The organism is Massilia sp. LXY-5 (assembly GCF_059801075.1).
This window is the reverse complement of the sequence record NZ_JBNNEH010000002.1, coordinates 681,850-797,192: the sequence shown is the minus strand read 5'-3', so window position 1 is coordinate 797,192 and position 115,343 is coordinate 681,850. Positions and strand designations below refer to the sequence as shown.

The 115,343-nt window shown below is 65.0% G+C and carries 96 protein-coding genes and 11 tRNA genes (2 of these 107 only partly in view); 32 read left to right on the top strand and 75 right to left on the bottom strand.

Annotation, left to right across the window (positions count from 1 at the left end):
• Positions 1-237, top strand: partial view of a selenoneine synthase SenA gene (senA, locus tag ACI48I_RS07125; RefSeq protein WP_498573731.1) — the final stretch only. 987 nt of this gene lie to the left of the window's left edge; 237 of the gene's 1,224 nt are visible here — the last part of the coding sequence; its start codon lies beyond the left edge, outside the window; it ends in the stop codon at positions 235-237.
• Positions 237-659 carry an EamA family transporter gene (locus tag ACI48I_RS07120; protein ID WP_193685222.1) on the top strand — a complete coding sequence of 141 codons (423 nt, stop codon included), beginning with the start codon at positions 237-239 and terminating at the stop codon, positions 657-659. The genes senA and ACI48I_RS07120 overlap by 1 nt, the downstream gene beginning before the upstream one ends.
• Before the next feature lie 5 nt (positions 660-664).
• On the opposite strand, the gene ACI48I_RS07115 is transcribed toward ACI48I_RS07120, so the two are convergent.
• Positions 665-1,525 carry an alpha/beta fold hydrolase gene (locus tag ACI48I_RS07115; protein ID WP_498573730.1) on the bottom strand — a complete coding sequence of 287 codons (861 nt, stop codon included), beginning with the start codon at positions 1,523-1,525 and terminating at the stop codon, positions 665-667.
• Between the two features lie 89 nt (positions 1,526-1,614).
• On the opposite strand from ACI48I_RS07115, the gene ACI48I_RS07110 reads away from it, so the two are divergent.
• Positions 1,615-2,466, top strand: a complete 852-nt coding sequence (locus ACI48I_RS07110; RefSeq protein ID WP_193685220.1) for a LysR substrate-binding domain-containing protein — start codon at positions 1,615-1,617, stop codon at positions 2,464-2,466.
• Positions 2,467-2,582: 116 nt separating this feature from the next.
• The gene (locus ACI48I_RS07105; protein WP_498573729.1) at positions 2,583-3,998 is read left to right on the top strand and encodes a hypothetical protein; all 1,416 of its coding nucleotides are present in this window, start codon (positions 2,583-2,585) and stop codon (positions 3,996-3,998) included.
• A 13-nt stretch (positions 3,999-4,011) separates the two neighbouring features.
• Here the strand turns inward: ACI48I_RS07105 and ACI48I_RS07100 are convergent, their stop codons facing one another.
• The 3 genes from ACI48I_RS07100 to ACI48I_RS07090 all read right to left on the bottom strand — a co-directional run bounded on the left by ACI48I_RS07100 (position 4,012) and on the right by ACI48I_RS07090 (position 6,268).
• Positions 4,012-4,902: an alpha/beta hydrolase gene (locus tag ACI48I_RS07100; protein WP_498573728.1), complete on the bottom strand. Its 891-nt coding sequence runs from the start codon at positions 4,900-4,902 to the stop codon at positions 4,012-4,014.
• 8 nt (positions 4,903-4,910) lie between these two features.
• A complete protein-coding gene (locus ACI48I_RS07095; RefSeq protein ID WP_498573727.1) occupies positions 4,911-5,648 on the bottom strand; it encodes a glutathione S-transferase C-terminal domain-containing protein in 738 nt (245 codons plus the stop codon).
• Positions 5,649-5,788: 140 nt separating this feature from the next.
• Positions 5,789-6,268 carry a MarR family winged helix-turn-helix transcriptional regulator gene (locus ACI48I_RS07090; protein ID WP_193685217.1) on the bottom strand — a complete coding sequence of 160 codons (480 nt, stop codon included), beginning with the start codon at positions 6,266-6,268 and terminating at the stop codon, positions 5,789-5,791.
• Positions 6,269-6,359: 91 nt separating this feature from the next.
• Here ACI48I_RS07090 and ACI48I_RS07085 point away from each other — a divergent pair, with 91 nt between their 5' ends.
• The 7 genes from ACI48I_RS07085 (at position 6,360) to ACI48I_RS07055 (ending at position 14,895) form a co-directional block, all read left to right on the top strand.
• Positions 6,360-7,205: a p-hydroxycinnamoyl CoA hydratase/lyase gene (locus tag ACI48I_RS07085; RefSeq protein ID WP_193685216.1), complete on the top strand. Its 846-nt coding sequence runs from the start codon at positions 6,360-6,362 to the stop codon at positions 7,203-7,205.
• An 81-nt stretch (positions 7,206-7,286) separates the two neighbouring features.
• Positions 7,287-8,732, top strand: coding sequence for an aldehyde dehydrogenase (locus ACI48I_RS07080; protein ID WP_498573726.1), 1,446 nt, complete (start codon positions 7,287-7,289; stop codon positions 8,730-8,732).
• 10 nt (positions 8,733-8,742) lie between these two features.
• Complete coding sequence (locus ACI48I_RS07075; RefSeq protein WP_498573725.1) at positions 8,743-10,599, top strand: feruloyl-CoA synthase; 1,857 nt, start codon at positions 8,743-8,745, stop codon at positions 10,597-10,599.
• A gap of 37 nt (positions 10,600-10,636) precedes the next feature.
• Positions 10,637-11,803: an ABC transporter substrate-binding protein gene (locus tag ACI48I_RS07070; protein WP_193685213.1), complete on the top strand. Its 1,167-nt coding sequence runs from the start codon at positions 10,637-10,639 to the stop codon at positions 11,801-11,803.
• A gap of 100 nt (positions 11,804-11,903) precedes the next feature.
• Positions 11,904-13,637 (top strand): tannase/feruloyl esterase family alpha/beta hydrolase, encoded by a 1,734-nt coding sequence (locus ACI48I_RS07065; RefSeq protein ID WP_498573724.1) that lies wholly within the window; start codon positions 11,904-11,906, stop codon positions 13,635-13,637.
• A 281-nt stretch (positions 13,638-13,918) separates the two neighbouring features.
• Positions 13,919-14,296 (top strand): DUF4148 domain-containing protein, encoded by a 378-nt coding sequence (locus ACI48I_RS07060; protein WP_498573723.1) that lies wholly within the window; start codon positions 13,919-13,921, stop codon positions 14,294-14,296.
• Between the two features lie 101 nt (positions 14,297-14,397).
• The gene (locus ACI48I_RS07055) at positions 14,398-14,895 is read left to right on the top strand and encodes a MarR family transcriptional regulator (RefSeq protein WP_193685210.1); all 498 of its coding nucleotides are present in this window, start codon (positions 14,398-14,400) and stop codon (positions 14,893-14,895) included.
• Positions 14,896-15,046: 151 nt separating this feature from the next.
• Here the strand turns inward: ACI48I_RS07055 and ACI48I_RS07050 are convergent, their stop codons facing one another.
• The 4 genes from ACI48I_RS07050 to ACI48I_RS07035 all read right to left on the bottom strand — a co-directional run bounded on the left by ACI48I_RS07050 (position 15,047) and on the right by ACI48I_RS07035 (position 18,349).
• Entirely contained in the window at positions 15,047-15,373 is a 327-nt protein-coding gene (locus tag ACI48I_RS07050; protein WP_227496750.1) for a four-helix bundle copper-binding protein, read from the bottom strand.
• Positions 15,374-15,460: 87 nt separating this feature from the next.
• Positions 15,461-15,667 carry a DUF2783 domain-containing protein gene (locus ACI48I_RS07045; protein ID WP_193685208.1) on the bottom strand — a complete coding sequence of 69 codons (207 nt, stop codon included), beginning with the start codon at positions 15,665-15,667 and terminating at the stop codon, positions 15,461-15,463.
• Positions 15,664-17,358 carry an FAD-dependent oxidoreductase gene (locus tag ACI48I_RS07040; RefSeq protein WP_193685207.1) on the bottom strand — a complete coding sequence of 565 codons (1,695 nt, stop codon included), beginning with the start codon at positions 17,356-17,358 and terminating at the stop codon, positions 15,664-15,666. The genes ACI48I_RS07045 and ACI48I_RS07040 overlap by 4 nt, the downstream gene beginning before the upstream one ends.
• A gap of 28 nt (positions 17,359-17,386) precedes the next feature.
• Entirely contained in the window at positions 17,387-18,349 is a 963-nt protein-coding gene (locus tag ACI48I_RS07035; RefSeq protein WP_193685206.1) for an MBL fold metallo-hydrolase, read from the bottom strand.
• Positions 18,350-18,441: 92 nt separating this feature from the next.
• On the opposite strand from ACI48I_RS07035, the gene ACI48I_RS07030 reads away from it, so the two are divergent.
• Both ACI48I_RS07030 and ACI48I_RS07025 read left to right on the top strand, forming a co-directional pair.
• The gene (locus tag ACI48I_RS07030) at positions 18,442-19,389 is read left to right on the top strand and encodes a LysR family transcriptional regulator (protein WP_193685205.1); all 948 of its coding nucleotides are present in this window, start codon (positions 18,442-18,444) and stop codon (positions 19,387-19,389) included.
• A gap of 79 nt (positions 19,390-19,468) precedes the next feature.
• Positions 19,469-19,690, top strand: coding sequence for a hypothetical protein (locus ACI48I_RS07025; RefSeq protein WP_193685204.1), 222 nt, complete (start codon positions 19,469-19,471; stop codon positions 19,688-19,690).
• A 7-nt stretch (positions 19,691-19,697) separates the two neighbouring features.
• Here the strand turns inward: ACI48I_RS07025 and ACI48I_RS07020 are convergent, their stop codons facing one another.
• Complete coding sequence (locus ACI48I_RS07020) at positions 19,698-20,600, bottom strand: LysR family transcriptional regulator (RefSeq protein ID WP_193685203.1); 903 nt, start codon at positions 20,598-20,600, stop codon at positions 19,698-19,700.
• Between the two features lie 106 nt (positions 20,601-20,706).
• Between ACI48I_RS07020 and hmgA the strand changes: the two genes are divergently transcribed.
• Positions 20,707-22,017 carry a homogentisate 1,2-dioxygenase gene (hmgA, locus tag ACI48I_RS07015; protein ID WP_498573722.1) on the top strand — a complete coding sequence of 437 codons (1,311 nt, stop codon included), beginning with the start codon at positions 20,707-20,709 and terminating at the stop codon, positions 22,015-22,017.
• On the top strand, positions 22,014-23,315 hold the full coding sequence (fahA, locus tag ACI48I_RS07010; RefSeq protein ID WP_498573721.1) for a fumarylacetoacetase: 1,302 nt from the start codon (positions 22,014-22,016) through the stop codon (positions 23,313-23,315). Before hmgA ends, fahA begins: the two co-directional genes overlap by 4 nt.
• Before the next feature lie 130 nt (positions 23,316-23,445).
• Here fahA and ACI48I_RS07005 read toward each other — a convergent pair whose 3' ends face one another.
• The 8 genes from ACI48I_RS07005 to wecB all read right to left on the bottom strand — a co-directional run bounded on the left by ACI48I_RS07005 (position 23,446) and on the right by wecB (position 35,226).
• The gene (locus ACI48I_RS07005; RefSeq protein ID WP_193685200.1) at positions 23,446-24,018 is read right to left on the bottom strand and encodes an RNA polymerase sigma factor; all 573 of its coding nucleotides are present in this window, start codon (positions 24,016-24,018) and stop codon (positions 23,446-23,448) included.
• 96 nt (positions 24,019-24,114) lie between these two features.
• Positions 24,115-24,726 (bottom strand): Crp/Fnr family transcriptional regulator, encoded by a 612-nt coding sequence (locus tag ACI48I_RS07000; RefSeq protein ID WP_193685199.1) that lies wholly within the window; start codon positions 24,724-24,726, stop codon positions 24,115-24,117.
• A gap of 591 nt (positions 24,727-25,317) precedes the next feature.
• Positions 25,318-25,971 carry a response regulator transcription factor gene (locus ACI48I_RS06995; RefSeq protein ID WP_498573720.1) on the bottom strand — a complete coding sequence of 218 codons (654 nt, stop codon included), beginning with the start codon at positions 25,969-25,971 and terminating at the stop codon, positions 25,318-25,320.
• A gap of 162 nt (positions 25,972-26,133) precedes the next feature.
• Positions 26,134-27,858 (bottom strand): LamG domain-containing protein, encoded by a 1,725-nt coding sequence (locus ACI48I_RS06990; protein ID WP_498573719.1) that lies wholly within the window; start codon positions 27,856-27,858, stop codon positions 26,134-26,136.
• 105 nt (positions 27,859-27,963) lie between these two features.
• Complete coding sequence (locus ACI48I_RS06985; protein ID WP_498573718.1) at positions 27,964-29,019, bottom strand: DUF4434 domain-containing protein; 1,056 nt, start codon at positions 29,017-29,019, stop codon at positions 27,964-27,966.
• 7 nt (positions 29,020-29,026) lie between these two features.
• A complete protein-coding gene (locus ACI48I_RS06980; RefSeq protein ID WP_498573717.1) occupies positions 29,027-32,386 on the bottom strand; it encodes an NfrA family protein in 3,360 nt (1,119 codons plus the stop codon).
• Positions 32,387-32,399: 13 nt separating this feature from the next.
• Positions 32,400-34,028: a glycosyl transferase family protein gene (locus tag ACI48I_RS06975; RefSeq protein WP_498573716.1), complete on the bottom strand. Its 1,629-nt coding sequence runs from the start codon at positions 34,026-34,028 to the stop codon at positions 32,400-32,402.
• Between the two features lie 37 nt (positions 34,029-34,065).
• Positions 34,066-35,226 carry a non-hydrolyzing UDP-N-acetylglucosamine 2-epimerase gene (gene wecB, locus ACI48I_RS06970; protein ID WP_498573715.1) on the bottom strand — a complete coding sequence of 387 codons (1,161 nt, stop codon included), beginning with the start codon at positions 35,224-35,226 and terminating at the stop codon, positions 34,066-34,068.
• A gap of 440 nt (positions 35,227-35,666) precedes the next feature.
• Between wecB and ACI48I_RS06965 the strand changes: the two genes are divergently transcribed.
• Both ACI48I_RS06965 and ACI48I_RS06960 read left to right on the top strand, forming a co-directional pair.
• Positions 35,667-35,921, top strand: a complete 255-nt coding sequence (locus ACI48I_RS06965) for a hypothetical protein (RefSeq protein WP_498573714.1) — start codon at positions 35,667-35,669, stop codon at positions 35,919-35,921.
• 21 nt (positions 35,922-35,942) lie between these two features.
• Positions 35,943-37,613 (top strand): DUF2334 domain-containing protein, encoded by a 1,671-nt coding sequence (locus ACI48I_RS06960; protein WP_498573713.1) that lies wholly within the window; start codon positions 35,943-35,945, stop codon positions 37,611-37,613.
• A gap of 17 nt (positions 37,614-37,630) precedes the next feature.
• Here the strand turns inward: ACI48I_RS06960 and ACI48I_RS06955 are convergent, their stop codons facing one another.
• The 32 genes from ACI48I_RS06955 to ACI48I_RS06800 form a co-directional block, all read right to left on the bottom strand.
• On the bottom strand, positions 37,631-37,882 hold the full coding sequence (locus ACI48I_RS06955) for a hypothetical protein (RefSeq protein WP_498573712.1): 252 nt from the start codon (positions 37,880-37,882) through the stop codon (positions 37,631-37,633).
• A 196-nt stretch (positions 37,883-38,078) separates the two neighbouring features.
• Positions 38,079-39,212: an FMN-dependent L-lactate dehydrogenase LldD gene (gene lldD / locus ACI48I_RS06950; RefSeq protein WP_193685190.1), complete on the bottom strand. Its 1,134-nt coding sequence runs from the start codon at positions 39,210-39,212 to the stop codon at positions 38,079-38,081.
• A gap of 225 nt (positions 39,213-39,437) precedes the next feature.
• Complete coding sequence (locus tag ACI48I_RS06945; protein ID WP_498573711.1) at positions 39,438-43,262, bottom strand: hybrid sensor histidine kinase/response regulator; 3,825 nt, start codon at positions 43,260-43,262, stop codon at positions 39,438-39,440.
• Positions 43,259-45,511: an EAL domain-containing protein gene (locus tag ACI48I_RS06940; protein WP_498573710.1), complete on the bottom strand. Its 2,253-nt coding sequence runs from the start codon at positions 45,509-45,511 to the stop codon at positions 43,259-43,261. The genes ACI48I_RS06945 and ACI48I_RS06940 overlap by 4 nt, the downstream gene beginning before the upstream one ends.
• 196 nt (positions 45,512-45,707) lie before the next feature.
• Positions 45,708-45,781, bottom strand: a tRNA-Cys gene (locus tag ACI48I_RS06935).
• A gap of 76 nt (positions 45,782-45,857) precedes the next feature.
• Positions 45,858-45,933 (bottom strand) — tRNA-Gly (locus ACI48I_RS06930).
• Positions 45,934-45,962: 29 nt separating this feature from the next.
• A tRNA-Gly gene (locus ACI48I_RS06925) sits at positions 45,963-46,038 on the bottom strand.
• A gap of 40 nt (positions 46,039-46,078) precedes the next feature.
• Positions 46,079-46,154 (bottom strand) — tRNA-Gly (locus tag ACI48I_RS06920).
• A gap of 85 nt (positions 46,155-46,239) precedes the next feature.
• Positions 46,240-46,315 (bottom strand) — tRNA-Gly (locus tag ACI48I_RS06915).
• An 88-nt stretch (positions 46,316-46,403) separates the two neighbouring features.
• Complete coding sequence (gene pgsA, locus ACI48I_RS06910) at positions 46,404-46,982, bottom strand: CDP-diacylglycerol--glycerol-3-phosphate 3-phosphatidyltransferase (protein WP_193685185.1); 579 nt, start codon at positions 46,980-46,982, stop codon at positions 46,404-46,406.
• Between the two features lie 213 nt (positions 46,983-47,195).
• Positions 47,196-49,088, bottom strand: coding sequence for an excinuclease ABC subunit UvrC (uvrC, locus tag ACI48I_RS06905; RefSeq protein WP_193689002.1), 1,893 nt, complete (start codon positions 49,086-49,088; stop codon positions 47,196-47,198).
• 214 nt (positions 49,089-49,302) lie between these two features.
• The gene (gene acpS / locus ACI48I_RS06900) at positions 49,303-49,719 is read right to left on the bottom strand and encodes a holo-ACP synthase (protein WP_193685184.1); all 417 of its coding nucleotides are present in this window, start codon (positions 49,717-49,719) and stop codon (positions 49,303-49,305) included.
• Between the two features lie 13 nt (positions 49,720-49,732).
• A complete protein-coding gene (locus ACI48I_RS06895; protein WP_498573709.1) occupies positions 49,733-50,503 on the bottom strand; it encodes a pyridoxine 5'-phosphate synthase in 771 nt (256 codons plus the stop codon).
• Between the two features lie 13 nt (positions 50,504-50,516).
• Complete coding sequence (gene recO, locus ACI48I_RS06890; protein ID WP_498573708.1) at positions 50,517-51,317, bottom strand: DNA repair protein RecO; 801 nt, start codon at positions 51,315-51,317, stop codon at positions 50,517-50,519.
• Between the two features lie 25 nt (positions 51,318-51,342).
• Positions 51,343-52,359 (bottom strand): GTPase Era, encoded by a 1,017-nt coding sequence (era, locus tag ACI48I_RS06885; protein ID WP_193689001.1) that lies wholly within the window; start codon positions 52,357-52,359, stop codon positions 51,343-51,345.
• An 11-nt stretch (positions 52,360-52,370) separates the two neighbouring features.
• The gene (rnc, locus tag ACI48I_RS06880) at positions 52,371-53,144 is read right to left on the bottom strand and encodes a ribonuclease III (protein ID WP_407943860.1); all 774 of its coding nucleotides are present in this window, start codon (positions 53,142-53,144) and stop codon (positions 52,371-52,373) included.
• A gap of 184 nt (positions 53,145-53,328) precedes the next feature.
• Positions 53,329-53,736 carry a DUF4845 domain-containing protein gene (locus ACI48I_RS06875; protein WP_498573707.1) on the bottom strand — a complete coding sequence of 136 codons (408 nt, stop codon included), beginning with the start codon at positions 53,734-53,736 and terminating at the stop codon, positions 53,329-53,331.
• 27 nt (positions 53,737-53,763) lie between these two features.
• Entirely contained in the window at positions 53,764-54,681 is a 918-nt protein-coding gene (gene lepB / locus ACI48I_RS06870) for a signal peptidase I (protein WP_498573706.1), read from the bottom strand.
• On the bottom strand, positions 54,678-56,471 hold the full coding sequence (gene lepA / locus ACI48I_RS06865; protein WP_193685179.1) for a translation elongation factor 4: 1,794 nt from the start codon (positions 56,469-56,471) through the stop codon (positions 54,678-54,680). The genes lepB and lepA overlap by 4 nt, the downstream gene beginning before the upstream one ends.
• 362 nt (positions 56,472-56,833) lie before the next feature.
• Positions 56,834-57,094, bottom strand: coding sequence for a glutaredoxin family protein (locus tag ACI48I_RS06860; protein WP_193685178.1), 261 nt, complete (start codon positions 57,092-57,094; stop codon positions 56,834-56,836).
• Complete coding sequence (locus tag ACI48I_RS06855; protein ID WP_193685177.1) at positions 57,094-58,548, bottom strand: DegQ family serine endoprotease; 1,455 nt, start codon at positions 58,546-58,548, stop codon at positions 57,094-57,096. Before ACI48I_RS06855 ends, ACI48I_RS06860 begins: the two co-directional genes overlap by 1 nt.
• 166 nt (positions 58,549-58,714) lie before the next feature.
• Complete coding sequence (locus ACI48I_RS06850; RefSeq protein WP_498573705.1) at positions 58,715-59,014, bottom strand: sigma-E factor negative regulatory protein; 300 nt, start codon at positions 59,012-59,014, stop codon at positions 58,715-58,717.
• A 106-nt stretch (positions 59,015-59,120) separates the two neighbouring features.
• Positions 59,121-59,723: an RNA polymerase sigma factor RpoE gene (rpoE, locus tag ACI48I_RS06845; RefSeq protein WP_193685175.1), complete on the bottom strand. Its 603-nt coding sequence runs from the start codon at positions 59,721-59,723 to the stop codon at positions 59,121-59,123.
• 80 nt (positions 59,724-59,803) lie between these two features.
• Entirely contained in the window at positions 59,804-60,280 is a 477-nt protein-coding gene (locus ACI48I_RS06840) for a protein YgfX (protein WP_307727176.1), read from the bottom strand.
• A 178-nt stretch (positions 60,281-60,458) separates the two neighbouring features.
• On the bottom strand, positions 60,459-61,706 hold the full coding sequence (gene fabF / locus ACI48I_RS06835) for a beta-ketoacyl-ACP synthase II (RefSeq protein WP_193685173.1): 1,248 nt from the start codon (positions 61,704-61,706) through the stop codon (positions 60,459-60,461).
• A 36-nt stretch (positions 61,707-61,742) separates the two neighbouring features.
• Positions 61,743-61,982: an acyl carrier protein gene (gene acpP / locus ACI48I_RS06830; protein ID WP_020653257.1), complete on the bottom strand. Its 240-nt coding sequence runs from the start codon at positions 61,980-61,982 to the stop codon at positions 61,743-61,745.
• Between the two features lie 181 nt (positions 61,983-62,163).
• On the bottom strand, positions 62,164-62,901 hold the full coding sequence (gene fabG, locus ACI48I_RS06825) for a 3-oxoacyl-ACP reductase FabG (protein ID WP_193685172.1): 738 nt from the start codon (positions 62,899-62,901) through the stop codon (positions 62,164-62,166).
• Between the two features lie 31 nt (positions 62,902-62,932).
• Entirely contained in the window at positions 62,933-63,871 is a 939-nt protein-coding gene (gene fabD / locus ACI48I_RS06820) for an ACP S-malonyltransferase (protein ID WP_498573704.1), read from the bottom strand.
• Between the two features lie 33 nt (positions 63,872-63,904).
• Positions 63,905-64,888 (bottom strand): beta-ketoacyl-ACP synthase III, encoded by a 984-nt coding sequence (locus ACI48I_RS06815; RefSeq protein ID WP_193685170.1) that lies wholly within the window; start codon positions 64,886-64,888, stop codon positions 63,905-63,907.
• A gap of 28 nt (positions 64,889-64,916) precedes the next feature.
• Positions 64,917-65,942 carry a phosphate acyltransferase PlsX gene (gene plsX / locus ACI48I_RS06810; RefSeq protein WP_498573703.1) on the bottom strand — a complete coding sequence of 342 codons (1,026 nt, stop codon included), beginning with the start codon at positions 65,940-65,942 and terminating at the stop codon, positions 64,917-64,919.
• A gap of 188 nt (positions 65,943-66,130) precedes the next feature.
• Positions 66,131-66,313 (bottom strand): 50S ribosomal protein L32, encoded by a 183-nt coding sequence (gene rpmF, locus ACI48I_RS06805; RefSeq protein WP_028104096.1) that lies wholly within the window; start codon positions 66,311-66,313, stop codon positions 66,131-66,133.
• Positions 66,314-66,492: 179 nt separating this feature from the next.
• Positions 66,493-66,990 carry a YceD family protein gene (locus ACI48I_RS06800; RefSeq protein ID WP_193685168.1) on the bottom strand — a complete coding sequence of 166 codons (498 nt, stop codon included), beginning with the start codon at positions 66,988-66,990 and terminating at the stop codon, positions 66,493-66,495.
• Positions 66,991-67,182: 192 nt separating this feature from the next.
• On the opposite strand from ACI48I_RS06800, the gene ACI48I_RS06795 reads away from it, so the two are divergent.
• Both ACI48I_RS06795 and ACI48I_RS06790 read left to right on the top strand, forming a co-directional pair.
• On the top strand, positions 67,183-67,785 hold the full coding sequence (locus tag ACI48I_RS06795) for a Maf-like protein (RefSeq protein WP_193685167.1): 603 nt from the start codon (positions 67,183-67,185) through the stop codon (positions 67,783-67,785).
• A gap of 15 nt (positions 67,786-67,800) precedes the next feature.
• Complete coding sequence (locus ACI48I_RS06790) at positions 67,801-68,550, top strand: SAM-dependent methyltransferase (RefSeq protein ID WP_498573702.1); 750 nt, start codon at positions 67,801-67,803, stop codon at positions 68,548-68,550.
• 58 nt (positions 68,551-68,608) lie between these two features.
• On the opposite strand, the gene ACI48I_RS06785 is transcribed toward ACI48I_RS06790, so the two are convergent.
• The 5 genes from ACI48I_RS06785 to clpB form a co-directional block, all read right to left on the bottom strand.
• Entirely contained in the window at positions 68,609-69,880 is a 1,272-nt protein-coding gene (locus ACI48I_RS06785; protein ID WP_498573701.1) for an EAL and HDOD domain-containing protein, read from the bottom strand.
• Between the two features lie 280 nt (positions 69,881-70,160).
• Complete coding sequence (locus ACI48I_RS06780) at positions 70,161-71,459, bottom strand: 23S rRNA (adenine(2030)-N(6))-methyltransferase RlmJ (protein ID WP_227496407.1); 1,299 nt, start codon at positions 71,457-71,459, stop codon at positions 70,161-70,163.
• A gap of 166 nt (positions 71,460-71,625) precedes the next feature.
• Positions 71,626-72,924, bottom strand: coding sequence for an isocitrate lyase (aceA, locus tag ACI48I_RS06775; protein WP_498573700.1), 1,299 nt, complete (start codon positions 72,922-72,924; stop codon positions 71,626-71,628).
• A gap of 462 nt (positions 72,925-73,386) precedes the next feature.
• Positions 73,387-74,592, bottom strand: a complete 1,206-nt coding sequence (locus tag ACI48I_RS06770) for an MFS transporter (RefSeq protein WP_193685163.1) — start codon at positions 74,590-74,592, stop codon at positions 73,387-73,389.
• A 309-nt stretch (positions 74,593-74,901) separates the two neighbouring features.
• On the bottom strand, positions 74,902-77,514 hold the full coding sequence (clpB, locus tag ACI48I_RS06765; protein WP_193685162.1) for an ATP-dependent chaperone ClpB: 2,613 nt from the start codon (positions 77,512-77,514) through the stop codon (positions 74,902-74,904).
• Between the two features lie 115 nt (positions 77,515-77,629).
• Between clpB and ACI48I_RS06760 the strand changes: the two genes are divergently transcribed.
• Positions 77,630-77,770, top strand: a complete 141-nt coding sequence (locus tag ACI48I_RS06760) for a hypothetical protein (protein ID WP_498573699.1) — start codon at positions 77,630-77,632, stop codon at positions 77,768-77,770.
• Positions 77,771-77,802: 32 nt separating this feature from the next.
• On the opposite strand, the gene yiaA is transcribed toward ACI48I_RS06760, so the two are convergent.
• The 7 genes from yiaA to ACI48I_RS06725 form a co-directional block, all read right to left on the bottom strand.
• Positions 77,803-78,222, bottom strand: a complete 420-nt coding sequence (gene yiaA / locus ACI48I_RS06755; protein WP_498573698.1) for an inner membrane protein YiaA — start codon at positions 78,220-78,222, stop codon at positions 77,803-77,805.
• Between the two features lie 138 nt (positions 78,223-78,360).
• Entirely contained in the window at positions 78,361-78,735 is a 375-nt protein-coding gene (crcB, locus tag ACI48I_RS06750) for a fluoride efflux transporter CrcB (RefSeq protein WP_193688999.1), read from the bottom strand.
• Positions 78,732-79,190 (bottom strand): molybdopterin synthase catalytic subunit MoaE, encoded by a 459-nt coding sequence (moaE, locus tag ACI48I_RS06745; protein ID WP_498573697.1) that lies wholly within the window; start codon positions 79,188-79,190, stop codon positions 78,732-78,734. Before moaE ends, crcB begins: the two co-directional genes overlap by 4 nt.
• A complete protein-coding gene (locus ACI48I_RS06740) occupies positions 79,187-81,847 on the bottom strand; it encodes a DUF349 domain-containing protein (RefSeq protein ID WP_193685159.1) in 2,661 nt (886 codons plus the stop codon). Before ACI48I_RS06740 ends, moaE begins: the two co-directional genes overlap by 4 nt.
• Before the next feature lie 80 nt (positions 81,848-81,927).
• Positions 81,928-82,518 (bottom strand): hypothetical protein, encoded by a 591-nt coding sequence (locus ACI48I_RS06735; protein WP_193685158.1) that lies wholly within the window; start codon positions 82,516-82,518, stop codon positions 81,928-81,930.
• Positions 82,519-82,743: 225 nt separating this feature from the next.
• On the bottom strand, positions 82,744-83,724 hold the full coding sequence (locus ACI48I_RS06730; RefSeq protein WP_498573696.1) for a DUF2804 domain-containing protein: 981 nt from the start codon (positions 83,722-83,724) through the stop codon (positions 82,744-82,746).
• Positions 83,721-84,959: a winged helix-turn-helix domain-containing protein gene (locus tag ACI48I_RS06725; RefSeq protein WP_498573695.1), complete on the bottom strand. Its 1,239-nt coding sequence runs from the start codon at positions 84,957-84,959 to the stop codon at positions 83,721-83,723. Before ACI48I_RS06725 ends, ACI48I_RS06730 begins: the two co-directional genes overlap by 4 nt.
• 117 nt (positions 84,960-85,076) lie before the next feature.
• Between ACI48I_RS06725 and ACI48I_RS06720 the strand changes: the two genes are divergently transcribed.
• From ACI48I_RS06720 to ACI48I_RS06680, 9 genes are all read left to right on the top strand, one after another.
• Complete coding sequence (locus ACI48I_RS06720) at positions 85,077-86,318, top strand: exonuclease SbcCD subunit D C-terminal domain-containing protein (RefSeq protein ID WP_498573694.1); 1,242 nt, start codon at positions 85,077-85,079, stop codon at positions 86,316-86,318.
• Entirely contained in the window at positions 86,315-90,076 is a 3,762-nt protein-coding gene (locus ACI48I_RS06715) for an AAA family ATPase (protein WP_498573693.1), read from the top strand. Before ACI48I_RS06720 ends, ACI48I_RS06715 begins: the two co-directional genes overlap by 4 nt.
• Before the next feature lie 60 nt (positions 90,077-90,136).
• Complete coding sequence (locus tag ACI48I_RS06710) at positions 90,137-90,346, top strand: hypothetical protein (RefSeq protein ID WP_193685153.1); 210 nt, start codon at positions 90,137-90,139, stop codon at positions 90,344-90,346.
• 1 nt (position 90,347) lies between these two features.
• Positions 90,348-91,493 carry a methyltransferase gene (locus tag ACI48I_RS06705; RefSeq protein ID WP_498573692.1) on the top strand — a complete coding sequence of 382 codons (1,146 nt, stop codon included), beginning with the start codon at positions 90,348-90,350 and terminating at the stop codon, positions 91,491-91,493.
• A gap of 47 nt (positions 91,494-91,540) precedes the next feature.
• Positions 91,541-91,617, top strand: a tRNA-Met gene (locus ACI48I_RS06700).
• 67 nt (positions 91,618-91,684) lie between these two features.
• Positions 91,685-91,930: a hypothetical protein gene (locus ACI48I_RS06695; RefSeq protein ID WP_498573691.1), complete on the top strand. Its 246-nt coding sequence runs from the start codon at positions 91,685-91,687 to the stop codon at positions 91,928-91,930.
• 26 nt (positions 91,931-91,956) lie between these two features.
• Positions 91,957-93,363, top strand: coding sequence for an ATP-dependent RNA helicase DbpA (gene dbpA / locus ACI48I_RS06690; protein WP_193685150.1), 1,407 nt, complete (start codon positions 91,957-91,959; stop codon positions 93,361-93,363).
• A 102-nt stretch (positions 93,364-93,465) separates the two neighbouring features.
• On the top strand, positions 93,466-94,995 hold the full coding sequence (locus ACI48I_RS06685; RefSeq protein WP_498573690.1) for a PEGA domain-containing protein: 1,530 nt from the start codon (positions 93,466-93,468) through the stop codon (positions 94,993-94,995).
• A 10-nt stretch (positions 94,996-95,005) separates the two neighbouring features.
• The gene (locus ACI48I_RS06680; protein ID WP_498573689.1) at positions 95,006-95,542 is read left to right on the top strand and encodes a TssQ family T6SS-associated lipoprotein; all 537 of its coding nucleotides are present in this window, start codon (positions 95,006-95,008) and stop codon (positions 95,540-95,542) included.
• Between the two features lie 10 nt (positions 95,543-95,552).
• Here the strand turns inward: ACI48I_RS06680 and ACI48I_RS06675 are convergent, their stop codons facing one another.
• The 14 genes from ACI48I_RS06675 to apbC form a co-directional block, all read right to left on the bottom strand.
• Complete coding sequence (locus ACI48I_RS06675; protein WP_498573688.1) at positions 95,553-97,151, bottom strand: amidase; 1,599 nt, start codon at positions 97,149-97,151, stop codon at positions 95,553-95,555.
• 143 nt (positions 97,152-97,294) lie between these two features.
• Positions 97,295-97,870 carry an elongation factor P gene (locus tag ACI48I_RS06670; protein WP_193685147.1) on the bottom strand — a complete coding sequence of 192 codons (576 nt, stop codon included), beginning with the start codon at positions 97,868-97,870 and terminating at the stop codon, positions 97,295-97,297.
• Positions 97,871-97,939: 69 nt separating this feature from the next.
• Entirely contained in the window at positions 97,940-99,091 is a 1,152-nt protein-coding gene (gene earP, locus ACI48I_RS06665) for an elongation factor P maturation arginine rhamnosyltransferase EarP (protein WP_498573687.1), read from the bottom strand.
• A 65-nt stretch (positions 99,092-99,156) separates the two neighbouring features.
• Positions 99,157-99,232 (bottom strand) — tRNA-Glu (locus ACI48I_RS06660).
• A 43-nt stretch (positions 99,233-99,275) separates the two neighbouring features.
• Positions 99,276-99,351, bottom strand: a tRNA-Glu gene (locus ACI48I_RS06655).
• Positions 99,352-99,383: 32 nt separating this feature from the next.
• Positions 99,384-99,459 (bottom strand) — tRNA-Ala (locus tag ACI48I_RS06650).
• Positions 99,460-99,546: 87 nt separating this feature from the next.
• A tRNA-Glu gene (locus ACI48I_RS06645) sits at positions 99,547-99,622 on the bottom strand.
• Between the two features lie 26 nt (positions 99,623-99,648).
• A tRNA-Ala gene (locus tag ACI48I_RS06640) sits at positions 99,649-99,724 on the bottom strand.
• A 77-nt stretch (positions 99,725-99,801) separates the two neighbouring features.
• On the bottom strand, positions 99,802-101,217 hold the full coding sequence (gltX, locus tag ACI48I_RS06635; protein WP_498573686.1) for a glutamate--tRNA ligase: 1,416 nt from the start codon (positions 101,215-101,217) through the stop codon (positions 99,802-99,804).
• 74 nt (positions 101,218-101,291) lie between these two features.
• The gene (locus ACI48I_RS06630) at positions 101,292-104,948 is read right to left on the bottom strand and encodes an AMP-binding protein (RefSeq protein ID WP_498573685.1); all 3,657 of its coding nucleotides are present in this window, start codon (positions 104,946-104,948) and stop codon (positions 101,292-101,294) included.
• Complete coding sequence (locus ACI48I_RS06625; protein ID WP_498573684.1) at positions 104,941-106,320, bottom strand: aminotransferase class I/II-fold pyridoxal phosphate-dependent enzyme; 1,380 nt, start codon at positions 106,318-106,320, stop codon at positions 104,941-104,943. The genes ACI48I_RS06630 and ACI48I_RS06625 overlap by 8 nt, the downstream gene beginning before the upstream one ends.
• 44 nt (positions 106,321-106,364) lie before the next feature.
• Complete coding sequence (locus tag ACI48I_RS06620) at positions 106,365-108,905, bottom strand: bifunctional diguanylate cyclase/phosphodiesterase (protein WP_193685142.1); 2,541 nt, start codon at positions 108,903-108,905, stop codon at positions 106,365-106,367.
• A gap of 161 nt (positions 108,906-109,066) precedes the next feature.
• On the bottom strand, positions 109,067-110,086 hold the full coding sequence (locus tag ACI48I_RS06615) for an RNA methyltransferase (RefSeq protein WP_498573683.1): 1,020 nt from the start codon (positions 110,084-110,086) through the stop codon (positions 109,067-109,069).
• Positions 110,087-111,175, bottom strand: a complete 1,089-nt coding sequence (apbC, locus tag ACI48I_RS06610) for an iron-sulfur cluster carrier protein ApbC (protein ID WP_193685140.1) — start codon at positions 111,173-111,175, stop codon at positions 110,087-110,089.
• 305 nt (positions 111,176-111,480) lie between these two features.
• Here apbC and metG point away from each other — a divergent pair, with 305 nt between their 5' ends.
• The 3 genes from metG to ACI48I_RS06595 form a co-directional block, all read left to right on the top strand.
• Positions 111,481-113,628 (top strand): methionine--tRNA ligase, encoded by a 2,148-nt coding sequence (gene metG, locus ACI48I_RS06605; protein ID WP_498573682.1) that lies wholly within the window; start codon positions 111,481-111,483, stop codon positions 113,626-113,628.
• Between the two features lie 170 nt (positions 113,629-113,798).
• Complete coding sequence (locus ACI48I_RS06600; RefSeq protein ID WP_498573681.1) at positions 113,799-115,115, top strand: enoyl ACP reductase FabMG family protein; 1,317 nt, start codon at positions 113,799-113,801, stop codon at positions 115,113-115,115.
• A 74-nt stretch (positions 115,116-115,189) separates the two neighbouring features.
• Positions 115,190-115,343 carry the 5' portion of a DUF3460 family protein gene (locus ACI48I_RS06595; protein WP_193685137.1) on the top strand. 47 nt of this gene lie beyond the right edge of the window, so only the first 154 of its 201 coding nucleotides appear in the window; the start codon lies at positions 115,190-115,192; its stop codon lies off the right edge, out of view.

Below are 115,343 nucleotides of genomic sequence, written 5' to 3'. Positions count from 1 at the left end.
GAATGGACGGCATCGCCCTTCCTGCCCTACCCCGGCTTCAGCGCGGACCGCTACCGCGAGTATTCGCAGCCCTCGTTCGGCAGCTGCCAGACCCTGCGCGGCGCCTCCTTCGCGACGCCGCCGCGCCTGCAGTCGCCGCAGTTCCGCAATTTTTATGCGCCCGGGCGCGACGACATCTTCGCCGGGTTCCGTACCTGTGCGCCGAACGATTTATACGGTTATAGAAAGGCCGATTAATGGAGCGCTGGGTCGCATACGCATTCTTTTCGATGGCATTCGCCGGCTTTACCTCGGTGATTGCCAAGCTCGGGCTGACCGGCATCTCGGGCGACCTGGGACTGGCCATACGAACCTGCTTCGTCTTCGTGTTCGTGCTGCTGTTCGCCAGTGTGGTGGTTCCCTTCTCGCAGCTGGAAACGCTCACCTGGAAGAATTTCTTCTGGCTCGGCCTGTCGGGCGTCACGACCGCGGCTTCCTGGATCTTCTATTACAAGGCGATCAAACTGGGCGACGTGTCCACGGTGGCGCTGATCGACAAGGGCAGCGTGGTCGTCGCCGTGCTGCTGGCCTGGTGGATCCTGCATGAGGCGATCACGCCGGCGAAACTGGCGGGCGCCGCGCTGATCGCAGCGGGAATGCTCGTGATCGCGCGCGGCTGAGGGCTTCAGGCCGGCCCTTCGCCGGCAAAAGCCTGGAGCAGCCGGTTGAACGTGCCCGCATGCGTCACGTTCATCCCGTGCGAGGCGCCAGGCACCACCTGCTGCTGCGCGTTCGCGATCCATTGCGCCAGCTGGTCCACGTTGTCGCGATACATGCGCGGGCTCTTCTCGCCGGCGATCAGCAAGGTCGGGCAGCGCACTTCGCTTGCTGCTGCCTGCGTATAGGCGGGCAAGGGATCGCGGAACTGCTTGGGTAAAGTGGCCGCGTTGTCGGTCGCCATCATGCGAAAGCCTGGGGAACTGCGGCGCCAGATGCCGGGCATGCTGACCGAGTCGACGAACAGTTCCAGCCCGGCCTCGATCGCGCCGCGTTCGATCAGCCCGGCCACGTTCGCGCGCAGCGCTTCGGTCGCCGGCGGCAGGGCAGCCTGCGTCGCTCCATCCACCTCCAGGGGGCCGCCCGGATCGGCCAGCGTCAGCGTCCTGACCAGGTCGGGATATGCGCGCGCCAGCTGGAAGGCGACGCAGCCGCCGCGCGAATGCCCGACCAGGTGCACCGGCCCGACGTTCATCGCTCCGATGAACTCGGCGAGTTCGTCGACGTGCCGCTTCCAGCTGAACTCTCCCTGCACCGCTGCGTCCTCGCCCGGCCAGTAATGGCCGAGACTGACCGACACGCACTGGAAGTGCCGGGAGAGCGCCCCCGTCTGGCTGTTCCAGTAGCGGTAGTCGCACAGCGAGCCATGGACGAACAGCAGCGGCGCGCCGGAACCGGAAGTCACGTAAGGCACCCGTATGCCGGACGGCATCGTGGCGAAATACACCTTCGGGGCGGCGAGAATGGCTGGGTCGGTGCGTGCGTTCATGATGGGCTCCTTTTCCAATACTATGCACTAGGTGCTAGTCTAAGAAAATCGCATAATATTGATCGTACCTATCTACTTATCTGATACCTATGAAAGCACTCGACCTGGACGTACTGGCGATGATCGTGGCGGTCGCCGATACCGGCAACATCAGCCGCGCGGCGGAAGTCGTGCACCGCTCGCAATCGGCAGTGAGCATGCAGATCAAGACCCTGGAGACGGCACTCGGCAAACCGCTGTTCGTGCGCGGCCCGAGGAGCGTAACGCCGACGCAGGACGGCGAGGTCCTGCTGAGCTTCGCGCGGCGCATGCTCGCGCTGCGCGACGAAGCCTGGGCCGCCGTGGTGCGGCCCGACATCACCGGCCGCGTCGTCATCGGCGTGCCCGACGACTACGCGTCTTCCCTGCTGCCCTCGATCCTCAAGAAATTCTCGGCCACCTACCCCAAGGTCGAGATCCAGGTGGTGGGCCTGCCGAGCGTGGCGCTGGCGCCGATGGTCAAGGACGGATCGGTCGACCTGGTCTGCGCGACGCGCGTAAAAGGGCTGTCGGGCGAGTTCATCCGCTTCGAGCCGATGGTCTGGGCGGCGAGCCCCGGGGCGTCCGATATCTGGCGCGAGCGGCCATTGCCGATTGCCGTTTTCCTGCCGGGCAGCGTGGCGCGGGAAAATGCGATCCGCAGTCTCGAGCGGGCGAAGATTCCGTACCGCACTTCGTACGAAAGCCCGAGCCTGATGGGGCTGCTCAGCATGGTCGAGGCTGGACTGGCGATCGCGCCGCTGGCCCGCTGCGCGGTGCCTGCCCACCTCAGCTTGCTGGGGCAGGCGCAGGGTTTGCCGGAGATCGATGCGCTGGAGGTGATCCTGGCGCGCAGCAGCAAGTCGAAGCGACCGCCCTGCGATTTTTTGGCGGAGAAGATCATGTCGGAGTTGCGGCGCTGAGTCAGGCGCTTTCAGGCGTAGCCGCCACAAACTCACATCTCCTTACAAACTGCGCGATCCCGATTTTCAAAAAGCGCTAAGCTCTACGCTTGGAACGTAGAAGTGGGTAGCACATCATGAAGACGCAATTGCTTGAAGACATCGGCGAAAACACGGCATCATCCCTTGCGCCTTCCAACCCAGCCGGACCATCGAACGCGGCCGGCGAGGTGCACGCGCTTGCGCCCGCAGCGAAGGCGCAGCCTGCCAGGCCCCGCTCCGCCCTCGGCGTATGGAGGCAGGCGCCCGCAGCCGAGCCGTACATCCCCACGCCGCAGCAGCCGGCGCAAGCACCGGCCCCTCTGGATCTGGACAACGTCTTCGAGGAAATCGCGGCCCTTGAGGCCCAGTATGTGGCGCCAGTGCAGCCGCATGCTCCTCCCGTGGCGCCGGCCGCACCCCGGCACGAGCTTCCCGCGCCCCCGGCCGGGCCCATGCACGAGCCTGCCATTCCTCCGGCCGCGTTCACGCACGAGGCTGCGATTCCTCCGGCCGCGTTCACGCACGAGGCTGCTGTTCCTCCGGCCCGACCCATGCACGAGGCTGCTGTTCCTCCAGCCCAGCCCATGCCCGAGCCTGCTGTTCCTCTTGCCCAGCCCATACTCGAGGCTGCTATTCCTCCAGCCCAGCCCATGCCCGAGGCTGCCATTCCTCCAGCCCGGCCCATGCACGAGCCTGCCGTTCCTCCGGCCCGGCCCACGCTCGCTCCGGATCCGGCGGACGCCCCGACCACGCCGCAAGACCCTTTGTTCGACTTCACCCTGCCCTCGCCGGAACTGCAGGCAGACAATCCGTTCACGCCTCCTGCCCGCGCCACGCGGTCCAGGCAGCGCTATCTGCTGTGGGGTGCCTGCCTGCTGTCGGTTGCCCTCCTCGGTCTGGGCGGCCGGTGGCTGTACCAGGAGCGCAAGGATGCAGGAGCGCTCGCGCGCATCGCCGACGATGTGAAGGCCAAGCCGCAGGCCGACAAGGCCGTGCAGCGTCAGGCAGTCGTTCCACAGGCGCCGGCGCCGGCGCCTCGGGCCGACGCCGGCCCAGGGCCCGTCGAACCCGCGAGCCGTCCTGCGTCGTCCGTGCCGCCCCTTGTCTACCTGCCACCTGAGCCGCGCGCTGCCGCCAAGGCTGATCCGGCCCCTGCCGCCAAGGCTGAACAGCCCGCTTCATTGGCGGAAAGCCCGGCAGAGTCGCGGACGTCTTCGAAACCTGCCCCTGCCGCGGAACAAGGACGGATCTACCCGATACCCAAGCGATCGAGCCAGAAGGAGCGCGCCCGGTCCGACGCGCCAGCCAGGCGCGCAAAGGCCAAGCCCGAACCCGCCCCCGCCCGCCAGCTCGCGCGCGCAAGCGTCGCTGCGACAGAAAAGCGATCAGGACCGGACACCTCGATGGAAGCAACGCTGAAAGCGTGCAGGGAACATGGATATCATGCGGCGCAATGCATCAAGCGCGACTGCAGCGTGACCGAATACGGGTTCGTTTGCCGCGGGCGCTGACACAGCCCCCCTGTCACGCAATACAGCGCTGCAGAAACGCGAGCTGGTCGGCAACGACTCCCTCGAAGCCTGCGCCGACATAGATGTCGAAGTGCCTGTGCGCATACAAGCGCACCTCGGCGCCGGGCGCCTCTCCTGCATAACGCAGGGCTGGCCCGGCCGGGGCGACCGAGTCGGCTTCACAAATGCAGAACAGCACTGGACAGGTTAGCTGCGCCGCCCTGCGGCCCGGCCGGTAGGGAATAATGTCCAGCGCGCAGCGCGCGGCGACCCGGTTGTCGAAGAGCGTTTCCGTGGGCACCAGCGCCAGGTAACCGGGCTGCGCGTCCGGCGCGGTCATCAGCGCCGCGGAGCGCGGCGGACCTGCGGCAGGCACGAACAGCGGCGACATTCCCACAGCCGACCGGAGCACGTCGCAGACGGCGTTGGCCGTCACCTTGACGCTGCTGCGCCAGTCCATGGCCAGTGCGGATGCGATACCGTCAGTGAATGGGCACTGGGCAATGACGGCAGCGACCTGCCTGTCCTCCGCCGCGGCAACGAGCACGTGGCCGCCACTGAAGGACGTTCCCCACAGCACGACCTGGTCGGCCCGGCAGTTTTCCTGCTGCCGCACGAAGGCGATGGCGGAAGACCAGTCCTGCAGCTGCCGGCCGATGTCGAGCAATTGCCGGGGATGGCCATCGCTCGCCCCGAAGTGACGGTAGTCGAAGACGAGGCAGGCATGGCCGGCGCCGGAAAAGCGCTCCGCGAAGGCATCCAGGCGCATTTCCCGCGTGCCTCCCAGGCCGTGCGCCATGACGATGACCGGAAACGGGCCCTTTCCCTCAGGCTCGTACAGCCAGGCCCGGCAATGTTCGCCTTCCTGGCCGGATATGAACTCGACGTCGAGCCGCTGCCTCATCGCCGACCCTATGCCCAGTAGCGCTGCGCGATGCGGTCGTGGTAGGCCATCAGGTTCGCCTGCGCCAGCGCGAAGTCCTGCAACGGCCCCGGAAACGGATGCCTGACGAGCGTGTGCAACAGGCCATACACGCTCGCGTCGACGGTGCTCGGAAGCGCGCCGAACAGGTAATCCTGCTGCCCGAGCAGCGTGGCCAGGGCCTGCACCCCACTGCGGCCGATGGCCAGCACCTCTTCGTCGCTGTGGCGCCCCATGCCCTGCTCCCATGCCTGGCGTGCCTTCTGGCGCCGGATCATGGACAGGACCACATTCCCGAGCAGCGGCAGCAAGGAGCGCTGCCAGGCTGGCACGCTGCGCCTGGCGTAGTCGAGCAGCAAGGGCCGGTAACGGTCGAAATTCCCGGCAACGCACCAACGGAAGTAGTAGCCGACGAAATACAGCTGGCTCTCGGCCAGGGCCTTGATCGCCTCGGCCTGGGCCTGTTGCAAGGCACTGAGATGGGTGTCGCGCAGCGCGCGGGGGTCGTGCTGCTGGAGATAATCGATGATGAAGGACGAGTCGGCGATCAGCTGCCCATCCACGCGCGCGGACGGCAACTTGGCTTTCGGCATGTCGCGGCGGGTGCCGGTGCGGGTTTCATAGGGGATGCCGGACATGCGCAGCCAGGTTTCGAGCTTGACGACGAAAGGGCTGATATCGGGCGTCGCCGTGCCGGGTGGGTAGCCGTATTTGTAGACGACGATCACGATCGGTCCTTTCCGGTATGAATGCGGATGGTGCCGTCAACAGCATGCGAGGTGAGAACTTCAGTCTACTCCCGAACCGGCAGGCCGGCCTGAAAAGTCGGGCAAGTGCGTCATCTGTACCGACAGGCGGCGCCGTGGCCTCAGATTCCCTGCATGCTCAAGGCCCTCACCGCCCCCCTCAGCTGCCCCAGCATCTCCACCCTCCCCGCCTCATCGAGCTCCGGAAACATGGTCCGCTCCACCTCCGCCACCTTCGCATCGCACTCCCCCAGCACCGCCTCCCCGCTTGCCGTCAAACTGATCTGGATGATCCGCCCATGCGCCGGATCGGGCGTGCGCGCAATCCAGCCCTTCGCTTCCATCTGCTTGACCATCTCGTTGGCCGACTGCGGCGAAATCATCGTCCGTGTGGCGAGCTGAGCGTTCGACAGGGAGCCGTGCGCCCGGAAGACGGACAGCGCCGTGTATTGCGGCACGGAGAGCCCGGCGGGCGCCAGGCTGTCGCGCAGGCGCTGGTTCAGCACATGGTCGAGGCGGCCCACCAGGTAGGCCAGGCCCATCGGTTTGGCGGCGGCGGATGCGGCTGGGCTCGCTGCCGAAAGTTTTTTTGAAGTCGTCATGAAAAAGGTGCTTGCAAAGCGAATCAGGTCCGAATAGTATAAGTCACATATCAGGCAGCCTGATAAATAAAACTTACGACGAGGAGACATTATGTCCAAATACGAAGCGCGCTGGAAGACCGTCAAGGTCGATGTGGAGAACGGTATCGGCTGGATCACCCTGAACCGTCCGGAAAAGCGCAATGCGATGAGCCCGACGCTGAACCGCGAGATGATCGACGTGCTCGAAACCCTCGAGCTCGACGACGACGCGCAAGTGGTCGTGCTGACCGGCGCCGGCGACGCCTGGACCGCCGGGATGGACTTGAAGGAATACTTCCGCGAGACCGACGGCAAGCCGGAAATCATGCAGGAACGCATGCGGCGCGACTGCTCGCAATGGCAGTGGAAGCTGCTGCGCATGTACAGCAAGGCGACCATCGCCATGGTCAACGGCTGGTGCTTCGGCGGCGCGTTTTCTCCGCTGGTCGCCTGCGACCTGGCGATTGCCGCCGACGACGCCGTGTTCGGCCTGTCGGAAGTGAACTGGGGCATCCCGCCGGGCAACCTGGTCAGCAAGGCCGTGGCCGATACCATGGGCCACCGCCAGGCGCTGCACTACATCATGACCGGCGACACCTTCACCGGCAAGGAAGCAGCAAGCATGGGCCTGATCAACAAGAGCGTGCCGAAGGAGCAGCTGCGCGAAGCCGTCATCGAGCTGGCGAATAAACTGCTGGAAAAGAATCCAGTCGTGCTGCGCTATGCGAAGATCGGTTTCAAGCGCTGCCGCGAACTGACCTGGGAGCAAGGCGAGGACTACCTGTACGCCAAGACCGACCAGTCGAACCAGCGCGATCCGGAAAAGGGCCGCAAGGAAGGCCTCAAGCAGTTCCTGGACGATAAGACGATCAAGCCGGGCCTGCAGACCTACAAGCGTCCGAAAAGCGACGCGTAAGACAGTAAGAGAATAAAAACGGAGGCGGCACCCGGTTTCCGAGGTAGCCGCCCCTTCCAATCGACATAGAGGAGACCTCTGATGTTCCAAGCAGAACTGCTGTTGAACGGCCAGGCCCGTCCCGCATCGAATGGCGCCAGTTTCGAGCGCCGCAATCCCGCCACCGGCGAAATCGCCAGCCGCGCCGCCGCCGCCACGCTCGACGACGTCGACGCCGCGGTGCAAGCCGCGCAGGCGGCCTTCCCGGCCTGGTCGACCATCGCGCCGGGCGCACGGCGCACGCTGCTGCTGAAAGCGGCCGACAAGATGGAAGCGCTGCGCGGCCAGTTCGTCGAAGCCGCCGTCGCCGAGTGCGGCGGTGCGCCGATGTGGTACCAGTTCAACGTGACGCTGGCGGCGAACATGCTGCGCGAAGCGGCCTCCATGACGACCCAGATCGCCGGCGAAGTCATTCCGTCCGACGTACCCGGCTCGCTCGCGATGGGCGTGCGCCAGGCCTGCGGCGTGGTGGTCGGCATCGCACCCTGGAATGCGCCGATCATCCTCGGCACGCGCGCGGTCGCCATGCCGCTCGCCTGCGGCAATACCGTGATCCTGAAAGCGTCCGAGCTGTGCCCGGCCCTGCACCGCCTGATCGGCCAGGTGTTCGTGGACGCCGGCTTCCCGGAAGGCGTGGTCAACGTCATCACCAATGCGCCGGACGACGCCGCGCAAGTCGTCGAACGCCTGATCGCCGCCCCGGCCGTGCGCCGCGTGAACTTCACCGGCTCGACCAAGGTCGGCAAGATCATCGCGCAGACGGCGGCACGCTACCTGAAACCGGTGCTGCTCGAATTGGGCGGCAAGAATCCGGTCGTCGTGCTGGACGACGCCGACCTCGATGCGGCCGTGGAAGCGGCGGCCTTTTCCGCCTTCTTCAACCAGGGGCAGATCTGCATGTCGGCCGACCGCATCCTGGTCGACCGCAAGATCGCCCCCGCCTTTGTCGAAAAGCTGGCCGCCAAGACCGCGACTTTGAAGGCCGCACGTTCGGACGCGCCGCTGGCCGGCATGGTCGACCCGAGCGCGGCGGCGCGTGTCGAAAACATGCTGCAAGATGCACGCGCACGCGGCGCCAAGGTCACGCAGTCGGGCACCAGCGTCGAAGGGAACATCATGCAGCCGGCGATCGTCGACGACGTCACACCCGAGATGCTGGTCTACCAGGAAGAGTCCTTCGGGCCGATCGTCTCGGTGCTGCGCTTCGACTCCGACGAGGAAGCGATCCGGATGGCCAACGACAGCGAATACGGGCTGTCCTCGGCCGTGTTCTCGCGCGACATCGGCCGCGCGATGGCGGTCGCCCAGCGCATCGAGTCGGGCATCTGCCACATCAACGGGCCGACCGTGCACGACGAGGCGCAGATGCCTTTCGGCGGCGTGAAGGGCAGCGGCTACGGGCGCTTCGGCGGCAAGGCGGCGATCGCCGAGTTCACCGACCTGCGCTGGATCACGGTCCAGACGACGCCGCGCCACTTCCCGATCTGAGGAGGCCGTGATGAATGAAGTTTCAAGCCCGGCAGGCGGCGGGAAGCGGCGCGCGGTCGCCCTCGGCAACCCCGAGGTCAAGGCCTGGCAGGAAGACGGCGTCTGGCATGTGGACGCCGTGACGCCGCTGGCGCCCTTCCCCGCGCGCTTCACGGACCGCCTGGTGTCCGGCGCGCGGGAACACCCCGAGCGCACGCTGGTCGCGCGCCGCGGGGCGGATGGCGAGTGGGTCCGCCTGTCGTATGCGGACGTGCTGCACAACGTACGCCGCATCGGCCAGGCCCTGTTTGATCGCGGTTTGTCGGAGGAGCGTCCGCTGGTCATCGTGTCCGGGAACGACCTGGAGCACTTCCAGCTCGCGCTCGGCGCGATGTATGCCGGCATTCCCTATTCGCCGCTGTCGCCGGCCTATTCCCTGGTGGCGACCGACCCGGCCAAGCTGCGCGACCTGATCGAACAGCTGACGCCGGGCGCCGTCTTTGCCTGCGACGGCACGGCGTTTGCACGCGCCCTCGAAGCCGTGCTGCCCGATGACGCGGAACTGATCCTGGCGCGCGGCGAAGTACCGGGCCGCACGGCCGCCAGCTTCGACGCGCTGCTCGCCACCGAACCGACCACGATCGACGCGCGCAACGCGGAAGTCGGCCCGGCGACCATCGCCAAGTTCCTGTTCACCTCGGGCTCGACCAAGAAGCCGAAGGCGGTCATCACGACCCACCAGATGCTCTGCTCGAACCAGCAGATGCTGCTGCAGACCTTCCCCTTCTTCGGCGAGGAACCGCCGGTGCTGCTCGACTGGCTGCCCTGGAACCACACCTTCGGCGGCAGCCACAACGTCGGCATCGTGCTGTACAACGGCGGCACCCTCTATCTCGACGACGGCCGCCCGACGCCGAAGGACTTCGCCGGCACCCTGCGCAACCTGCGCGAGATCGCGCCGACGGTCTACTTCAACATCCCGGTCGCCTGGGAGATGCTGGCCGAAGCGCTGGAGACGGACGACCAGCTGGCGCAGACCTTCTTCTCGCGCGTCAAGCTGTTCTTCTGCGCCGGCGCCGGCCTGTCGCAGGCGGCCTGGGAGCACCTGGACGAGGTGGCGCTCAAACGCTGCGGCGAATCGATCCGCATCATGACCGGCCTGGGCATGACGGAGACCTCGCCTTCCTGCACCTTCGGCACCGGGCCGATCAGCCGCGCCGGCTATGTCGGCGTGCCGGCGCCGGGCTGCAAAGTCAAACTGGTGCCGACCGACGGCAAGCTGGAAGCGCGCTTCCACGGCCCGCACGTCACGCCCGGCTACTGGCGCGCGCCGCACCTCACCAGCGAGGCCTTCGATGCCGACGGCTATTACTGCACCGGCGACGCCCTGCGCTTCGTCGACGAGAGCAAGCCGGAACTGGGCTTCATGTTCGACGGGCGCATCGCCGAGGACTTCAAGCTCAGCTCGGGCACTTTCGTGAGCGTCGGACCGCTGCGGGCGCGCGTCATCAGCCAGGGCGCGCCCTATGTGCAGGACGCCGTCGTCACGGGGCTGGACCGGCACGCGATCGGGTTGATGATCTTCCCGCGCATGGACAACTGCCTGGCGCTGTCGACGCTGCCGGCCGGGACGCCGGCGGCCGAGGTACTGGCCAGTACGCCGGTGCGCGCCTTCTTCGGGCAGCTGCTCGAGACGTTGAACGTGAATGCCACCGGCTCCTCGACCCGGATCGAACGCATGCTGCTGCTCGCCGAACCGCCTTCGATCGATGCGCGCGAGCAGACCGACAAGGGTTCGATCAACCAGGCGGCGGTGTTGCAGCGGCGCGCGGCCCTGGTCGATGCGATGTACGACGGAACGGATTCAAGCGTAATCGTTGCAGCTTAAAACCGCAGCATAAAACTTAAAACGACAAGGAGACAGCATGAAACTCAAGACCCTCGCCTGCATGACCCTGGCCATCCTTCCCTTCGCGAGCAGCAGCGCGTTGGCGCAGGACACCATCAAGATCGGCGTCATCGCCGCCCTGACCGGACCCTTCGTCAACATCGGCAAGCCTTTCGAGGACGGCATCAAGACCTGGATGAAGGCGAATGGCGACACCGTCGCCGGCAAGAAGATCCAGATCATCTACCGCGACGACGGCGGCAGCAACGTCGAACTCTCCAAGCGCGCGGCCCAGGAGCTGATCGGGCGCGAGAAGGTCAGCTTCCTGGTCGGCTTTTCCTTGACGCCGAGCGCGCTCGCGGTGGCGCCGGTGGCGACGCAGGGCAAGGTGCCGATGATCGTCATGAACGCCGTCACGACCGGCATCACGGCGAAGTCGCCTTACATGCTGCGCACCTCGATGACGATGCAGCAGATGACCGAACCTTTCGGCACCTGGACCGCGCAGAACAAGATCGGCCGCGTGTATTCGCTGGTCTCCGACTACAGCACGGGTCACGATGCCGAAAAACTGTTCGCCAAAGGTTTTACTGAAGGCGGCGGCAAGATCGTCGGTTCCGCGCGTACCCCGCTGGCGAACCCCGACTATTCGCCCTTCGTGCAGCGCGTAAAAGATGAAAAGCCGGACGCCCTGTTCTTCTTCGCGCCCGGCGTGGAAGACGGCATCGGCCTGCTGAAAGCCTACAGCGACAAGGGCCTGGACAAGGCCGGCATCAAGTTCCTCGGCGTGGGCGACATGACGAGCGACTCGCCGACCCTGGAGGCCCTGGGCGAGCGAGCGCTGGGCGCGGTGACCGTCCTGAATTACTCGACGGCGCTGGACAACGACGCCAACAAAACCTTCCTGAAGGCCTATGCGGACGCCAATCCGAACAGCAAGCCTCCGACTTTCGTGACCGTCGCCGCGTACGACACGATGGGCATGATCTACGAGACCATCAAGAAGCTGAACGGGAATGTCACCGGCGACGCCGCCGTCAAGACCCTCTCGGGCATGAAGTGGAACAGCCCGCGCGGCCCGATCAGCATCGATCCGAAGACCCGCGACATCGTGCAGAACATGTACATCCGCGAGGTCAAGCGCGTGAACGGCAAGCTGGTCAACCAGCCGATCGGCACCCTCAAGGACGTGATGCCGGACTGAGTCCCGGTTCCGTAGTCAGCATCGCAGGGCCGGCTGCCCCGGCCCTGCGCACCCCATCCTGATGTTCCCCATCTGTTTTTTTGCAGAGGAGTACGCACGCATGAACGCTTTGAAAATCGCCACCGCAACAAGCCTTGCCGCCCTCGCCCTGGCGGGCTGCAGCAACAACAGCGACAACGACCACGGCCCCATCATCGCCCCCGTCCCGCCGGTCCAGGCGGCGCCGCTGCCGCAACTCGCGCCGGCCGTCGGCGCCACGCTCGGCGCCTGCGCGGAACTGGCGACCCGCATCACCTATCCCGAAACCGTGATCACCGGCGCCACCTCGATCCCGGCGGGCAGCTTGACGATCGCCGGCAAACCGATCGGCGAGCACTGCCTCGTCACCGGCCAGTTGGCCCGCCGTACCAGCCCGGTCGACGGCCAGGCCTATGCGATCGGCTTCGAGATGCGCCTGCCGGCCAATTGGAACGGCCGCTTCTTCTACCAGGCCAACGGCGGCGTCGACGGCAGCGTCGTCACCGCGACCGGGCCGGTGGGCGGTGGCGGACCGCTCGAGAACGCGCTGAACCTCGGTTTTGCCGTCATCAGTTCGGACGCCGGCCACCAGGCGCCGACGCCCTTCTTCGGCGTCGATCCGCAGGCGCGCCTCGATTACGGCTACGCCGCAGTCGGCAAGCTGACGCCGATGGCGAAGAACATCATCCAGGCCGCCTACGGCAAGGGCCCGGACCGCTCGTATATCGGCGGCTGCTCGAACGGCGGACGCCACGCCATGGTGGCGGCGGCGCGCTACGCCGACCAGTACGACGGCTTCCTGGTCGGGAACCCGGGCTACCGCCTGCCGCTGGCCGCGATCGCGAACATCGCCGGCGGCAAGACCTATGCCGCGCTGGCCTCGACGCCGGGCGACCTCACGACCGGCTTCACCCAGGCCGAACGGGCGCTGGTCTCGAACGCGGTGCTGGGCAAATGCGATGCGCTCGACGGCAGCGCCGACGGCCTGGTGCAGGACACGGCGGCCTGCCAGAAAGCCTTCGACCTGAATCGCGACGTGCCGACCTGCTCCGGCACGCGCGACGGTACCTGCCTGAGCGCGGCGCAGAAGACGGCGATCGCGGGCCTGTTCGCCGGAGCGAAGACCGAAAGCGGCGCCACCATCTACACCAGCTTCCCCTGGGATGCGGGCCTGGCCACGGCCGGCTGGGCGTCGTGGAAATTCGGCGCGCCGATCGACCGCGATTCGGGCGCCGCCGCCTTCATCTGGTCGGTGCCGCCCGCCGACCGGGCCACCTTCAACGGCCGCGACTTCGTCCTGAACGCCAACCTGGACAGCCTGCTGGCGCGCATCAACGCCACCAGCTCGACGTATCCGGAGAACGCACTGTCGTTCATGACGCCGCCGAACCCGGGCAACCTGTCGACGCTGAAGAACCGCGGCGCCAAGATGATGGTCTATCACGGCACCAGCGACCCTATCTTCTCGAGCAACGACACCACGGTCTGGTACGAGCAGCTGCGCGCCGCCAACGGCTCCGACGCCTCGAACTTCGCGCGCTTCTTCCCGGTGCCGGGCATGAACCACTGCTCGGGCGGTCCCGCCGCCGACCAGTTCGACATGCTGACGCCGCTGGTGAACTGGGTCGAAAAAGGCCAGGCGCCGGACAGCGTGACGGCCAGCGTGCGCGGCGCCGGCAACGCCGGCGGCGTCAACGCGGACGTGCCGGCCACCTGGGCGGCCAACCGTACCCGGCCGCTTTGCGCCTACCCGAAGGTGGCACGCTACAAGGGCACCGGCAGCATCGAGGACGCCGCAAACTTCAGCTGCCAGTAGATTTCGTTGGCCGCCGCGTAACGTAGGGTCCTTGCGGCCATTGGCCGCAAGGACCCTACGCGTTACGCACTCATCCATTTGCCACTCTCCACAGGGCGGCCCGATCCCGCGCCGCCCATCTTTCTGCGCATTACCCCCACCACGAACGCCCGCGGGCACGGCCGCGCACACCGCACAAACCCGAAAATTCGCGCGTTAATACACAAATGAACTATTCAGGAGTAAAATAGATTCATCGCGCAAATCCTTGCGCTGAATTACCGAATTTTCAGGAGCCTTCCATGTCTGCCAAATACCTCGTCCCCGCCCTCCTCGCCACCCTGCTCGCCGGCAGCGCTTTCGCCCAACCGGCATCGACCGATCCGGTCCGCGCCCGTGTCGTCGCCGAACTCGAACAGGCGCGCAAGGACGGCAGCTATCCGCCATCGGAAGCCGATTACGTGTATCCGAACTGGGTGAAAATCGCCAACCCGGCCGGCCTCGTCATGACCGACGGCCATCAGGAAGACTACGACAGCAAGTCGACGGCCAGCGTAGCCCGCAACACCGCCAGCGCCCCTGCCGCCAGCGCCAGGCCTGCCGTCGCGCTGATGACCGACGGTCACCAGGAGTCCGATGTTGCGGCGCGCAGCGGCAAAGGTGCCGATTCGGCCCGTTGATCGATCCGTGCGCGCTTCTCCGGCCGCAGCGCTCTACCGCTGCGCAGCCGGGACGGTTACAATCTGCCCGTTACAATTTGCTAATTCAAGCGGGAGCGTTCATGAGCGAGTTCGAGCCGACGGAAAAACGATTGCGCAACATCGAAGCCCGGGTCCCGGGCTTTCCGTACGAGCCGATCTTGCTGGTGCGCCTGAACCACCATCTGCAGAAGCGCCTGCGCGACCGCACCAACGCCGCGCTCAAGCCGCATGACCTGGCCGACACCGGCTATATCGTGCTGGCGATCCTGTACGGCAGCCTCGACGAGACCTCGACCGCATCGGAGTTGAGCGAGGCCTGCCACGAAAAACCCGCCAACCTGACCCGGGTCTGCGACGACCTCGCCGCGCGCGGGCTGATCGAACGGGGCACGCGTGCGGGCGACCGCCGCAGCGTCATGATCACCCTGCGCCCGGAGGGACGCGCGCTGATCGAGCAGGTGCTGCCCGAGGTGTCGACGAAACTGGTCAGTGCGTTTGCCGGTTTCAGCAAAGCCGAGATGACGCAGTTCGCCGGCTTCCTGGCGCGCGCGCTGGGGAATCTGGACAAGGCAGGCTGACGGCACCGAGGTTTGCCTGCGGTGTTCGCAGGGTGGGGCCGCCCACACGTTCAACGCACGCCAGCTCCGCCGCGAGGTTTCCTGGGCTGGCTGAACGCGTGGGCGGCATTGACGCTATCGATGATCACATGCCCAGGCAGAGCCGCCCACCCTACGCGGCTCCCGCCATCGCGCGGCAGGCGTCGGCGCAGCGCCGGCAGGCCGCGGCGCATTCCTTGCAATGCTGCGCATCGTGCTGCCCGCACTCCTGCGCGCAGGCCGCGCAGACCTCCGCGCACAGGCGGCACAACTCCCGCGCAAAGGGACTCGAGCGCGCCATGAATCCGGCCGCCAGGCGGCAAAGCTGGGAACAATCGATGTCGTGCGCAATGCAGCCGGCCATCATCTTGACGTCTTCTTCGCGCAGGCAGGCGGCAGCGCAGCGGTCGCAGGCGGCAGCGCAGGCCTCGCAGGCGTCGATACATTCCTGGAAGTTCATCTGGTTCACGGTTCCTCCTCGCCCGGTGGGCATGGGTTCATTTGAACCAATGAGCTTACCTCCGGCCCGCCGGTCCGTGGCGCGCGGCTAGGCCTGCGCCGCGTTGGCGCGCGCAATCGCGCAGGCTTCGCGCAATACGTCGATGTCCCCGATATGGTTCGACAGCAGCAGGACCAGCTGGGCGTTGAGCATCCTGCTTTGCTCGTCAGTCAAATCCTGGTGGGTATCGACCAGCATCTCGTAGAAGGTGTCGGGTTCGGGCAGGTTCGGTTCGACATTCAATCGGGCGTTCATGCGTGCTCCATCTGGAAGGCGGCTTGTCCGGCGCAGCGCGCTGCGGCCGTGTTGCCGCTGGCGCGGGCGACGGCGGCGCGCACCGCCTGCGGGTTGAAACTGCGCCAGCGCGCACACACGTGCTGGTCGGGACGGAGCAGATAAAAGCTGCCGGGCGTGGCGTCGTAGCGCGCCGCGAACAGGCCTGCGCTGTCTTCGAACATGCCGGCACCGCCCTGCCCCATTGGTGCGACGACCAGGGTGCGCAGGGCGATGGCTTCGTTCGCGAGTGCCTCGGCCTGCGCGAACACCTCGGCATCGCGCAGGCCGCCGGCAAAGTAGATGCCGGTGAAGCTGCCGCCCGTGTGGCGCAGCAGCCAGTCGGGCTGGCCCTGGTACATGAGCGGTGCGTCCGCCGCCGCCGCGCCGGGACGCAAGCCTTTGGCGAAGCCGTCGAGGTCGGGCGTGTTGAGCGCCGAATCGATGTAGGTCGACGGCGTCGACAGGCGCCCGCTGTTGACCAGCTTGCGGGCGAAGGGCTGGTCTTTCGCCAGTTGCAGCACGGCGTCCCGGAACAGCCGGCTCGCTTCGCTCTTCGGGGTGATGAAGTCGGTCGAGCGGGTCGAGTTCAGGATGTTCTCGTCGGCCGCGTATTCGCGTTCACGGGCATAGCTGTCGAGCAGCGTGTCCGGGGCCTTGCCTTCGACGACGAGGCGCAGTTTCCAGGCCAGGTTGTCGGCATCCTGCACGCCGCTGTTGGCGCCGCGTGCGCCGAAGGGCGAGACGCCGTGCGCCGCGTCGCCGGCGAACAACACGCGGCCGTGGCGGAATTCGTCCATGCGCAGGCAGCAGAAGGTGTAGATGCTGACCCATTCGAGTTCGAACCGGGCGTCCTTTCCCAGCAGCGCCTCGATGCGCGGGATGACGCGCTCGGGCGCCTTTTCCGCCACCGGATCGGCGTCCCAGCCGAGCTGGAAGTCGATGCGCCAGATATTGTCCGGCTGGCGGTGCAGCAGCACCGACTGGCCGCGGTGAAATGGCGGGTCGAACCAGAACCAGCGCTCGGCCGGGAAGTCGGCCGTCATCTTCACGTCCGCGATCAGGAAGCGGTCGCGGAAGCTGCGGCCATGGCTCTCCAGGCCCATCAGGCTGCGCACCGTGCTCTTGCCGCCGTCGGCGGCGACCACGTAGGCGGCCTCCAGCAGGTACTCGCCTTCCGGGGTGTCGACCGTCAGCGCCACATGGTCCTGATGCTGGACCAGGCCGCTGACGCGCGAACGCCAGCGCAGGTCGAGGTTCGGCAGTTCCTGCGCGCGTTCGTGCAGGTAGCCCTCGACATAGTACTGCTGCAGGTTCACGAAGGCCGGACGCTGGTGGCCTTCCTCGGGCAGCAGGTCGAAGCTGTAGACCTCCTGGTCGCGGTGGAAGATGCGGCCGACGTGCCAGCTGACGCCTTTATCGGCCATGCGCTGGCCGCAGCCGAGGCGGTCGAACACCTCGAGGGTGCGCTTGGAAAAGCAGATGGCGCGCGAACCGCTCGACAGTTTGTTGTCGTCGTCGAGCAGCACGACCGGCACGCCGCTTTGCGCCAGGTCGATGGCGGTGGCCAGGCCCACCGGCCCGGCGCCGACCACGGCGACTGGATGGCGGCCTCCTTGACGCCCGCTGCCCGGCGTGTACGCGAATTCGCAGCCCTGGTAGTCGATGTCCATGATCGGTCCGGAAGCGTGGATGGCCTGCTCAGGCCTGCAGCGAATGCCACATTTCCTGGTCCCGTTCCGCGGTCCAGATGCGCGGATGCTTGATGCCCTTGGCCTCGTCGTAGGCGCGCGTCACGTCGAAGGGCAGGCAGTGCTCGTAGATGAAGACCTGGCTGAACTTCGGGTCCATCTTGCTGCGCACATGGGCCATCGCTTCCTTCAGCGACATGCTCCGGGCCACGGCCTCTTTCGCGCTGGAGAGCAGCGTGGTGACGAAGTCCCTGGTGTAGTCGATGCCTTCGTTGACCTGCTGCGGCGTCACCAGCGCTTCGCCGCGGCCGGGAACGAGTTTCTCGGCGCCGAGCGCGCGCAGCGCTTCCAGGGTCGCCGGCCATTCTTCGAGCTGGGCGTCGCCGGTGTAGGCGGCCGCGCCGTATTCGACCAGGTCGCCCGAGAAGCAGATCTTCTGCGACGGGATCCAGGCGATGGTGTCGCCCTTGGTGTGCCCCATGCCGATGTGGGCGAGCCTGACTTCGAGCTTGCCCATGAAGATGGTCATTTCCTTGTCGAAGACCATGGTCGGCCAGGACAGGCCCGGCACCGATTCGACACCGGCGAACAGGCGCGGGAAGCGCTCGATCTCGGACTTCATGTCCTGCTCGCCGCGCTCGACGATCAGTTCATACGTGCCCTTCGAGGCGATGATCTGCTCGGCGCCTTCTTCAAAGTAGGCCGAGGCGCCCAGCACGCGCACGGCATGGTAGTGCGACAGCACGACGTACTTGATCGGCAGGTCGGTCACGCTGCGGATATGCCTGATGAGCGACTGCGCCATCAGCGGGGTCGCAGTGGTGTCGATCACCATCACGCTGTCGTCGCCGATGATCACGCCCGAGTTCGGGTCGCCCTCGGCGGTGTAGGCATAGGCATTGTCGGACAGCTTGATGAAGCTGGTCTTCTTCTCTTCCAGGTCGGCCTGGGATGCGAATTTTTTCTCTGCCACGATGGTCTCCTCGGTTTTTGGAATGCGATGTCGATAGGCAGACGATACGAGCTGGCGTACTATCTGACAATCATCGTTCATCGATAGCGCGTATGAATTCCATACATAACGCGGGTTTGACCAGTCATCTGGACCTGAACCTGCTGCCGGTCTTCGACACCCTGATCCGGGTACGCAACGTCAGCCGTGCGGCCGAAGAGCTGGACATGTCGCAGAGCGCGGTCAGCCACGCCCTGAAGCGCTTGCGCAGCTTCTTCGGCGATCCGCTGTTCCTGAAGACGGGCAGCGGCATGCAGCCGACGCCGCGCGCCCTGGAGCTGCTGGCGCCGGTGTCGAGTGTGCTGGCGACGGTGCGCGGCGAGCTGCTGGTGCGCGAGGGCTTCGACGCGGCCAGCGCGCGCCGCAGCTTCGGCCTTTGTCTCACCGACATGGGAGAGTTGATCTTCCTGCCGCGCCTCATCGCCCAGCTGCGCCGCGCGGCGCCCGGCTGCACGCTGCGCACGCTGCAGGTGCCGATGCACCAGATCCAGGCGGTGCTGGAGAGCGGCGAAGCGGACCTCGCGCTGGGGTCCCTCCATTCGGTGCCCGAGGGGCTGTTCCAGCAGCAGCTGTTCGCGCGCTCCTTCGTCACCATCGTCAACCGCAGTAACCGTACGATCGGTGAGGTACTCTCGCGCGACCAGTTCTTCGCGATGGAGCACATCCTTGTTTCGCTGTCGGGGCGGATCGAGGACGCCTATGATGCCGTGATCGACGAGGGCAATGCGCAAGGCAACGGGTCGCGCCGCGTGTATCTGACCACGCCGCACTTCCTGACGGTGCCGATGATCATCGAGCAGAACCCGGACCTGATCGCCACCGTGCCGCGCGAGCTGGCGACGAAGTTCGCGACCTATAAAAGCATCCGCATGGTCGAGACGCCGGTCCGCGTGCCCCCCTTCGGCATCCGCCAGTTCTGGCATCCGCGCTTCCAGCACGACGCGGCAAATATGTGGCTGCGCAAGCTGGTGAAGGAGACCTTCGATACGGACGTCGAATGAGCCGACGGAAGCGTGCGTCCCTGCCGCGACTTCTTCAGTAAGATCGTCAGCACACCGATGAGATACAGGAGGAAATGCCATGCCAAGGGGAGCCAGTCCGCGCCGCGAGCGCGAAGCCAAGAAGCTCGAACGCAAATTCAAGAAGGAAAAGCGCTACAAGGGCCGCGAGGACGAAGTCGCGGCACGCATCGTCAACAAGCAGCGCGCCCAGGCCGGCGAAACGAAGACGGCGCACAAGCCGGCGCACCGCACCACGGCGCGCCGCAAGCACCGTACGCGCCGCAGCACGCCGCGCAAATAAGCTCGCCCTACTCGGCGAACAGCTCCACCACCAGGGCGCGCAGCCAGCGGTTTCCCTCGTCCTGGTTGTAGCGGCGGTGCCAGAAGACGTTGGTCTGCAGCGGCGCCAGGGCCAGCGGCGAGGCCACGTACTGCAGGTCGAAGGGTGCGCTGGCGCGTTCGGCCAGCTTGTGCGGCACCGTCGCCACCAGGTCGGTGCTGGAGAGGATATAGGGGACGGCCGCGAAATGCGGCACGCTGGTCGCGCTGCCCGGCGCGATGCCCGCCTTTTCCAGCGCCTCGTTGATCCTGTCGTAGGGACTTTCCATTGCCGTCACCACCAGGTGCCGTACTGCGCCCAGGCGCTCTGGCGTCAGCTCTTTTTCTCCCAGCGGATGGCCGCGCCGGAACATGCACACGTGGCCCTGCCTGAACAGCCGGCGCTGATACAGCACGGCGGGGGCATCCTCGAAGGCGCCGATCGCCAGATCCACCCTCCCCGCTTCGAGCTCCGCGCGCAGGTCGAGCTGGCCGGCGCGCTTCGAGGCGATATCGACGCCGGGCGCGAGGCGGGCGCAGGCGGCGGCCAGCTGCGGCATGAAATACAGTTCGCCGACATCGGTCATGGCGATCGTGAAGCGGCGGCGGCTATGGCCTGGGTCGAAGGCTTGCTGGGGTTGTAAAGCCTGCTCGAGCTGGGCCAGCGCGGCCGCAACGGGCTCCGCCAGCTGCTGCGCATAGGGCGTCGGCTGCATGCCCTCCGCGGTGCGCACGAACAGCTCGTCGCCGGTACTGCGGCGCAGGCGCGCCAGGGCGTTGCTGACGGCGGACTGGGTCACCCTCAGGCGCCTGGCGGCGTTCGAGATCTGGCGTTCGCGGAAGACTTCGTGGAAGACGAGCAGCAGGTTCAGGTCCAGTTCGCGCAGGTCCATCGCCACCTCTATTTACGTTATAAATACCTGGAATTTTTCTATTTATATCGCAAAAGTGGGACGGCTGCACTACATTGTCCCGAAACCGCCCTTTCAGGAGACAAGCGTGACCACCAATTTGGCCCATCCCGGCTACCAGTCCGGCTTCGGTAACGAATTCGCCACCGAGGCCCTGCCAGGCGCCCTGCCCGCGCACCGGAACTCGCCCCAGCGCGTCCCCTACGGCCTGTATGCCGAGCAGGTGTCCGGCACCGCCTTCACTGCGCCGCGTGCCCACAACCGCCGTTCCTGGCTGTACCGCATCCGGCCGGCCGCCATGCACCAGCCCTTCCGCCAGATCGGTAACGGCCGCATCGTCAGCTGCTTCGACGAGGTCGCGGCGCCGCCGAACCAGCTGCGCTGGGACCCATTGCCGCTGCCGACCGAGCCGGCCGACTTCATCGACGGCCTCGTGACAATGGCCGGCAACGGCTCGCCGCTGGCGCAAAGCGGCTGCGCGATCCACCTGTACGCGGCCAACCGTTCGATGACGGACCGTTTTTTCTATGACGCCGACGGCGAGCTGCTGATCGTGCCGCAGCAGGGCCGGCTGTCGATCGCGACGGAGCTGGGCACGCTCGACATCGAACCGCAGGAAATCGCCGTCATCCCGCGCGGGATTCGTTTCCAGATCCGCTTGCCGGACGGCGCAGCGCGCGGCTATGTCTGCGAGAACTTCGGCGCCCTGTTGCGCCTGCCGGACATGGGCCCGATCGGCTCGAACGGTCTGGCCAATCCGCGCGACTTCCTCACGCCGTGCGCATCGTACGAAGACCGCGAGGGCGACTTCGAACTCGTCGCCAAATTCGGAGGCAACCTGTGGAGCGCGAAGATCGGCCACTCGCCGCTCGACGTCGTCGCCTGGCACGGCAACTACGCACCTTATAAATACGACCTGCGCCATTTCAACACCATCGGCTCGATCAGCTACGACCATCCGGACCCGTCGATCTTCCTGGTGCTGCAAGCGCCCTCCGACACGCCGGGCGTGGACACGCTCGACTTCGTGATCTTCCCGCCGCGCTGGCTGGCCGCCGAAGACACCTTCCGTCCGCCCTGGTTCCACCGCAACGTGGCCAGCGAATTCATGGGCCTGATCGCGGGACAGTACGACGCCAAATCGGAAGGCTTCCGTCCCGGCGGCGCCAGCCTGCACAACTGCATGAGCGGCCACGGCCCGGATGCGCCGACCTTCGACAAGGCCAGCAGCGCCGACACCAGCGTGCCCCATAAAGTCGACGCGACCATGGCCTTCATGTTCGAGACGCGCGACCCGATCTGCCCGACCGCGCACGCGCTGTCATCCTCCCAGCTGCAGCCGGACTACTACCAGTGCTGGCACGGCTTCCATAAACACTTCAACGAGAACCAGCCATGAGCGCACGACTGAACGAAACCCACGACTCCGCGCTCACCAGCTGGGTTGAATCCGCCAACAGCGGGACCTCGGACTTCCCGATCCAGAACCTGCCCTTCTGCGTGTTCCGCCGGCTCGGCAGCAGTGAACCGTTCCGCGGTGGCGTCGCGATCGGCGACCAGGTCGTCGACCTGGCGGCATTGGGCGATGCATTCGACGGCGCGGCCCGTACGGCGCTGGCGCTCGGTGCGCAGAGCAGCCTGAACGCCCTGATGGCGGCCGGCCCGCCGGCCTGGTCGGCGCTGCGCCTGGCGCTGTCGCGCTTCCTGCGCAGCGGCGCGCCGGCGCGGCCCGCGGTGCTGGTCTCGCAGGCCGAGGCCGAGTACGGCGTGCCGGCACGGATCGGCGACTACACCGATTTCTATACCTCGATCCACCATGCGACCTCGGTCGGCAAGCTGTTCCGGCCCGATGAACCACTGCTGCCCAACTACAAATGGGTGCCGATCGGTTATCACGGGCGCGCCTCGACCATCGGCGTCTCCGGCCAGGACTTCCGCCGCCCGATCGGGCAGACCCGCTCCGGCTCCGGGAACGAGCCGCAATTCGGGCCTTGCAAGCGCCTCGACTACGAACTGGAAGTGGGCATTTTTGTCGGCAGGGGCAATGTCCAGGGCGAGGCGATCGAGGCGGGCCAGGCCGAAGAGCACGTGTTCGGCCTGTGCCTGCTGAACGACTGGTCGGCGCGCGACATCCAGGCCTGGGAATACCAGCCGCTCGGCCCTTTCCTGTCGAAGAACTTCGCGACCACGATCGCGCCCTGGATCGTCACCATCGAAGCGCTGGCGCCCTACCGCGCCGCCTGGCAGCGCGACGCGGCCGATCCGCAGCCGCTGCCCTATCTCGACTACCCGGCGCTGCGCACCAGGGGCGGCTTCGACATCGAGCTGGAAGTGCTGATCGAGACCGAGACCATGCGCCGCGACGGTGTGCCGCCGGCGCGCATCTCGCAATCGAATTTCCGCCATTCGTACTGGAGCGTCGCCCAGCTGGTGGCGCACCATACCGTCAACGGCTGCGCGCTGCAGGCGGGAGATTTGCTCGGCTCGGGTACGCAGTCGGGGCCGGATGCGGCGGAAGCGGGTTCGCTGCTGGAACTGAGCGCCGGGGGCAAGCAGGCGTTGACGCTGCCGAACGGCGAGCAGCGCGTGTTCCTGGAGGACGGCGACCGCATCGTGATGCGCGGCTGGACGGGACGCACCGGGCTGCCGCGCATTGGCTTCGGCGAAGTTGCGGGAATGGTGCTGCCAGCGCGTTGAGTCGAGACGTTCAAGTAAGGTACGGCCACTGACAAGGTCGGTGCCGCATGGCCGCCATATGGCGCTGAACGGCATGCATGGTAAGCACGGCATTGCCGGAATTGCCAGCGTGAGGCTGCCCGCGCCACAGTCAGCCGCCGTTCGCTTCGGGGGCGGCGATGCGCTCGGCCAGAAACGACTTTGCCCGCGAAATCCGGCTCCTGACCGTTCCCACCGGACAATGCATTAGATCGGCAATTTCTGCGTAGCTGAGTCCGTCGACTTCGCGCAGCAGGAATGCCTCGCGCAGGTTGGGCTGCAGGCTTGTAATGGCCAGGTCCAGCATGCGGACCTGCTCGGCGCGCTGATGCACGAATTCCGGCTGGTCGGCTTCCGACGAATACGATTCTTCGAGCACCTGACTGCCGGAATCGGCGAGAAGATGCGCCTCCCGCGCCCTGGAGGACAGGCGCGAGCGCGCCGCATTGACCGCGACTTTATAGATCCAGGTAAAAAACGAGGATTCGTGGCGGAAGCTTCCCAGTGCCTTGAACAATTTCAGGAAAATGTCCTGCACGACGTCTTCGGCCTCGGCATCGTCTCGCAGGATATATTGAACGATCCGATAGACCCGCGGGCGGTAAAGCGTGAACAGCGAATCGTATGCCAGTTCGTCGCCGGACTGGGCCAGTTCGATCAACGCTTTCTCGGCATCCGCTTCCATTTCGGGATACGCCTGTGAGCCAGCTTGTACCTCAATGGAACCGAATCCCCGAATGAGCGTGAGCGATCCGCTCGCACGCTCGCTTTGCTGGTCCGGCTAGACGTGGTTCAACCCGATTGGATCCAGGATTTCGATCCACCTGCTCCCATCGATATCGATCAGCCCGCTCTTGCACAATACATGCAAGGTTCGGCTCAGCGTGCACTGAGTCATTCCAAGAAAAATGGCGATGTCCTCGCGTGGCATGAACAATCGGTATTTGTGGGAAGGAAGATCGATCTCGTCGAAGCGCCTGCCGAGCTCCAGCAAGAACTGGGCGACCCGCGTCTTGACGGAGGCGTTTCGGACAAACCGGTTGCGCCACTGGGTTCGCAACAGTTCCCGGCTGATGAGGTTGCCGACGCCCTCGCCAAGTCCTCCCACACTGCCTTCCAGGCCAATGGCGTCTTCCAGCGTCAATTCCCCCGCCATGGCCTCGGTGAGGAAGATGATTTCGGAAGGAATCGTGTGCGTTGTCAGCGCATCCAGACCGAGAATGTCTCCAGGCATGGCAAAACCCAGGATGTCTTCCTGGCCGGTTTCACTGACCGCCGATATTTTCGCGTATCCCGAAAGCAGAACCTGCAGTTTTCCGGGATGTTGGCAAGGCGACCGAAGCACCTGGCGCTCCGAATAACGCCTGAACAAGCCCGGATCGGCGTTTCGCACGATAACCGAACTGTAGGCATGCCGAGGGCCCGGCAATGAAGTGTGCGATGAGTGCCGCATGCGTTTCCCCAGTCGATATTTTTTATGTAATCCGCATAACGCAGGGCGCAGGGCAGCATGCTCCGGTTGCCAACGCAACCGTTGCACTTCCGGGACATCGGGCGGCCAGACGCTAAACGCTATGGCGGATTACCATGCCGTTTTTTTATTAACGAGTCCAGCTAGCAATAAAAATACCAGCTCTTTCAGGACGGAATACGAATTTCGTTAAAAAATCATTTAGTGCTTGCTGCAAAGTGCTGAGCTTCTTTTATCGTCTCTCGTGCTCGCTTAGTAATTATTATCGCAACACTGTTCCATGTCAATTCCATTTGCCCTCACATCGCGATGTGTCGTCAATTAACCTCATGATTGCCACACAATAAAGTTAATAAATATTAACATCGAACAGCTTGGCGGCATATTTCAAATTAATTATTTGCACTGAATCGAACAGGCCTCTGCACAGATATTGCGTAAAATAAAATAGTTCTCATTTGCAATGAATTTGATTCCGTAATTTAATTCGGCATACGCGAAAGGAATATGCGATCAACCCATTACCTTCCCGTCGTTTGAGATCAAGCCATGGGCGGCAGCGTACTGCACCAACTTCGAAAACGAATCCAGTTCCATCTTTTGCATGAGCCTCATCTTGTGCGTGCTGACCGTCTTCACGCTTAAATGAAGTTCATTCGCAACATCTGCTATCGATTTGCCATTAACCAATAATAAAAGAATCTGCAGTTCGCGGCTGCTGAGAAGCTCGTGCGGATATTTGGAAAAGGTATTGATAATGCAGTGAGTTAACTTGGCTGTCACTTCCGCACACAGGAAGGGCTCGCCGCGCGCGAGGTTTTGTATGCCCTGGATCAATTCACTCAGCTTTCCCCGCTTGGAGACAAAGCCGATGACGCCCGCACGTAGGGCGGACTGCACCTGGTCTTCTCCAGTGGAATCCGAAAAAACCAGGATTTTGAGGTTGCCGAGTTTATTCTTGACGGAGCGGACAGACGCCAGGTTGAGGCCCCAGGCCACCAGGGGCTCCAGCACCAGCACGTCGATCTGAATGCCGTCCAGCTTTGCGGCCAGGTCGGTAATATTGCTGGCCTCGGCGACAACGCGCATGCCGCCATACTCTTCAATCAGCCTTGCCAGCCCCTTGCGCATGATTTCATGAGGCTCCACGATGCCGATTTGAATCATTCGACTCTCCTCTGTTGGCCCTGCATGAGCTGGCGTCGACGTTGCAAGCGAACTCATAAACGGTATCAGCAAGTCGAGTTAAAGTAAATACAATTTGTTGTTTTTATTACCACATCCATAAGTAAAAAAAGACCCGGCGTATGCCGGGTCCCGGATGCCCCCTTACGGCAGCTTCGTTACCTGCACGTTCGTAATACGAGCCCGTGCATCTTCACTGTACAGACCGATGGACCCATCGACGTCGAGGACGCCGCCGGCCTGGTCGACCGCGAGGACGCCGTTGACCCAGATGCGGACCCGCGTCCCCACCTTCTCGATCTCGAGCTTGTTGTTGACGCCGATCGCCGCCGCAGGTGCCGGGCCGGTTTGCAGGAAGTTCTGGCCAACGCTCCCGGTCGCGGTTCCGAGTTCGACTCCGTTCGGCTTCAGGATGAAGTAGTTGGTATTTTTCCCGCCGGTGGTGGCGTTATAGTTGAAGAAGAGCCAGAACACTTCCCAGGCATTCGGCGCCGAATTGAGACGCAGCTGCTGCTCGGTGTTCACCGTCATCGACGCGCGGAAATTGCGCATCTTCGGCAGGGCCGCCAGGGTCAGCGCGGCATGCGTTTCGCTCGGCTGGGTAGGTGCCTTGGGCGACAGGACGATACCGGTCGTCGCGCTGTAGGTCACGCTGCCATAGCCGGTGTAGGCGGTCGACCAGGCCGTCGAGGTGGTCGGGACGGTCGTGACGGTCGGTTCAGTCGTCGTCGGTGCCGGTGCGGTCGGCGTCGGGGCCGGTGCGGTGGTCGTCGGTGCCGGTGCGGTCGTCGTCGGTGCCGGCGCGGTGGTCGTCGGTGCCGGCGCTGTCGTCGTGCCCAGCTGCGTGAAGGCCGGCATCTTGCCGATCGCCGTGTTCAGGGTACCCCACAGCGTCTTGGTCATCGGCGCCATGTCCTGGCGGAAGTACCACCAGAAGTAGCCGCCCACGTAACCAGGCTCGGTAATGTTCTTCGTGTAGTAGCGGTTGACGTACTCCGCCTTTTTGGCGGTGTTGGTCGTACCCACTTCGCCGAAGCCGATTTTCGAGTTCGGGAACATGTTGTGCAGTTGACGGAAGACGGTCGGCCAATCCGGCTGCAAGCCGTTGCAGTCGTCTTCGTAATAGCTGATCAGGACGTAATCGAGGCCCTGCTTCATCCGCGCCGGGATATTGTTGTTAGCCCAGGTAAACATTTCATTGCTCGAGCGCGACCAGCAATCCTTGTTGTAATACAGGGTCAGTTCCGTTGTCTTGCCCTGCGCTTTCACGATGTCATAGGCGCCGGTCATTTTGGCAACGACGTCGGCATTATTGCCCAGCCATTCGCCGTTGATCTCATTGCCGACTTCCCAGATGTCGACGACGTCACCCAGCACGCTCAGGTATTCCTTGGTTCGGTCGAGGTATTGCTGCACCGAATACTGCTTGACGTAGAACGAGTCAAGCAGTTCGCCCATGACGTAGCTGACGTTGCGGACCTTGACGGTCGCGTCGCGATAGGACGAGGCAGGCACGAACTCATCGAACACGATACGGGTGGTAGGCACCTTGCTCAGGCTCTTGAGCGCTGTCACGGTGTCGGCAATATTATTGGTGCCATCGATGGTGACCCCGACCATCTGGTTCGGCATCGGAAGCTGCGGGCGGGTCGACGACGACACCACCACTGCCGCGGTCGCGTCGGGGATGGCTGTGCCAGCCGGGGCGGCGTTGCCGGAAACGGCCGGCACGTTGGTGGCGGTGGATGCGGTAGCAGCGGAAGCAGAGCTGTTCGTGCCATCGTTTGCGCCGCCGCAACCCAGGAGAGCGGCAGCCGGGATGGCAGCGACGAGGAAGCGCGACTTGAAAAGGTGAAGCGAGAAAGACATCTGGACTCCAGGTTCGAAAAAGAACGCCTTAGAGTCTTTCCCAGCTTCATTAGTTCCGTCAGAAATGATTTACTTTGGGATTTATTTTCCTACGTTATCTAACCATTACTTGCTGTTAGTAATCTTGCAGCGCTTCCCGGCCGTCTTCAGCGCGCCCCGCATTTCCTGATACAGCTGAGCTGCCTGTGCGCCGCTACCCGGGGTCATGTATTCGGGCGCGCCGAACACCACATGGCGGCTTGCGTACGAATTGGCAATGTTAATTTGTTCTGCCAGCCGTCGCAGCGTGGTGGGCTGGGCCTTGAATTCTCCTTTCGAAACAGGGGCGCCGGCCGTTTGGCGGAACGCTTCCACGACCGGAATAAGTTGCCGCCCGGCAGCCATACTGGCATCGCGCAGGACGTCGTAATAACGCGGGAGCTCGGCCAGGCTCAGCTTATCGACACCGATTCCATCCTGGAAATATAATTGATCAATAGCAGGCGCTCTTGCAAAAAGCTCTATCCAGAAATCACGCAGCGTATCGGGCGCCGTACGCCGATTGACGAATCCGGAAACGCCAATATGGACCTCGGGCATGAGCTTGCGCAAATGGCTACTTAATTCCTGCAAGTAATTGAAAAGTGCCGCCTTGTCTTTCGGATCGGCCCAGTTGATATCGTCGATCTCTTCGCTGATATACCATCCCGCAAACGATGGATGCGCCAGGAGAATCGGCCGCAATTCGGTCGCCGTTTGCCGGTTGATGCGCAAGCGCTCGACAAGATAGGCGCGGCGGTCGTTTCGGTCGATGCGTGTCCAATACGCAAGGTCGTGCGACAGTCCTACCGAGACACGCATGCCGCCGGCGTCGGCCATGCGCAGGATGGATTCGAGCGGCATGTCCGGTGCCGCGGGCACCGGAACCGCCCGATAGAACGGATGCTGGTCGATGGCGCTCCACTGCACGACGAGGTGGTCGACCTGCAATTGAGCGAGCTGTTCGAACAGGGTCGTCCACTCCGAGTTGCTCCAATGCACATGCTGATCGAGCAGCTGGATATAGCTGCCCTGGCGGCAGCCTCCCCCCTCCTTGAGCGCCTTGTCATCGACATGACGGTCGCGTGCAGCGCAGCTCGACATGACGATCAGCCAGCACAGCGAAGCGATCACGGTGCGCATGCCGGGCTCAGAATTGCCCGGCCGCACTGAACACCCACCCTCCATGGTGTTGCGATCCAGCCACCTGCTTGCGGTATTGAACAAGCAACTCGATGCTCGAACGCGGTGCCGCGTAGCGCGTCTCGTTGAACAGGTATTTCAGGGATACGCCGGCCCCCGCCTCGACATAGGACACCTTGAACGGATCCGGACGCTGTCCGCGCGCCGCGACCGTGACGTGCGGCGTGAGCATCATTGCATTGCCAATTTTTTTCACCCATCCCTGGCGCCCTTCGATATACAAGGAACGGGTTTTCTCGTGCTGGACCAGGTAGCCGGCGTCGGCATACAGGATGGTCTGGTTCCATGCGTCGCGGTCGGGACGCATGTCGTAGCCGTCGCTGTAGCCCCAGCTCGTGCGCAGCAGCACATTGCTCTGGGCCTGGCTCCCGATCGGGAACAACTTTTCCACGCTCAGATAGAGATTGGCGTCGCCCAGGGGTTTGTATTCGATACCCGCGCCGCCCTGCACCGTGTGCGAATCGATACGCAGCGACGCCGGATGATTCGACCACAATGCGCGGCCGAAGAAGCGCAGGACCCGGCCATTGTTGTAGCCGATATTCTCGGGCTGATACAGGAACTCGGCGCCGCCCTGCGATGGGATGACGCCGCCGGACACGAATCCGGGAACGGTGGTACTGGTGGCACTGCTCGCACCCGGACGATAACTCTGGTAGACGTTGAAGCGGTAGCCCTGGGTCATCGCCCGCACTTGCTGGCGCATCCCGTAGAGGCGCGCGTCGCTGCCCTGCTCCGCGCCCGTTGTCGCGATCCTGTCGTCGATGGCTTTGTGGAACCAGGCAATGGCTTGCTGATTGCGCCCCGTTTCTGCGTTGGCGTACGCGAGGTCGGCATACACGCCGGTACGCTCGGGGTCGAGCTCCAGTGCCTTTTCAAACAGGGGAATGGCTTCGGCAGCGCCGCCCGCCTGTTTGTGGAGGTAGGCGAGCTGCAATGCATATTCCGGATTGGCGGGCGCCAGCGCCATCGCTTTTTCCAGATTGGCACGGCCTGCTTCTGTCTGCCGAAGCCGCAAGGAGTCGAGCGCCCGTTGATAGTAGCGGTCGGCGCTTGGCTCGATTGCCAGCGCCATATCGGTATATTGGGCGGCAACCTGGATATCGCCCATGGCACGGTTGAGCCGGGCGAACTGGTCCAGCGCGGCGAGCCTGCCCGCCGAGTTCATGCCGTCGAACGACAGCTTGCTCAGGCGCGCCTGCGCCTGTTCGGGTTTGCCCAGCACCTCCTCGGCGTAGGCCAGCTGCATCTCCAGTTCCGGCGAATCGGCCAGGCTTGCGGCCTTCTGCCAGTAGACATAGGCGGCGCCGTAGTCCTTGTTGGCCTCGTAGACATTGCCGATTTCCGCGTTTACCCTGGCCATCCGCTCGGCATTGCCTTCACCGCTGGCGTTCATGGCCGACTGGTAATGCGTCAGCGCACGTTCGTTCTGGCCGAGCCTGGCGTAGGCACGCGCGACTGCCAGCTCATTGTCCGGACCCGGTTCGCGTTGCAGGACAGTCAGGTGCTCCTCCAGCGCAGCCTGCCGCTCATCGCCCTTGTCGAGCAGATAGGCCAGCGCCTTCCTCGTCTGGACCTGGTCGTCGCCGGCCGCCAGGGCGCGCCGGAACGCCGCCTTTGCACGCACGTCGTCGCCCAGCTGGGTATGCAGGTATCCGATTGCGCGCAGTGCCGGAACGCCTGCGCCGCCGGCCCGCTCCACCGCGTCGAGCTGGGCCAGGGCGTTGGCCGGCCTCTTCAGCGCGACATAGTCCTCGGCAAGCTGCAGGCGGTCATTGTTGTTCGGCGCGGCCAGCTGTTCGCGATATGCAATGCTCTTTTCCAGCCTGCCGATGTGCCGGTAGAGTTCGGCCAGTTCGCGCCGCTGCGCGTCGTTGGCAGGCTTGAGCGGCTGCAGGGCGTCGGCCGCAGCCTCGTAACGGCCGGAACGGGCCAGCTGGTCGGCCAGTGCCAACCGCCAGCGCACCTCGTCCTTGCGTTTCAATGCCTCGGCAAAATAGCTTGCGGCGGCCGCCGTGTCGCCTGCCTGGGCGTAGCGGTAACCCAGCGTCGCCGCGCCATACGCGCTCGGGTGCTGGCGGTAATGCCGCAGCAGAACCGGCAGGCCCGCTCCCGGCGCCGGCTGCGCGTTGAGCGGAACGGCAGACTGGCTGCGCATGACGGCAAGCGCCGTGCCGGCTTCCGACTGGCGGTTCAGGGCATAGGCCTTTTCGAAGGCCTGGCGGGCGGCGTCCGGCCGTTGGCGCGCCTGCTCGGTGTACCCGAGCGAGACGTTGGCGCGCTCAGCCAGCGATTTGTCGCCCGCCTGCGCGGCAACGGCCGCGTACTCCGCGGCCGCGTCGTCAAGCTTCTGCTCGGCATACAGCACATTTGCCAGGTAGAGCCGGTCGCGTGATTCGTTCGTCAGCGCCAGCACTTTCCGCGCGAGCCGCTCCGCGAGGGGGTATTCCTTGCGTCCGAAATGGATGTCGGCGGTGATGCGCAGCCATGCGAGGTTATCCGGTTCGGCGGCAAGCACGGCGTTGCCATACGAGAGCGCCCCATCGAGATCCCCCCTGCCTTGCGCCAGCAGACCAAGCGCGGACGCCGCGCTCGCGCGTTCCCTGTTTGTGCCGGCGACACGCAGCGCCGATTCGTACAAGGCCTTTGCCTCCGCATGCCGCTTCAAGGCGGCCAGGGCTGCGCCCTTGCGCATTTGAAATGCAAATGCCTTGCCGGCGGCCGGCGATGCACGCAAGGCCTCGAGGGCTTCGTTGTAGCGCTTCAGTTCGAAGGCCAGGGCATAGGCGCTGTTGGCCGCCAGCTCGCGCGCTTCCTGTGGCGCCCTGGCATTCGAATAAACCTGCCTGAACAGGCCGAGTGCGAGCTGCTTCCTGCCCTGGGCCTGTGCCGCCAGGCCCTGGTACAGCAAGGCAGTGGCGTTGCCGGGATCGAGCACGAGCGTACGCGTCGCCTGGTACTGGACGGCACTGAACTTGCGCAACTGATGCAGCACCGCAAGCAGACTGAGCCGTGCATCGATATCGGTCGGCTCGATCTCCAGATAGGTGAGGAGTTCCTTTTCGGCCTCCGCAAACCGGTTCTGCTTCACGTGCGCATAAGCACGGTGCAGGTGTGGATAGGAACGAAACTTGTCGACTTGCTCCTGGAGCCAGTTTCGCTCCGTTTGCTCGGTTTGCTCCGCCGCGATGGCGGCGCCGCCGGGAAGCGACAACAACAGCATCAGCCCGCCGGCGAAGCCGTGCCAGGAGCGCCGGCAATGCGCAGAATGGTGGAAATGTGTTATCGCGTTGTGTGTCTTTTTCATGGCATCCTTGCGGTCACTGCCGGAGAAGTGCATCGCTGAGCATGGCAGGCTGCAGCCAGCCCAGTTCCTGGAGTATCTCGCCCAGCCTTTTCGGCTGACTCGACTGAAGCACCAGTGCATGGTGCAACTGGTCCGCGGTGATGGCTTCGGAATCGACGAGCAGGTCGCCGATCTTCCTGCGGTAGCCGACAAGTTCCTCCGCCTTTGGATAAACGTGGGTAGTCTTGTCCCATTTGATGAACTTGCCGGTCTTGAGGAACTGGAGATATTGGTTCACCGCCCTGACGGTCGCGAGAAAATTGATGAGATTTCCCCAGATCATGCGTGGCACGGACAGCAAGGCCTGGCATGCCCCATAGATGCGGAGCACGCAATATGCCCGCATCCCTACCCGCACGATGAAGAGCAAGCCGTTGACGTACAAAATCTTCCACAAGATGGAATCGGCCTCGATCAGGGAGGGATAGCTGTAAGCATCCGGCTGCAACCATTCCAGGCTGTACACGGCACCGATCAGCAGCACCATCAGGTAACCGAGCAGATTTGCCAGGTTGGTCAGGATTGCCTTGCGATCGCGAAACAGCATGTATCGGGTGGCCAGGTTGCCGGTCCAGCCCAGGTTGCGCCAGCCCTGCAAGGTGATGCCGACCACCCAGCGCGATTTCTGCCGCACCGAGAACTTGAACTTGTCGGGAAAAAACTCCCGCACACCGACGGTATCGGGCCGCATGACCTGTTCCGGCTTGCGGGTCCAGAAATTCTTCCGCGTAACTGCTTTCTGTACCGTAAAGCGCACGAAGACCTGTTTCAGCTTCAGTTCACCCAGCCGGAAGCCGAATTCATAATCCTCGGTCAGGGAGTCGATGCTGAACAATTCGCCGTCGCGTGCCACGCATATCTTGTCCAGCGCGCGGCGGCTGAACGCGGCGCCGACGCCCGCCGCCGGAATACTGGCGCCGAGCGCTTCCCGGACGATCATGTCCTTGTAGTGCGACTGTGCAAATTCGTCGAGGTAGTGCCCGCCCGTGAACTTTTTCCATCGCAACTCCAGGGACTCGACAGGCAATTGCACCATGTCCTTGCGCGGAATCAGGTAATTGAAGAGCTTGTAGCACAGCGGATGGATCACATCTTCGCAGTCCTGCATCACATAGATCGCGTACGGCAGCGAGGTTTGCTGCTCGTGCTGCCGGATGTGGTGGAAAATGCAGTTCAGGCAATCGGCCTTGTTGGTGGGGCCATCATGCGGCGTGACGACTTTCACGACCTCGGGATGGCGTGCACAGACGGCGTCGACTTCGGCCTGGGTGGCGAGGTCATTGCGATAGGTGCCCACGAAGATCGTGAAATTCCTGTATTGGATGCTGCGCAGCGTATTTTCGAGCATGGGGCGAATCACCGCCGCCTCGTCCCATGCCGGTATCATCACCGCCACCCGCTGCTCGGCCTTGGCAAACAGCTGTCTCTCGGTCAGGCGCGGATAGCGCTTCTCGACCCCGTATTTGCGATAGACAGAGCGGACCACGAATACAAGGTCGACAAACAGGTCGTCCAGGCCGCTGATTAGAAAAATGATGCCGACCGTGCCCATCAGTACCTTGGTCACGATCAGCAGTCCCGCCATCCATTCAAGTGCATCCATTGGTTTCTCCCGCCAGCCGTCCGTGCAATCGTTGCCGCTAGACCGGCACCGGCTCCATGGTCCGCGCCGCCTGCTCTCCAAACGTGGCGGCGGGCCGTCCCCTCAGCGCGGTGACGATGCGCTCGGCCGCAAAGCCATCGCCATACAGGTGGGGAGAACTGCAGCGCCAGGTCGACCGCTCATCCAGCACTGCGCGGACCCCGTCGACGATACGCCCCGGATCGGTGCCGACCAGCTGCACCGCGCCGACCGCCAGCGCCTCGGGCCGCTCGGTGACTTCGCGCATGACCAGTACCGGCTTGCCCAGATAAGGTGCTTCTTCCTGGATGCCGCCGGAATCGGTCAGGATGCAGTCGGCGCGCTGCATCAGGCGGACGAAGCTGACGTAATCGAGCGGTGCGATCAGATCCACATTGCGGCAGGCGCCGAGCGTCTCGCGCACCGGTCCCTGGACGTTCGGATTGAGGTGGACCGGATAGACGACGTGGATGTCGTCGAAGGACGCCAGGGTCCGCAGTGCGGCGCAGATGTTCGCGAAACCCGCACCGAAGTTTTCGCGGCGGTGCCCGGTCACCAGCACGAGTTTCTTGTCGGGGTGGACAGTGGGCAGACGGGCGTCGATCTCGGCGCACAGCATTTTGTTGGCGCGCAAGGTGTCGTCGGTGATCCGCAAGGCGTCGATCACCGTATTGCCCGTCACGTGAATCTGGCCGCCGAGCCGCTCCGCGATGAGGTTGGCGCGTGCCGATTCGGTCGGCGCGAACAACTGGTGGGCCATGATGTCGACTGCGCGGCGATTCGCCTCCTCCGGCCAGGGCTGGCCGATGTCGCCGCTGCGCAGGCCCGCTTCGACATGGCCAACGGGAATTTTTCGATGAAAGGCGACCAGGGCAGCGACCATCGCTGTGGTCGTGTCCCCGTGTACGAGGACGCGGTCGGGCTGCACGAACTGGACGACCGAATCGAGCGAATTGAGCATCCGCGCCGCCAGGCCATTGAGCTCCTGGTTCGGCGCCATCAACGATAAGTGGTGATCGGGCTGGATGGAAAAGAAGTCCAGCACTTGCATCAACATTTCCTGATGCTGGCCGGTGACGCATACCACCGACTCCATATCCGGGGCCCTTTGCAAGGCCTTGACCAAAGGCGCCATCTTGATGGCTTCAGGACGTGTGCCAAATACGGACAAAACTTTCATGGTATGACCCCTTTGTTTGGATGGTCGCGGCGAGCGCGACTGTTATGCGTTATGGGTCAAAAGATATTCGACAATTTCTTCACTTTGTTTGAGCTAGGACATTTTTCTGGAAAAATTAAGATTTTTATATTTTTTTCCAAAATGTGTCCCAGATCAAAAAAGGTATGCCAAGCGAATAGCTAGAATCCTCCTTCAACAGGTGTGGTAAGTAGTTAATTTATCTGCGGAAATTCGTCATTCCTCATGCACTTTTCTATCCGCCGGCTATGCATCTGGATGCCGTCCATGACGCAAGACGACCGGGCCCGCTGGCGTCCCGGGACTCTGAAGACAAATCATTCGCAGCATTCACCTGATGCTGACGAGAAGTTTTCAATACGGATGCCGGGGCTGCCTTCGCCGGTTGCCCGGCCTCATCACCATCAATTCAGGAGTGCATCGTGAAACAACTATCTCGCTATTCCATCATTCTCATGGCCTCGCTGGCTGCCAACGCCGCTCTTGCCGCCACCTCCACGGTGCAGGCGCCGCCCCTGCCGCCCGGTTCGCAAAAAGCCAAACCGCAGCTCGGCAACAACCCGAAAGAAGTGGCGCGCGACAAGCACGCCCATAAGAAACCAGTCAAAGACAAGACGCTCGACGATACGCGGACCACGACCACCACGTCGACCGCTACCGTCACGCCGACGAAGTAATTAGAGTCAAGGAGACTTCTCATGAAAATCCGAGCAATTGTTTCTGGTGTTCTGGCGTCCGTGGGCATGCTGTCGGCAAGCGCGCCCATCCATGCGCAGACGCCCGCCCCGCGTGCCCTCATTCTCTACGATGCGCCCGACGGCCTGTACAAGAAATTCGGGCTGGCCACCTCGATCATGCTGCGCAATTTACTGGGGCACTTCGATACCACATCGATCACGATGCAGCCGGTTGAAACCTACGCCGCGGGAGCGATCGGCAACTACGATGTCGTGTTTTATCTTGGAACGTCCTATGACAACGGCGTCCCGACGGCATTCCTGGCCGACGTCGACAACAACCTGAAATCGACCGCGCCGAAGACCGTGGTCTGGTTCAAGTACAACCTCTGGAAACTCGCCTGGGACGGGAATTACACGTTTACCCAATCCACCGGTATCAGCTTCAACGGGCTGCAGGGGTTTAATTCGGTGCCCAGCAGCACCAATCAAAATCCAGGGTTTTACGACACCGTCAGCTACAAGGGCGAGTCGATGGTCAAGTACTACGCCTATGACGCCGCGACCGATACCGTGGCTGCCGATCCTGATATCGGCGCGACCTCCGTGGCGGCACCTGCCCAGTCGTTGGTAACAATCAGCAATAGCAAGAACAGCGCGGCGCCAGCCCTGCCCTACGTCGTCAAGGCCAACAAGTTCTGGTATTTCGCGGATGCGCCCTTGTCGTACATCGGCCCGCGCGACCGCTACCTTGCTTTTGCAGACCTGCTGCACGATATCCTGGAACAAAACCACCCCGTCCAGCATACGGCGCTGGTACGCCTGGAAGACGTCAGTGCCGACGTCACGACCTCGAGCATGAAGTCGCTGACCGACTATATGGTCAATCGCAACATACCCTTTGCTATCGCGGCAATTCCGCGTTACCGCGATCCGTATGGGGCCTATAACGGAGGCGTGCCGGAAGACGTTCCCCTGTCGATGGCGACCAACCTGAAAGCATCGTTGAACTATGCGCTCAAGCGCGGCGGACAAGTCCTGCAGCATGGCTGGACCCATCAGTCCGATGGCATGGTCAACAATATCAATGGCGTCAGTGGAGAAGACTACGAATTCTGGAACATGGTGGCGAATACGCCGCTTGCTGCCGAGAACGGGAAGCAGTCATGGTCCACCAAGCGCATGCAGAACGGACTGAACGAACTCAAGGGCGCAGGCTACATTCCGTTTGCCTGGGAGGCGCCCCACTATCAGTCCTCGCCACTGAGCATCAAATCGAACCTGGCCATTCCCGACTACAAAGGGAAAGTGTATGGACGGGTGGTCTACTATACGTCCGATACGCCTGACCTGAAGGGCAGCTCCGGGGTGTACGACTACGCACCCGGGCAGTTTTATCCTTACGTGATCAAGAAGGATTATTACGGCCAGTATGTCATTCCGGAAAATCTGGGCAATATCGAGCACAAGGCCGTCTGCAGCTATTGCTACGATTACCTGTCAACGGACCTGGTCCTGAATGCACGCTACGGGCTGACCGTCAGGGATGGATATGCCTCGTTCTTTTTCCACCCCTACCTGATCAATCCCGAAACGACCGCGCTCGGCATCAACGGCATGGCGGACTTCCGCGACACGATCCTGGGGATATCGAACCTTGGTTATACCTGGGGTTCGCCGAAGAACCAGTAGCGTGGCCCTTGCACGCCTCAGATAAAGGGCCAGCTCAGCTTGCGCTTGACGTGCAAGGCCACGCGCATCGCCACATAGGCGATCGCAAAGCCAAAGCACAGCAGGCTGCGCAGGTCCGTCATCGCGGCGAAGAAGACGCCGGCGACGGTGGACACCGCCACCAGTACCATCAGTGCCAGTTCGATGCTGAGGAAAAAGGTGGCGGCATCGCGCCAGACCCGCAGCGCGAGGGCGCGGGCTTCCTTGAGGGTGTGGATGTTGTGACCCATGGTCGTATTCGCAATCTTGAACAGAGCCGGAAATGCAAAATCGCCGGCTGGGCGGCGATTTTCAGTGCAGTCCGGAGGAGAGGACGGAAGCCGAATCCATCTGGATGGATTTTGCAGGCCGTATCTCATCAATAAAATCAACAGCTTGCATTGTAGCCTTCTTTTGGCCGGCCTGTGCGATGGGCCTGCCGAGGGTCTATCGGGCCAGCAACTGCTCCCCGATCTCGGCAACCGACTTCACGCCGGTCAGCACCATATTCGTGCGGATATCCTTCTCCATGATCGCCAGCAGCTTCTCGACCCCAGCCTGTCCCCCGGTCGCCAGTGCGTAGACGAAGGCGCGCCCGATCAGCACACCGTCGGCGCCCAGCGCCAGCATGCGGAACACGTCGGTGCCGGTGCGGATCCCGCCATCGGCCAGGATCGTCATCCGGCCCCCGACCGCGGCGGCGATCGACGGCAGCACCTCGGCCGTCGACATGGCCCCGTCCAGCTGGCGGCCGCCGTGGTTCGACACGACGATGCCGTCGGCCCCGAACGCGAGCGCATCACGCGCGTCGTCAGGGTCGAGGATGCCCTTGATGATCATCTTCCCTTTCCACTCGTCGCGGATCCATTGCAGATCCTTCCACGCGATCTCGGGATCGAAGTTCGCGCCCAGCCAGCCGATGTAGTCGGCCAGGCCGGTCGCATGGCCGCGGTAGGCCGAGATGTTCCCCAGGTCGTGCGGCCGGCCGAAGACGCCCACGTCCAGCGCCCACTTCGGATGCAGCATCGACTGCAGGACGCGCCGCAGCGGTCCATACGGGCCGCTCATGCCGCTATGGGCGTCGCGGTAGCGCGCGCCGGGAACCGGCATGTCGACCGTGAACACGAGGTTCTTCGCCCCCAGCTCCCAGGCGCGGCGCATCACGTCGCGCATGAAGGCGCGGTCCTTGAGCACGTACAGCTGGAACCAGATCGGATGCGAGGCCTGGGCCGCGACCTCCGACAGCGGGCAGACGGAGACGGTCGACTGGATGAAGGGGATATTCGCGCGGCAGGCGGCGCGCACCGCCTGGACCTCGCCGCGGCGCGCGTACATGCCGGCCAGGCCGATCGGCGCCAGCGCGATCGGCAAGCCGTAGCGCTCACCGAAGAGTTCGACGCCGAGGTCGAGCTGCTCGGCGCCGCGCAACACGCGCTGGCGCAGCTTGACCGCCTGCAGGTCGCTGACGTTATTGCGCAGCGTCTGCTCGGCACCGGCGCCGCCATCGAGGTAGTGGAACAGGAATGGCGGCAGCTTGCGGCGGGCGGCTTCGCGGAAATCGGTGGCGGAAGAAATAATCATGAATGGCGCGTGGTGTGATCGATCCGTGAGTAGAAAACAGCCGCCCGGCGTATTGACGCGCGCGCGAACGCTCGAGCGACTGGGTGAATGGCTGGGCCAACACGCCTGATGTTGACATCATCCGGGACAAAAATGAATACTTGGAAAGAAAAAATATGCCATCCCGTCCCTGCGGCTGGAATTTTCGCTCCCACCGCAGGACCTGGCCTGCCCGCCGCCAGGCTTTCATCGGTCCCCTGCCGCCAGCCAGACGCACAACTGGGTCAGCAACTGTCGTGTGTCGACCGGTTTCGACGCGTAATCGGACGCGCCCGCCGCCAGGCACTTGGTACGGTCCTCGGACATCGCCTTGGCGGTCAGCGCGATGATGGGCAGCTTGGCGAAACGGGTATCGGCGCGGATCCTGCGCATGGTCTCGTAACCGTCCATGTCGGGCATCATGATGTCCATGAGCACGATATCAATGTCACCGCGCGTTCCGAGCTGTTTGATCGCCTCCGCGCCGTTTTCGACGGCAATGACGTTCATGCTGTAGTTTTCGAGCAGTCCGGTCAGAGCGAATAAATTGCGCGCATCATCGTCAGCGATGAGAACGCACTTTCCATGAAGCACTTCGCATCCCGCATCATCGACCTGCGTCGTCGTCGCCGTCGCGGACGCGCGCGGCTGCGGGGATGCCGGCATGCGACTCTTCACCCGCTGCAAGAAAGAGGCCAATTCTTCCTCCTGGTCGGCGAGCAGCTGTCCGCCCTCGCCCACCACCGCCGCGTCCAGGAGCCTGACCTTCTCGAGTGTCGCGGGATCGAGTGCACGCTCGGAATACAGCACAGCCGGGATCGCGGCAAGCCCGGAGTCGCTGCGGATCTGCTGGAGCAAGGTCAGGCCATCCTGGCCCGGAAGATCCAGTTCCACCACCACCCCTTGATACGCCCGGTTGCGCAGGGCCGCCAGCGCCTCGGCGGCGCTCGATACTGCGTCGAATGCGCGATCCGGACCTGCCAGCGCGGCCATGATGGCGTCGCGCTTGACCAGGTCGTTCTCGATCAGCAACAGCACGTGCAGGGGGCGCTCCATCGCCGCGGTCAGCTCGGTAAATACTTCCGCCAGGGTCGCAAGATCGGCCGGTTTGGTGGTATAGCTGGCCACCCCGTGGCGGGCGCCCCGCTGGGGCCGGTCGCGGACCGAGATGACGTGCACGGCGATGTCGCTCGTGAGCGGATCGGCCTTGAGGCGATCCGCGATATCCCATCCATCCACGTCGGGCAGTTCCAGGTCGAGCGTGATGGCGTCCGGCCGGTCGCGCCTGGCGAGCTGGAAACCTTCCTCGCCGGCGGACGCCACCAGCGTGTCGAAACCGCGGTCGTGCGCCATGTCTTGCAGCGTGCGAGCGAACACCGGGTCGTCTTCGATAATCAGCAGCAGGGGATGGCCATTGGGCGCCGCGCGCGGCGTGGCATGCACTGCCGGCGCCGCGGAGGCGATGGCGTCCGGCTGCGGCCGGGCGCGTACGCCTGCCAGCTGTTGCGGCAGATAGAAGGTGAAGGTGCTGCCGACGCCCTCCTCGCTCTCGACGTCGAGCTCGCCGTCCAGCAGGCGGGCAATTTCCCGGCTGATTGCCAGCCCCAGGCCGGTGCCGCCATAACGCCGCGACGTGCCGGCATCGGCCTGCTGGAATGCCTCGAAGATCAGCCGCATTTTATCGGCCGCGATGCCGATGCCACTGTCGCGCACGCTGAAGGCGATGACCAGCGGCGCGTGCGCAAGGCCGGGGTTGGCGGGGTTCCAGCCCTCGCGGGCCACGCGCGCCGACAAGCTGACGCTGCCCTTGCTGGTGAACTTGACCGCGTTCGACAGCAGGTTGGTCAGCACCTGCTTGAGGCGCTGGCCGTCGGTGCGCAGGATCGGCGGCAAGGTGCTCGCAAAATCGATGGTGAATGCCAGCCCCTTGGCTTCGGTCTGGTAGCGGAACCCCTTGTCGAGGTCGCTGACCAGCTTGTTCAGGTCGACATCGCCGATCTCGAGCGTGGCGCTGCCCGCTTCGATCTTCGACAGGTCGAGAATATCGTTGATCAAGTGGAGCAGGTCATTGCCGGCAGCGTGCATTACGCGCACCATTTCGACCTGCTTCTCGGTCAGGTTGTGGTCGCGGTTCTGGCGCAGCTGTTCGGCCAGCAGCAGCAAGCTGTTGAGCGGCGAGCGCAACTCATGTGACATATTGGCGAGAAATTCGGACTTGTATTTCGACGTCAGTGCGAGTTGCTCCGCCTTTTCCTGCAGGCTGATGCGGGCATCCTCGATTTCGCGATTCTTGCCTTCCACTTCGGCATTCTGCTCGGCCAGTTGGCGCGCCTTGCGCTCCAGTTCGGCATTAGCCTCCCGCAGCGTGGCCTGCTGCGACTTGAATTCGCCTTCCAGCTGCTGCGCCTGCTGCCGCAACAGCATCTCGGTGCCGGAGGCAGTTTCGATCGAATTGAACACGATGCCGAGGCCTTCGGCCAGTTGGTCGAGGAAGTTCAGGTGGATCGCCTGGAAGGTCTCGAACGCGGCCAGTTCGATCACCGCCTTGACCTGGTCCTCGAACAGGATCGGCAGCACGACAATGTTGCGCGGACTGGCCTGGCCGAGGCCGGAAACGATCTGGACATAGTCCGCCGGCACGCTGGTGATCAGCAGGCGCTGCTTTTCGAACGCCGCCTGGCCCACCAACCCCTCGCCGATGCGCCACTCATGCGACAGGTTCTTGCGCTCCTGGTAGCCGTAGCTGGCGGTCAGCGCCAGGCGCGCAGTGCTCTCCCCGGCCTGCTCCTTGCGCGCCGCTTGCATCAGGTACAGGACTGCGTGCTGCGACCCTACCAGCGGCGCCAGTTCGGACAACAGCATGCGTGCGACCGTCACGATGTCGCGCTGTCCCTGCAGCATGCGTGTCAGCCGCGCCAGGTTGGTCTTGAGCCAGTCCTGTTCGGTATTGCGCTCGGTGGTTTGCTTCAGGTTGAGGATCATCTGGTTCAGGTTGTCCTTCAGGTCGGCCACCTCGCCGCGCGCGGCGACCTGGATGGAGCGGCCCAGGTCGCCCTTGGTCACCGCCGTCGCGACCTCGCCGATCGCCCGCACTTGGGTCGACAGATTGGCCGCCAGCTGGTTGACGTTGTCGATCAGGTCTTTCCAGCTGCCGGCCGCGCTCGGCACGACCGCCTGACCGCCGAGCCGCCCCTCCACCCCGACCTCGCGCGCGACGCGCGTCACTTCGCCGCAGAAACTGTTGAGCTGGTCGACCATCAGGTTGATGGTTTCCTTCAGCCGCAGGATTTCGCCCTTGACGTCGACCGTGATCTTGCGCGACAGGTCGCCCTCGGCGACCGCGGTGGTCACTTCGGCGATGTTGCGTACCTGGCCGGTGAGGTTGCTCGCCATCAGGTTGACGTTGTCCGTCAGTTCTTTCCAGACGCCCGAGGCGCCGATGACCCTGGCCTGCCCGCCCAGCTTGCCTTCGGTGCCGACCTCGCGCGCCACCCGCGTCACCTCGCTCGAAAAACTGTTGAGCTGGTCGAGCATCGTGTTGATGGTGCGCGCATTCTTCAGGAACTCTCCCTTCAGGGCGCGCCCGTCGATTTCAAGCAGCGTGCTTTCGGTGAGCGTGCCGCGCGCCACCGCACCGATCACCCGCCCCACTTCGCGCACCGGCTGGACCAGGTTGTCGATCATGGAATTGATCGCGTTCAGTTTCACGCCCCAGGCGCCATCGGTCCGGTCGAGCTTCATGCGTTCGCCGAGCTTGCCGTCGGTGCCGACCGCGAACGAGACCTGTTCGACGCCCCTTGCGAATTTCTCGTGGATGATGGCGATGTCGTTGACGGTGTCGGCGATCTTGCCATCGATGCCGGTCCAGTCGTGTGGCAGGCGGGTGCCGAAATCGCCGTCGCGCACCCCGACCAGGGCCTGCAACAGCATCGACTGCCTGCCCTGCCCATCGCCAAGGTGCTCATACCCCCCCTGGTCGTGCGCGCGGCGGCTGTGCGCGCGCCGTTCCGGAATTGCCAGTTCTTGATTCATGGCGGTGCCCCTGTCGAAGTCTGCGGCAGGCTGAACGGTCCGCGCCTGAGCATTGCCAGCGCATCCTCGTCCGACACCGCCGCACTGAAATAATTGCCCTGAAACTCATCGCACCCATGCGCAGTCAGGAACGCTATCTGGGCCTCAGTCTCCACCCCTTCCGCGATCACGGTCAGGTTCAGCACGTGCGCGAGGGTGATGATGGCGACCACGATCGCTGCATCGCTGGGATCGGTGGCGATGTCGCGAACGAAGGAAGTGTCGATCTTGAGCTTGTCGATCGGGAAGCGTTTCAGGTAAGCCAGTGACGAATAGCCGGTGCCGAAGTCGTCGATCGAGATCGTCATGCCCATCGCGTGAATGTCGTTCAGGATGTCGATCGTATGCAGCGCGTCGGTCATGACGCCCGTTTCCGTCAGTTCGACCTCGAGCAAGGATGGCTCGATGCCGGCCGCCCGTGCCGCCGCTTCGAGCCGGTTGGCGATATCCTCCCTGCGAAACTGCAGTGCCGACACATTGACGGCAATCGGAATGTTGTCGATGCCCTGCGTCCGCCAACCCTGCAGCACGCTGGCGGTCTGCTCGATCGCGAAAGTGCCGATCGGCTCGATCCGGCCGCTTTCTTCGGCGATCGGGATGAATACGCTCGGTGCTATCCAGTCGCCTTCGTCCTGGGGCCAGCGGATCAGCGCTTCGAAGCTGGAGATTGCGCCCGTCCTTGCATTCACCTTGGGCTGATAGTGCATGATGAACTCGCCGGCGCCGATGGCGCGCTGAAGGGCGACGCCCAGGGCGAGTTTGCGGCTGGCCGCTTCCTGCATCTGCGCGGTGAAAAACGAATAGCGGCCGCCGCCACCTTGCTTGGCGTGGGACATCGCAATATCGGCGTTGCGCAGCAAGGTATCGGGATCGTGTCCGTCGTCCGGGAAAATGGCGACGCCGATGCTGGGAAAGATATGCAGTTCGCTGCCTTCGATCTGGCAAGCGGCGGAAACGGTGGCAATGATTTTTTCGGCCACCACTGCCGCGCCCTCTACCTGATGCAGCCCGACAAGCATCACGACGAATTTGTCCCCGGCCACGCGCGCAACCGTGTCGCCGTCGCGCACGCAGGCAATCAGGCGCTCGGCCACGTCCTGCAATACCCGGTCGCCGGCGGCATGGCCGAGCAAATCGTTGACCTCCTTGAAGCGGTCGAGATCGATGAACAGGATCCCAACCTGCGGATGCAACTGCTCGCGATGGGCGGTCGCCTGGCCCATGCGATCCATCAGCAGCAGGCGGTTGGGCAATCCGGTAAGGTCGTCATGGAAGGACTGGTGCAGGACATAGGCCTCCATCTCCTTGCGCTCGGTAATGTCGCGTGACACGACGACCAGTTGCGCGACCGCGCCCGATGCACCCCGGATGGAGTTCACGTCCGACTCGAAGTAATGTTCGGCGCGACCGAGTACGCGGTATTGCAAACGCAGGTTGCGGGCACTGGCGGCCGCGCTTGACAGCCCGGCCTTGACGCGTTCGCGATCATCGGCGTGCACGATATCGATATACCGCGTGCCTGGCTGGACCGCGTCGCCGAATTCGCTCTGACAACTCGGGCTCGCGTATTGCCACATGCCGGCACTGTCAAGCAGGGCGACGTAATCGCCCGCATGCTCGGCGATCAGGCGATCCGTCTCGGCGCAGGGGACGAGACTTTCGGGCTGCGGATGCATGCGCCCTTCGGTGCGCCGCGCGTTGTCCAGGCCGATGGCATGTTCGAATTCCTGTGCGAACGCCTGGCTGCGGGGTTGTCGATCCATGTCGGCCTGGCGCTGCAGCCGGCGGGCGGGGGCACTATCGATAAAGGCCTGTACTTTCGCCTTGAGCGCTTCCGGCGCGACAGGCATGAACAGGTAATCGGATGCGCCGATCTCGTACCCTTTCGCGCGGTCGAGATCCGTCGCCCGATGCGAGGTCAGGAAGATGATCGGGATGTCGCGCGAGCGCGGCCGCGAGCGAATCAGGCGGGCCGTGTCAAAGCCGTCGAGGCCGGCCATCTTGACGTCCATGAGGATCAGGCAGAAATCCTGCTTCAGGAGCCGCAGCAAGGCTTGCTCGCCCGAGCCGGCGGTGACGATGGCGGCTTCGAGGTCGCTGAGCACGGCCCGTAACGCGAACAATGCTCCGGGATCGTCGTTGACGACCAGGACGGCGACTTCGTCCTGGAGCGCCCCATCCGCGCCAGGACTGGATTCAACAATGCTCATTGTGCGGACTTGGCCGAATACGCGGCATGAGGGCCGCCACGCCGCTACTGATTCATGACCTTTTGGATTCTAGCGCAGTTAACTTCAAAATTCAGCGGGCCACGAACACCCGTACCAGCCGCCTCCGCTTGCACGACTTGCCGCGGATCGGCCAAAAAAATAGCCCACTCATCGGTGGGCTAGTTCTTGTTTATTCTGGAGGCGAGGACGGGAGTCGAACCCGTCTAGACGGCTTTGCAGGCCGCTGCATAACCGCTTTGCTACCTCGCCAGAGGATATGGTACTGCTGTTGACCTGGCCGGTTATGTGCCAACTCAACAGGAGAAGAAGGTCTTCTCTACATTCTTGGAGCGGGAGAAGAGTCTCGAACTCTCGACCTCAACCTTGGCAAGGTTGCGCTCTACCAACTGAGCTACTCCCGCTTAGGAGTTACTGCTAACCACACGCTTTTTGGAGCGGGAGAAGAGTCTCGAACTCTCGACCTCAACCTTGGCAAGGTTGCGCTCTACCAACTGAGCTACTCCCGCATGGAGTGTGTTTCTTTACCTGCTTACTGCTGCTCCGGAGTGGAGCGGGAGAAGAGTCTCGAACTCTCGACCTCAACCTTGGCAAGGTTGCGCTCTACCAACTGAGCTACTCCCGCATTCTGGAAACATCGATTATCTCAGAATTAGTGGCAATTTCCAAGACAACCCTTACTGCTTGCTACTGTCGACTGCTGCAAACTTTGGAGCGGGAGAAGAGTCTCGAACTCTCGACCTCAACCTTGGCAAGGTTGCGCTCTACCAACTGAGCTACTCCCGCTTTGTCTGTCGTTTGCTGCGATGTCGTCACAACAGGCAAGCATTATAGATGATCTGATCCGTACGTCAAGGATGACAGAGAAGTAATCTTACAGATTCCCGCCTTTTTCCTTAATCACCGGCCACGCTTTGCGCAGATAGTAGAACATCGACCACACCGTGAGGACGCCGGCGACCCATAACAGGATCTCGCCCCAGAAGTGAACGTCGATCCCGAACAGGGTGTCGTGGAACAGGAGCGCCGGGATCGCCACCATCTGGGCCGCGGTCTTCACCTTCCCCAGCGAACTCACGGCGACGGACTTGCGGGCGCCGATTTCGGCCATCCATTCGCGCAGGGCCGAGATCGTGATTTCGCGGCCGATGATGACGAAGGCGATGATCGCGTTCACGCGGTCGAGCTGGACCAGCACCAGCAGCGCCCCGGCCACCATCAATTTGTCCGCGACCGGATCGAGGAAGGCGCCGAAGGCCGAGGTTTCGTTCCAGCGGCGTGCCAGGAAGCCGTCGAACCAGTCGGTGATCGCGGCCACGATGAAGACCAGGGTGGCAGCCAGGTTGCGGTCGGCGACCGGCAGCCAGTGCGTGGGGAGGTAGTAGACGCCGACAACGAGGGGAATGAGTGCTACACGTAACCAGGTCAGGAGAATCGGGATGTTGAAAGGCATAAGGGCGTGATCTGGCTTACCGTTGAAAAATGCGTGCGCCGCTAGTCTACATGGGTATTGCTTTTTAAACCAGTTGAGCTCGGCAGGGGCGAGGAGATGCGGTGGCGGGATGCAGGCACCGTAACGCGTGGAGTCGGGACTCCACGCGTTTGCAGCGTCGGCACAGAGTTGGCGATGACCTCCGCCCGATGCAAGCGTGAAGGGCATGAGCCTTCAATGCAACTGCCGATAAATCTCTTCCGCCAGCGCGGTCGAGATGCCCTCGACCTGGCACAGGTCTTCGACGCTGGCGTCGACCACGCCGCGCAGGCCGCCGAAGCGGGCCAGCAGGCGCTGGCGGCGCTTGGCGCCGATGCCTTCGATTTCCTCGAGACGCGAAGCCTGGCGCGTCTTGGCACGCTTGGCGCGCATGCCGGTAATGGCGAAACGGTGCGCCTCGTCGCGGATCAGGGCGACCAGCATCAGGGCGGCCGACTCCTTGCCCAGCTCCTGGGGTGCGCGGCCGTCGGCGAAGATCAACGTTTCCAGGCCGACCCGCCGGCCTTCCCCCTTCGCCACGCCGACGATCAGGCCGATGTCCAGGCCCAGTTCGGACAATACCTGGCGCGCCATCTCGACCTGGCCCTTGCCGCCGTCGACCAGCACGACGTCGGGCATCACGCCGTCGCCGCTCGCCACTTTTTCGTAGCGGCGCATCAGCACCTGCCGCATTGCCGCATAGTCGTCGCCCGGCGTGATGCCGTTGATGTTGTAGCGCCGGTATTCGCCGTTCTGCATCGCGTGGTGGTGGAACACCACGCAGGATGCCTGGGTCGCCTCCCCTGCCGTGTGGCTGATGTCAAAGCATTCGATGCGCAAGGTGTCGAGATCGGTCGCGTCCAGCGACAAGGCCTCGGCCAGTGCGCGCGTGCGCGACTGTTGCGACCCTTGTTCAGACAGCAGGCGGGCCAGCGAGATCTCGGCGCCCTTTTGAGCAAGCTCAAGCCACTGGCGGCGCTGGCCCTGCGGCTGGAAGATCAGGTTGATGCGGTGACCACACTGCTCGATCAGCGCCACCATCAGTTCCGGCTGGTCGAACTCGATGTTCAGGATCAGGGTGCCCGGGATGAATTTGTCCGTGTAGTGCTGGACCAGGAAGGCGGCCAGCACTTCGCATTCGATCGACAGCTCGGCGATCGCCTCGCCGACCTGGGTCGGGAAATAGGCGCGGTCGCCCAGGTGGCGTCCGCCGCGCACCATGGCGAGATTGACGCAGGCGCGCCCGCCCTGCACCACCACGGCGATGACGTCGACGTCGGCGTCGCCCGTCGTTTCCATGCTCTGCTGGTGCAGCACGCGCGAGAGCGACTGGATCTGGTTGCGCACGCCGGCCGCCTGCTCGAACATCAGTTTTTCGGCGAAGCCGTGCATTTTGCCCTGCAGGTCTTCCATGACCTCGGTCTGGCGCCCGCGCAGGAACTTCGCGGCGTTCTCGACATCTACCTTGTAGGCTTCCTTGTCGATGAGGTTGACGCAGGGCCCGCTGCAGCGGCCGATCTGGTGCAGCAGGCAGGGACGCGTGCGGTTGGCGAACACGCTGTCCTCGCAGGTGCGCAGCATGAACACCTTCTGCAGGATCTGCATGGATTCCTTGACCGCCCAGGCGCTTGGGAAAGGGCCGAAATACTGGTTCTTCTTGTCCAGGGCGCCGCGGTAATACGCCATGCGCGGGAAATCGCCGCCCGTGATCTTCAAATAGGGATAGGACTTGTCGTCGCGGAACAGGATGTTGTAGCGCGGCTTCAAAGCCTTGATCAGGTTGTTTTCCAGGATCAGGGCTTCGGCTTCGCTGTGCGTGACCGTCGTTTCCAAATGGGCGATCTGGGACACCATCATCGCGATGCGCGGGCTCGACAGGTTCTTCTGGAAATAACTCGACACGCGGTTCTTCAGGTTGCGGGCCTTGCCGACGTAGAGCACGTTCTGGTTGGCGTCGAAATAGCGGTAGACACCAGGCAGGCCGGGCAGCTTGGCAACGGTCGCCAGCACCTGCTCGCGCGCCGACAGGCTGGGCTGCACGGGGTCAAGGGCGTCGCCCTTGAGGGTCGCCGTCAGCTCTTCCTTCATTACCTGCCAGGCGTCGGGACGGGCGCGCGGGGCGGAGCCCTCGGCTCGCTTGCCTCTGGCGGGCTTGCCCTCGACGGGATGCGGCGCAGGCATGGCGGCCCCGCCCGCGGCCGCATAGGCGATCGGCGCTTCCGCCACCTCATGGGCAGGCTTGTTGTCTGGCGCCGGGTCCTCCGGCAACTCGTTCGAATCCACTTCCTGGGTCACTGGCGTATCACTTATCTGATGACGATGGCGCGGCGTCCTGCGTTACGATCACGAAGGCAACACCGTAATCAGCCTCGTCGCTGATCGTTACCTGCGCGCTCAGGCGGTGCTCGCGCATGAATTCCTCGAGCGCGCCGCTGCAGACGATCATCGGCTTGCCGCTCGGGGCGTTGAGCATTTGCGCCGAGCGCCAGGTCATGGGCATGCGCATGCCCAGGCCGATCGCCTTCGAGAACGCTTCCTTGGCCGAAAAGCGCGTGGCCAGGAAACGCAGGCCGCGCACTTCGCTGCGCGCGCGCCGCGCATGGTATTTCTCGAGTTCCTGTGGCCCGAGGATTTTTTCCGCGAAACGTGGGCCGCTGCGCGCGAGCGCGGCCTCGACACGCGAGATCTGGACGATGTCGGTGCCGATGCCATAAATCATGTCAACCCCTCGCTCACTGTGCCCCCAGCGTCACGCCCACGCGCGCGGCAACCATGATCGCCTTCATTTCGCGCACGGCGTTTTCCCAGCCGGCGAACAAGGCGTGGGCCACGATCGCGTGGCCGATGTTCAGTTCGGCGATGTCGCGGATCGCGGCAACCGGCTGCACGTTGGTGTAGTGCAGGCCATGGCCGGCGTTCACGACCAGGCTGTGCTTCACGCCGGCTGCCACGCCGGCCTTGATGCGCTCCAGTTCGTGCAGCGCCTCGGAAGCTTCCGCCTCGGCATAGCGCCCGGTGTGCAGCTCGATCACGGTGGCGCCGGTGCGGGCCGCGGCTTCGATCTGCTGTTCGTCGGCATCGATGAAGAGCGAGACGCGGATGCCCTCGCCTTTCAGCTGCTTCACCGCCGTCTCGACTTCCTTGAAATAGCGGATGACGTCGAGGCCGCCTTCGGTCGTGACTTCCTCGCGCCGCTCCGGCACCAGGCAGACGTCCTGTGGACGCACCTGGCAGGCGAAGTCGATCATCTCCTGCGTGACCGCCGCTTCCAGGTTCATGCGGGTGGCCAGCTGCGGGCGCATCGCCAGCACGTCGGCGTCCTTGATGTGGCGCCGGTCTTCGCGCAGGTGCAGCGTGATCAGGTCGGCGCCGGCCTGCTCGGCCAATAAGGCGGCGCGCAGCGGGTCCGGATAGACGGTGCCGCGCGCGTTACGCACGGTGGCGATGTGGTCGATGTTGACGCCCAGGTCGATGACCGGGCCGACGGGTTGCAGGAAGCTCATGGTTGTTTAGGTTTTATAACTGCATCAAATCGATCAAAATCTGCCGCGTATTCAAGGGCACCCCGCCCAGGTGGTGCGCCAGCAGGAAGCGCATCAATTGCTTGCTCTGCGCCTGCGTCGCCGGATCGGCGTAATCCTCGCGCTCCATGTCGAGCAGGGTCTTGCCGGAAACAACCGGCCAGACATCGGACACGCGCGCTTCGCGGGCGCCACGCTCGGGATCGACCACGTAATCGAGCGCGGCGTCGACCGTCTCGCGCGTCGTCGTCGAGCGTTTCAGGTCGGCCGCGACGCCCGTTTCCTTAAGTAAGGCCCGTTCGAACTTTCGCAAGGCAATTTGTGCGGGCTCGTCGTGCGCCAGCTCGTTCAGCGTCGAAATGTAGTGGTCGAACAGCGCCCGGTGCGGATCATCGCGCGCCAGCAATTTCACCAGCAATTCGTTCAGGTAGAAGCCGCACAGCAAGGCGGTGCGTTCGATGGGCAGCATGCCGCCGACCCATTCGGCGTCGATCAGGGTGCGCAGTTCGGACTTGCCGCTCCAGGACACCGACAAGGGCTGGAAAGTCTGCAGCACCCCGCGCAGTTTGGAGAGCGGCCGCTTCGCGCCCTTCGCCACGACTGCAACGCGCCCATGGTCGCGTGTAAACAGGTCGACGATGAGGCTCGTTTCCTTGTAGGGATAGCTGTGCAGCACGAATGCAGGCTGGCCGTTGACACGGACCTGGCTGAGGGGCGCGCGGCTGCGCCGGGGCACGGGCGCAGAGCCCTCGGCCGCCGTCTTGTCGGGATCGAGAGGAGTGTCGAGGCTCGTCATGCGGTGGGGGAAGTCCTCCGGGGGCTTACTCGTAGCCGTAGGCGCGCAGGCCCGCTTCGTTGTCGGCCCAGCCGGACTTGACCTTGACCCAGATCTCCAGGTACACGGGGCCGCCGAACAGCTTTTCCATGTCGAGGCGCGACTGAGTCGAGATTTCCTTCAGGCGCGCACCCTTGTTACCGATGATCATCGATTTGTGGGTATCGCGCTCGACCAGGATGGCGGCGAAGATGCGGCGCAGATTCCCTTCCTGCAGGAATTGCTCGATGATCACCGTGCTCGTGTAAGGCAGCTCGTCGCCCAGCAGGCGGAACACTTTCTCGCGCACGATCTCGGCCGCAAGGAATTTCTCGCTGCGGTCGGTGATGTCGTCCGGGCCGAACACGGGCGGATTTTCGGGCAGGTGGCTGCGGATCTCGCGTTCGAGCGAATCGATCTGGAAGCGCAACTTGGCCGACACCGGCACGATGGCCGTGAAGTCGCGCAGGGACGCGACCTTCTGCGCGAAGGGCATCAGGGTCGCCTTGTCCTTCATGTGGTCCGACTTGTTGATGACCAGGATCACGGGCACGTTCTTCGGCAGCAGGTCCAGCACTTGCTGGTCGGCCGGGCCGAAGCTGCCGGCCTCGATCACGAACAGGACGACGTCCGAGGCGGTCAGCGTGTTCGAGACAGTTTTATTGAGCGTTTTGTTCAGTGCATTCGCATGACGGGTCTGGAAGCCGGGCGTATCGACATAGATAAACTGGGCGTCGTCATGGGTCTGGATGCCGGTGATGCGGTGGCGCGTGGTTTGCGCCTTGCGCGAGGTGATCGACACCTTGGCGCCGATCAACTGGTTCATCAGCGTCGACTTGCCCACGTTCGGGCGGCCGACGATGGCGATGTAGCCGCAGCGGAACCCTTGCGGCGAGGCGCCGCCGCTGGCGTCCTTGCGGTCGGCAAAGAAGGCGTTCAGGTCGGCGCCCTGCTCTTCACCTGCGTCGTTCTGGGGAAGGTCCTGGCCGGGCGTGTTGTCGGGGGTGTGGTCTTCGGTATTCATACTGAGCTTCTTCATGCCTGTTTGGTCGGAACGGCGAGTGGCGCGTCTGCGGCCTCGTCGCCCTGGATGGTGGCGATGCCGGCCAGCTTGAGCTGGGCGGCACGCGGCTTGGCCTTGCGGCCGGCGGCCGGGGTCTTGCGCAGCGCCTGTTCGGCTGTTTCCAGCGCCAGGCGCGCGGCGGCCTGTTCGCCGGCGCGGCGGCTGCCGCCGCGGCCGAAGACCTGGATGCCGAGTTTCGGTACCAGGCATTCGATTTCGAATTCCTGGCTGTGGGCGGCGCCATGGGTGGCGATCACGTTATAGGTAGGCAAGGAAATCTTGCGGCTTTGCAGGAATTCCTGCAGCAGCGTCTTGGCATCCTTGCCGAGGGTGCGCGGGTCGACCGTGTCGAGCAAGGGAATGTAGAAAGCACGGATGACGTCGCGCGCGGCATCGAAACCGGCGTCGAGGAAGATGGCGCCGAGCAGGGCCTCGAGCGTGTCGGCCAGGATAGAGGGACGGCGGAAGCCGCCCGATTTCAGCTCGCCTTCGCCCAGGCGCAGGAATTGCGACAGTTCAAGCCTGGTCGCGATTTCGAAGAGCGACTGCTGCTTGACGAGATTGGCGCGCAGGCGCGACAGGTCGCCCTCGTCGAGGTGGCTGAAGCGTTCGTACAGGATCGAGGCCACGACGCAGTTCAGGATCGAGTCGCCCAGGAATTCGAGGCGTTCGTTATGCAGGCTGCTATGGCTACGATGTGTCAGGGCCTGCTGCAAGAGGCCAGCATCCCGGAACGTATAAGCCAAGCGTGTTTGCAATAACTGAAGATTCATTGTCGATGTATTGTAGTACGGCCGCAGCGAAGGCGGCGCTTCCTGCTCGGTTGGGCGGCGCCGGACGGCGCGCGCCATGGTGGTTCGCCTGCGCAGGCCGTGGCCGCGGGGGCCGCCCTGCCCGGCTCGTGTCGAACCGTCGCGGCCGGATGGCGGATCAGTTCGCGCCGTCCGCTTTCGCCGCGACGACGCCGCTCGGGTCGGTCGTGCCATCGTAATCGATGACAAGGGTGGCGCGTTCGGTCAGGGGAATGCGTTTTTCGTAGGCGAAGCTGATTTGCGGACTGCCGCCTTCGTTACTGATGACGAGGTCGCGGCCGCGAATCGCTTCGACGTTGTTGACTTCGGCAGACTTGTCGAACGCTTGCCGCATCTCGGACACGCTGCCGCCGGCAGCCTTGGCGCGCGCCATGGCGTCGCGGACGGCGCGGAATTCGAGATAGGACGGGACGATCTTGATCGCCAGCAGGGCGAACACGCCCAGCACCATCAACACCAGGATCAGCCCGGTGAGCGACATTCCCTGCTGCCTGTTCAGCGCCACCTGTTTGCGGTCGTGCATCATTGCTCCTTGCCGAGATCGAACACAGCCTTATTTAATACCGCCGATGCGCTTCGGATCGCCGAAGTTCATCCAGACCAGGAAGGCCTTGCCGACGATATTCTTGTCGGGGACAAAACCCCAGTACCGGCTGTCCGCGCTGTTGTCGCGGTTGTCGCCCATCATGAAGTAGTTGCCTGCCGGTACGGTACAGGTAAATTTATCATACGAATAGTCGCAGGCATCGCGGTGCGGGAAGTTCTCCACGCCGTCGAGGTTGAAGGAGCGTGCCGGATCCGTGTTCAGGATGCGGTGTTCCATGCCCGGCAGTTTTTCCACGAACTGCTTGTGGTAGACCGGCCGTTCGTCGTCCAGGTATTCGTCGAGCGGGGTGTACTGCACCGGCACGCCGTTCACGGTCAGGCGCTTGTTTTCGTAGGTGATCTTGTCGCCCGGCACACCGATGACGCGCTTGATGTAGTCCTGGCTCATGTCCTTCGGATACTTGAAGACCATCACGTCGCCGCGCTGCGGATCGTTGATCTCGATGATCTTCTTGTTGACGATCGGCAGACGGATGCCGTAGGTGTACTTGTTCACGAGGATCAGGTCGCCGACCAGCAGGGTCGGCACCATCGAGCTCGACGGGATCTTGAACGGTTCCCACAGGAAGGAACGCAGGAAGAACACCAGCGCGATCACCGGGAAAAAGCTGCCCGAGTACTCGACCCAGGTCGGCTGGCGCAGGTGCGCCGCCTCGATTGCCGCGCGGTTGCCGTTGTTGTCGACCTTGATGCCGTCCGCAATCAGCTTGGCCGTGCGGGCATCGTATTCGGCCAGCGCGGCGTCCGCGGCGGCCCGGCGTTGCCTGGCCAGGACGAAGACGTCCAGGAACCAGACGACGCCCGTGACCACCATGAGTACGAACAGAATAAGCGCAAAATTCCCCAGGATTGGTTGCAGGTTCATTTATCTTCCACTTGAAGGATGGCGAGGAAGGCTTCCTGTGGAATCTCCACCGAACCAACCTGTTTCATGCGTTTTTTACCGGCTTTTTGTTTCTCAAGCAGTTTCTTCTTGCGGCTGATGTCGCCGCCGTAGCACTTCGCCAGCACGTTCTTGCGCAGCGCCTTGACGTTTTCGCGCGAGATGATGGTGGCGCCGATCGCCGCCTGGATGGCCACGTCGAACATCTGGCGCGGGATCAGTTCGCGCATTTTCGCTGCTACCTGACGCCCGCGGTACGGCGCGTTGGCGCGGTGCACGATGATCGCCAGCGCATCGACCTTTTCGCTGTTGATCAGCATGTCGACCTTCACCACGTCGGCCGAGCGGTATTCCTTGAACTCGTAGTCCATCGAGGCATAGCCGCGCGAGGTCGACTTCAGGCGGTCGAAGAAGTCGAGCACGATTTCCGCCATCGGGATTTCGTAGTGCAGTTTCACCTGGCGGCCGTGGTAGGCCATGTCCATCTGGATGCCGCGCTTGCCGTTACAGAGCGTCATCACCGAGCCGACATATTCCTGCGGCATGTAAAGGTTGACGTCGACGATCGGCTCGCGCACTTCGTTGATCTTCGATGGTTCCGGCATCTTCGACGGGTTGTCGACGCGAATAACCGTTCCGTCGCGCATCTCGACCTCGTAGACCACGGTCGGGGCCGTCGTGATCAGGTCCATGTCGAATTCGCGCTCGAGGCGTTCCTGCACGATTTCCATGTGCAGCAGGCCCAGGAAGCCGCAGCGGAAGCCGAAGCCCAGCGCCTGCGACACTTCCGGCTCGTACATCAGCGCGGCGTCGTTCAGCTTCAGCTTTTCCAGCGAGTCGCGCAGCGCGTCGTACTGGTTCGCTTCCACCGGGAACAGGCCGGCGAAGACCTGCGGTTGCACTTCCTTGAAGCCCGGCAGCGGGCTTGAGGCCGGACGGTTCGCCAGGGTCACGGTGTCGCCCACTTTGGCGGCGGTCAGTTCCTTGATGCCGGCGATGATGAAGCCGACCTGGCCCGCTTTCAGTTCCGGCAGCGAGACCGAGCGCGGCGTGAAGACGCCGATGTTCTCGACCAGGTTCACCGACTCGGTCGCCATCAGGAGGATCTTGTCCTTCGGACGCAGGGTGCCGTTGACGACGCGCACCAGCATCACGACGCCGACGTAGGGGTCGTACCAGGAGTCGACGATCAGGGCCTGCAGCGGTGCGTCCGGGTCGCCCTTCGGCGGCGGGACTTTCGCGATCAGGGTTTCCAGCACGTCTTCCACGCCGAGGCCGGTCTTGGCCGAGCACACGGTCGCGTCGGACGCGTCGATGCCGATCACGTCCTCGATTTCCTTCTTGGCGTTCTCGGGATCGGCGTGCGGCAGGTCGATCTTGTTCAGGATCGGCACGACTTCCACGCCGAGGTCCAGTGCGGTGTAGCAGTTGGCGACCGTCTGCGCTTCCACGCCTTGCGAAGCGTCGACGACGAGCAGCGCGCCTTCGCAGGCGGACAGCGAGCGCGAGACTTCATAGCTGAAGTCGACGTGGCCCGGGGTATCGATCAGGTTCAGGTTGTAGACCTGGCCGTCGCGCGCCTTGTATTGCAGGGCAGCGGTCTGCGCCTTGATGGTAATGCCGCGCTCGCGCTCCAGGTCCATCGAGTCGAGCACCTGCGCGTCCATTTCGCGGTCCGACAGGCCGCCGCACAGCTGGATGATGCGGTCGGCCAGGGTCGATTTGCCGTGGTCGATGTGGGCGATGATGGAGAAGTTACGTATGTTGTTCATTAACAAAGCTCAAAACCAAAAAGGGGCGAAGCCGCCGACAGGCTGCCGGGCGGCGCCGCGAACTGCCGGCGCAATACGAAAAAGGCGCTTCGTGTGGGGCTGGTTCTCCCCAGGCGAGCGCCTTATCTCAACGTGTAAGCCTGTGTGCGAGGGACAAAAGCTTTTCCAAGCCAGGCATTTTACCGGATTTCAGGGTAGAAAGCCCGGTTTCTGTGGGAGGGCCGCTGGGGAGTCTTTGTGACCAGTAAGGTCGGCGCACCGCAGGGTGGGCTCTGCCCACGCGGTCGAACTCGTGCATACCGCCCCAGCTTGCGGGAAACGGTGCGGTTTGCATGCCGTGTTCCGCGTGGGCGGAGCCCACCCTACGAAGCCCGCACCAGCTCGCGGTCGAGATAGCGCCGTACCGCCTCGGCATCGAGAAAATAGTGACACAGCTCAGGCTCATCGAGCCGCCCATACAGCACCGGCACCAGCTCGTCGAAACGCTCCACCAGCGCCGGGTCGGCATCGACATCGATGACGTCGACCTCGAAGGCCTGCCCCGCCGGCGCCATGGCCTGCAGGGCGTTCAGCATATCCTCGCAAAGATGGCAGTAGCTGCGCGAATAGAGAGTAAAGCGCATCACTTGACCGGCTTGATGACGAGGTATTGCGTCACGTTCTCGCGCCGCACCAGCACCGCCACGCTCTTCTTCGGATCGAGCTTGCCGGCCAGCGCGTTGAACTGGGCCGCGTCCTTGATCTCGACATTGTTCATCTGCAGGATCAGGTCGCCCTCGCGCACGCCCGCCGCGGCCGCCCTGCCCTCGGCGCTGTCGACCACGACGCCGCCCTCGAGGCGCAGGCCGCGGCGCTGTTCGGCATTCAGGTTCGACACATGCAGGCCGAGCGCATTCGGCGCTGCGCCCGGCGCCGGCTTGTTCGGTTGCGGCTTGGGGGCGACCGCCTTTTCGTCTTCCAGCGCGACGATCGTCACCGGCACATCGATCTGCTGGCCGCGCCGCCAGACGGTGACCGTCGCGCGCGCGCCGACCTTGGTCGCGCCGACCAGGCGCGGCAGGTCGCGCGTGGTCTCGATCGCCTGGCCGTTGAACTTCAGGATGATGTCGCCGACCTTGATGCCGCCCTTTTCGGCCGGGCCGCCCGCTTCGACCATCGACACTTCGGCCCCGCGCGCCTTGCCCAGGCCCAGCGACTCGGCGACGTCGCGCGTGACTTCGCTGATCTGCACGCCCAGGCGGCCACGGGTGACGGTGCCGGTCTTCTTGAGCTGCTCGGCCACGCGCATGACCTCGTCGATCGGCACGGCGAAGGAAATGCCGTTGTAGGCGCCGGAAAGCGTGGCGATCTGCGAGTTGATGCCGATAACTTCGCCGCGCATGTTGATCAAGGGGCCGCCCGAATTGCCGGGATTGACGGCGACGTCGCTTTGAATGAGCGGCAGGTATTCGCCGGTGTCGCGCGACTTGGCCGAGATGATGCCGGCCGTCACCGTGTTATCGAGATTGAATGGCGAACCGATGGCGATCACCCACTCGCCGACCCGGATCTTGCTCGAGTCGCCGGTGCGCAGGTAAGGCAGATTGGTCGCGCTGACCTTCAGCAGGGCGACGTCGGAGCGCTTGTCCGAGCCCAGCACCTTGGCCTTGAATTCGCGGCGGTCGGTCAGCGTGACGGTCACTTCGTCGGCACCCTCGACCACGTGGGCATTGGTCAGCACATAGCCGTCGTCGGAAATAATGAAGCCGGAGCCGACGCCGCGCTGCACTTCTTCTTCCTGCTGCGGCTGCTGCTGGGGGGAGCGGCGGCGCGGAATCGGCTGGCCGAAGAAGCGGCGCAGGAATTCCTGCATTTCCTCTTCGCCCGGTCCGCCCTGCCCCATCCGTACACGCTCGGTGGTGCGGATGTTCACGACCGCGGGACCTGCCTTGTCGATCAGGTCGGAAAAGTCGGGCAGGCCCGTCACCACCGGGACCGGCACGGGAGCGGCGGCGCTAGCGGCAGTGGAAACGGAAAAGCCGGCGCACGCCAACAGCAGGGCCGACACGACTACGTTGGCAATTTTTTTGCTTGTCATGGAAGTCACGGTTGAGGACGGGGGAATTGACGTTATGGTAAGCCAAAAACCACCGTCTTGTCGCGCATCCGGCGGACGGGTGCGCGGCGCAGCCGCGGAAAAGGAGGCAAGGACCGCGCAGCGATCGTGGCGACGATCGCCGGCCGGCTTGCCGCAGAGGCAGGTGTCAGGACGAGGGTGTGGAGGCCGCCAGCACGCCAGGCTTGGCAAGCTCGGCCTCGACGAGGGGGCGGCGCGGATGCAGCGGCTCGGCCGCCAGGCGCGCGCTGAGGCGTGCCGCGAAGCCGGGCGAGAGATCGGCAGACTCTCCCGTGCGCAACACATCGCCGATCAGGTGATACACTTCCCACGCTGCCATTCCATCGGCCGTGCGCAGGGCTGCGCAGGCCAGTTCGTGGTCGTCTTTCGGCAATGCATCGTCGCTCAGGGCGGAGATACGTTCGCGGTTTTTTTTGTTCGTGTCCATCGGTCGTTCCAGTAGCTGTTGATCCAAAAAGTGGTCCAGTTTTCAGGGAGGCGAGCGATCCATCTGCTTTGACCTTCCGCCCTCCTTGTTGTTGCGATAACGCTAGCTACCGACGTTTGTCAGCCGGAAAATCGAGCAAAGGCTTCAATTTTTCGGCGATGACTTCGCGCGCGCGAAAGATCCTGCTGCGCACGGTTCCAATTGGACACGCCATCACTTCGGAGATTTCTTCGTAGCTCAAACCCTCAATTTCGCGCAAGACAATTGCTGTCCGCAGTTCCAGCGGGAGCGCTTCCATTGCCGCATTGACCGTGTAGGCGATCTGCTTACTCGCTAACACTGATTCCGGTGTATTAATGTCTCGCAAGCTATCCGCATCGTCAAACGCTTCAGCGCGTTCCGTATCTGCCTCGGTCGAGGTCGGTGCGCGCCGGCCCTGTGTGACGAGATAATTCTTTGCCGTGTTGATGCCGATCCGATACAACCAGGTATAAAACGCGGACTCGCCGCGGAAATGGCGCAAGGCGCGAAAGGCCTTGATGAAGGTTTCCTGCACCACGTCCTCGGCTTCGGCAGGGTCGTGCACGAGGCGCGACACCAGCCGCATCAGCCTACGCTGATACTTCGCCACCAGCAAGTCGAACGCCTGCCTGTCGCCGGCCTGGACGCGTTCGACCAGCAGTTGATCACCCTCGCGTTCTGTCGTCACTGACCGTGTCCCGTTGGGGCCTGCGCCGACGGGAGAATCGTATCTCCTCCCTGTCTAAGAGTTGGCCCGCTGCAATAAGTTCAAAGTATTTCGGATGTCGTTGCCGCTCGCCCGGGGTGCCTGCCCAGCGTGCCGATCACCACGCGTAGCGCCCGGTAGTCGGATGGCGGCAGGCTGTCGCGCAGCACCGGGACGAGGTGCCTGGTACCGGCCTCGTCGGCCAGATGCAGCAGCAGCATCGAAGGCCAGACCAGGCTTGCGGGCAACAGTGTGACCACCCGTCCGTCGGAGGCCGGCGGTTCGGCTCCCATCTCCTGTTGTACCGTCAGGCGGATGGTGCCGGTTCCAGATACATCAATCCGGTGCGTCTTTGTCGTGCTCGCCCATCGGTGCAGCAAACTGAGCGCTGCAAGCAGGAAAAAAGCGACGCAAAAAGGGGCGCCGGCTAAGCGGCCCGGCAACACCATGCCGACGAGAGTGGCGGCGCATAGCTGCGCCAGCGCGAACAGCAGGAGGCCTGCGCGCAAACGGCGTGACGGCGCAACACGTGCGGACACGGCAAGGGACACGATATGAAGGGAAAGTGAAACGGAACGCCTGCCGCGCGCGGGGTGCGGCAGGGTCAGGCGTCCAATACCTTAGACAGGACCGGGCGCAGCAGGTTCAGACATAAGCTGCAAAAAAACAAATCGACACCACTCGGGTGTCGATCTGTCTTGTTCACATGCTCGAACTTCAGACCTTGGCGAAGACGAGGGTACCGTTGGTACCGCCGAAGCCGAACGAGTTCTTCACGGCATAGTCGATCTGCATGTCGCGGGCGGTGTTCGCCACGAAGTCGAGATCGCAGGCCGGATCCTGGTTGAACAGGTTGATCGTCGGCGGCGAGACCTGGTTGTGGATCGCCAGCACCGTGAACACCGACTCGAGGCCGCCAGCGCCGCCCAGCAGGTGGCCGGTCATCGACTTGGTCGAGTTGACCACCAGCTTGTGGGCATGGTCGCCGAAGGTACGCTTGATCCCCTGCACTTCAGCCAGGTCGCCCAGCGGCGTCGAGGTGCCATGCGCATTGACGTAGTGCACCTGGTCGGCATTGATGCCGGCATTGGCCATGGCGGAGACCATGCACCGGCTCGCGCCGCTGCCGTCTTCCATCGGCGCCGTGATGTGGTGGGCGTCCGCGCTCATGCCAAAGCCCAGCAGCTCGGCGTAGATCTTCGCGCCGCGTGCCTTCGCATGTTCGTACTCTTCCAGCACCATGACACCGGCGCCCTCGCCCAGCACGAAGCCGTCGCGGTCGCGGTCCCAAGGACGCGAAGCCGTGGCCGGATCCTCGTTGCGCGAGGACAGCGCGCGTGCCGAGGCGAAACCGCCCAGGCCCAGCGGCGAGATGGTCGACTCGGCACCGCCGGCGATCATCACGTCGGCGTCGCCGTATTCGATCAGGCGGCCAGCCGCGCCGATGCAATGCAGGCCGGTGGTGCAGGCCGTGACGATGGCCAGGTTCGGACCGCGCAACCCGAATTTGATCGAGAGGTCGCCCGAGATCATGTTGATGATCGAAGCAGGCACGAAGAACGGCGAAATGCGGCGCGGGCCGCGCTTGTCGTATTCGTCCTTCTGCTCTTCGATGCGCGGCAAGCCGCCGATGCCCGAACCGACGATCACGCCGATACGGTCTGCATTCTCTTCGGTGACTTCAATCCCGGAATCCTGCAGCGCCTCGATACCCGCTGCCATGCCGAAATGGATAAACGTATCCATGTTGCGGGCTTCCTTGGCGGGGATGACATCCTCGATATTGAAGCCTTTGACTTCGCCGGCAAAGCGGGTCGAAAACGGCGTTGCATCGAACCTGGTGATGTTGGCAATGCCCGACTTGCCAGCCAGCGCTGCGCTCCACGCATCGGCAATGTTATTGCCGATAGGTGAAACGCAGCCCAGGCCGGTAATGACAACGCGGCGGTTGCGTGAACGGCTCAAGCGATTCTCCCGAAAACTAAAACAGCTTAGGCCCGCTTAGGCCTTAACGTGCGCGGTCGCGTAGTCGATCGCCTGCTTGACGGTGGTGATTTTCTCAGCCTGCTCGTCAGGGATTTCCATTTCGAACTCGTCTTCCAGGGCCATCACCAGCTCAACGGTGTCCAGGGAATCGGCGCCGAGATCGTCAACGAACGAGGACTCGATTTTGATGTCGGCTTCTGCAACACCCAGTTGCTCAGCGACGATTTTTTTAACGCGTTGTTCGATATCCGACATGTTATGGCTCCATTAGGTATGTGTTGCGGAAAGTGCGCGCATTTTATCAGGTTTGCGCGCTGAAAAACTATTTTCGGCGTCTGACGCTAATTCAGCCGAAACTCCTGCTAAAAGATGAGATTCTGCCGTGATGTAAATGGGGCGAAATTCAATCGTACGCCCCGTGCCGGCAGACTTTCAGTCAATTCATGTACATGCCGCCATTCACGTGCAGCGTGGTACCGGTGACATAAGCCGCGGTCGGACCGGCCAGGAAAGCCACCGCATGGGCGATGTCTTCCGGCTGGCCGAGACGGCCCAGCGGGATTTGCGTGAGCAGCGCTTCGTGCTGGCCTTCGCCCAGACCCTTGGTCATGTCGGTATCGATGAAGCCCGGCGCGACGCAATTGACGGTGATGTTGCGGCTGCCGATTTCGCGTGCCAGTGCGCGCGTCATGCCGGCCACGCCGGCCTTGGCGGCGGCGTAGTTCATCTGGCCCGGGTTGCCGGACGAACCGACGACCGAGGTGATGTTGATGATGCGGCCTTGCTTGGCCTTCATCATGCCGCGCAGCACGGCGCGCGAGAGGCGGCCGACGGCGGTGAGGTTGGTCGCGATGACGCTGTCCCATTCCTCGTCCTTCATGCGCATGGCCAGGTTGTCCTGGGTAATGCCGGCATTGTTGACGAGGATGGACAGGCTGCCGAAGCCCTTCTGCACCTCGTCGATGACGGCCGTGCAGCGCGCTGCGTCGGTGACGTCGAGCACGAGGCCCTTGCCTCCGAATTCGGCCAGGTATTCGGTGATGGCCGCCGCGCCGGATTCGCTGGTAGCGGTGCCGACGACTTTTGCGCCTTGACGGGCCAGTTCGAGAGCGATGGCTTTGCCGATGCCGCGCGAGGCACCGGTGACGAGAGCGACTTGGTTCTCCAGATTCATTCTGTTCCTTTACTTGAAACGATGTTGACGCTCAGGCGCCCTTGACGGCTGCCAGCACGCGCTCGAGCGCGGCCTGGTCCGTCAGGGCTTCGCCGACGAGCACCGGATCGATGCGTTTCGCCATGCCGATCAGGGTCTTGCTCGGGGCGCATTCGATGACTTGCGTGACTCCCTCGGCCGCCATTTTCTGCATGGTCTCGACCCAGCGCACCGGGCCGGCTGCCTGGCGCACCAGGGCATCCTTGATCGCCTCCGGGTCTTTCAGGATAGCCACGTCGACGTTGTTGATCAAATCGATACGCGGCGCATTGAAACTCAGTTTTTCCATGTACTCGCGCAGGCGGTCCGAAGCAGGCTTCAGCAGCGAGGAGTGGAACGGCGCCGAGACGGCCAGCTTCATGGCGCGCTTGGCGCCCTTCGCCTTGGCGATCTCGCAGGCGCGGTCGATCGCGGCGGCGTGGCCGGCGATCACGATCTGGGTCGGCTCGTTGAAATTCACGGCTTCGACCACGTCGCCCTGGGCTGCCTCGGCACAGACGGCGCGCACGTCGTCAGCGGACAGACCGAGCACGACGGCCATGCCGCCCTGCCCGACCGGCACCGCTTCCTGCATCGACTGGGCGCGGAAGCGCACCAGCGGCACCGCGTCCTTGAAATCGATCACGCCGGCGGCTACCAGGGCCGAGTATTCGCCGAGGCTGTGGCCGGCCACGATGGCGGGCACGGGGCCACCGGCCGCGATCCAGGCGCGGTACACGGCCACGGCGGCGGTCAGCATGACCGGCTGGGTGTTGGTGGTGAGGTCGAGGTCTTCCTTCGGGCCTTCGGCGATCAGCTTGCCGATGTCCAGGCCGAGGGCATCGGATGCCTCGGCGACGGTCTGCTCGACCACGGCGTTACCGGCGAAGCCGTTCAGCATGCCGACCGCTTGCGCGCCCTGGCCGGTGAACAGGAATGCGAATTTGCTCATCTTGTTATGTTCCTCGTATTGAAGCTTACTGCGTTACATGCGCGCGAGGACGGCGCCCCAGGTAAAGCCGCCGCCGACGCCTTCCATCAGGATATTGTCGCCTGCTTTGATGCGACCGTCGCGCACGGCAAGGTCGAGCGCCAGCGGGATCGAGGCGGCCGAGGTATTGCCATGCTCGTCGACGGTGACGACCATGCGCTCGAGCGGCAGGCCGAGTTTCTTGGCCGTGCTCTTCATGATGCGGATATTCGCCTGGTGCGGGATCAGCCAGTCGACATCGGATGGCGCCATCTGGGCCGCGTCCAGCACTTCGGTCGCGACTTCTTCGAGCACGGTGACGGCCAGCTTGAACACGGCCTGGCCATCCATGTGCAGGAAGCCGCCGCTGGCCGGGCTGCCGGCCGGGCTCGGCGGGATCGACAGGATGTCGGAATGGGTACCGTCGGCGTGCAGCTTGGCGGCCAGGATGCCCGGCTCCTGCGAAGCGCTCATGACCACGGCGCCGGCGCCGTCGCCGAACAGCACGCAGGTGGTGCGGTCTTCGAAATTCAGGATGCGCGAAAACACTTCCGAACCGATCACCAGCACCGTCTTGTGCATGCCGGCCTTGATGAAGGCGTCGGCGGTCGCAACCGCGTAGACGAAGCCGCTGCAGACGGCCTGCACGTCGAAGGCGGCGCTATGGTTGGTCATGCCGAGCTTGCGCTGGACGATGCAGGCGGTGCTCGGGAAGCTGCCCTGGAAATCCGGCGTCGAGCTGGCCACGATCACCATGTCGATATCGGTTGCGCTCTTGCCCGCAGCCTCGAGGGCGCGCTGGGCCGCTTCGACGGCGAGGTCGGACGAGTTCTGGTCGGCCGCTGCATAGTAGCGCGCGGAAATGCCGCTGCGCGAGCTGATCCATTCGTCCGAGGTCTCGATGCCCTTGGCGGCCAGTTCAGCCGCCAGTTCGTCGTTGCTGACCCTGCGCGCAGGCAGGTAGCTGCCGGTGCCGATGATTTTGCTGTAGACAGTCATTGCGATTCCACCCGAGTTCCGTCGTCAATCAAACCTGGCGCTGGGCGTCAGGCGTGTCTGGCATCAGCTCGGCGATCATCGCCGAGAGTTGCTCTTGTACATTATATTTCGCCGCGTCGAAAGCGCGCTTGATTGCCCACTCGAAAGCGTACGCATTCGCGCCGCCGTGGCTCTTGAACACCAGGCCCTTCAAACCGAGCAGGCCGGCGCCGTTATAGCGTTCCGGGTTCAGTTTTTTCAGCGCGCCGCGGGCGATCAGTGCACCCAGCATCGAGAGCCAGCTTTGCTTGAACACCGACTTCATGTAGCGCGACAGGCCTTCGATGGCTTTCAGCGTGACATTGCCGACGAAACCGTCGCAGACGACGACGTCGGTCGTGCCCTTGAAGATATCGTTGCCTTCGACGTTGCCATGGAAATTCAGGGAGCCGCGCTCGTGGTCGGCGCGCAGCAGCAGCGCCGTTTCCTTGACGACGTCGTTGCCCTTGATCTCTTCGGTGCCCACGTTGAGCAGGCCGATGGTCGGTTTCTTGACCCCTTCCATGGCCGAGAACAGGACCGAGCCCATGATCGCGAACTGGTGCAGGTGGTGCGGGCTGCAGTCGACGTTGGCGCCGAGGTCGAGCATGTAGGTCGGGCCGTTCTTCTGGTTCGGCAGGATCGAGCAGATCGCCGGACGGTCGACGCCGGCCATGGTCTTGAGCACATAGCGCGAGACGGCCATCAGGGCGCCGGTATTGCCGGCGGACACGCAGACATTGGCCGTGCCGTCCTTGACCAGCTCGACCGCGACGCGCATCGAGGAATCTTTCTTGCGGCGCAGCGCGACTTCGACCGGATCGTCCATCTCCACCACTTCGGAGGCGTGCTTGATGGTCACGCGCGGATTGGTGTCGGCGTGGTGTTTTTTCAGTTCGGCGCGCAGCGTCTCTTCCAGGCCGACGAGGATCAGTTCGGCTTCGGGCTGCTGCTTGAGAAAGGACAGGGCTGCTGGAATGGTAACGGAAGGACCGTGGTCTCCGCCCATGCAGTCGATGGATATTTTAATTGTCATCTGTGGGGGTAATACCGCGACTCACACGACGGTGGCGGCAAGGTGCATGCGCGCGTCGGCGCGATGCCGGTCCGGGACAGCAACCGTGTTGGTGCGCAAAAATCGGCGACCGGGGACAAAGAAAAAGCGGCGCCACGCACTCAACATACGTTGCACCGCTTTCATGGTACAGAAAAACAAGACGGCGATTACTCGTCGTTCTTGGTCTTCAGGACTTTGCGACCACGGTAGAAGCCGTTCGGGCTGATGTGGTGACGCAGGTGGGTTTCACCGGTCGTCGGCTCGACTGCCAGGTTAGGGGCAACCAGGAAATCGTGCGAACGGTGCATACCGCGCTTCGATGGGGACTTCTTATTCTGCTGAACTGCCATGATGACTCCTAATACTAAAGTTCTAAAATTCTAACACAATCGATTTGCAAAAACATGCACATCGAGTATCCCACCGGCAACCTCACGATTGCCGGAATATTTGAAACGCTGCCCTGACATACTCGACTGTGCGCGCGTTTGACTACAACTGCTTACTACGACTTATTTGCCAATTCGGCTTATTCGGATTTCAGGTTCTTCAAGCCGGCGAACGGCGATACCTTTTCAGACTTCAGGGTGTCGAGCAGCGTGGTGCTCGGACATACCTCGTGTTTCGGCGCCTGCGGCAGGGCCAGCAGCGCTTCGTCCTCGAGCAGCTCGCGGATATCGGCAGTGTGGCTGCCGACGATCACGTCGATGCTTTCATCGTCGAGGACTTCTTCCATCCCGTCCGCTTCCTCGTCGTCGCGCCCCAAGACCAGCTGGGTCGACGAATCGATGCGGTAATCAAACGGGGCCAGGCAACGCTGGCATACCAGCTGGACCGGACCGGCCACCGACAGGGTCATCGTCGGATAGCCTTGCGGGGTTACACCACCCTGGATCGACCAGGCGATCTCGCCACTGGCGTTGGCGCAGTCGGCGGCAAGGCGGGTCATTTCCGTGACCGGGGTCACCCCTTCGCGATAGCCGCCAGTGCGGCAGAACTCAAAGGCGTCGATGACAAAAGCGCTCATTGCAGAAAACGTCCCCGGAAAACCTGCGATAATAACAGGGTTATCCTCGCGCAGTCAAAGACTTGCGCGTTTTTTTGGCCCTGGCGCCGCCCATCTGTTGCGGCGCGCCACGGCCCGGCGCCTGCGCTGGCCCCTTCATGGGCACTGCCTGCCGGGACTGCTTTTCCTGTTCAATTTTGCTGAAGCGCGCACATGATACCAAGTTCTTCCACGCCGCGCCTGATCCTGGCCTCGAGTTCCAGTTATCGCCGCGAGCTGCTGGGGCGCCTGCACCTGCCCTTCGAGGCGATCGCACCCCATATCGACGAGACGCCCCTGGCCGGCGAGGCACCGCAGGCGACCGCCCTGCGCCTGGCGCGCGCCAAGGCCGAGGCGATCGCCCTCCGGCATCCGGGCGCGCTCGTCATCGGCTCCGACCAGGTCGCCACGCTCGATGGCGAGCAGATCGGCAAACCGGGCGACCATCCGCGCGCCCTGGCCCAACTGCAGACGATGCGCGGGCGCGAAGTCGTGTTCCATACGGCCTTGTGCCTGTGGGACGGCCGCGACCACAGCGCCCAGGTGGAAAATATCCAGGTTTTCGTGCGCTTTCGCGATTTGCCCGATGCCGAGCTCGACGCCTACCTGCGCATCGAGCAGCCCTACGATTGCGCCGGCAGCGCCAAGAACGAAGGGCTGGGCATCGCCCTGCTGGAACGCATCGACTCCTCCGACCCAACCGCCCTCACCGGCCTGCCCCTGATCGCCCTGACCGGTATGCTGCGCCGCGCCGGCGTGGCATTTTTCGGCATTTAACTTATTGATTGACTCATGCCCGGCACCCTTTACCTGATTCCGAACACCCTTGGTCCAACCGACGCCGCACCCGGCGCCCTCTCCCACGTCCTGCCCGGCCAGGTGCAGGCGCTTACCTCGCAACTGAGCTATTTCGTCGCCGAAAACGCGAAGACGGCGCGCGCCTTCCTCAAGCTGGTCGCGATCGATCATCCGCTGGCGAAACCGCTGCAGGAAATCCGCATTGCCGAACTGAACGTCAACACGCCGGCCGCTGCATTAACGCAATTGCTCGAGCCCTTACTGGCGGGCGAAGATGCGGGACTGGTTTCGGAAGCCGGCGTGCCGGCCGTGGCCGACCCCGGCGCCGATCTCGTGCGCCTGGCGCACCAGCATGGGGTGACGGTGCGGCCGCTGGTGGGGCCCTCCTCCCTGCTGCTGGCCGTCATGGCGAGCGGGCTGAACGGACAGAGCTTCGCCTTCAACGGCTACCTCCCGACCGATGCGGCGGCGCGCACCAAGCGCATCCGCGAACTGGAAGCGCGCTCGCGGGGTGAAAAGCAGACGCAGTTGCTGATCGAGACGCCGTATCGCAACGGGCAAATGCTGGAAGCGCTGGTGGCGAGTTGCCAGCCGGGAACGCTGGTGTGCGTCGCGACGGATTTGTCGCTGCCGACGGAATCGGTGCGCACACTGACGGCGGCGAAGTGGAAAGCGCAGCTGGCGGCCGGGAAGATGCCGGAGTTTCACAAGAAGCCGACGGTGTTCCTGTTTCTCGGCCAGTAAGCCAGGGTGAACGCCCCGTCGTGGGGCCGGCATGAGGCCATCGGCCTCATGCGGATGATCACGCCGCGTCGTGCACCAGCTCGCTCACCCAGTCGAAGGCAGCCAGCTCGATCTCGCGCACCTGCTTCGAGGTCAGCCCGAGCCGGCGCAGGGCCTGGGTAAAGCAGCGCCCCGTATCCGCCTTTTCCAGGCGCTCGACGACGTCGAGCATGGCGCCCAGGTCCCCTGCCCGCTCCAGCAACGCGGCGCGCACGTCGCTGGCGAGTTCGACGTTGTCCAGGATGTCGGCCATCGGCATCGAGAACAGGGCGTCGGCCAGCGACATGATGCCGACCGTGAAGGCGCGTTCGGCGCCGCTCACATCGAGCGGGTAGACCTCCAGCGACATCAGCTCGAGCAGCTTGCCGCGCGTGGTGGCCAGTTGCAGCAGGGGCGAAGCGAGCTCGACTTGGCTACCGGGCGCAGCGAACATCAGGATCTGCAGCCAGCGCCGCAATTGTTTGCGGCCGAGCTGGGTCAGCGCCTCGGCCACGGATTCGATGCGGCGCTCGGGGCCGGCGGCGCGGCTGTTCACCAGGCGCAGCAGGTTCAGGCTGATCAGCGGGTCGCGCTTGACGGCGGTTTCGATCGTCGCATCGTCGGCGTCGGAATTGATCAGTTCGAGCAGGTGCAGGATCACCAGTTCCGAGGGCGTGATCTTGCGTCCGCTGAGGATCACCGGGCGCGCAAAATAATATCCCTGGAAGTAGTCGAAGCCGAGCTCCATGCACAGGCGGAATTCCTGCTGGGTCTCGACCTTTTCCGCGAGCAGCTTCTTGCCGCTCGTGCGCAGCGACGCGCACAGGTGGCCCAAGGCCTCGGGCGCGACGCCCTGCAAATCGATCTTCACCACATCGACCAGTCCGAGCAGCTTCTCGACCTCTTCGCTATGGTCGATGACGTCGTCGAGCGCGAACTTGAACCCGAGTTCCTTGAGCTCGGCCACACGGGCCAGCAACGGCTCTGTCGGCTTGACGGTTTCGAGAATTTCGAGGATAACCTTATGTGGCGGCAGGAAACGGACATAGTCGTCCATCAGGACCACTTCGTCGACGTTGACGAATGCCAGATTATTACCAACAACTTGCTCGAGTCCGAGCTGGGAAGCGTGAGAGATGACCGCAGCGGTGGCCGCCGCGCCGTCGGTCAGACGTGCGTCGTCGTGCTCGCCTGCTGCACGAAAGAGCAGCTCGTAAGCAACCATATGCTGGTCGCGTCCCAGAATGGGCTGGCGCGCCAGGAAAAATTCGTCGGCCGGTACCGTCGATACCGGCCTTGCTTTGGCAAGCATGTACACTCCTGAAAACCCTTATTGCCCCATAGGCGCGGCAAGGCAAACGCACGGTTGCGCACCTACGGCGACTATACACTATCGCGCCAATCTTTACATTTTTACATCGAAACGAACGCACAGCCGCGTTGCGCAAATGGTCCGGATTGTATGGATATCAATGCGTTAACGGGCATCTGGCCAGCAGGTTGACGGGCTCGGCCTTACAGCGACGGCGCCAACCGGACCGGACGCGCGTGGCGGACGCGTGTTGTAAGGCGGGGCGACTACCCCTGCCCGCTCAGCGCTTGCGTGGACGCGCCGGTCCCGTGCCTGCGGTTGGACGTCCCGAGCTCGGGCGGCCGCTGGCCGCGCGCTCCGGCCGTGCACCGGCAGCTTTCGGACGCTCGTCCGCATAGCGTGCGCGCGGCGCCTTGGCCGCATTCCCGGCCGGACTGCGCGCCGGGTCGAAACGCTCGTCCGGACGGTCGGCTTCCGGACGCGAGAAACGCTTGGCACGCTCTGCAGCCCCCACCTTGCCGGCGGCGGCGCCATCCGGACGGCGTGCCTCGGCGGGCGCCGCTTCCGCGCGCGGCACTGCGGCCTGGCCCGGCAGGCGCAGGCTGCCGGTGCCCGACAGCGGGCTGGCGCGGCGTGCATTGCCGACCGGCTGGCGGGCTGCACCGCCGGCCCCGACGCGGGCAGCGGCCGCGCCCGTCACCTGGGTGCCGCGTTCGATGACGAAACTGGCGCCCGCATCCTTCCCCAGCACTTTCACCAGATAGGGCATGACTTCGCGCAGCAGGGGTTCGAGCGTGTACGGTGGATTCAGGATGAACATGCCGCTGCTGTGCAAACCAAAACCGTCCGGGCCGGGCGTCGACACGGTCAGGGTCACGTGCAGCCATTCCTTGGCCGGCAGGCGTTTCAGGCGGTCGGCGAACTGGCGCGATTCCATGCGCTGCAGCACCGGATACCAGATCGCGAAGATGCCGCTCGGGAAGCGCCCGAGGGCCTCTTCCACCGCGTCCTTGACCTTGCGGTAGTCGTCTTTCATCTCGTAGGGCGGGTCGATCAGCACCAGCGCGCGCCGCGATGGCGGCGGCAGCAGCGCCTTCATGCTCATGAAGCCGTCGCCGCGCTCGATCATCACGCGCTTGCCGCGCGACCGCTCGCCCTGCTCCGCCTTGTGTGCTTCCGCCTTGCGGAAATTGTCCGCGAGGATTTTGCTGTCGGCCGGATGCAGCTCGAACAGGCGCAGGCGGTCGTCCGGCCGCGTCATCTGGTCGGCCACCCAGGGCGAACCCGGGTAGTAGCGCATCTTGCCGCTCGGGTTCATGCCCTTCACCAGGTCGACATACTCGGCGAGCGCCGGCGGCAGGTCGGTACGGCCCCACAGCGGGCCGATGCCCGTGTCGAACTCGGCGTTCTTTGACGCGAAGCTGCCGTCGAGCGCATACACGCCGGCACCCGAGTGGGTATCGATATAGGTGTAGGCAGTGTCCTTCTGATTCATGTACTGATGCAGTTGCACCTGGACGAAATGCTTGAGGACGTCGGCGTGGTTACCCGCGTGGAAGGCGTGGCGGTAGCTCAACATAAGGGGGATTCCAATCTAATAGGTCAATGCGGCGGCCGCGCAAGGCGGCGCAATTGTCGACATTATCCACTACAACCGCCCGGTGGCCGAAATAATCGGCCTCAAACGAAAAAAGCCGCGGCCTGTTGGCCGCGGCTTTTACCCACTTTTCGTCTGCCCGAGGATATCAGGCGACTTTTTTCTCGTCGAAGAACTGTTCGTCCTCGGTCGAACCGTGCAGCGCCGTGGTCGAGCTCTGGTTCTGCTGGATGGTCTGGGTCACGGCGTCGAAGTAGCCGGTGCCGACTTCGCGCTGGTGCTTGACGGCCGTGAAGCCCTTCTCGGCGGCGGCGAATTCGGCTTCCTGCAGCTCGACGAAGGCCGACATCTGGCGGCGTGCATAGCCGTGGGCCAGGTTGAACATGCCGTAGTTCAGGGCATGGAAGCCGGCCAGGGTGATGAACTGGAATTTATAGCCCATCGCGCCGAGTTCCTTCTGGAACCTGGCAATCGTGGCGTCGTCCAGGTTTTTCTTCCAGTTGAACGAAGGCGAGCAGTTATAGGCCAGCATCTTGCCCGGGAATTTGGCATGCACGGCGTCGGCGAATTTCTTCGCGAATTCCAGGTCCGGCTTGCCGGTCTCGCACCAGACCAGGTCGGCGAACGGCGCATAGGCCAGCGCGCGCGAGATCGCCTGGTCCAGGCCGGCACGCACTTTATAGAAGCCTTCGACCGTGCGTTCGCCGGTGCAGAATTCCTTGTCGTTGTCGTCGACATCCGAGGTCAGCAGGTCGGCCGCTTCGGCATCGGTACGGGCGATCACCAGGGTCGAGGTGCCCATCACGTCGGCCGCGAGGCGCGCGGCGGTCAGCTTCTCGACGGCTTCGCGCGAGGGCACCAGCACCTTGCCGCCCATGTGGCCGCATTTCTTGACCGAGGCCAGCTGGTCTTCGAAGTGCACGCCGGCCGCGCCCGCTTCGATCATCGCCTTCATCAGCTCGAAGGCGTTCAGCACGCCGCCGAAACCCGCTTCGGCATCGGCCACGATCGGCGCGAAATAATCGATGTCGTCCTTGCCTTCCGACCACTGGATCTGGTCGGCGCGCTGGAAGGTGTTGTTGATGCGCCGTACGACCATCGGCACCGAGTTGGCCGGATACAGCGACTGGTCCGGATACATTTCGCCGGCCACGTTGGCGTCCCCCGCAACTTGCCAGCCCGACAGGTAGATTGCCTTCAGGCCGGCTTTCACCTGTTGCATCGCCTGGTTGCCGGTCAGCGCGCCCAGGGCATTGACGAAGGGCTCGTTGTTGACCAGGTCCCACAGCTTCTCGGCACCGCGCTTGGCCAGCGTGTGCTCGATCTGGAGCGAACCGCGCAGGCGTACCACGTCTTCGGCGGTGTAATTGCGGACGACACCTTTCCAGCGTGGGTTGGTGTCCCAGTCGTTTTGCAATGCTGCGATCTGCTGTTCACGCGTTGCCATCTGATTCTCCCGATAATGAAATAGCTGATTGCGAAATGAAATCCGTTGGATAAATCATAGCGCAGCTTGCGCAGCGCACAATCACTCTTATATAAGACATGTAAATATTTTTTTGACCTTAAAAATCAGCCAGTTAATTCAATCGTTCCATGATACGGAACAGAATTTCTCAGCATGAAAGCGGATTTGAGGCATGGTCTGCTGCAGCGTTTCACGCCCTGACGGTGGCATCTCACATGGTGGAAAGCTGCAGCGTCGTTGCAAGCTGCGATTGTTCCGGCTGAGAGATTTGGTGCCAGGTATTCACGATATCCGGCGCTGGAGCCCGGCATATTGAGGACAAGCACTTGCTGCTGGGTGAACTCGCTCTGATCCGCCTGGCGCTCCGGAAGCGCAAGCAAGCGCGTGCAACGGAATAAAAAATGCGGGCCGCGGCCCGCATTTTTTTCGCCCTCCCGACGCTCAGGCCTTGTGCGGCAACGGCGCCCGCCCCTTGCCGCCGGCGCCCACCGCGGTCGCGATCGCCAGCGTCTGGAACAGGGCCACGCCGATGAACAGCCCGGCCGGGTGGCCGCCATCCATCAGCATGCCGAACAGCACCGGGCCGACGGCCATGCCGCTGTCCAGCCCCGAATACACCACGCCGAACACGCGGCCGGTGGCGTTCGGCGGCGCCGCAGCGCGGATCAGCAGATCGCGCGAGGGCCCGGCCACGCCGGTCGCCAGGCCGATCGCCCCCATCACCAGCACCACCAGCGGCCCCGGTACGATCGAGGCCGACAACAGCAGGGCAAGCGCCGCCGCGAACAGGAAACACACCGCGATCGTGCGGTCATGGTTGTGCGCACGCGCGGCCAGGAAACCGCCGGCCACCATCCCTGCCGCCGAGCACAGCATGAAGGTCGTGTAGGCCGTTGCCGCGGTCGGCAGCGAAATGGCGTAGAGCGAGGTCAGGCTGGTCGACGAGAAAGCCTGGATGCCGCCCAGCGCGACCGAGGTGAGGAAAAAGAAGCCGAAGCACATCCAGACCGCCGGCAGGCGCAGGAAACCAAAGGAGCCGCCCGCCGCCTGCGCGCCCGGCTGCGGCGGCGCATTCGTCCCCAGCACGCTGCGGTTCAGGAACAGCGTCAGCAGCATCAGTGCGGGAATGACGGAGGCCGCCAGCAGGGCCACGCGCCAGCTCGAGAGCGTGGCCACGCCCGCCAGGAACAGGGGCGCGGCCGCCCAGCCGATGTTGCCGGAAATGCCGTGCATCGAAAACGCATACGGCAGGCGCGCCTTCGAGACGTTCTGGTTCAGCAGCGTATAGCCGGCCGGGTGGAACACCGCATTGCCGCAGCCGGCGATCAGGGAGCCGAGCAGCAGCATGGCATAGTTGGGCGCGCTGGCCAGCACCAGGGCGCCGGCGCCCAGCAGCGCATGACCGGACAACAGCACACGCCGCGCGCCGACCCGGTCGACCAGGAAGCCCGACAAGGCCTGGCCGACGCCGGAGACGACGAAGAACACGCTCATCAGGAGCCCCAGCTCGGCATACGAAAGGGTGAACGCCGACTTCAGCCAGGGGAACAGGCCGGCCAGGATCAGGTGATAGAAGTGGGAGACCCCGTGCGAGACGCCGACCAGGGCGATCACGCGCGCGTCCTGGCGCAGGCTTGTTGTGCTCATGGTGTTGTTCGTTGAGATACGAAAAAGACCAGTGTAGTCAAAACCAGCAAGGTTTGCTGGCGCGGGGAATGTCGATGAGCCCGTATTTACACCTGACGGTAGTGCACCGTAGGGTGGGCTCTCGAGCCCACGCGTCGCAGCGCCCGCATCTCGCACTGCTTCGCCCAGCGCCAAGGTACGGACAGCGACACTGTCGCGTAGCAGGCGAGGCCGCAACGCGTGGGCTCGGGAGCCCACCCTACGTTACACAACGGCAAACGAAAAAAAAGGGGCGCATCGCTGCGCCCCCTTCCTTTCCGCGGAACCGGCTTACTTCGCCAGCTCCACGCCCTGTTCTTCGCCGAACACCAGCTGGCCGTGCCGCACGCGCACCGGAATCGTGTCCTTCGGCCCGAAGCGGCCCGACAGGATCGCCTTCGACAGCGGATTCTCGATCTGCTGCTGGATTGCGCGCTTGAGCGGGCGTGCGCCATACACCGGGTCGAAGCCGGCTTCCGCGATTTTCTGCAGGGCCTCGTCGTCGATGTCGAGCGCCATCTCCATCTTGGCGAGCCGCTCTTCCAGGCTGCGCAGCTGGATCTTCGCGATCGCGCCGATGTTCTTCTCGTCGAGCGCGTGGAACACGACAATATCGTCGATCCGGTTGATGAACTCCGGACGGAAGTGTCCGCGCACCTCGGCCATCACGGCCATCTTCACCACCGCCGGCTCGTCGGTGTCCATCGACTGGATCTTGTGGGAACCCAGGTTCGAGGTCATGACGATCACCGTGTTCTTGAAATCCACGGTGCGGCCCTGGCCGTCGGTCATGCGGCCGTCGTCGAGCACCTGCAGCAGCACGTTGAACACGTCCTGGTGCGCCTTCTCGATCTCGTCGAGCAGGATCACGCTGTACGGCTTCCTGCGCACGGCTTCCGTGAGATAACCACCCTCCTCGTAGCCGACATAGCCCGGCGGCGCGCCGATCAGGCGGGCAACCGAATGCTTCTCCATGAATTCGCTCATGTCGATGCGGATCATCGATTCCTCGGTATCGAACAGGAACGAAGCCAGGGCCTTGCACAGTTCCGTCTTGCCGACGCCGGTCGGGCCGAGGAACATGAAGGAACCGTAGGGGCGGTTCGGGTCCGACAGGCCGGCGCGCGAGCGGCGGATCGCGTCCGACACCGCCTCGATCGCCTCGTCCTGGCCGACCACGCGCTCGTGCAGCTTTTCCTCGATGTGCAGCAGCTTGTCGCGCTCGCCCTGCATCATGCGCGAGACCGGGATGCCGGTTGCTCGCGAGACCACTTCGGCGATCTCTTCGGCGCCGACCTGGGTACGCAGCAGCTTCGGCTTTTCGGCTTCACCATCGGTCTGGTTCGCAGCTTCCTCCGCATGCTTCAGTTGCGCCTCGAGTTCCGGCAGGCGCCCGTACTGCAGCTCCGAGACCTGCTGCCAGTTCGACTGGCGCTTGGCTTCCTCCATCTGGTGGCGGATGCGCTCGATCTCTTCCTTGATGTGGGTCGTGCCCTGCACAGCCGCCTTTTCCGCCTTCAGGATTTCCTCGTAGTCGTTGTACTCGCGCTCGAGACGGGCGATTTCCTCGCCGATCAGTTCCAGGCGGCGCAGCGAGGCCTCGTCGGTCTCCTTGCGCACTGCTTCGCGCTCGATCTTCAGCTGGATCAGGCGGCGTTCGAGCTTGTCCATGACTTCCGGCTTGGAGTCGATCTCGATCTTGATCTTCGAGGCCGCCTCGTCGATCAGGTCGATCGCCTTGTCCGGCAGGAAGCGGTCGCTGATGTAGCGGTGCGACAGCTCGGCCGCGGCGATGATGGCGGCGTCGGTAATTTCTACCTTGTGGTGCAGCTCGTACTTCTCCTGCAGGCCGCGCAGGATGGCGATCGTCGCCTCGACGCTCGGCTCGTCGACCATGATCTTCTGGAAGCGGCGCTCGAGGGCGGCGTCCTTCTCGACATATTTACGGTATTCGTCGAGCGTGGTCGCGCCGACGCAGTGCAGCTCGCCGCGCGCCAGGGCCGGCTTGAGCATGTTCCCCGCATCCATCGCGCCCTCCGCCTTGCCGGCGCCGACCATGGTGTGGATCTCGTCGATGAAGACGATGGTCTGGCCCTCGTCCTGGGCCAGTTCCTTCAGCACCGATTTCAGCCGCTCCTCGAACTCGCCGCGGAACTTGGCGCCGGCCAGCAGGGCCGCCATGTCGAGCGACAGCACGCGCTTGCCCTTCAGGGAATCGGGCACCTCGCCGTTCACGATGCGCTGGGCCAGGCCTTCGACGATCGCCGTCTTGCCGACGCCCGGCTCGCCGATCAGCACCGGATTGTTCTTGGTACGGCGCTGCAGGACCTGGATCGCACGCCGGATCTCGTCGTCGCGGCCGATCACGGGGTCGAGCTTGCCGAGGCGCGCCCGCTCGGTCAGGTCGAGCGTGTATTTTTTCAGCGCCTCGCGCTGCCCTTCGGCATCCTGCGAATTCACGTTCTCGCCGCCGCGCACCGCCAGGATGGCCGATTCGAGCGATTTACGGGCCAGGCCGTGCTCGCGCGCCAGGCGGCCGGCGTCGGATTTATCCTCGGTCAGCGCCAGCAGCACCATCTCGCTCGACAGGAACTGGTCGCCGCGCTTCTGCGATTCGCGGTCAGCGAGGTTGAGCAGCGAAACGAGATCGCGCCCCACCTGGGTCTCGCCGCCGGTGCCGGAGACTTTCGGCAGGCGTTCGAAGGAATTTTTCAGCGCATTGGTCAGGGCGCCGACATTCACGCCGGCCCGCTGCAGCAGCGAACGGGCGCTGCCGTCGTCCTGGTTCAGCAGGGCGACCAGCAGGTGCACGGGTTCGATGTATTGGTTGTCGTTGCCGACCGCCAGGCTCTGCGCATCCGCCAGCGCTTCCTGGAGCTTGGTCGTCAATTTGTCTTGCCGCATGTTGTACTCCCTAGTGAGTGTTCTTGACTAGGAAATAAAATTGGGGTGCCGCGACACATTTCAAGATGCGCAAGACAGTGGTAAATTCATGCTTTCCTGCAACATTCACGGAGCCATGCGATACCTCACCTTATTCCTCCAGTTGCTCACCACCCAGACACAGGCAGGCGCAGCCGAACTCGGCGGATCGAGACCGATGCAGGAAAACTGGATGAAGGAACTCGAAGCGGCGACGCGCCTGGAGAACCCGCGTTGACGGGCGCGCCCAGCTTTGCCAGCCTTGGCGGTTCAGGTGTAGTCGGCCTGGACCTGCGCAGCCTTTCCGCCCAGGTCGCGCGCGTTCTTCTGTACCGCCACCACGGCGAACAAGCTCAGCAAGAACGACATCGCGTAGAAGCCCTTCTCGCTCGGCTGCAAGCTCGCATTCCAGAGACCGACGGCCAGCAGCAGGATGACGGCGCACAGCGAGACCCAGCACAGCATGAAATACATCCCGGTGACCGCGATCCCCTCGCTGCGGTCGCGCACTGATTTTTGCAGCGAGACCGAAGCGAACAGGCCATACAGCAACAAGGTCAGGTAATAACCTTTCTCGTTGAGCGCCATCTGCGCGTTCCAGAGACCGATCAGGAAAGCACAGGCGCCGATGAAGAGCGCGGCCCAGGATGCGCCGACGAAGGCGGCGGTCGGTCGTTGAACAGTGGTCATGGCGGGCTCCCGTTAGTTGTCCGGCAGAAAGTCTAGCATGGCGAATCACTGGATGATTGAGAAACTGCAGGAGTATCGGCTGGTGATACCGTGCGGTGCGCAGGGTGGCGTCGGGACCACCCAGCAACCGGGTTCGGATCAGCCGCGTAGCGCGCGCCAGGTCGCGAAGCCGGCCACGCACAGCAGGATCGACCCGCCCAGGTGCAGCAGCGTATGCGCCAGCGCCCAGCCGTAGTCGCCGCGCTGCATCAGTCCCACCGATTCGGCGGAGAAGCTGGAGAAAGTCGTCAGGCCGCCGAGGAAGCCGGTGACGATGAACAGCCGCCATTCGGGGTTCAGGTGCGGGCTGGCGCTGAAAAAACCCACCGCGATGCCGATCAGGTAGCCGCCGACCAGATTGGCCGCCAGTGTGCCGGCCTGCACCTGGGCGTGGACATTGGTCAGCCACATGCCCAGGCCCCAGCGCAGCCAGGCGCCGAGCGCGGCGCCTGCGCCGACTGCCAGCCAGCTCAAGCGGTCACCCACTTGGCCTTGGCGCTGTCGTCGCTGATGCGCGCATCGACCCAGCGCGCGCCCTCGGGCGTCTGCTCCTTCTTCCAGAACGGGGCGTCGGTTTTCAGATAGTCGATGATGAATTCGCAGGCGGCGAAGGCTTCGCCGCGGTGCGCGGCGCTCACCGCCACCAGCACGATCTGCTCGAGCGGCGCCAGCGGGCCGACGCGGTGGATCACCAGCGCGTTGTAGAGCGGCCAGCGCTCCTGCGCCTGGGCCACGATGGCTTCCAGCGCGCGCTCGGTCATGCCCGGATAGTGTTCCAGCTCCATCTCGGAGACCGATGCACCGTCGTTCATGTCGCGCACGGTGCCGACGAAGCTGACCACGGCGCCGACGCGCGCGTCGCCTTCGCGCAGGCGCGCCAGTTCCCGGCCGAGGTCGAAGTCCCCGGCCTGCACTCTCACCTCGCTCATTTTCCCTCCCGTGCCGTGCGCATCAGGAGCTGATCGATACGCAGCGCCGTCCGTTCGTCGACCAGTGCCGGCAGCGCGCAGAGCGCGTGCAAGGCGGTATGGCGCCCGGCCGGCTTGTTGCCTGCCTTGAGGGTCGACTGCAAGGCCTCGACCTGGAGTTTCAGGCGGTCGCGCGCGAACTCGGCGCCGCTGTCGATGCCGGCTGCGACTTCCTGGCGCAGCAGTTCGCCGAGCAGGGTCGGCCGGTTGGCTTCGAGCAGGCGCGCATAGCCGGCGCGGTCGGTATCGAGGGCGTTCAGGGCCGCCTCGAAACGGGCGTCCAGCACCGGATCGTATTCGGGACCGGCCGCCAGCAGCGCAGCCCAGCGCGCGCGCCAGTCGGCGCTCGAGACCGGCTGGTCCGGCTGGGCCAGGGAATCCTCGAGTTCCTGGACGGCGCGCAGCTTGTCGCGCAGGGCGCCGGCCAGCGCCAGGCCGGCGGCGCGGCGCGACAGGTCGGCGTGGTGCTGCACCTTGGCCACGGCCTCGTGGTAGCGCTTCTCGACCCGCGCCTCGTGCGCACGTGGTACGGGCCCGATCGCATGCCATTCGGCCGCCGCTTCGCGCAGCAGTTTTCCGGCGCTGGCCGCGGTGGCCTCCGGCGCGGCCGCTTCCAGGCGTGCGCTGATCGCTTCCTTGGCCGCTTCGTGGGCGCGGCGCTCGGCGTCGAGCGCGTGCGCGGTTTCCTTGCGCCGGGCGAACAGGTCGTCGCAGGCGGCGCGGAAACGCTGCCACAGCGCCTGCTCGGCCTTGCGTTCGAGCGGCAGCGCGCGCGCATGTTCCTGCCAGCGCGCCTGGATGTCGCGCAGGTGGTCGACCGCGTGCCGGTCGTGCGGATCGATGGCGAGCACTTCGTCGATCAGTTCCTCGCGCCCCGCCACTTCCATCTTGCGCTGCTCTTCCAGCGGGCCCTGCAGCGTGGTCAGCGCGGCGCCGAACAACTGGTCCAGGCGCTTCTTGTCCTTGCGGTCGATTGCGCCCAGGTGGCTCCAGGCCAGGCGCAGGCGCTGCACCGTGCCGGCGACGTGCTTCCAGTCGGCTTCGCCCGATTCCAGGCGCGCGATCTCGGCCTGGGCCTCGGCGACGATGGCTTCGCCCTTCGCCGCATTCGCATGGCGCTCGTCGGCCAGGTGTTTGAAATGGGCCGCGGCCGGGGCATAGGCCACCGTGCAGGCGTGGTCGAAGCGTTCCCACAGGCTTTTCGGCGCCGCGCCGGACAGGCTGTCGAGCGCCTTCCAGCGCTCGCGCATGCTGCCGACCTTCTTCGCCAGCTCCGCCATCGCCAGGTTTTGCGTCGGCAGGCCTTCGACCGTCTTGATCAGTTCTTCGCGCGAGACATTGCCGCCCCAGCGCGCCCAGTCCGACAGGCGCTTCAGTTCGGCGCGCAAATGGGCCAGGCGGTCGGCCTGCGGGCCGGTCAGACGAATGCCCTTGCTCTTGGTCTCTTTCAGCGCCTTGTCGAGTTCGGCCGCGTGGGCAAGCGAGCCCTGCTGCAGGGCGGCTTCCAGCGCATCCATGTTGTCGAGGAAGGACTGGTCGGCGCCCTTCGTGGCTTTGGGGGGACGGGCGGCGTGCGCGTCGGCTGCCGCAGCGTCGCTGCTCGCGGCAGCCGGGGCCGGCGATCGGGCCGATTTATGCACCGGCTGGGGCAAACTGGCCAGCAGCGCATCGAAGCGCGACTGCAGCTCGCTCGCCGCCGCGCCTTCGGGCAGCGGCGGCAGCTTTTGCCAGGATTTGCGCAGGGTCTCGGCGCTCAATTCGGCAACCGGCTGCGCCTGCCATTCGGCGAGCGCCGCCTCGCGCGCGGCCAGGGCCGCCTGCGATTGTTCGAGCGTGGCGAGCATCGCGGACAGGCGCGCATGCTCGGAGGCGAATTCCGCCACCAGCGCACGCGGCAGCGAGGCATGCTCGGGTGCGGCCAGCGCTGCGGCCTGCTCGGCCAGCATTCCTTCCAGGCTGCCGGCCATGTCGGCTGCATTCAGGCCAGCCGTCTCCAGCCGGCGCAGGGCGCCCAGGCGGTCGATCATGGCGCGTTGCAGCTGCACCTGGGCTTCCAGGCGGGCGCCGAGCTCGGCACGCACGGGCGTGAATGCGTCCGTCAGTTCGGGGGCGGCGATCACGGCCCATTTACGGTCGAGATCGGCCACCTGGTTGGGCGTCAGGTGGGCGTCCGCCAGCAAGGCGCGCGCCTGTTCCAGGGTGGCCTGGCCGCGCGCCAGTTCGGCGTCGTGGTGGCGGATCGCATCCAGGCGCGACTGCATCAGCTTGGCAACGCGGCGGTCGAGGTTGCGCATGGCCGTGTGCACGCGCTCGAGCGCGGCGCGGCTGTGCACCAGCTCGGCCGCGGAGAGGCGGAGTTCGGAAAATTCGCAGCCGAGGATGAAGTCCACTGCGCGCGATTCATCGCCGTCCAGCATTTTCAGCTGCTGGGCCTGCTGCTCGCGGACGGGCGAAGGGGGACGCGCCCCGGCCGTGCCTGCGGGCGCGCCTTCCTTCGACTTGCCGTCCGGGTCGCCAGGGGCCGCTGCCGCCTTGGCCGAGCGGGACGGCGCGTCGGTTTGCGCGCCGCGTCCATTGCCCGATTTATCGCCCTGACGCTTGAAAAGGAATTCGAACATGATGAAATCGCACTTCCAAAACCCCCATCATAGCAAAGAACGATGCGGGTTTTTTTGTGGCGTCCCCGGCGGCAACGGGATTAGTGCACGTGGGAGACCGGCGGACCTTGCCGATGAGTATGCTCGGCGCGGACGGGGCGGTGGGCCGGCGGCGGTGCCCGTCCGCGGTGCTCTTCGCGGTAGGCGTCATAGGCCAGCATCTGGTTCGCCACGGCAAACCAGGCCTCGCCGGCGATGGCCGCGCGCGCAATCGGAAACAGCTCGCGCTCCTCGCGATCGAAGCGCAGTTCGAGCGCCACGCAGAAACGCTCGACCGCCAGGCAGAAGGCATCGACGCCCTCCTCGTCGTTGATGCTTCCCGCAGCCAGGCGGCAGGCGGTGCCCAGCGCCTCGGCCGCGCTGCGGCTGAGCATGTCGAGCTCGCACAGCAGAGGCTCGGCCCCGGCGCCGGCGCGGCGCAGTGCCGGCAACAGGAAACGGTCGAGCTTGCGGCCCTGGCAGCTTTCGTAGAGCCGGCGCAAGGTATCGCAAACGTAATCGGCCTGACCCTCGGTCAGCGCACTCTGGCGGGCATAGCTTTTCTGTACGAGCTGTTGCACGGCATGCAGGCTGACCCGCATGCTGGTTTGTTCCACGGAAAGCGCAACGAGGGTGTAGGTCGCGGTAAGCATTCAGTCTCCTCTCGGCGTCGTCAACGCAAGCGCATGCTCCGCAGGGGAACACGGCGTGGCTGGACATTGGTTTTGGACAGGCTGAGGCGGATGATTTTTCTTCTCTTCAGCCTGAAGGAACTAGTAGTGTAAGGAGCGGCTGGGGTGCGGGTTTGATATTGATCAAACTCCGCCTAGGCTGCTGAGCGCCAAACGTCAACCGGCGAAAGCGCCATGCGTTACGGTTTACCAGCGTGCGCGGTAGTCCTCGGCCAGGCCCGCGAGCCCGGTTACGGCATGCCGTGGCGCATCCGGCGCCGCCCGCACCCAGCCGTCGAAACGACCCACATGCTGGCGCATGTTGCTGCTTGCAATCAGCAATTGCTTATTGTCATCCCGAGTGCCCTCCGGCGTGAAGCGCAGGTCGAGCAGGCCGTCGGCGGTGCGCAGCATCCAGCAGCCGCCAGGCTCGATTCCCACCTCGACATGCCCAAGCGGAAGCAATGCACCGTCCAGCCAGAGCGCATTTTCGGCGTCGCCGAAATAGCCGGCCTGCAGATTGAAGCCGATCCGGCCGCCGTGCGCCGAGATCCAGCGCCAGGCCGTGCGGCGCCCCAGCAGACCGTTCGAGAAGTCGTAGCTGGCCATCCCGCCGTCGAGGGAATAACGGCGCCCGCCGGCTTCGAGCGTCCCTTCCAGCGCCAGTCCCGGCGACTTCTGGGTGCTGTGCACGCTGCCGCCGTCGAACACGGGGCCGATCGCCAGCAGGCGCGGCCCCTCGCCCGCGTAGGCGGCGTCGATGCGAAAGCGCCCGGCGCGCAGCCGCAGCCGATGGCCGTGCTCGCCCGCCCCTTCGATCGCAACCTGCCGGCCCGGCATCGTAAACCGCGCACCTTCGGCCACCGTGGCCCCGACCGCGGCCGTGAGGCCCGCTACGCCCAGCGGAGAAAATGCGGCAAGGACGCGGCGCCCGGCGCGGTCGAACACGTAGGCAAAGGCGGTATTGCTCCAGCCGATATCGACGATCGCCACGCCGCAGAACAGCTCATCGGTGACGAGGGCGACGAAATGCCAGCGCTTGTGATGCAGGCGCCGCCACAGGGAAGGCCGCGCATGGGGTGCGGCCAGTTGCGCCCAGTCCGGGGCACCGGCCAGCCCCTGGTAGCGGCCGAAGCGCGGCAGCCCGTCCGGGCCGACGGCATTCGACGGGGCCGGCGGCAGGATCATGCGGCCGCCGCGACCGCTTCGCTGCCGAGCAGTTCGCCGAGGCGCGCGTCGAGCGAGGCCGGCTCGCTGCGCACGATGCGCAGCTTCGGGCATCCGTGCCAGCGCGCGCAGCGCTGCAGCGCCCCGGCCACATCGCGCAGCAGCGCATCGCTGGCGCGCACGCCGGGCTCGAAGAACACGGCCTTGACTTCGAATACGCCGTCGCGCCGGTGCGCCTTGGCGTCGACGCGCGCGACCAGGGCGCCGCGGCGCAGCACCGGCAAGGTGAAATAGCCGTAGCGCCGTTTGGCGGCCGGCGTGTAGCACTCGAGGCGGTAGTCGAAGCCGAACAGTTCCAGGGCGCGGCGCCGGTCCCAGACCACGGGATCGAAGGGAGAGAGGATGGTGCTCAGGGTCGGTGCCAGCGCACCGTCTGCCGCCTGTTGCGCCAGTCCGGCGTGGTCGGGGTGGAGGTAGACCGGGTCGTCCCAGCCCGTGACCCGGGCGCGCAGCAGCAGGCCTTCGTCCGCCAGCTGCGCGAGGTCGACGTGCGGACGCCGCGTGCGGTGGTAGTCGGGAACCCAGGCGGCGCGCGCGACGCCCAGCGCTTTCACCGCCCGCAAGGCGAAGCTGCGCTGAACCTGCGCCAGGGACGGCATCCGCGTATCGTCCCATTCCGGGTGCACGCGTTCGGCCAGGTCGTAGACGCGCTGGAAATTGTGGCGGCGCGCGATCATCAGGGCGCCCGAGGTAAACAGGACTTCCAGCGAGCGCTTCTCCGGCTTCCACTCCCACCAGCCTGCCGCCTTGCCGTCGCTGCGTTCGAAGTCGGACGAGCGCACCGGGCCATGGGTGCGGATATGGGCCAGCAGCGCGGCGACTTCACCGGCGCGCTCGCGCATCCAGGTCGCGGAATACTTCCAGCCCATCGCGCTCGGGTCGAGCATGCGGTGGCGATACAGGCCGTAATCCTCGCGCGGGATGAAGCAGGCCTCGTGCGCCCAGTATTCGAAGAGCTTGCCTTCCGCCAACAACTCGTCCAGCCATGCGCCCGGGTAATCGCCGAGCCGGCTCCACAGCACCAGATAGGGACTGCGCGCGACGACGTTGATCGTGTCGATTTGCAACACGCCCATGCGGCGGATGGTGTCCAGCACATCGTCCTTGACCGCCTTGCGCCGGCGCGGTTGCAGCAAGCCCTGGGCAGCGAGGTGCAGGGCGCGGGCGGCGCCGATCGAGAGGATAATGTCGCTCATGTAAATATTCTAATGAGGTTTCGCGCACCGGCGCGTGGCCCCCCGGAATTTTTTTGAACGCGCGGACCAGCTGCGCTATAGTGCAGCCGTCCCCACCTCCCCTTGATCGATTTCCGCATGCGGCTGTTGCACACTTCCGACTGGCACCTCGGCCAGACTCTGCACAATTACGACCGGACCTACGAACACCAGTGCTTCCTCGACTGGCTGCTCGACACCATCGTAGAAGAAGAGGCCGACGCGCTCCTGATCGCGGGCGACATTTTCGACAACGCCAATCCCTCGTCCGCCGCCCAGCGCCAGCTGTACGGGTTCCTGCAGCGGGCGAAAGCGCGCGCGCCGCAGCTGCAGATCGTCGTCATCGCCGGCAACCACGATTCGCCAGGCCGGCTGGAAGCGCCGGGACCGCTGCTCGAAGCCCACGGCACGGTGGTGATCGGCAACGTGGTGCGCGGGCGCGACGGCGCGATCGACCTCGAACGCCTGATCGTGCCGCTGCACGACAAATCCGGGGAAGTGAAAGCCTGGTGCCTGGGCGTGCCTTTCCTGCGTCCGGGCGACGTGCCGAAGGCGGAGGTCGAAGGCGACGCCTACCTGAACGGCATCGCCCTGCTCTACCAGCAGGCCTTCGCGCTGGCGCAGTCGCGCCGTGAACCGCAGCAGGCGATCCTGGCCATGGGCCACTGCCACATGGTCGACGGCCAGTCCTCGATCGACTCCGAGCGCCGCATCGTCATCGGCGGCACCGAGGCGCTGCCGGCCTCGATGTTCGATCCCGCCATCGCCTATGCGGCCCTCGGCCACCTGCACCTGGCCCAGCGCGTCGGCAAGAAGGACCATCTGCGCTATTCGGGCAGCCCGCTGCCGCTGTCGTTCGCCGAAGTCGGCTACCAGCACCAGGTCTTGCGCATCGACCTCGACGGCCCGGTGGCGAAGGAGGTCACGCCGCTGCTGGTGCCGCGCGCGGTCGAGCTGCTGCGCGTGCCGTCGAAACCGGCGCCGCTGCCGGAAGTGCTGGCCGCCCTGGAGGCGCTCGACCTCGACCCCGGGCTGCCGCCGCAATGCCGGCCCTACCTGGAAGTGCGGGTGCTGCTCGACGGTCCCGAGCCGAGCCTGCGCGCCCAGGTGGAGGCGGCCATTGCCGGCAAGCCGGTGCGGCTGGCGAAGATCGAACCGACCCGCAAGACGGTCACCCGCGAGATTGGTGCCGACGCCCTGACGCTCGACCAGTTGGCCCAGCTGCAGCCGGACGACATCTTCCGCCGCCTGTGGCAGCAGCGCTTCGGCGAAGAGGCACCGAACGAACAGTTGACGGCCTTTGCCGAACTGATGCTCCCCGGCGACGCGGAGCGCGCATGAAGATCCTGCGTATCTCGGGACGCAACCTGGCGTCCCTGGCCGGGGATTTCCGCGTCGACTTCGAGGACGAACCGCTGGCGTCGTCGGGCCTGTTCGCGATCTGCGGCCCGACCGGCGCCGGCAAAAGCACCCTGCTCGACGCGCTCTGCCTGGCCCTGTATGGCAACACGCCGCGGCTGCAGCAACGCAGCAGCCGCGGCGCCCTGCCCGACGCCGGCGGCGAGTCGGTGTCGACCACCGACGCCCGCAACCTGCTGCGCCGCGGCGCGGCCGAAGGGCACGCGGAAGTCGATTTCGTCGGCAACGACGGCGTGCACTACCGCGCGCGCTGGAGCGTACGGCGCTCGCGCAACAAGGTCAGCGGCCTGCTGCAGGCCTCGAACATGACCCTGCACCGGCTGCCGGAATTAGTCGCCTTGGGCGGCACCAAGACCGAGGCGCAGGCCGAGATCGCGGCGCGGATCGGCCTGTCGTTCGAGCAGTTCACGCGCTCGGTGCTGCTGGCGCAGAACGAATTCTCGGCCTTCCTCAAGACCGACGAGAACGAACGCGGCGAGTTGCTCGAAACCCTGACCGGCAGCGCCGTCTACAGCGAGATCTCGAAGCGCGCTTACGAACGCTACAAGCAGGAGCAGGATGCGGTGCGCCGCCTGACTTCGCGCCTGGCCGACCAGACCCCGCTGGCCCAGGAAGCCCGCGCCGAACTCGATGCCGGGCGCGCGGCGGCCGAGGTCGCGCTGCAGGCGGTCGACGTGCGGCGCGCCCTGCTGGAAGCCCAGCTGCGCTGGCACCAGGAACGCGAACGCCTGCGCCAGCGCGAAGCGCAGGCGGAAAGCCTGCTGCAGGAGGCGCGCGCGCAGGTCGACGCCGCCGGCGCACGCCGCATCCGCCTGGCGACCCTCGATGAAGTGCAGGCGGCGCGGCCGCTGATGGCGGAACTCGCGCGCCTCGATGCCGAACGCGTGCAGATCGAAGCGACGCTGGCCAACGGCCAGGCCGACCTGGCCCGCGCCGCCGAAGCGGCGCGCCAGGCGCTGCAGGAAGTGCAGACCGCGACGCTGGCATTGGCGTCGGCCGAAGCGGCCCAGTTTGAAGCCGCCGCCCGGCTCGATGCGGCCAAGGCGCTCGACGCGACGATCGGGACGCTGTCCGGCGCACATGCGCAACTCGCGGCGCGACGCGACGAGACGGCGGCGCAAGTCGTCCGAACGCGCGCCCTGCTGCTCGATGCCGAGAGCCGCCTCGCGCAGACGCGCGAGGCCGAAACGCGCAGCGCCGCCTGGCTCGCCACCTACGCCAGGCACGAAGCCCTGGCCAGCCAATGGCCGCGCTGGGACAAGCTGTTCATGCAGGCCGCGCAGGCCGCCGCGCTGGAAGAGCAGAACCTGGCCGCGCTGGCCAGGGCCGAGCGCGCACGCGTGAACGCGGCCGCCACCGCGCAGGCTGCGCAGGAGGCCGCCGCACGGGCGACGGCACGCATCGCCGAACTCGAGGCGGCGCGCCAGGCCGCGGCCACGGCGCTGGCCGGCGTCGATCCGGACGCACTGGCGGAGGAACGCCAGCGCCTGGACGCGCGGCGCGAACAGCTGGCCGCCGCCGTGCGCCTGGCGAAAGGCCTGCACACGGCGCGCGAGCACCTGGCCCGGGTCGACGCCGACCTCGAACGCACGCGCGCCGCGCGCAGCGCCGCCGAAGCCCAGCTGGCGGCGGCCGTCGCCGCCGAGCCTGCGCTGGCCGGCGCCGCCGCCCAGGCGGAACAGGCCTTGAACGCCGCCGAACTGGCCTGCGCCGATAATGTCGAAGCCTTGCGCGAAGCGCTGGCCGATGGCGAACCCTGCCCGGTCTGCGGCAGCGAAGTCCACCCGTATGCCCATCAGGACGCGCGCCTGCATGCCGTCTTCGACCTGCTGCGCACCCAGGTCGCCGAGCGCCGCGCCGACGTCCAGCGCAACCTGTCGGACCAGGCGACGCGGCGTGCCGAGTTCGCGTCGAACGGCGAACGCCTGCATGCGCTCGCCGCGGAGCGTGTGGTCCTGGGTGCCGACCTCGCCGAACTCGAGGGCGCCTGGGGCGCCAACCCGGTCTCGGCCGAAGCCCCGCCGGCCGGCGAGCGCCAGCCCTGGTTCGAGGCGCAGATGTCCGCCGTGCGCGAGGCCCTGCTCGCCGTCGAGGCGCGCCAGCAGACGGCCCGGCGCGCGATGCAGGCACGCGAGACGGCCCAGGCCAGCTTCGAGGCCGCCACCGCCGAACAGCTGCGCCTGCGCGATGCCGCCCACAAGGCACAGGCCGCACTGGGCACGCTGGAGGCCGAACACAAGACCTTGAGCGCCCAGCTCGAACGTGAGCGCGCTTCGCTGGCCGCCGTCCTGGCCGAGCTCGACCCCGTACTGGTCGACGCCGCCGGAGACGGCTGGCAAACCCTGTGGCGCCGCAATCCCGTCCAGTGGCATGCGGCGCGCGCGGCCGAAGCCAAGGCGTGGACGGCGCAGTCGGCGCAGTTGGCCGAACAGCGCGCCGCCCTGGCGTCCCTGGCGTCCGCGCAGCGCGAAGCGGCCGTGCGCGCCGAGCATGCGGCAAGCGCCGCCGCCGCCGCGATGGAGGCCTGTGCCCGCAGCGAAGCCGAGCTGCGCGAACGGCGCGCCGCCCGTGCCGCCCTGTTCGAAGGGCGCGCCGTGGGCGAGGTCGAACACAGCCTGCGCCAGGCCGTGACGGGCGCCCGCGAAACCCTGGCCGCGCGCCAGGCCGCCGCCGGCGAAGCGGCCCAGCGCGAAACGCGTGTGCGCACCACGCTCGTCCAGGCCCAGGAGCGCATCGGCGCCTTGCAGGACGATGCGCGGGACGCCGCCGCGCGCCTGGCCGACTGGATCGAAGACTACGCCGCCCACCACGGCGACCTGGAAGCGGTCGAGAACCAGGCGCAGCTGGCGAGTCTGCTGGGGGTCGGCGCCGCCTGGCTGGCCCAGGAACGCGCGGCCCTGGCGGACCTGGATGCGGCACTGGCCAAGGCGGCCGCCGTGCTGGCCGAGCGCAAGACCCAGCGCGACCTGCACGAACAAAGCGCAGCCCCGGATGGCGCCATGCAGGACGGCGCTGCGGTCGCCGACGCGCTGGAAGCGGTGCTGGAAGAACGCAGCGCCGTACACGAGCGGGCAACCAGCCTGCGCCTGCAGGCGGCGCAGGACGACGAGCGGCGCATCAAGGCGCAATCGATGCTGGCCGAGATCGAGCGCCAGCAGGCGATCGAGGCGCGCTGGGGACGCTTGTCCGAGCTGATCGGATCGGCCGACGGCAAGAAATTCCGCAACTACGCCCAGCAGTTCACGCTCGACGTCCTGCTCGGCTACGCCAACAGCCACCTGAACCAGCTGGCGCGGCGCTACCGCCTGGAGCGCGTCGACAATGCCGGCGCGCCTTCATTGGCATTGATGGTGCGCGACCAGGACATGGGCGGCGAAATCCGCTCGGTCAATTCGCTCTCGGGCGGCGAATCCTTCCTGGTCTCGCTGGCGCTGGCCCTGGGCCTGGCTTCGCTGTCCTCGAACCGGGTGCGGGTCGAGTCGCTGTTCATCGACGAAGGTTTCGGATCGCTCGACAGCGACACCCTCGGCGTCGCGATGGACGCGCTCGACGCCCTGCAGTCGATGGGCCGGAAAGTGGGCGTGATCTCGCACGTGCAGGAAATGACGGAGCGGATCGCGGCCAAGATCCAGGTGAGACCCACGGGCGGCGGAAGCAGCGCGGTGAGCGTCGGGACGTAACGGTGCCGGGATGCGCCGTTGTACAATGACGCCCTTTGCATCCCGGACCTGATCGATAACATGAAACCCGCCCGCACCCTCACCTTCAAATGCGCCAAGTGCGCCAAGAACGTCACCGTCTTCCTGCAGAAAGTCTCGGCCTGCTCGCACATCCAGCCTTACCAGGGCATCTGCGGCTGCGGCGAAGTGCGCCGCCATGCGACCGGCAACCCGGACGCCGTGAAATCCTTCCTCGAGTCGGGCGACGGCAACTGGCATCACCATCACTGACATGACCCACATCGAATGGGTGGAAAACGGCGTGGCAAGGTCCGCGCTGTGGCGCTCGGAGAGCGGCTGGCCGGCGCCCAAAAAGGTCGTGATCGCCGACGACACGATGGCGGCAGACACGGCCTATCGCCTGGCGCTGGACGGCACCGCCCTGCTCTGGCGTGGCGACTTCCAGAATGCGCGCCAGCTGCTGCAGGCGCTCGCGCGCCGCATCGACCACAAGCCTGCACGCGCCAGGCGTTCCAGGGCCGGCGCAACTGCGCCTACGCTGACCGAACAGTTCCACCGCCACCGCCTGGCGCAGCTGCAACGCGCCCGCACGCTGGCGATGCTGCTGATCCCATTCGATCTCGACTATACGATCCCGCTGCGCCGCGCCCCCGATGTACGGCAAGCCTGTAATGAAGCCTATGGCGCCCAGGACGAGCCCTTCGTGGTCTCGCTGCGCGAATTGCTGGGCCTGATCGGCGCGCACGAGTGGCGCAGCAAGGGCGTGCCCGTCCCGGCACTCGATGCGCGCATCCACCCCTGGTATGGCGTGTTCTCGCCGGTGCGCGGCGAATACGTCGAGCTGGTGGCGCAGGCGCCGCTCCCGAAAAACGCGCATCTCGCCTTCGACATCGGCGCCGGTACCGGCGTGCTGTCCGCCGTGCTGGCGCGGCGCGGCCTGCGGCGCGTGGTCGCGACCGACATGGATGCGCGTGCGCTGGGCTGCGCACGCGAGAACATCGATCGCCTGGGCCTGGGCGCGCAGGTCGAGATCATCGAGGCCGACCTCTTCCCCGAAGGCCGGGCCGATGTCGTCGTCTGCAATCCGCCCTGGCTGCCGGGCAAGCCGAGTTCGGCCATCGAATACGCGATCTACGATCCGGACAGCCGCATGCTGCGCGGTTTCCTGAACGGTTTACAAGCGCACCTGGCGCCGGGCGGCGAAGGCTGGCTGGTGCTGTCGGACTTCGCCGAGCACCTGGGCCTGCGCTCGCGCGAGCAGCTGCTGGGCTGGATCGCAGCGGCCGGCCTCGAAGTGGCAGGCCGCCACGACGTGCGCCCGACCCACCCGAAGGCGCAGGATGCGGACGATCCGCTGCACGCGGCCCGGGCGCAGGAAGTGACTTCGCTGTGGCGTCTGCACAGCGCAAACGGGTAAATTTCCCCCGCATTTGCATCCTGGCGCACGAAGCAGTACAATAGCGCTGCGGGGTGGAGCAGTCTGGCAGCTCGTCGGGCTCATAACCCGAAGGTCACAGGTTCAAATCCTGTCCCCGCAACCAAATACTAGCTTTAAAAAAGCCCGACTCTTGCAGCCGGGCTTTTGTTTTCTGGGCCCAGCGACGCCGGATGAGAGACAAGAAAGACAACGCCACGATCGACCTGCCGGGTTTCGAACCGGCCGCCCCGCTCGAAGCCGGCGCTTTTACCCAGGGCGAGCCCAGGCGCAACACTCCCCGTCCCCGCCGCACCGGCGTGAAGCAGGAACAGATTTCCCTGCTCGAAGAAACCGACACCAGCGGCCTGCCAGTCTGGCGCCGCGACGACAACCTTGATTTGACCGGCTTGCCGGTCTGGGCACCGGCCTCAGAGTAGCCCGGTAATTCCGGCTGGAGGCCAACATGACCACTTCTTTCTCCGCGCTGCCGCTGGCACCGCAATTCCTCGACAACCTGGGCACGCTCGGCTACCACGAGATGACCCCGATCCAGGCCGCCAGCCTGCCCTCCGTGCTGGAAGGCCGCGACCTGATCGCCCAGGCCAAAACCGGCAGCGGCAAGACCGCGGCCTTCGGCATCGGCCTGTTGCACAAGTTGAACCCTGCCTGGTTCGCGGTCCAGGGCCTGGTGATGTGCCCGACGCGCGAACTGGCCGACCAGGTCGCCGGTGAGTTGCGCCGCCTCGCGCGCGGCGTCGGCAACGTCAAGATCCTGACCCTGACCGGCGGCACCGCGATGCGTCCGCAAATCGCCTCGCTCGAGCACGGCGCCCACATCGTGGTCGGCACCCCGGGCCGCATCCGCGACCACCTCGGGCGCGCCACGATCGACCTGTCCAAGGTGCAGACCCTGGTGCTGGACGAGGCGGACCGCATGACCGACATGGGCTTCTACGACGAGATCGCCGGCATCGTGTCCGCCTGCCCGCAGCGGCGCCAGACCCTGCTGTTCTCGGCGACCTATCCGGACGACATCCGCCACGCCACCGCCGGCTTCCTCAACGATCCGGTCGAGATCGCCGTCGAAAGCCAGCACGACGATTCGAAGATCGAGCAGCGCTTCTACGAAGTCGGCTTCGACAACCGCGACGAGGCCGTGGCGCGCCTGCTGCGCCATTATCAGCCGGCCTCGACACTGGCCTTCTGCAACACCAAGGCCCACTGCCGCGAACTGGCCGATTCCCTGCGCGACCAGGGCTTCTCGGCCCTCGCCCTGTACGGCGAGCTCGAGCAGCGCGAGCGCGACGAGATCCTGATCCTGTTCGCCAACCGCAGCTGCTCGGTGCTGGTCGCAACCGACGTCGCCGCGCGCGGCCTCGACATCGCCAACCTGGAAGCGGTGATCAACGTCGACGTCTCGAAGGATGCCGAAGTCCACGTGCACCGCATCGGCCGTACCGGCCGCGGCGACGAAACGGGCCTGGCCCTGTCGCTGTGCGCGCCGAACGAAAAGAAATGGGTGAAGCTGATCGAGGAGTACCAGAACACCGAGGCGTCCTGGTACAAGCTCGACGACCTGGGCGACACGGTGTTGCCGGCCGCGCCCGCGCCGATGGTCACCCTGATCATTGCCGGCGGCAAGAAGGACAAGCTGCGTCCGGGCGACGTGCTGGGCGCGCTGACGGGCGACGCCGGCTTGCTGAAGGAACAGGTCGGCAAGATCAACGTGACCGAATTCCAGACCTATGTGGCACTGGCGCGCGACGTGGCTGACGCCGCCTACCGAAAACTGAATGCCGGCAACAAGCTGGGACCGGATTTCGGTAGTTTCAAGGGCCGCAGCTTCAAGATGCGTTTTCTGGACGTCTGATCAGTATCTAAAGCGCACTTCAGGGTGCGCACGCTTGAACTCTACAGCGACACGGAGTAGGTAAATCTGGCATAGTTTTGCTAAAAATAAACCTTTAGCAAAATGACCAGCCAAACCACATCGATCTACACCCCGTTCGCGGACGGGCGCCCGGTGCGCGACATCGTCGAGCACACCCCTGCGCTGGTCAACGAGACCTGGTGCCGCAACTTGCTGCGCCACACCCTCGACTCGCTGGAGCAACAGTATGCGAGCGGCGCCCCGCACCGCGCAATCACGCCCGATACGCTGGTGATGCTGGCGAACGGCGAAGCGCTGCTGATGCCTTCGATCGACGAAGGCGCCACCTCCACGCCGAGCCTGGCGGGCGACCTGCATGCGCTGGCGCTGGTCGTCCATTACGCCATCACCGCCGAATCGCCGCCGGACGGACCGCTCGGCCCGCGCCTGTACGACAATTACAGCGAGCAGTTGACCAAGGGCCTGGACAGCTGCCTGGGGCCGAACCGCCGCCTGCGCCCGAACACCGTGGACGAGATGCGGACCCTGCTCGGCATCGAGGCCGGTGCGCTTGAACTGCCGCCTGCGGCCGGGGCAAGCGTCTCGCGCATCGTCCTGCCTGTCGAGCCGCCGGCGGCCTCCGCGCCAGCCGACGTCCGAGCCGATGACTCCGCCAGTGTCCACGCCGAGCCATCGATCGAGCCGGCGCCGCAAGAAATCACAGCGCCGCTCACGGTTGTCGAGCCCCCCGCTCCCGACTTCGCCGCCCCGGTCGCCGTCCCTCCTCCCGTCGAGAATCCGGTACCGGAACCGGTCGCCGCGGCGAGCCTGGACACGGCGCCCATCGCATCGGTGCCGCGCGAGGAGCCGGTGGCAGATTCACTCGCCGCCACGCCCGCCGCCATGCTGCGCAAACCCGCCACCCAGGACAGCCTTGCAGACGAGGCCCATCCGGCGCGCAGCACGCCAGTCCCAGCGAGCCCGGCACCAGCCGCGCCGCACAAACCGTCCGCCACGCCGGCGGCTGGCGCTCAGGATCCCTATGCCAGCGCTCCCCAGGCATGGGCGACGACCGACCGCAGCAGCCGTCTTCAGCGCTGGGGCATGCTCGCAGGCGCCGCCATCGTGGTGCTGGCAGCCGGCAGCGCCCTCGTTTCCTACTTACAGCAGAGCGATGACGTGGTAGCGCTGTCGCCGCCACCGGCCGAGCGCGCCGCAACCGGCCTCGACAAGGGCGAAACGGTCGTCGCGCCGCCTGCGAGTGCTCCGGCGGCCCCGGCCGCCGAGCCGGCCACCGCCGCACCAACCGAAGCCGCAGCGGACACCGCTACCGGAACGCCGGCCGATCCCGCTGCCGCTGGCACTGCGCCCGCGCCGGCGGAGACCGGCCGGGCCCTCGGGGCCGTCGTCAATGGCACGACCTATAAACTCGTGATCAAGCCCTGGGGCACCGTGTATGTCGACGGCGTCGACCGGGGCGTGAGCCCGCCGATCAAGCGCCTGACGCTGGCGCCGGGCCAGCACACGATCCGGATCGTCAACCCGAGTTTTCCGGAATACATCATGACGGTCGATGCAGGTGCAAAGGAAACGATGAACATCCAACACGATTTCACGGCCAAGGCCGAATAAGGAGGCTGTCATGTCGAGAACCCTTCCTCCCCGCCTGGTTTCCCGTTTGCTGGGCGCCTTCATGGTCACCGCTGCCCTCGCCGGCTGCGCCGAAATGAACTCCCTGCTCGACTCGGCCACGGGCCGCAAGCCTTCGCGCACCGTCGTGCGCGAGGTAGGACGCGATGAGCCGCGTCCGGGTGCACGCAACGAATCGCGTGCGGAGGCGCGCAACGAAGCACGCAACGAAGCACGCAACGAAGCGCGGGCCGAGGCCGGCCGCGACCAGGCCGCGCTGCGCGAAGGCGTGCGCCTGTACAACGAAGGGGATTTCAACGGCGCCATCAAGCGCTTGAGTTCGAACGATATCCGCGCCAATTCGCCCACGAAAATCCGGGTCGAGGCACTGAAATACCAGGCCTTCAGCTATTGCGTCACCTCGCGCCCGAAACAGTGCGAGCAGGCGTTCGAAAAGGCACTGAAGATCGACCCGGACTTCACGCTCGATTCCGGCGAACAGGGGCATCCGCTATGGGGCCCCGTGTTCGAGCGCGCGAAAAACAGGTAGCGGCTTCGATTCAGACCTTGATGTTGACCGAGCCCGGGAAGGCCGGCGCGCGGCGCCGCTTGCTGGCCTGTTCATAGGCATAGGCCATGCCGATCAGGGTCGCCTCGCTCCAGGCGCCGCCCACGAACGAGATCCCCACCGGCAGGCCGCGCGCAAAACCGGCCGGCACCGTGACGTGCGGATAACCGGCCACGGCCGCCGGCGACGAGAAGCTCATGCCGTAGTGGTCGCCGTTGATGTAGTCGGTCAGCCAGGCCAGGCCGCCGGTCGGCGCCACCAGCGCGTCCAGCTTGTGCTCGCGCATCACCTGGTCGATCCCCTCCTCGCGCGAATAACGATGGTTGTTCGCCAGCGCCTCGCGATAGGCTTTCGCGTCCAGTCCTTCCTTGCCCTCGGCGGCGATCAGGTGCTCCTGGCCGAAGTACGGCATCTCGCGCGACGCATTCTTTTCGTTGAAGGCAATCACGTCGGCCATGTTCTTCACCGGCGCGTGCGGCGCATAGCCGGCCAGCCAGGCCGCCAGGTCGGGCTTGAATTCGTGAAGCAGCACTTCCGTTTCCGAGTCGCCGTACTTGTCGGTGTTCGGCACTTTGACATCGACCAGGATGGCGCCTTGCGCTTTCAGAACGGCGAGTTCCTTTTCGACGATGTCGTCGATGGCTGTGCCGTCGCCGAAGAAATTACGCGCCACGCCGATGCGCTTGCCGCGCAAGCCGTCGAGGCGCAGGGCCGCGGCGTAATCGGCGAGCTTGCCCTGGCTCTCGCCGGTGACGGCATCGTCCTTGTCGACCCCGGTCATCGCGGCCAGCATCAGGGCGGCATCGGCCACGCTGCGCGTCATCGGGCCGGCGGTGTCCTGCGAGTGGGCGATCGGGATGATGCCGCTGCGGCTGACCAGTCCCAGGGTCGGCTTGATGCCGACGATGCCGCAGCTCGAGGCCGGGGACACGATCGAGCCGTCGGTCTCGGTGCCGACCGCCAGCGTTGCCAGGCTGGCCGCGATCGCCGCGCCCGAGCCGGAGCTCGAACCGCTCGGATTGCGGTCCAGGGCGTGGGGATTCTTCGTCTGGCCACCGCGCCCGCTCCAGCCGCTGACGGAATGCGTCGACCGCATGTTCGCCCATTCGGACAAATTCGTCTTGCCGATGATGACGGCGCCGGCCGCGCGCAGGCGCTCGGCGACAAAGGCGTCCCTGGTGGCGCGCACCCCGTTCAGGGCCAGCGAACCGGCGCTGGTGCTCATCTTGTCGCCGGTGGCGATGTTGTCCTTTAGCAGGACGGGAATGCCGTGCAGCGGGCCGCGCAGCTTGCCCGCTTTGCGTTCGCGGTCGAGCTCGGCGGCAATGGCGAGGGCGTCGGGATTGAGTTCGATGACGGCATTGAGCTTCGGGCCGGCCTTGTCGACGGCGGCGATGCGCGCCAGGTAGCGCTTGATCAGTTGCTGCGAACTGATTTTGCCGGCCGCCATGGCCGCGCCCTGCTCGCGCACGCCGGCCTCGAGCAGATCATCGACAGCCGTGCTTGCTTTCGGCGCAGCCGCTGCTGTTGCCGTCACGCCGGCAACGGCGCCGGCAGCCACACCCAGTCGAACGAAATCCCTGCGGTCCATGCGTGCTCCACTTTATTTATAGTAAAGCAATAGCATAGCAGTGCTTTCTGCTCAGCACCAATTGAACCGATGCGGGGCAAAAGCGCGGGACGAAAAAAAACGCTGCCTGGAAAGGCAGCGTTTTTTGCCGAAGCGAGTACGTCTTAGTTACGGACGACGCGCTTGTATTCGTTGGTGCGGGTATCGATCTCGATGGTGTCATCCTGGCTCACGAACAGCGGCACCATGACGATGTGCTGGTGGGCTTCGATGGCGTTCTCGATCTTGGCTTCCTTCAGGACGTTGCCCGAAGTGTTGCCCTTGACCGCAGGTTCCGAGTAGACGACCTGGCGAGCGATGGTGGTCGGCAGTTCGACCGAGATTGCCTTGCCGTCGTAGAACACGGCTTCGCATGCCATACCGTCTTTCAGGTAGTGCAGCGCGTCGCCCAGGTTCTCTTCTTCGATTTCGAACTGGTTGTACTCTTCGTCCATGAAGACGTACAGCGGATCGGCGAAGTACGAGTAGGTCACCGGCTTCTTGTCCAGCACGACGACGTCGAACTTGTCATCGCCACGGAACACGTTTTCCAGCGGAGCATTGGTCAGAAGATTTTTCATCTTCCACTTGTAGGTGAAGCCCGTGCGGCTCGATCCGTTGACATCGGAACGCAGCACGATAAATGGCTTCTCATCAACCATGATGATGTTGCCGACACGGATCTCTTTTGCGGGTTTCATAGGAGTCTGAGGTATCTAAAAAAAGGGGTTGCAGTAACAGAGCATGATATCACGTAACGATTGCCGTGCCTACCGAAGTGAAGCGGCGAAGACAAGCAGGTTCGAAGCCAGGTCGCCGTTTGCCAACATGCGCGCCTGCCACTCGCTTGACCTCGCCTCGATCCGGGCCCGGTCGGCCTGCAGCGCCGACCACAATGCCGGCCAGTCCGCAGCCGTGGCCAGCGCGCCGTTCCAGTGCAGCATCACGTCCTGCAGGCTCGCGATGTCGGGCGCATAGCGGTTCAGGAAAGCCTTGAGTTTCTTGTGATGCAGGTTTTCGTCCTGCGGATAGATGTGCCAGACGAAGGGCTTGCCGGCCCACTGGGCGCGCACCCAGGAATCCTCGCCGCGCACGAAGTTCAGGTCGCAGGCCCACAGCAGGCGGTCGTAGTCGGGCTGGGGCACGAAGGGCAATACCCGCACGGTGAGCGCCCCGCGGGTGGCGACCGCCCCGGCGTCGGCCGGCGCGCCCAGGAAGGCTGCGACGGCTTCGGCGGCGACGCCTTCGGGTACCAGGCAGGTCAGCTTCTCGCTGCCGTGTTGCCAGGCCGCGAACAGCGCGGCCACCGGCGCATGCGGATAGCAGAACAGCGAGACTTTCAGGGCGTCGATCTCGGCATCCGGCAAGCCGAGGCCGCGCAGGAAGTCACGCGCCTGCCCGGGCTGGCCGAGGAAGCGCTGCCGCTCCTCCTCGAGCCCGGCTTCGCGCAGCAGGCCGCCGGTCTGGGCCGTAAAGCCCGGGAAAAAGAAATGCTTGGTGAGTTTCAGGCGCGGATGCATCGACGGCAGCCGGTGGCAGCCCTCGACCCAGTCCTCGGCCGTCAAGCCCTCCAGGTTCAGCCAGACCGGACGCGGCGTGCGCTGCGCCATCGCTTCGATATAGCGCGGCGGAATGTCGCAGGCGAAAAACTCGATGACGATGTCGGCGATGTCGCCAGGGGCATAGTCGTCGTCCTGGCCGCGCCAGTGGCGCACGGCGACGTTTTCCACCACCTGCTCGGCTTTGTCCGTGTCCACTGCGGGACAGATGCGGCGGAAGCTGGCCAGGTCGTCCACCCACAGCGTGACGGCCACGCCGTGCTCGCGCTGCAGCTGACGCGCCAGGCGCCAGCAGATCCCGATGTCGCCGTAGTTGTCGACGACCTTGCAGAAGATGGCGAGAGTCAGGGGGGAGGCGGACATGAGATGCTCGACGGAGATAAACGTAGAAAAGCAAAAAGCCGCTCAAGGCGGCTTTTTGCACTGACTGGCGTCCCCACGGGGATTCGAACCCCGGTACTCACCGTGAAAGGGTGATGTCCTAGGCCTCTAGACGATGGGGACCTAAAACTGTTCCGATACTACTTTACTACGACTACCAAATTCTTGGCGTCCCCACGGGGATTCGAACCCCGGTACTCACCGTGAAAGGGTGATGTCCTAGGCCTCTAGACGATGGGGACCCTGGAACTACCGAACTACTTGTTCTTCTACGTGGTGGAGGTAAGCGGGATCGAACCGCTGACCTCTTGCATGCCATGCAAGCGCTCTCCCAGCTGAGCTATACCCCCCACGGGGAAACAACATCATACCATACCGCTTTTGCTTCTACTACTCGCTGCCGCTGGCGCAGCTTCTGGCAAACTTCGCCAAAACCCTGGCGTCCCCACGGGGATTCGAACCCCGGTACTCACCGTGAAAGGGTGATGTCCTAGGCCTCTAGACGATGGGGACCCTGAACTACCGACTACACTTCAACTTGGTGGAGGTAAGCGGGATCGAACCGCTGACCTCTTGCATGCCATGCAAGCGCTCTCCCAGCTGAGCTATACCCCCGTACTGCTGAAGTGCGAGCATTATAGCGGGGGTTCTTGCATTACGCAAATACCGTTTTGAGGAATTAGAAACCCGGCTTACAGCCCCTTCCCTACGCGGGCCAGGACGGTCTCGCGGCCGAACAGTTCCAGCACAGCATCGATGGCCGGCGTCTGCAGCTGGCCGGTGACGAGCAGGCGCAGCGGCATGGCGATCTGCGGCATCTTCAAATTATGCGCGGCCAGCACTTCCTTGAGCATCGCGGCAATCGCCGCCTTGTTCCACTCGACCGTCCGGCAACGCTCGGCGAAGGAGGCCAGCGCCGGCTTGACGGCATCCGTCAGGTGCTGGGCCAGCAGGGCCGCATCCGGCTGCGGCTGGCGGTAAAAGAGCATCGCCGCGTCGGCCAGTTCGTTGATCGTGTTGACGCGGTCTTTTACCAATGCCAGCAAGGCAGGCACGGCCGGGCTGCCCCCGGGGTTACCTTCAAATTGCGCGCCCTGCGCTTCCATCTTCGGGCGCACCAGGTTTGCCAGGCGTTCGTTGTCGGCGGCCTTGATGTAGTGGTTGTTCAACCAGGCCAGCTTTTCCGGATTGAACTGGGCGGCGGAGGCGGTCAGGTGCTCGAGGTTGAACCACTCGGTGAACTGTTCCATCGAGAAGATCTCGTCGTCGCCGTGGCTCCAGCCCAGGCGGGCCAGGTAGTTCAGCATCGCTTCCGGCAGGTAGCCCTGCTCCGGGTATTCCATGACGCTGACGGCACCGTGGCGCTTCGACAGCTTCTGGCCGTCGGCGCCCAGGATCATCGGCAGGTGGCCGTACTCCGGCAGCTCGGCGCCCAGCGCGCGCAGGATGTTGATCTGGCGCGGCGTGTTGTTCACGTGGTCGTCGCCGCGCAGGACGTGGGTGATCTGCATGTCCCAGTCGTCCACGGACACGCAGAAGTTGTAGGTTGGGGTGCCGTCCGGACGCGCGATGATCAGGTCGTCGAGCTCCTTGTTGGCGATCGTGATCGGGCCCTTGACCACGTCGTTCCAGGTGACTTCGCCGTCCAGCGGATTCTTGAAGCGCACCACCGGCTTGACGCCTTCGGGGACGCTTGGGAGGGTCTTGCCCGGTTCCGGGCGCCAGGTGCCGTCGTAGCGCGGCTTTTCGCCGGCAGCGCGCATGCGCTCGCGCATGGCCTCGACTTCGTCGGGCGAGCAGTAGCACAGGTAGGCGGTCCCGGCCTCCAGCATGCCCTTGACGACTTCGCGGTAGCGGTCCATGCGCTGCATCTGGTAGAACGGGCCTTCGTCGTGCGAAAGACCGAGCCACTGCATGCCGTCCAGGATCGCCTGCACCGCTTCCGGCGTCGAGCGCTCGAGGTCGGTATCCTCGATGCGCAGGATGAAGGTGCCGCCGAAATGGCGGGCATAGGCCCAGGAATACAGCGCGGTGCGCGCGCCGCCGAGGTGGAGGTAGCCGGTCGGGCTGGGAGCAAATCGGGTGCGGACGGGAGTGCGGACGGTCATGGCGAAAAGCGAAATGATAAAGCGGCTATTCTACCCCCTTGCGCTCCATGCGGGCAGCGCCGTCGCCGCCCTCTTCACTCGAATTCCATGCGCCGCTCGACAGGCTGGCCATCACGCCGTTCGTCGCGCTGTTCGTCGCGCTGTTCGTCAATATAGGCTGCCAGGGCGCGCACCGTCGGGTAATCGTAGAGCAGCTCGGCGCTGACCGGCACCCCGCTTGCCCCCTCGATCTCGAGCGCCAGCGGTACCGAGGCCAGCGAATCGATGCCGAGGTCGCTGAACGGGGTATCGACCGTCCAGGCGTCGATGACCGGGACGGCCTCGCGCGCGATATCGACGTCCGGCATGTCGTCGGTCCAGGCATGGACGCCCTTCACCGCGCCAGCCTCGACGTCGAGGGGCGGCATCCCGGACGGCAGCGTGTCGCCGAGCGCGCCCTCGCGCAGCCAGCGCGCGACGCAGGCGCGCACCAGCTCCAGGCTCGAGGGAGCAGCCGGAGTCGGTGCTTCGGGCACGAAAGCCGCCGGCGCGGCCTGGCGCAGCAGGGGGTCGAGCCCGCCCGCCTCGCCCGGCGCGCTTTGTTCGATGTCGCCGATCGCCAGCGCGTATTCGGCGATGCGCGCCGCCAGCGTGGCGCCGGCCGGACAGGCGCCGGCGGCCGCACTCTCGGCGCCGATCGCATGGCGCAGGACGTCGAGACGGCGCGCAGCCCAGGCACTCGACTCGCCGCGCGCAGTCGCCGCCAGCAGGGTCCAGGCGGCGAATTCGCCATTGCGCGCGTCCTGCCAGCCAGTGCTGCCCTGCGCCGGCCACGCCGGATACCCGCCACCGCCGAAGCGCTCGATCGCCTGCGCGAGCGGGTTGCCCGGCACGCGCAGCAGCGCGCCCAGGTGGGCGTATAAAGCTTCGCTCGGACCCTCGAGGATGCGCAGCACGCGCGCATCGCGCAGCAGTTGCGGCGCCAGGTTGGTCTCCAGGTAGCCGCGCCCGCCCAGCATCTGCATCAGGCGGTCGACCGCTTCCCACAGCAGTTCGGAGAGCACGCATTTGCAGGCGCTGCAGGCTTCCAGCGGCAAGGGCTCGCCCGCGTCGGTGCTGGAGGCCAGCATCTCGACCAGCGACTCGGCGGCCTGAATGGCGCAATCGAGTTCGTGCAGGCGCAGCAGCGTGACCGGGTTCTCGAGCAGGCGCCCGCCCGCGATGTCGCGCCGCGCGGCATAGCGCGCCATCAATTGAAAGCAGCGCTTCATGGCGCCGACGCACAGGGCGCCGATGCCGAGGCGCGCGAAACCCATCGCGTCCTGGGCTACGTCCATGCCGGCCCCGGGCGTGCCCAGCACCTGGGCGTCGGCCACGAACACGCCGTCGAAGCGCACCGCGCTTTGCGGCATTGCGCGCATGCCCATCGTCAGCGCTTCCGGCCCGAGATGCAGTCCCGGCGCATCGCCCGGCACCAGCAGCGCCACCGTGCCCAGTGCCCGCCCTGCCGTGTCGAAGGCGCGCGCGAAGACGGTCAGCACGCCGGCCCAAGCCGCGAGGCCGATCAAATGCTTCTCGCCGTTCAGGCGCCAGCCGCCGTCGACGCGGTCGGCGCGGGTCCCGATCGCGCGCGGGTTCGATCCGGCCTGCGGCTCGCTCAGCGCAAAGGCCGCCAGCTGGCGTCCGCTCGCGAGAAGCGGCAGCCACTGCGCGCGCAGCGGCTCCGGCGCAAAGCGCAGCAAGGGACGCAGGCCCAGGCCGTTGTGCACGCCGACCAGGGTGGCCAGCGTCAGGTCGAGCGCCGCCAGCTGTGCCATCACGCGTACCAGGTCCCTGGTCGCCAGCGCCAGGCCGCCGCTCGCCGCCGGGGCCTGCAGCCCGAGCAGGCCGCGCAGCCCGAAGTCGGGCAGGACGTGCGGCGCCAGCGAGCGGCGCTCGTCGGCCAGGCGCGAGTCGAGGCGGCGCGGCGCATAGCTGCGCAGCCAGGCGATGGCGGCGTCGGCGCGCGCCCGGCTTCCGCTGTCCAGCACCGGCCGCAAGGCCAGCAGCGGCAAGGCGCCCTCCTCCAGCAAGGCCTTGCAGCGCGCGCGCTGGACCTTGCCGCTGGTGGTGCGCGGAAAGGCGCCGGGCGCGACGAAGACCAGGGTGTGCAGCGCCACGCCGGTGCCGGCCGTCACCGCCGCGCGGACCGTGCGCGCCAGCTCGTCCAGGCCGCCGGCCCGTACCAGGGCGCGCGTCGCCTCGACCGCCAGGGCCAGGCGCTCGCCGCCCTCGCCCTCGAGCGCAAAGGCGGCGCAGCTGTTGGGCGCGAGCGCGGCGGCGACACCCTCCGCCAGCTCTTCCACGTCCTGGGCGTGGATCTTGCGGCCGTTGATGACGATGACGTCCTTGCAGCGGCCGGTGACATACACCTCGCCGTCGCGCACGAAACCGAGGTCGCCGCTGCGCAGCCAGCGTGCGCCGGCGAGCGATGCGGGGGCGTCCGCGATGCGCAGGTCGAACAGCCGGGCGCTGTCGCGCGTGCGTCCATGGTAGCCGCGGGCGACCCCGGCTCCGGCGATCCAGAGTTCGCCGATCCGGTCCGCGCCGGCCGGCACGCAGCGTGCCGGATCGACCACCGCCACCGCGGCACCCGGCGCGGCCGGGCCGCAGCTCACCAGCAGCCGGCTGCCGGCCTGGCCCGGGCCCGTCGGGCATACCTCGCCGCGTTCGATCGCCGCCGCATCCAGCGCCAGCATGCGCGGCGCGCGCCCGCGCGGACCGCCCGCCACCAGCAGCGTGGCCTCGGCCATCCCGTAGCACGGAAACAGGGCTTCGCGCCGCAGGCCGCATGCGCCGAAGGCCTGCATGAAGCGCTCCAGGGTCGCCGCGCGCACCGGTTCCGCGCCGTTGTAGAGCACGTCCAGGCTCGCGAGGTCCAGTCCCGTCCTGTGTGCGTCCCCGATGCGGCGCAGGCACAGCTCCCAGGCGAAGTTCGGCCCACCGCTGCAGGTGGCGCGGTAACGCGTGATCGCTTCCAGCCAGGCGGCCGGCCGGCGCAGGAAGGTCCCGGGCGCCATCAGCACCGAGCGAAAGCCCAGCATCAGGGGCGCGGCGATGCTGCCGATCAGGCCCATGTCGTGAAACGGCGGCAGCCAGCTGACCATGACCGTGTCCGCACCAAAACCGAAGGCGCTGCCGATGGCCGCGACGTTGGCGGCGATGTTCGCATGCGTGACTTCGACGCCCTTCGGCTGGCCGGTCGAGCCCGAGGTATATTGGAGAAAGGCGACCGCCGCAGGCGCAGGCGCCGGCAAGGACACGGCGCCTTCCCCTGCGAGGCCGTGCAGCAGCGGTACGCGGCAACCCGCGCGCGCCAGCGCGGCGGCGCTGGCCGCATGTGCCTCGGGTGCGCACAGCACCAGCGCCGGCGCCGCGTCCTCGAGCAGTGCCGCCAGCCGCGCCGCATCGCGTACCCGGTGCGCCGGCGCGGCCGGCACGGCAACGATGCCGGCGGCAAGGCAGGCGAAGAAGGCGACGAGAAAATCGATCCCGGCCGGACAGAGCAGCAAGGCGCGGTCGCCCGGCCCGGCATGTGCCAGCATGTGCGCCGCCAGCGCATCGACGCGCGCGGACAGCTCGGCATAACAGATGTCCTGCTCGCTGCCGTTCTCGCGCAGGAAGGTGTAAGCGATGCGCTCCGGGGTGGCACGCGCCCTGTCGCGCAGCCGCTGCGCGAGCAGGACTTGTTCGGGTTCGGATGCGTCAGCCACGGGAGCGCTCCCGCGGCCAGGGCTGGCGCGCCGGCTCCACGCCGAGCGCCGCGCCGGCGCCGCTCACCGCCGCGCCGATCATGCGCGCGCCCTGGCGCAGCTGCTCCGGCCGGTGCGCCGCCATCACCTGCAGGCGCAGGCGCGCCGCGCCCAGCGGCACGCCGGGATACTCGACCGCGTTGACGAACACGCCCTCGCGCGCCAGCATGCGCCCGGCCAGGCGCGCCACCTGTTCGTTGCCGATCCAGAGCGGCACGATCGCCGAAGGCACGCCGATGCAGCGCATGCCGGTCTCGGCGAGATTCGCGCGCAAGACCATCGCATTGCGCAGCAAGGCATCGCGCAGTTCGTCGCCCTCGCTGCCGGCGACGATGCGCAGGGCTTCGAGCACGCAGGCCGCCTGTATCGGCGAGAGCGCGTTCGAGAACAGGTGGGGACCTGCGAACAGCTGCAGCTGGCGCTTCACCGCGCGCGAGGCGCTGGCCACGAAACCGCCGTTCGAGGCGAAGGTCTTGGAAAACGCGCCCATCACCAGGTCGGCCTTGCCCAGCATGGCTTGCAGCCCCAGGCTGCCGGTGCCGCCCGGGCCCAGGGCGCCGAGGTCGTGCGCCACGTCGACCAGCAAGGCGGCGTTGTACTCGCGGCACAGGTACTGCATCAGCGGCAGGTCGGGCATGTCGGCATCCATGCTGAACAGGCCCTCGGTGACGACCAGGATGGCGTTCTCGGTGTCGCGCGCGCGGATCGCGGCCAGCAGTTCGCGCACGTGGCCGGTGTCGAGGTGCCGGTGCAGCACCACGTTGCGGGTGGCGGCATTCGCGCCCTGGCGCAGCGAGGCGTGCGCCAGCTGGTCGACCAGCACGTAATCGCGCGCATGCACCAGCGCGGTGATGGCGCCGAACGCGGCGCCCCAGCCGGTCGGAAACAGGGTCACGTGGTCGAGCTGCAGCAGTTCGCCGAGCGCCGCTTCCAGCGCCAGCGACAGGCGGCTGTTCCCGAGCAGGACCGCCGAGCCGGCGCTGTGCGGGCCCGCCTCCGCCAGCGCCGCGCGTGCGGCCTCGTGCACCGCCGGGTGCGAAGCGAGCGACAGGTAATCCTGGGACGCGAAATTCACACCGCGGGTGGCCGAGCCGGGAACGCATTCTTCGTGCACGTTCGATTCCGGGCCCGGCGCCCCATCGAGTGCGCGCGCGTACTGCCAGACCCCGTGCCTGGCGCGCAGCCGGCACCAGCTGTCGAGCGCCTCGGCGCGGCGCATCAGGTTGGCGCCGCGCGGCTGCGCGAACTGGGCGACGCTGCCGCGCAGCGCACCGGAAGCTTCCAGTTCGGCGATATCGGCGGCCCGCTCGAAGACGATCGTTTCCTCGTGCACGGTGTACTCCTCGCTAAGGGGACAACAAAATAAGGGAAGAAAAATCAGGCGGCCAGAACGTCCGCCTGCGCGCCCTGGCGCGCGAGCAGCGCGCCGACCTGCTCGGCCGGCAGCGGACGGTGGAACAGGTAACCCTGGGCTTCGTCGCAGCGCATCGCGCCGAGGTCGGCCAGCTGCTCGGCCGTTTCGACGCATTCGGCGATCACTTTCAGCTCCAGCCGGTGCGCCATCGCGACGATCGCCTCGGCGATCGCGTAGGGCCGCGCGCGCGTGCTTGCGCCGAGGCGGCGCACGAACAGGCCATCCATCTTGAGGATGTCGACCGGCAGCTCGGACAAGTAGTTCAGGCTCGAATAGCCGGTGCCGAAATCGTCGATGGAGACCAGCACGCCGGCCGCGCGCAGCGCGCCCATCACCTGGCGGTTGGCGTCGAGGTCGTCGATCAGCACGCCCTCGGTGATCTCGAGGTCGAGGCAGCCGCGGGGCAGTCCGGTCGCTTCGATGATCTCCATGACGCGCGCGGCGATGTCGGGATGGCGCAGCTGGCGCGCCGACAGGTTCACCGCCGTCTTCACGCCGGGCAGGCCGGCGTCGCGCCAGGCGCGGTTCTGGGCGCAGGCGGTGCGCAGCACCCAGTCGCCGATCGGCACGATCATGCCGGTCTCCTCGGCCAGCGGGATGAAGCGGCCCGGATCGATGCGGCCGTAGACCGGATGCTGCCAGCGCAGCAGCGCCTCGACGCCGACGATGCGGCGCGTGGCCAGGTCGACCTGCGGCTGGTATTCGATGAACAGCTGGCCGCGCGCGAGGGCCTCGCGCAGGCCGTTCTTCAATGCCAGGCGTTCGCTTTGCGGCTCGCTGGCGGTGCTCGAATACAGCTGCACCGTGTTTTCGCCCCAGGCGCGCGCGCTGCGCATGGCGATGTCGGCACGCTTGAGCAAGGCGTCGAGGTCGCAGTCCTCGGCCGGGTACAGGGCAACGCCGACCGACAGCGTGACAAAACATTCACGTTCGCCCGCGTGCAAGGGCAGCCCGAAGCGGTCGAGGATCTTTTCCGCCACCTGGCGCGCGTCGCCTTCTTCTGCCACGTCCTCGAGCAGCGCCACGAATTCGTCGCCGCTCCAGCGCGCCACGGTATCGCAGTCGCGCAGGCACTGGCGGATGTTGGTGCCGGCCTGCACCAGCAGCGCGTCGCCGGCTTCGTAGCCGAGGGCGTCGTTCACTTCCTTGAACTTGTTGATATTCAGGAGCAGCAGCGCGACCAGGCGCCGGTTGCGGTCGGCGCGGTCCATCGCATGGCGCAGGCGGTCGCGCAGCAGGCGCCGGTTGAGCAAACCGGTGAGCTGGTCGCAATGGACGCCGTCGAGCATGCGGCCGACGCTCGCGCCCAGGTCCTTGAGCTCGACCGGCGCCGGCGCATTCGCGCGCAGGGCGAGCGCCAGCGGCTCCTCGCCCTGGCCGTGGCAGACCACGCGGTTGCGGCCGCTCGACTTGGCCAGGTACAGCGCCTCGTCGGCGCGCCCGACCGCGAGACCGACCGTCTCGCCCATGCGGTATTCGGCGACGCCGATCGACACCGTCAGCGCGATCTCGCTGTCGCCCTCCCGCGCCATGCAGCGCATCTTCTCGATCGCCCCGCGCACGCGCTCGGCCAGGATCATCGCGTCGGCGGACGGGGTTTCGGGCAGCATCAGCAGGAACTCCTCGCCGCCGTAGCGCCCGAAGCTGTCGCTGCCGCGCACCAGTCCCTCCACCACGCCGGCAAAGGCGCGCAACACGGTATCGCCCGCGCTGTGGCCCCAGGTGTCGTTGACGCGCTTGAAGAAATCGATATCGAGCAGGCACAGGCAAAAGCTGCGGCCGTTGCGGTCGCTGCGCTCCTTTTCCTTTTCGATGAGACCCAACAAGTAGCGGCGGTTGTGCACGCCGGTCAGTTCGTCGCGGATGGCCAGCTCGTTGATGGTGCCGAGCGCCTGCTCGAGCTTGACGAAGCCCTGGGTCTTGGTCAGCTCGAACAGCAGCGCGAACACCAGCACGACCACGAACAGGCCGAGGTGGCAGGCCAGGTAGAGCAGCGCCATGTCGGCCACCGGGTGGTCCGGGAGCGGAAAGCCGGCCCCCGGCAGCATATAGATAGCGACGGCCGCCGTGCAGCTGAGCCCCAGCCAGCACAGGGCGCTGGTCACGCCGCCCAGGAACATCGCCACCAGCGGCGCCGTGATCAGCCAGCTGGCGGTGGGCGCGCCGATCCCGCCCAGGTTATAGCTGAGCCAGCTGAAATTGAAGAACAGCGCACACAGGAACAGTTCGCGCGCTGCCCAGATGCTGCCGCTGGCGCGCAGCAGCAAGGGAGAACCGAGCATGCAGGCGCAGCACAGCAGGATCTCGACGGCAGCGGCATCGAAACCGAGCAGGTGGTAGGCGAGCGCGTAAAAGGGTCCGGCGGTGGCGGCCAGCAGTGCGGCGTTGACGACATTTTCGGCGCGCGTGCGGACGTTGGCCGCCTGGTTCAACAGGTCGGCAGGAATGAACCAGTGGTTTGCGCCCAGGTAACGGTCACTCCATCGCGCGCAGATGCTGTTCATGGGTCCTTGGTCTCGGCTTGGGTGGCCGCTTGGCGTGTCAGGTCAAACGCCAGTGTAGGAAGGAAATTTCCTACAGACTTTATTTTTAAACAGATACAAGACGGAAAAGCATGCGCGCAACGCTTGACAAGAAAAACTGCCGTGTTGACTTGGGAGAAACTTCAGGCGCGTTGGAGAGGAATCGACCGGCCGGCCCGTGCACGCAGCTGCCCGCAGCCGCCCTCGACATCCTGCCCGGCCGAGTCGCGCAGCTTGGTCAGCACGCCGCGCGCATGCAGGCTTGCCGCGATCGCGCGCGCCCGCTCCCAGCTGGGGCGCCGGAAGGCAAGATCGGGAATCGTGTTGTACGGGATCATGTTCAGAATGGCGTATTTGCCGCGCAGCAGCGCGACGATGCCGTCCAGTTCATCCTCGCCGTCGTTTACGCCCTCGAGCAGGGTCCACTGGTACTGGATCGGATAGCCGGTCAGGCGCGCATAGCGTTCGCCGAATTCGACCAGCTCCTGCGGCGCCAGGCGCGGTGCGCGCGGCAGCAGCTCGGCGCGCAGGTCCGCCCTGGTGGTGTGCAGGGACAGCGCCAGCGCCGGCTTCACCCTTCCCTGCGGCAGGCGCTCGAAGGCGCGCGGGTCGCCCACGGTCGAGAACACCAGGTTTTTATGGGGAATATGCGCCTCGACTCCGAGCAGGTCGATGGCTTCGAGGACGTTGTCGAGGTTGTGGGCCGGCTCGCCCATGCCCATGAACACGACCTTTTTCACGGGACGGCGGGCACGCGCCAGGACGACCTGGGCCACGATCTCGCCGCTGCTGACCTGGCGCAGCAAGCCGTCGCGCCCGGTCATGCAGAAGCGGCAGCCCACGGCACAGCCGACCTGGTTCGACACGCAGACGCCGTCGCGCGGCAGGAGCACGGTTTCGACGGCCTGGCCATCGTTCAAGCCGACCAGCAGGCGCGCCGAGCCATCCTCGGCCGGATGCTCGCTGATTACCCGCGCGAGACCGGCCAGCTCTGCGTCGAGCTGCGGCAAGGCTTCGCGCACAGGCCTGGGCAGGTAATCGTTCGGACGACGCCGCCCGCGTTCGTGCGGCGCGCCCTGCACCCAGTCGCGCAGTACGCGCGCCTGGTGCTCCGGCAGAGCGCCGAGAGCCGCCAGGCGCTCCCGAATACCTGCAACCCGCATTTAGTCGTTTTTCACCACGATGCTCGGGAACTTGCTGGTCATGTCCTTGGCCCGCTCGGCGACCTTGACCGCCACCTTGCGCGCGATCTCTTTATAAACAGAGGCCACCGCGCCGTCCGGATCGGCAACCACCGTCGGGCGGCCCGAATCGGTCTGCTCGCGGATCGACATCGTCAGCGGCAGCGCGCCAAGGAAGTCGACGCCGAAGTCCTTGCACATCTTCTCGCCGCCGCCCTGGCCGAAAATCGCCTCGGTGTGGCCGCAGTTCGAGCAGATATGGGTGCTCATGTTCTCGACGATGCCGATGATCGGGATCCCGACCTTCTCGAACATTTTGAGGCCTTTACGGGCGTCCAGCAGCGCGATGTCCTGCGGCGTGGTGACGATCACGGCGCCCGTCACCGGCACTTTCTGCGACAGGGTCAGCTGGATGTCGCCGGTGCCCGGCGGCATGTCGACGATCAAATAATCGAGGTCGCGCCAGTTGGTTTGCTCCAGCAGCTGCTGCAGCGCCTGGGTGACCATCGGGCCACGCCAGACCATCGGCTCGTCCGGATCGATCATGAAACCGATCGAGGACACCTGCACGCCGTGGTTTTCCAGCGGCTCCATGGTCTTGCCGTCGACGCTTTCCGGACGCGCATTAATACCGAGCATCATCGGCTGCGAGGGACCATAGATGTCCGCATCCAGCACGCCGACGCTGGCGCCTTCGGCAGCCAGGGCCAGCGCCAGGTTCACGGCAGTGGTCGACTTGCCGACGCCGCCCTTGCCGGACGCGACGGCGATGATGTTCTTTACGTTCGGCATGACCTTCAGGCCGCGCTGCACGGCGTGCGACAGGATTTTCACCTGCACGCTGACGCTGACGTTGCTGACGCCCGGAATGGCTTTCACCGCGTTGACAACCAGTCCGCGCAGGAGCGCGACCTGGCTTTTCGCCGGATAGCCGAGCTCGAGATCGAAAGCGACGTCACCGCCGTCGACCTGGATGTTCTTGACCGATTTCGAGGACACGAAGTCCTTGCCCGTATTAGGATCGATGACCTTTGCCAGTGCCGCCTTGACGTCGTCTGCTGTGATGCTCATGTGTTTCTCCAATGTGATGCGCGCAGTGTAGCAAAAAACGGCCCATTGTCTCTTGTCTGAGTGGCAAAACCAGGGAATACCCCCTGAACGGAGAACCTATCCCAGTGGGGAGGGGGAAGTTGATGGCGATGCATGGCAAGCGGGAGCAAGGCGCGAGGAGGCCGCATGGCTGGGCCATGCAACGACGAGCAACGCCGCGCCCGCTTGTCAGGCGCGCCAGCAACGACCCATCCCCGCTGGGATAGGTTCTTCGGGCCATCCACTGGTAAAATGTTTTTTTTCATCTTCTCACAAGCGTTTCGACCATGACCCGCAAGCTGTTCGTCACTACCGCCCTGCCCTACGCGAATGCCGCCTTCCACATCGGCCACATGATGGAGTACATCCAGGCCGACATCTGGGTCCGCTTCCAGCGAATGCAGCGCGATGGCGGCCAGCAACGCCAGGTGCACTTCGTCTGCGCCGACGACACCCACGGCACGCCGATCATGATCGCCGCCGAGAAGGAAGGCATCACCCCGCAGGAATTCGTGGCGAAGATCGCCGCCGGCCGCGCCCAGTACCTGGACGGCTTCCATATCGGCTTCGACAACTGGTATTCGACCGATTCGCCGGAAAACGTCGAACTCTCGCAAGGCATCTACCGCAAGCTGCGCGACGCCGGCCTGATCGTCACCAAGACCGTGGACCGCTTCTTCGACCCGGTCAAGGGCATGTTCCTGGCCGACCGCAACATCAAGGGCGAGTGCCCGCAGTGCCACGCCAAGGACCAGTACGGCGACAACTGCGAAGTCTGCGGCGCCGCCTACCAGCCGACCGAACTGATCAATCCGTACTCGGTGTTCACCGGCTCGACCCCGGTCCTCAAACCCTCGGAACAGTATTTCTTCAAACTGTCCGACCCGCGCTGCTTCCACTTCCTGAAGGAATGGCTGAACACCCCGGGCCGCCTGCAGCCGGAAATGGTGAATAAAGTCTCCGAGTGGCTGGGCGAAGACGGCGAAAAGCTGGCCGACTGGGACATTTCTCGTGACGCGCCCTATTTCGGCATCCCGATTCCCGATGCGCCCGGTAAATTCTTCTATGTGTGGCTGGACGCGCCGGTCGGCTACCTCGCTTCGCTGAAGAATTACTTCGACAAGCAGGGCCTGGACTTCGAGGCCTTCCTGAAGGATCCGGACGCGGAGCAGATGCACTTCATCGGCAAGGACATCGTCTCCTTCCACCTGCTGTTCTGGCCGGCGATGCTGAATTTCTCGGGCCACCCGATCATCGACAAACTGCGCGTCGCCGTCCACGGCCACCTCACCGTGAACAACGAAAAGATGTCGAAGTCGCGCGGCACCGGCATCTCGCCGCTGCGCTACCTGGAACTGGGCATGAACCCGGAATGGCTGCGCTATTACCTGGCGTTCAAGCTGAACGCGAAAGTCGAGGACCTCGACTTCAACGGCGAAGACTTCGTCGCCCGCGTGAACAGCGACCTGATTGGCAAATACGTCAACATCGCCAGCCGCTGCGCCGGTTTCATCACGAAGAAATTCGACGGCAAGCTGGCCTCGTCGCTGTCGGATAACGCCAGGTCGTGGATCGCCAAAGCCCTGACCGTGGACGGCGCCGAGCGCCAGGCCTCGATCGCCGCGAGCTTCGAAGCCCGCGAATTCGGCAAGGCGCTGCGCGAAATCATGGAAATCGCCGACGTGACGAACCAGTTCGTCGACGAGAACAAGCCGTGGATCCTGGCGAAGGACGAAACGAAGACCGCCGAGCTGCACGAGGTCTGCACGGTCGCCCTGATCCTGTTCCGCCAGCTGACCATCATGCTCTCGCCGGTGCTGCCGCAAGTGGCCGCACGCGTTTCGGAATTCCTGGGCGACAGCGAACTGAGCTGGGCTGATACCCAGGGCGAGGCCGTCACCAGCACGATGCTGGGCCGCACGATTGGCGCCTACAGCCACCTGATGCAGCGCGTCGACGCCAAGATGGTCGAGAACCTGTTCGACAAGCCGGCCGCCCCTGCTCCTGCTGCCGTCGTGTCCGACGCCGGGCTGGCGGTGGCTGCGCTGGCCCCGACGGAAGACGCCACCGCGTCCGACATCGAAGAACTCGCTCCGGAAATTTCGATCGACGATTTCACGAAGATCGACCTGCGCGTGGCCCGCATCGTCAACTGCGAACACGTCGAAGGCGCCGGCAAACTGCTGCGCCTGACGCTGGACGTAGGCGAAGGCCGCCACCGCAATGTATTCTCTGGCATCAAGTCGGCCTACAAGCCGGAAGAACTGGTCGGCAAACTGACGGTGATGGTCGCCAACCTGGCGCCGCGCAAGATGAAGTTCGGCGTGTCGGAAGGCATGGTGCTGTGCGCCTCGGCTGCCGATGAGAAGACCAATCCGGGCCTGTACCTGCTCGATCCGATGCCGGGCGCAACGCCGGGGATGCGCATTCGCTAAGCCCGGGGCATTGCCCCGGGAAACGCAGAGCATGGAACACGCAACATCGCCCCGGAGGAAAGCTGTTTCCGGGGCGCACGGCGGCGTTATAATGCCGTTTTCTTCAAGAAACATGCGCCTGGGTGCTGCACATACGCCCCGACAAACTCTTTTGAGAGGTAGCTAATAACATGACCGAACTCACCCCCCTCCGCCACATCCCGACCGCCAACGTGTTCCGCAAAGGCGACGTCTTCGTCCTGTTCGGCGAACTGTTCGGCCGCGGCTATGTGAACGGCCTCATCGACGAGGCGCGCGCCGCCGGCATGACGATCGTCGGCATCACCGTCGGCCGCCGTGACGAGACCGGCGCCCTGCGCGCGCTGACCGCCGAGGAACACGCGGAAGCCGAGGAAAAGCTGGGCGGCCGCATCGTCAACTTGCCGCTGATGGCCGGTTTCGACATGGATGCGCCGGAAGGCGAGCAGAATCCGACCGAATTGCTGTCGGACGTGAAGCTCAAGACCTGGCAGGACGACAAGCTGGACTGGGAAAAGATCGAGCGCTGCCGCGAAGCCGGCGTGCGCCGCTTCACGACTTCCGCCGCCCAGGCGATGGCGGAAATCGACAAGCTGATCCCTGAGGGCGCGAATGTCTTCTTCGCCCACACCATGGCCGGCGGCATTCCGAAGATCAAGGCCTTCCTGGCCATCGCCAACCGCATTTATAAAGGCCGCGGCGACCGCTTCGAATCCTCGCGCGCCCTGCTCGACAGCGACCTGGGCAAGCTGATCCTGATGAACTTCGACGAAGTCACCGCCAACACGCTGAAATACCTGATCGACGCCTCCGCCCCGATCCGCGAGCGCGTGACGAAGGCCGGGGGCGAAGTGCGCTACACGGCCTACGGCTACCATGGCACCGAGATCCTGATCGGCGGCAAATACGTCTGGCAGACCTACACCAACTACACCCAGGGCTACGCCAAGATGCGCCTGGAAAGCATCGCCGAAGCCGCCTGGAAGCAAGGCATCGCCGCGACCGTCTTCAACTGCCCGGAAATCCGCACCAATTCGTCGGACATTTTCGTGGGCGTCGAACTGTCGCTGTTCCCGCTGCTGACCGCGCTGAAGAAGGAAGGCGGCGGAGAATGGGCAGAGAAGCAGTGGGCAATCTGCCAGGAACTTCTGGGCGACGGCATTTCGCTGCAGTCCCTGCTCGACACGATCGAAAAGTACAACAACGACCCGACCAGCGCCCAGTTCCGCAACTTCGAAGCCTGGCCGATGGACAACACCCCGGCCCTGGCCGACGTGATGATCGGCACCTCGGAAGAGATCACCGGCCTGCACAAGGACAAGAAGGCCCTGATCACGGACCACCTGTCCTCGCTGGTGCTGGAAGGCGCCGGTCCGCTGATGTTCCATGGCGCATCGGAAAAGATTGCCCCGGTGCTGTGGCTGAACCACGACATCATTGCACGCCAACTCAACGCGCTGCATCCATAACCCTTGACGCCGGGGCCGCGTGGGCAGAACAATCTGCCTCGCCGTCCCGGCTCTCTTTTTTATCGATCAAAACAATGCCTAAATTCACCGGTTACGTATCCGACCACACCAAGTTCATCGAAGAGTTGAAGTCGAAGACTCCGGGCATGGAAGAGCGCCAGCAGGAAGGCCGCTCCCTGCTGTGGGACAAGCTGCCGATCTCGCTCGACGAGGAAGCGCGCACCAGGG

Bases quoted from the DNA above. Each gene is read 5' to 3' on its own strand.
- ACI48I_RS07120 (WP_193685222.1), top strand. From the start codon at position 237: ATGGAGCGCTGGGTCGCATACGCATTCTTTTCGATGGCATTCGCCGGC.
- ACI48I_RS07115 (WP_498573730.1), bottom strand. From the start codon at position 1,525: ATGAACGCACGCACCGACCCAGCCATTCTCGCCGCCCCGAAGGTGTAT.
- ACI48I_RS07110 (WP_193685220.1), top strand. From the start codon at position 1,615: ATGAAAGCACTCGACCTGGACGTACTGGCGATGATCGTGGCGGTCGCC.
- ACI48I_RS07105 (WP_498573729.1), top strand. From the start codon at position 2,583: ATGAAGACGCAATTGCTTGAAGACATCGGCGAAAACACGGCATCATCC.
- ACI48I_RS07100 (WP_498573728.1), bottom strand. From the start codon at position 4,902: ATGAGGCAGCGGCTCGACGTCGAGTTCATATCCGGCCAGGAAGGCGAA.
- ACI48I_RS07090 (WP_193685217.1), bottom strand. From the start codon at position 6,268: ATGACGACTTCAAAAAAACTTTCGGCAGCGAGCCCAGCCGCATCCGCC.
- ACI48I_RS07085 (WP_193685216.1), top strand. From the start codon at position 6,360: ATGTCCAAATACGAAGCGCGCTGGAAGACCGTCAAGGTCGATGTGGAG.
- ACI48I_RS07080 (WP_498573726.1), top strand. From the start codon at position 7,287: ATGTTCCAAGCAGAACTGCTGTTGAACGGCCAGGCCCGTCCCGCATCG.
- ACI48I_RS07075 (WP_498573725.1), top strand. From the start codon at position 8,743: ATGAATGAAGTTTCAAGCCCGGCAGGCGGCGGGAAGCGGCGCGCGGTC.
- ACI48I_RS07070 (WP_193685213.1), top strand. From the start codon at position 10,637: ATGAAACTCAAGACCCTCGCCTGCATGACCCTGGCCATCCTTCCCTTC.
- ACI48I_RS07065 (WP_498573724.1), top strand. From the start codon at position 11,904: ATGAACGCTTTGAAAATCGCCACCGCAACAAGCCTTGCCGCCCTCGCC.
- ACI48I_RS07060 (WP_498573723.1), top strand. From the start codon at position 13,919: ATGTCTGCCAAATACCTCGTCCCCGCCCTCCTCGCCACCCTGCTCGCC.
- ACI48I_RS07055 (WP_193685210.1), top strand. From the start codon at position 14,398: ATGAGCGAGTTCGAGCCGACGGAAAAACGATTGCGCAACATCGAAGCC.
- ACI48I_RS07050 (WP_227496750.1), bottom strand. From the start codon at position 15,373: ATGAACTTCCAGGAATGTATCGACGCCTGCGAGGCCTGCGCTGCCGCC.
- ACI48I_RS07045 (WP_193685208.1), bottom strand. From the start codon at position 15,667: ATGAACGCCCGATTGAATGTCGAACCGAACCTGCCCGAACCCGACACC.
- ACI48I_RS07040 (WP_193685207.1), bottom strand. From the start codon at position 17,358: ATGGACATCGACTACCAGGGCTGCGAATTCGCGTACACGCCGGGCAGC.
- ACI48I_RS07030 (WP_193685205.1), top strand. From the start codon at position 18,442: ATGAATTCCATACATAACGCGGGTTTGACCAGTCATCTGGACCTGAAC.
- ACI48I_RS07025 (WP_193685204.1), top strand. From the start codon at position 19,469: ATGCCAAGGGGAGCCAGTCCGCGCCGCGAGCGCGAAGCCAAGAAGCTC.
- ACI48I_RS07020 (WP_193685203.1), bottom strand. From the start codon at position 20,600: ATGGACCTGCGCGAACTGGACCTGAACCTGCTGCTCGTCTTCCACGAA.
- fahA (WP_498573721.1), top strand. From the start codon at position 22,014: ATGAGCGCACGACTGAACGAAACCCACGACTCCGCGCTCACCAGCTGG.
- ACI48I_RS07005 (WP_193685200.1), bottom strand. From the start codon at position 24,018: ATGGAAGCGGATGCCGAGAAAGCGTTGATCGAACTGGCCCAGTCCGGC.
- ACI48I_RS06995 (WP_498573720.1), bottom strand. From the start codon at position 25,971: ATGATTCAAATCGGCATCGTGGAGCCTCATGAAATCATGCGCAAGGGG.
- ACI48I_RS06990 (WP_498573719.1), bottom strand. From the start codon at position 27,858: ATGTCTTTCTCGCTTCACCTTTTCAAGTCGCGCTTCCTCGTCGCTGCC.
- ACI48I_RS06985 (WP_498573718.1), bottom strand. From the start codon at position 29,019: ATGCGCACCGTGATCGCTTCGCTGTGCTGGCTGATCGTCATGTCGAGC.
- ACI48I_RS06980 (WP_498573717.1), bottom strand. From the start codon at position 32,386: ATGAAAAAGACACACAACGCGATAACACATTTCCACCATTCTGCGCAT.
- ACI48I_RS06975 (WP_498573716.1), bottom strand. From the start codon at position 34,028: ATGGATGCACTTGAATGGATGGCGGGACTGCTGATCGTGACCAAGGTA.
- wecB (WP_498573715.1), bottom strand. From the start codon at position 35,226: ATGAAAGTTTTGTCCGTATTTGGCACACGTCCTGAAGCCATCAAGATG.
- ACI48I_RS06960 (WP_498573713.1), top strand. From the start codon at position 35,943: ATGAAAATCCGAGCAATTGTTTCTGGTGTTCTGGCGTCCGTGGGCATG.
- ACI48I_RS06955 (WP_498573712.1), bottom strand. From the start codon at position 37,882: ATGGGTCACAACATCCACACCCTCAAGGAAGCCCGCGCCCTCGCGCTG.
- lldD (WP_193685190.1), bottom strand. From the start codon at position 39,212: ATGATTATTTCTTCCGCCACCGATTTCCGCGAAGCCGCCCGCCGCAAG.
- ACI48I_RS06945 (WP_498573711.1), bottom strand. From the start codon at position 43,262: ATGAATCAAGAACTGGCAATTCCGGAACGGCGCGCGCACAGCCGCCGC.
- ACI48I_RS06940 (WP_498573710.1), bottom strand. From the start codon at position 45,511: ATGAGCATTGTTGAATCCAGTCCTGGCGCGGATGGGGCGCTCCAGGAC.
- pgsA (WP_193685185.1), bottom strand. From the start codon at position 46,982: ATGCCTTTCAACATCCCGATTCTCCTGACCTGGTTACGTGTAGCACTC.
- uvrC (WP_193689002.1), bottom strand. From the start codon at position 49,088: ATGAAGGAAGAGCTGACGGCGACCCTCAAGGGCGACGCCCTTGACCCC.
- acpS (WP_193685184.1), bottom strand. From the start codon at position 49,719: ATGATTTATGGCATCGGCACCGACATCGTCCAGATCTCGCGTGTCGAG.
- ACI48I_RS06895 (WP_498573709.1), bottom strand. From the start codon at position 50,503: ATGAGCTTCCTGCAACCCGTCGGCCCGGTCATCGACCTGGGCGTCAAC.
- recO (WP_498573708.1), bottom strand. From the start codon at position 51,317: ATGACGAGCCTCGACACTCCTCTCGATCCCGACAAGACGGCGGCCGAG.
- era (WP_193689001.1), bottom strand. From the start codon at position 52,359: ATGAATACCGAAGACCACACCCCCGACAACACGCCCGGCCAGGACCTT.
- ACI48I_RS06875 (WP_498573707.1), bottom strand. From the start codon at position 53,736: ATGATGCACGACCGCAAACAGGTGGCGCTGAACAGGCAGCAGGGAATG.
- lepB (WP_498573706.1), bottom strand. From the start codon at position 54,681: ATGAACCTGCAACCAATCCTGGGGAATTTTGCGCTTATTCTGTTCGTA.
- lepA (WP_193685179.1), bottom strand. From the start codon at position 56,471: ATGAACAACATACGTAACTTCTCCATCATCGCCCACATCGACCACGGC.
- ACI48I_RS06860 (WP_193685178.1), bottom strand. From the start codon at position 57,094: ATGCGCTTTACTCTCTATTCGCGCAGCTACTGCCATCTTTGCGAGGAT.
- ACI48I_RS06855 (WP_193685177.1), bottom strand. From the start codon at position 58,548: ATGACAAGCAAAAAAATTGCCAACGTAGTCGTGTCGGCCCTGCTGTTG.
- ACI48I_RS06850 (WP_498573705.1), bottom strand. From the start codon at position 59,014: ATGGACACGAACAAAAAAAACCGCGAACGTATCTCCGCCCTGAGCGAC.
- acpP (WP_020653257.1), bottom strand. From the start codon at position 61,982: ATGTCGGATATCGAACAACGCGTTAAAAAAATCGTCGCTGAGCAACTG.
- fabG (WP_193685172.1), bottom strand. From the start codon at position 62,901: ATGAATCTGGAGAACCAAGTCGCTCTCGTCACCGGTGCCTCGCGCGGC.
- fabD (WP_498573704.1), bottom strand. From the start codon at position 63,871: ATGAGCAAATTCGCATTCCTGTTCACCGGCCAGGGCGCGCAAGCGGTC.
- ACI48I_RS06815 (WP_193685170.1), bottom strand. From the start codon at position 64,888: ATGACTGTCTACAGCAAAATCATCGGCACCGGCAGCTACCTGCCTGCG.
- plsX (WP_498573703.1), bottom strand. From the start codon at position 65,942: ATGACAATTAAAATATCCATCGACTGCATGGGCGGAGACCACGGTCCT.
- rpmF (WP_028104096.1), bottom strand. From the start codon at position 66,313: ATGGCAGTTCAGCAGAATAAGAAGTCCCCATCGAAGCGCGGTATGCAC.
- ACI48I_RS06800 (WP_193685168.1), bottom strand. From the start codon at position 66,990: ATGAGCGCTTTTGTCATCGACGCCTTTGAGTTCTGCCGCACTGGCGGC.
- ACI48I_RS06795 (WP_193685167.1), top strand. From the start codon at position 67,183: ATGATACCAAGTTCTTCCACGCCGCGCCTGATCCTGGCCTCGAGTTCC.
- ACI48I_RS06790 (WP_498573702.1), top strand. From the start codon at position 67,801: ATGCCCGGCACCCTTTACCTGATTCCGAACACCCTTGGTCCAACCGAC.
- ACI48I_RS06785 (WP_498573701.1), bottom strand. From the start codon at position 69,880: ATGCTTGCCAAAGCAAGGCCGGTATCGACGGTACCGGCCGACGAATTT.
- ACI48I_RS06780 (WP_227496407.1), bottom strand. From the start codon at position 71,459: ATGTTGAGCTACCGCCACGCCTTCCACGCGGGTAACCACGCCGACGTC.
- aceA (WP_498573700.1), bottom strand. From the start codon at position 72,924: ATGGCAACGCGTGAACAGCAGATCGCAGCATTGCAAAACGACTGGGAC.
- ACI48I_RS06770 (WP_193685163.1), bottom strand. From the start codon at position 74,592: ATGAGCACAACAAGCCTGCGCCAGGACGCGCGCGTGATCGCCCTGGTC.
- clpB (WP_193685162.1), bottom strand. From the start codon at position 77,514: ATGCGGCAAGACAAATTGACGACCAAGCTCCAGGAAGCGCTGGCGGAT.
- ACI48I_RS06760 (WP_498573699.1), top strand. From the start codon at position 77,630: ATGCGATACCTCACCTTATTCCTCCAGTTGCTCACCACCCAGACACAG.
- yiaA (WP_498573698.1), bottom strand. From the start codon at position 78,222: ATGACCACTGTTCAACGACCGACCGCCGCCTTCGTCGGCGCATCCTGG.
- moaE (WP_498573697.1), bottom strand. From the start codon at position 79,190: ATGAGCGAGGTGAGAGTGCAGGCCGGGGACTTCGACCTCGGCCGGGAA.
- ACI48I_RS06740 (WP_193685159.1), bottom strand. From the start codon at position 81,847: ATGTTCGAATTCCTTTTCAAGCGTCAGGGCGATAAATCGGGCAATGGA.
- ACI48I_RS06735 (WP_193685158.1), bottom strand. From the start codon at position 82,518: ATGCTTACCGCGACCTACACCCTCGTTGCGCTTTCCGTGGAACAAACC.
- ACI48I_RS06730 (WP_498573696.1), bottom strand. From the start codon at position 83,724: ATGATCCTGCCGCCGGCCCCGTCGAATGCCGTCGGCCCGGACGGGCTG.
- ACI48I_RS06725 (WP_498573695.1), bottom strand. From the start codon at position 84,959: ATGAGCGACATTATCCTCTCGATCGGCGCCGCCCGCGCCCTGCACCTC.
- ACI48I_RS06720 (WP_498573694.1), top strand. From the start codon at position 85,077: ATGCGGCTGTTGCACACTTCCGACTGGCACCTCGGCCAGACTCTGCAC.
- ACI48I_RS06715 (WP_498573693.1), top strand. From the start codon at position 86,315: ATGAAGATCCTGCGTATCTCGGGACGCAACCTGGCGTCCCTGGCCGGG.
- ACI48I_RS06710 (WP_193685153.1), top strand. From the start codon at position 90,137: ATGAAACCCGCCCGCACCCTCACCTTCAAATGCGCCAAGTGCGCCAAG.
- ACI48I_RS06705 (WP_498573692.1), top strand. From the start codon at position 90,348: ATGACCCACATCGAATGGGTGGAAAACGGCGTGGCAAGGTCCGCGCTG.
- ACI48I_RS06695 (WP_498573691.1), top strand. From the start codon at position 91,685: ATGAGAGACAAGAAAGACAACGCCACGATCGACCTGCCGGGTTTCGAA.
- dbpA (WP_193685150.1), top strand. From the start codon at position 91,957: ATGACCACTTCTTTCTCCGCGCTGCCGCTGGCACCGCAATTCCTCGAC.
- ACI48I_RS06685 (WP_498573690.1), top strand. From the start codon at position 93,466: ATGACCAGCCAAACCACATCGATCTACACCCCGTTCGCGGACGGGCGC.
- ACI48I_RS06680 (WP_498573689.1), top strand. From the start codon at position 95,006: ATGTCGAGAACCCTTCCTCCCCGCCTGGTTTCCCGTTTGCTGGGCGCC.
- ACI48I_RS06675 (WP_498573688.1), bottom strand. From the start codon at position 97,151: ATGGACCGCAGGGATTTCGTTCGACTGGGTGTGGCTGCCGGCGCCGTT.
- ACI48I_RS06670 (WP_193685147.1), bottom strand. From the start codon at position 97,870: ATGAAACCCGCAAAAGAGATCCGTGTCGGCAACATCATCATGGTTGAT.
- earP (WP_498573687.1), bottom strand. From the start codon at position 99,091: ATGTCCGCCTCCCCCCTGACTCTCGCCATCTTCTGCAAGGTCGTCGAC.
- gltX (WP_498573686.1), bottom strand. From the start codon at position 101,217: ATGACCGTCCGCACTCCCGTCCGCACCCGATTTGCTCCCAGCCCGACC.
- ACI48I_RS06620 (WP_193685142.1), bottom strand. From the start codon at position 108,905: ATGAACAGCATCTGCGCGCGATGGAGTGACCGTTACCTGGGCGCAAAC.
- ACI48I_RS06615 (WP_498573683.1), bottom strand. From the start codon at position 110,086: ATGCGGGTTGCAGGTATTCGGGAGCGCCTGGCGGCTCTCGGCGCTCTG.
- apbC (WP_193685140.1), bottom strand. From the start codon at position 111,175: ATGAGCATCACAGCAGACGACGTCAAGGCGGCACTGGCAAAGGTCATC.
- metG (WP_498573682.1), top strand. From the start codon at position 111,481: ATGACCCGCAAGCTGTTCGTCACTACCGCCCTGCCCTACGCGAATGCC.
- ACI48I_RS06600 (WP_498573681.1), top strand. From the start codon at position 113,799: ATGACCGAACTCACCCCCCTCCGCCACATCCCGACCGCCAACGTGTTC.